Source organism: Anaerosacchariphilus polymeriproducens (assembly GCF_003363435.1).
GTDB classification, from domain to species: Bacteria; Bacillota; Clostridia; order Lachnospirales; family Lachnospiraceae; genus Anaerosacchariphilus; species Anaerosacchariphilus polymeriproducens.
Map to the genome: position 1 here is coordinate 1 of NZ_QRCT01000014.1, position 115,343 is coordinate 115,343.

Annotated in this window: 106 protein-coding genes and 2 pseudogenes (1 of these 108 running past the window's edge); 11 read left to right on the forward strand and 97 right to left on the reverse strand. The window is 33.6% G+C overall.

Annotated elements, in window-relative coordinates; all coding sequences use genetic code 11:
- Nucleotide 1: 1 nt before the first annotated feature.
- From DWV06_RS05405 to DWV06_RS05465, 13 genes are all read right to left on the reverse strand, one after another.
- Nucleotides 2–454: a hypothetical protein gene (locus DWV06_RS05405; RefSeq protein ID WP_115481161.1), complete on the reverse strand. Its 453-nt coding sequence runs from the start codon at nucleotides 452–454 to the stop codon at nucleotides 2–4.
- A gap of 54 nt (nucleotides 455–508) precedes the next feature.
- Nucleotides 509–1,003: a GNAT family N-acetyltransferase gene (locus DWV06_RS05410; protein ID WP_115481162.1), complete on the reverse strand. Its 495-nt coding sequence runs from the start codon at nucleotides 1,001–1,003 to the stop codon at nucleotides 509–511.
- A gap of 519 nt (nucleotides 1,004–1,522) precedes the next feature.
- Nucleotides 1,523–2,548, reverse strand: coding sequence for an RCC1 domain-containing protein (locus DWV06_RS05415; protein WP_115481163.1), 1,026 nt, complete (start codon nucleotides 2,546–2,548; stop codon nucleotides 1,523–1,525).
- A 117-nt stretch (nucleotides 2,549–2,665) separates the two neighbouring features.
- Nucleotides 2,666–2,917 carry a hypothetical protein gene (locus tag DWV06_RS05420; protein ID WP_115481164.1) on the reverse strand — a complete coding sequence of 84 codons (252 nt, stop codon included), beginning with the start codon at nucleotides 2,915–2,917 and terminating at the stop codon, nucleotides 2,666–2,668.
- Between the two features lie 127 nt (nucleotides 2,918–3,044).
- Nucleotides 3,045–3,632, reverse strand: a complete 588-nt coding sequence (locus DWV06_RS05425; protein WP_115481165.1) for a hypothetical protein — start codon at nucleotides 3,630–3,632, stop codon at nucleotides 3,045–3,047.
- 172 nt (nucleotides 3,633–3,804) lie between these two features.
- Nucleotides 3,805–4,827, reverse strand: a complete 1,023-nt coding sequence (locus tag DWV06_RS05430; RefSeq protein WP_115481166.1) for an RCC1 domain-containing protein — start codon at nucleotides 4,825–4,827, stop codon at nucleotides 3,805–3,807.
- Between the two features lie 3 nt (nucleotides 4,828–4,830).
- The gene (locus tag DWV06_RS05435) at nucleotides 4,831–5,709 is read right to left on the reverse strand and encodes a hypothetical protein (protein ID WP_115481167.1); all 879 of its coding nucleotides are present in this window, start codon (nucleotides 5,707–5,709) and stop codon (nucleotides 4,831–4,833) included.
- Between the two features lie 500 nt (nucleotides 5,710–6,209).
- The gene (locus DWV06_RS05440; protein ID WP_115481168.1) at nucleotides 6,210–7,235 is read right to left on the reverse strand and encodes an RCC1 domain-containing protein; all 1,026 of its coding nucleotides are present in this window, start codon (nucleotides 7,233–7,235) and stop codon (nucleotides 6,210–6,212) included.
- Between the two features lie 77 nt (nucleotides 7,236–7,312).
- A complete protein-coding gene (locus DWV06_RS05445) occupies nucleotides 7,313–8,344 on the reverse strand; it encodes an RCC1 domain-containing protein (protein ID WP_115481169.1) in 1,032 nt (343 codons plus the stop codon).
- A 3-nt stretch (nucleotides 8,345–8,347) separates the two neighbouring features.
- Complete coding sequence (locus DWV06_RS05450) at nucleotides 8,348–10,144, reverse strand: hypothetical protein (protein WP_115481170.1); 1,797 nt, start codon at nucleotides 10,142–10,144, stop codon at nucleotides 8,348–8,350.
- Nucleotides 10,128–10,469: a hypothetical protein gene (locus DWV06_RS05455; RefSeq protein ID WP_115481171.1), complete on the reverse strand. Its 342-nt coding sequence runs from the start codon at nucleotides 10,467–10,469 to the stop codon at nucleotides 10,128–10,130. The genes DWV06_RS05450 and DWV06_RS05455 overlap by 17 nt, the downstream gene beginning before the upstream one ends.
- Entirely contained in the window at nucleotides 10,459–10,809 is a 351-nt protein-coding gene (locus DWV06_RS05460; RefSeq protein ID WP_115481172.1) for a hypothetical protein, read from the reverse strand. Before DWV06_RS05460 ends, DWV06_RS05455 begins: the two co-directional genes overlap by 11 nt.
- Before the next feature lie 257 nt (nucleotides 10,810–11,066).
- On the reverse strand, nucleotides 11,067–11,846 hold the full coding sequence (locus DWV06_RS05465; RefSeq protein WP_115481173.1) for an alpha/beta hydrolase: 780 nt from the start codon (nucleotides 11,844–11,846) through the stop codon (nucleotides 11,067–11,069).
- Between the two features lie 468 nt (nucleotides 11,847–12,314).
- On the opposite strand from DWV06_RS05465, the gene DWV06_RS05470 reads away from it, so the two are divergent.
- The 3 genes from DWV06_RS05470 to metE all read left to right on the forward strand — a co-directional run bounded on the left by DWV06_RS05470 (nucleotide 12,315) and on the right by metE (nucleotide 17,412).
- Nucleotides 12,315–13,928 carry a solute:sodium symporter family transporter gene (locus tag DWV06_RS05470; RefSeq protein ID WP_115481174.1) on the forward strand — a complete coding sequence of 538 codons (1,614 nt, stop codon included), beginning with the start codon at nucleotides 12,315–12,317 and terminating at the stop codon, nucleotides 13,926–13,928.
- 215 nt (nucleotides 13,929–14,143) lie between these two features.
- The gene (locus DWV06_RS05475) at nucleotides 14,144–15,049 is read left to right on the forward strand and encodes a LysR family transcriptional regulator (protein ID WP_115481175.1); all 906 of its coding nucleotides are present in this window, start codon (nucleotides 14,144–14,146) and stop codon (nucleotides 15,047–15,049) included.
- 92 nt (nucleotides 15,050–15,141) lie between these two features.
- Complete coding sequence (gene metE, locus DWV06_RS05480) at nucleotides 15,142–17,412, forward strand: 5-methyltetrahydropteroyltriglutamate--homocysteine S-methyltransferase (protein WP_115481176.1); 2,271 nt, start codon at nucleotides 15,142–15,144, stop codon at nucleotides 17,410–17,412.
- Between the two features lie 65 nt (nucleotides 17,413–17,477).
- Here metE and DWV06_RS05485 read toward each other — a convergent pair whose 3' ends face one another.
- The 5 genes from DWV06_RS05485 to DWV06_RS05505 all read right to left on the reverse strand — a co-directional run bounded on the left by DWV06_RS05485 (nucleotide 17,478) and on the right by DWV06_RS05505 (nucleotide 23,889).
- On the reverse strand, nucleotides 17,478–18,914 hold the full coding sequence (locus DWV06_RS05485) for a 6-phospho-beta-glucosidase (protein ID WP_115481177.1): 1,437 nt from the start codon (nucleotides 18,912–18,914) through the stop codon (nucleotides 17,478–17,480).
- Nucleotides 18,915–18,966: 52 nt separating this feature from the next.
- Complete coding sequence (locus DWV06_RS05490) at nucleotides 18,967–20,835, reverse strand: beta-glucoside-specific PTS transporter subunit IIABC (RefSeq protein ID WP_115481178.1); 1,869 nt, start codon at nucleotides 20,833–20,835, stop codon at nucleotides 18,967–18,969.
- A 300-nt stretch (nucleotides 20,836–21,135) separates the two neighbouring features.
- Nucleotides 21,136–22,062, reverse strand: a complete 927-nt coding sequence (locus DWV06_RS05495) for a MurR/RpiR family transcriptional regulator (protein ID WP_115481179.1) — start codon at nucleotides 22,060–22,062, stop codon at nucleotides 21,136–21,138.
- Between the two features lie 108 nt (nucleotides 22,063–22,170).
- On the reverse strand, nucleotides 22,171–22,851 hold the full coding sequence (locus tag DWV06_RS05500) for a carboxymuconolactone decarboxylase family protein (protein WP_115481180.1): 681 nt from the start codon (nucleotides 22,849–22,851) through the stop codon (nucleotides 22,171–22,173).
- Nucleotides 22,852–22,929: 78 nt separating this feature from the next.
- A complete protein-coding gene (locus tag DWV06_RS05505) occupies nucleotides 22,930–23,889 on the reverse strand; it encodes an aldo/keto reductase (RefSeq protein WP_115481181.1) in 960 nt (319 codons plus the stop codon).
- 173 nt (nucleotides 23,890–24,062) lie between these two features.
- Between DWV06_RS05505 and DWV06_RS05510 the strand changes: the two genes are divergently transcribed.
- On the forward strand, nucleotides 24,063–24,485 hold the full coding sequence (locus DWV06_RS05510; protein ID WP_115481182.1) for a MerR family transcriptional regulator: 423 nt from the start codon (nucleotides 24,063–24,065) through the stop codon (nucleotides 24,483–24,485).
- A 136-nt stretch (nucleotides 24,486–24,621) separates the two neighbouring features.
- Here the strand turns inward: DWV06_RS05510 and DWV06_RS05515 are convergent, their stop codons facing one another.
- The 25 genes and pseudogenes from DWV06_RS05515 to DWV06_RS18810 form a co-directional block, all read right to left on the reverse strand.
- Nucleotides 24,622–25,230 (reverse strand): hypothetical protein, encoded by a 609-nt coding sequence (locus tag DWV06_RS05515; RefSeq protein WP_115481183.1) that lies wholly within the window; start codon nucleotides 25,228–25,230, stop codon nucleotides 24,622–24,624.
- A gap of 138 nt (nucleotides 25,231–25,368) precedes the next feature.
- Complete coding sequence (locus tag DWV06_RS05520) at nucleotides 25,369–26,064, reverse strand: putative quinol monooxygenase (protein WP_115481184.1); 696 nt, start codon at nucleotides 26,062–26,064, stop codon at nucleotides 25,369–25,371.
- Between the two features lie 44 nt (nucleotides 26,065–26,108).
- A complete protein-coding gene (locus DWV06_RS05525) occupies nucleotides 26,109–26,822 on the reverse strand; it encodes a carbonic anhydrase (RefSeq protein WP_115481185.1) in 714 nt (237 codons plus the stop codon).
- Nucleotides 26,823–26,928: 106 nt separating this feature from the next.
- Nucleotides 26,929–27,696 (reverse strand): AraC family transcriptional regulator, encoded by a 768-nt coding sequence (locus tag DWV06_RS05530; protein ID WP_115481186.1) that lies wholly within the window; start codon nucleotides 27,694–27,696, stop codon nucleotides 26,929–26,931.
- 210 nt (nucleotides 27,697–27,906) lie between these two features.
- Nucleotides 27,907–28,233, reverse strand: coding sequence for a hypothetical protein (locus DWV06_RS05535; protein ID WP_115481187.1), 327 nt, complete (start codon nucleotides 28,231–28,233; stop codon nucleotides 27,907–27,909).
- A gap of 84 nt (nucleotides 28,234–28,317) precedes the next feature.
- Nucleotides 28,318–29,127, reverse strand: a complete 810-nt coding sequence (locus DWV06_RS05540) for a MerR family transcriptional regulator (protein WP_115481188.1) — start codon at nucleotides 29,125–29,127, stop codon at nucleotides 28,318–28,320.
- Nucleotides 29,128–29,211: 84 nt separating this feature from the next.
- Nucleotides 29,212–30,315 carry an Acg family FMN-binding oxidoreductase gene (locus DWV06_RS05545; protein WP_115481189.1) on the reverse strand — a complete coding sequence of 368 codons (1,104 nt, stop codon included), beginning with the start codon at nucleotides 30,313–30,315 and terminating at the stop codon, nucleotides 29,212–29,214.
- 10 nt (nucleotides 30,316–30,325) lie between these two features.
- Nucleotides 30,326–30,994, reverse strand: a complete 669-nt coding sequence (locus DWV06_RS05550) for a TetR/AcrR family transcriptional regulator (RefSeq protein WP_115481190.1) — start codon at nucleotides 30,992–30,994, stop codon at nucleotides 30,326–30,328.
- 156 nt (nucleotides 30,995–31,150) lie between these two features.
- Nucleotides 31,151–32,005 carry a DUF6544 family protein gene (locus tag DWV06_RS05555; RefSeq protein WP_115481191.1) on the reverse strand — a complete coding sequence of 285 codons (855 nt, stop codon included), beginning with the start codon at nucleotides 32,003–32,005 and terminating at the stop codon, nucleotides 31,151–31,153.
- A complete protein-coding gene (locus tag DWV06_RS05560) occupies nucleotides 32,002–32,493 on the reverse strand; it encodes a MarR family winged helix-turn-helix transcriptional regulator (RefSeq protein ID WP_115481192.1) in 492 nt (163 codons plus the stop codon). The genes DWV06_RS05555 and DWV06_RS05560 overlap by 4 nt, the downstream gene beginning before the upstream one ends.
- A 311-nt stretch (nucleotides 32,494–32,804) precedes the next feature.
- A complete protein-coding gene (locus tag DWV06_RS05565; protein WP_115481193.1) occupies nucleotides 32,805–34,616 on the reverse strand; it encodes a glycoside hydrolase family 13 protein in 1,812 nt (603 codons plus the stop codon).
- Nucleotides 34,617–34,632: 16 nt separating this feature from the next.
- Complete coding sequence (locus tag DWV06_RS05570) at nucleotides 34,633–35,910, reverse strand: sugar ABC transporter substrate-binding protein (protein WP_115481194.1); 1,278 nt, start codon at nucleotides 35,908–35,910, stop codon at nucleotides 34,633–34,635.
- A gap of 12 nt (nucleotides 35,911–35,922) precedes the next feature.
- Complete coding sequence (locus DWV06_RS05575) at nucleotides 35,923–36,741, reverse strand: sugar ABC transporter permease (RefSeq protein ID WP_115481195.1); 819 nt, start codon at nucleotides 36,739–36,741, stop codon at nucleotides 35,923–35,925.
- Nucleotides 36,742–36,754: 13 nt separating this feature from the next.
- Entirely contained in the window at nucleotides 36,755–38,044 is a 1,290-nt protein-coding gene (locus DWV06_RS05580) for a carbohydrate ABC transporter permease (protein ID WP_115481196.1), read from the reverse strand.
- Nucleotides 38,045–38,393: 349 nt separating this feature from the next.
- A complete protein-coding gene (locus DWV06_RS05585; RefSeq protein ID WP_115481197.1) occupies nucleotides 38,394–39,305 on the reverse strand; it encodes a LacI family DNA-binding transcriptional regulator in 912 nt (303 codons plus the stop codon).
- A 176-nt stretch (nucleotides 39,306–39,481) separates the two neighbouring features.
- Complete coding sequence (locus DWV06_RS05590; protein ID WP_115481198.1) at nucleotides 39,482–42,352, reverse strand: hypothetical protein; 2,871 nt, start codon at nucleotides 42,350–42,352, stop codon at nucleotides 39,482–39,484.
- Nucleotides 42,353–42,448: 96 nt separating this feature from the next.
- Nucleotides 42,449–42,850 carry a (deoxy)nucleoside triphosphate pyrophosphohydrolase gene (locus DWV06_RS05595; protein WP_115481199.1) on the reverse strand — a complete coding sequence of 134 codons (402 nt, stop codon included), beginning with the start codon at nucleotides 42,848–42,850 and terminating at the stop codon, nucleotides 42,449–42,451.
- On the reverse strand, nucleotides 42,847–45,858 hold the full coding sequence (locus tag DWV06_RS05600; protein WP_115481268.1) for a DUF3427 domain-containing protein: 3,012 nt from the start codon (nucleotides 45,856–45,858) through the stop codon (nucleotides 42,847–42,849). The genes DWV06_RS05595 and DWV06_RS05600 overlap by 4 nt, the downstream gene beginning before the upstream one ends.
- Nucleotides 45,859–46,413: 555 nt before the next feature.
- Nucleotides 46,414–46,959 (reverse strand): DUF2812 domain-containing protein, encoded by a 546-nt coding sequence (locus DWV06_RS05605; protein ID WP_115481269.1) that lies wholly within the window; start codon nucleotides 46,957–46,959, stop codon nucleotides 46,414–46,416.
- The gene (locus DWV06_RS05610; RefSeq protein ID WP_115481200.1) at nucleotides 46,956–47,276 is read right to left on the reverse strand and encodes a PadR family transcriptional regulator; all 321 of its coding nucleotides are present in this window, start codon (nucleotides 47,274–47,276) and stop codon (nucleotides 46,956–46,958) included. Before DWV06_RS05610 ends, DWV06_RS05605 begins: the two co-directional genes overlap by 4 nt.
- A gap of 106 nt (nucleotides 47,277–47,382) precedes the next feature.
- Nucleotides 47,383–47,697, reverse strand: a pseudogene (locus tag DWV06_RS05615) (transposase); the annotation flags it as partial.
- Between the two features lie 276 nt (nucleotides 47,698–47,973).
- The gene (locus DWV06_RS18320) at nucleotides 47,974–48,123 is read right to left on the reverse strand and encodes a hypothetical protein (RefSeq protein WP_155522617.1); all 150 of its coding nucleotides are present in this window, start codon (nucleotides 48,121–48,123) and stop codon (nucleotides 47,974–47,976) included.
- A 13-nt stretch (nucleotides 48,124–48,136) separates the two neighbouring features.
- On the reverse strand, nucleotides 48,137–49,933 hold the full coding sequence (locus DWV06_RS05620) for an AAA family ATPase (protein WP_115481201.1): 1,797 nt from the start codon (nucleotides 49,931–49,933) through the stop codon (nucleotides 48,137–48,139).
- 149 nt (nucleotides 49,934–50,082) lie between these two features.
- Nucleotides 50,083–50,367: a hypothetical protein gene (locus tag DWV06_RS05625; protein ID WP_115481202.1), complete on the reverse strand. Its 285-nt coding sequence runs from the start codon at nucleotides 50,365–50,367 to the stop codon at nucleotides 50,083–50,085.
- 136 nt (nucleotides 50,368–50,503) lie between these two features.
- Nucleotides 50,504–51,076 carry an ankyrin repeat domain-containing protein gene (locus DWV06_RS18810; RefSeq protein ID WP_193726001.1) on the reverse strand — a complete coding sequence of 191 codons (573 nt, stop codon included), beginning with the start codon at nucleotides 51,074–51,076 and terminating at the stop codon, nucleotides 50,504–50,506.
- Between the two features lie 166 nt (nucleotides 51,077–51,242).
- On the opposite strand from DWV06_RS18810, the gene DWV06_RS05635 reads away from it, so the two are divergent.
- Together DWV06_RS05635 and DWV06_RS05640 are read left to right on the forward strand one after the other, a co-directional pair.
- Entirely contained in the window at nucleotides 51,243–51,506 is a 264-nt protein-coding gene (locus DWV06_RS05635) for a type II toxin-antitoxin system prevent-host-death family antitoxin (protein WP_115481203.1), read from the forward strand.
- A complete protein-coding gene (locus DWV06_RS05640) occupies nucleotides 51,503–51,835 on the forward strand; it encodes a type II toxin-antitoxin system RelE/ParE family toxin (RefSeq protein ID WP_115481204.1) in 333 nt (110 codons plus the stop codon). The genes DWV06_RS05635 and DWV06_RS05640 overlap by 4 nt, the downstream gene beginning before the upstream one ends.
- Before the next feature lie 454 nt (nucleotides 51,836–52,289).
- Here the strand turns inward: DWV06_RS05640 and DWV06_RS05645 are convergent, their stop codons facing one another.
- The 21 genes and pseudogenes from DWV06_RS05645 to DWV06_RS05745 form a co-directional block, all read right to left on the reverse strand.
- Nucleotides 52,290–52,958, reverse strand: a complete 669-nt coding sequence (locus DWV06_RS05645; RefSeq protein WP_115481205.1) for a PIN domain-containing protein — start codon at nucleotides 52,956–52,958, stop codon at nucleotides 52,290–52,292.
- A gap of 317 nt (nucleotides 52,959–53,275) precedes the next feature.
- A complete protein-coding gene (locus DWV06_RS05650; protein WP_115481206.1) occupies nucleotides 53,276–54,094 on the reverse strand; it encodes a hypothetical protein in 819 nt (272 codons plus the stop codon).
- A gap of 228 nt (nucleotides 54,095–54,322) precedes the next feature.
- Complete coding sequence (locus DWV06_RS05655; protein WP_115481207.1) at nucleotides 54,323–56,548, reverse strand: S8 family peptidase; 2,226 nt, start codon at nucleotides 56,546–56,548, stop codon at nucleotides 54,323–54,325.
- 4 nt (nucleotides 56,549–56,552) lie between these two features.
- A complete protein-coding gene (locus DWV06_RS05660) occupies nucleotides 56,553–57,584 on the reverse strand; it encodes an ATP-binding protein (RefSeq protein ID WP_115481208.1) in 1,032 nt (343 codons plus the stop codon).
- Nucleotides 57,585–57,852: 268 nt separating this feature from the next.
- Nucleotides 57,853–59,331, reverse strand: a pseudogene (lysS, locus tag DWV06_RS05665) (lysine--tRNA ligase); the annotation flags it as partial.
- A gap of 14 nt (nucleotides 59,332–59,345) precedes the next feature.
- Nucleotides 59,346–59,828: a transcription elongation factor GreA gene (gene greA, locus DWV06_RS05670; RefSeq protein ID WP_115481210.1), complete on the reverse strand. Its 483-nt coding sequence runs from the start codon at nucleotides 59,826–59,828 to the stop codon at nucleotides 59,346–59,348.
- Between the two features lie 150 nt (nucleotides 59,829–59,978).
- The gene (gene dusB / locus DWV06_RS05675) at nucleotides 59,979–60,956 is read right to left on the reverse strand and encodes a tRNA dihydrouridine synthase DusB (protein ID WP_115481211.1); all 978 of its coding nucleotides are present in this window, start codon (nucleotides 60,954–60,956) and stop codon (nucleotides 59,979–59,981) included.
- 5 nt (nucleotides 60,957–60,961) lie between these two features.
- Nucleotides 60,962–61,732 (reverse strand): type III pantothenate kinase, encoded by a 771-nt coding sequence (locus tag DWV06_RS05680; RefSeq protein WP_115481212.1) that lies wholly within the window; start codon nucleotides 61,730–61,732, stop codon nucleotides 60,962–60,964.
- Between the two features lie 10 nt (nucleotides 61,733–61,742).
- Nucleotides 61,743–62,078 carry a DUF6145 family protein gene (locus DWV06_RS05685; RefSeq protein WP_115481213.1) on the reverse strand — a complete coding sequence of 112 codons (336 nt, stop codon included), beginning with the start codon at nucleotides 62,076–62,078 and terminating at the stop codon, nucleotides 61,743–61,745.
- A gap of 20 nt (nucleotides 62,079–62,098) precedes the next feature.
- Entirely contained in the window at nucleotides 62,099–63,079 is a 981-nt protein-coding gene (locus DWV06_RS05690) for a biotin--[acetyl-CoA-carboxylase] ligase (protein ID WP_115481270.1), read from the reverse strand.
- Nucleotides 63,079–63,351 carry a hypothetical protein gene (locus DWV06_RS05695; protein WP_115481214.1) on the reverse strand — a complete coding sequence of 91 codons (273 nt, stop codon included), beginning with the start codon at nucleotides 63,349–63,351 and terminating at the stop codon, nucleotides 63,079–63,081. The genes DWV06_RS05690 and DWV06_RS05695 overlap by 1 nt, the downstream gene beginning before the upstream one ends.
- Before the next feature lies 1 nt (nucleotide 63,352).
- Entirely contained in the window at nucleotides 63,353–64,288 is a 936-nt protein-coding gene (gene argF / locus DWV06_RS05700; RefSeq protein WP_115481215.1) for an ornithine carbamoyltransferase, read from the reverse strand.
- Between the two features lie 23 nt (nucleotides 64,289–64,311).
- Entirely contained in the window at nucleotides 64,312–65,508 is a 1,197-nt protein-coding gene (locus tag DWV06_RS05705; protein WP_115481216.1) for a patatin-like phospholipase family protein, read from the reverse strand.
- 97 nt (nucleotides 65,509–65,605) lie between these two features.
- On the reverse strand, nucleotides 65,606–66,553 hold the full coding sequence (locus DWV06_RS05710; RefSeq protein ID WP_115481217.1) for an SPFH domain-containing protein: 948 nt from the start codon (nucleotides 66,551–66,553) through the stop codon (nucleotides 65,606–65,608).
- 3 nt (nucleotides 66,554–66,556) lie between these two features.
- Nucleotides 66,557–66,991: an NfeD family protein gene (locus tag DWV06_RS05715; RefSeq protein ID WP_115481218.1), complete on the reverse strand. Its 435-nt coding sequence runs from the start codon at nucleotides 66,989–66,991 to the stop codon at nucleotides 66,557–66,559.
- Between the two features lie 143 nt (nucleotides 66,992–67,134).
- The gene (locus DWV06_RS05720) at nucleotides 67,135–68,346 is read right to left on the reverse strand and encodes an SH3 domain-containing protein (RefSeq protein WP_115481219.1); all 1,212 of its coding nucleotides are present in this window, start codon (nucleotides 68,344–68,346) and stop codon (nucleotides 67,135–67,137) included.
- A gap of 248 nt (nucleotides 68,347–68,594) precedes the next feature.
- Complete coding sequence (locus DWV06_RS05725) at nucleotides 68,595–69,368, reverse strand: TrmH family RNA methyltransferase (RefSeq protein WP_115481220.1); 774 nt, start codon at nucleotides 69,366–69,368, stop codon at nucleotides 68,595–68,597.
- A gap of 24 nt (nucleotides 69,369–69,392) precedes the next feature.
- A complete protein-coding gene (locus tag DWV06_RS05730; protein WP_115481221.1) occupies nucleotides 69,393–70,040 on the reverse strand; it encodes a potassium channel family protein in 648 nt (215 codons plus the stop codon).
- A 29-nt stretch (nucleotides 70,041–70,069) separates the two neighbouring features.
- Nucleotides 70,070–71,047, reverse strand: coding sequence for a 6-phosphofructokinase (gene pfkA / locus DWV06_RS05735; protein ID WP_115481222.1), 978 nt, complete (start codon nucleotides 71,045–71,047; stop codon nucleotides 70,070–70,072).
- A gap of 84 nt (nucleotides 71,048–71,131) precedes the next feature.
- Nucleotides 71,132–74,605, reverse strand: coding sequence for a DNA polymerase III subunit alpha (locus tag DWV06_RS05740; protein WP_115481223.1), 3,474 nt, complete (start codon nucleotides 74,603–74,605; stop codon nucleotides 71,132–71,134).
- A 210-nt stretch (nucleotides 74,606–74,815) separates the two neighbouring features.
- Nucleotides 74,816–75,727 carry a DUF2268 domain-containing protein gene (locus DWV06_RS05745; protein ID WP_115481224.1) on the reverse strand — a complete coding sequence of 304 codons (912 nt, stop codon included), beginning with the start codon at nucleotides 75,725–75,727 and terminating at the stop codon, nucleotides 74,816–74,818.
- Between the two features lie 130 nt (nucleotides 75,728–75,857).
- Here DWV06_RS05745 and DWV06_RS05750 point away from each other — a divergent pair, with 130 nt between their 5' ends.
- Nucleotides 75,858–76,049 (forward strand): hypothetical protein, encoded by a 192-nt coding sequence (locus tag DWV06_RS05750; protein WP_115481225.1) that lies wholly within the window; start codon nucleotides 75,858–75,860, stop codon nucleotides 76,047–76,049.
- A 97-nt stretch (nucleotides 76,050–76,146) separates the two neighbouring features.
- On the opposite strand, the gene DWV06_RS05755 is transcribed toward DWV06_RS05750, so the two are convergent.
- From DWV06_RS05755 to DWV06_RS05855, 22 genes are all read right to left on the reverse strand, one after another.
- On the reverse strand, nucleotides 76,147–76,674 hold the full coding sequence (locus DWV06_RS05755) for a hypothetical protein (RefSeq protein ID WP_115481226.1): 528 nt from the start codon (nucleotides 76,672–76,674) through the stop codon (nucleotides 76,147–76,149).
- A gap of 86 nt (nucleotides 76,675–76,760) precedes the next feature.
- The gene (locus tag DWV06_RS05760; protein WP_115481227.1) at nucleotides 76,761–77,615 is read right to left on the reverse strand and encodes a transcriptional regulator; all 855 of its coding nucleotides are present in this window, start codon (nucleotides 77,613–77,615) and stop codon (nucleotides 76,761–76,763) included.
- 51 nt (nucleotides 77,616–77,666) lie between these two features.
- Complete coding sequence (locus DWV06_RS05765; RefSeq protein ID WP_115481228.1) at nucleotides 77,667–78,434, reverse strand: SDR family NAD(P)-dependent oxidoreductase; 768 nt, start codon at nucleotides 78,432–78,434, stop codon at nucleotides 77,667–77,669.
- A 1-nt stretch (nucleotide 78,435) separates the two neighbouring features.
- Nucleotides 78,436–78,864: a MerR family transcriptional regulator gene (locus DWV06_RS05770; protein WP_115481229.1), complete on the reverse strand. Its 429-nt coding sequence runs from the start codon at nucleotides 78,862–78,864 to the stop codon at nucleotides 78,436–78,438.
- 138 nt (nucleotides 78,865–79,002) lie between these two features.
- On the reverse strand, nucleotides 79,003–79,662 hold the full coding sequence (locus tag DWV06_RS05775) for a hypothetical protein (protein WP_115481230.1): 660 nt from the start codon (nucleotides 79,660–79,662) through the stop codon (nucleotides 79,003–79,005).
- Nucleotides 79,663–79,758: 96 nt separating this feature from the next.
- The gene (locus DWV06_RS18900) at nucleotides 79,759–79,890 is read right to left on the reverse strand and encodes a hypothetical protein (protein WP_268877872.1); all 132 of its coding nucleotides are present in this window, start codon (nucleotides 79,888–79,890) and stop codon (nucleotides 79,759–79,761) included.
- A 13-nt stretch (nucleotides 79,891–79,903) separates the two neighbouring features.
- A complete protein-coding gene (locus tag DWV06_RS05780) occupies nucleotides 79,904–81,904 on the reverse strand; it encodes an ABC transporter permease (protein WP_115481231.1) in 2,001 nt (666 codons plus the stop codon).
- Entirely contained in the window at nucleotides 81,894–82,664 is a 771-nt protein-coding gene (locus DWV06_RS05785) for an ABC transporter ATP-binding protein (RefSeq protein ID WP_115481232.1), read from the reverse strand. Before DWV06_RS05785 ends, DWV06_RS05780 begins: the two co-directional genes overlap by 11 nt.
- Nucleotides 82,665–82,706: 42 nt before the next feature.
- The gene (locus DWV06_RS05790; protein WP_162300584.1) at nucleotides 82,707–84,836 is read right to left on the reverse strand and encodes a peptidase domain-containing ABC transporter; all 2,130 of its coding nucleotides are present in this window, start codon (nucleotides 84,834–84,836) and stop codon (nucleotides 82,707–82,709) included.
- A gap of 50 nt (nucleotides 84,837–84,886) precedes the next feature.
- On the reverse strand, nucleotides 84,887–87,928 hold the full coding sequence (gene lanM, locus DWV06_RS05795; protein WP_115481234.1) for a type 2 lanthipeptide synthetase LanM: 3,042 nt from the start codon (nucleotides 87,926–87,928) through the stop codon (nucleotides 84,887–84,889).
- Between the two features lie 112 nt (nucleotides 87,929–88,040).
- The gene (gene slmA / locus DWV06_RS05800) at nucleotides 88,041–88,238 is read right to left on the reverse strand and encodes a salivaricin M family lantibiotic (protein ID WP_205027749.1); all 198 of its coding nucleotides are present in this window, start codon (nucleotides 88,236–88,238) and stop codon (nucleotides 88,041–88,043) included.
- Between the two features lie 56 nt (nucleotides 88,239–88,294).
- A complete protein-coding gene (locus DWV06_RS05805; RefSeq protein ID WP_115481235.1) occupies nucleotides 88,295–88,870 on the reverse strand; it encodes an N-acetylmuramoyl-L-alanine amidase family protein in 576 nt (191 codons plus the stop codon).
- 120 nt (nucleotides 88,871–88,990) lie between these two features.
- Entirely contained in the window at nucleotides 88,991–89,992 is a 1,002-nt protein-coding gene (locus DWV06_RS05810; protein WP_115481236.1) for an ABC transporter permease, read from the reverse strand.
- 16 nt (nucleotides 89,993–90,008) lie between these two features.
- On the reverse strand, nucleotides 90,009–90,959 hold the full coding sequence (locus DWV06_RS05815) for a sugar ABC transporter substrate-binding protein (protein ID WP_115481237.1): 951 nt from the start codon (nucleotides 90,957–90,959) through the stop codon (nucleotides 90,009–90,011).
- A gap of 55 nt (nucleotides 90,960–91,014) precedes the next feature.
- A complete protein-coding gene (locus DWV06_RS05820) occupies nucleotides 91,015–92,487 on the reverse strand; it encodes a sugar ABC transporter ATP-binding protein (RefSeq protein ID WP_147289834.1) in 1,473 nt (490 codons plus the stop codon).
- The gene (locus DWV06_RS05825; RefSeq protein WP_162300585.1) at nucleotides 92,484–93,428 is read right to left on the reverse strand and encodes a sensor histidine kinase; all 945 of its coding nucleotides are present in this window, start codon (nucleotides 93,426–93,428) and stop codon (nucleotides 92,484–92,486) included. Before DWV06_RS05825 ends, DWV06_RS05820 begins: the two co-directional genes overlap by 4 nt.
- 135 nt (nucleotides 93,429–93,563) lie before the next feature.
- Nucleotides 93,564–95,180, reverse strand: coding sequence for a response regulator (locus tag DWV06_RS05830; protein WP_115481240.1), 1,617 nt, complete (start codon nucleotides 95,178–95,180; stop codon nucleotides 93,564–93,566).
- Nucleotides 95,181–95,338: 158 nt separating this feature from the next.
- Nucleotides 95,339–96,724, reverse strand: coding sequence for a sensor histidine kinase (locus tag DWV06_RS05835; RefSeq protein ID WP_205027750.1), 1,386 nt, complete (start codon nucleotides 96,722–96,724; stop codon nucleotides 95,339–95,341).
- Nucleotides 96,694–97,356, reverse strand: coding sequence for a response regulator transcription factor (locus DWV06_RS05840; RefSeq protein WP_115481242.1), 663 nt, complete (start codon nucleotides 97,354–97,356; stop codon nucleotides 96,694–96,696). The genes DWV06_RS05835 and DWV06_RS05840 overlap by 31 nt, the downstream gene beginning before the upstream one ends.
- A gap of 6 nt (nucleotides 97,357–97,362) precedes the next feature.
- Entirely contained in the window at nucleotides 97,363–98,073 is a 711-nt protein-coding gene (locus DWV06_RS05845; RefSeq protein ID WP_115481243.1) for a lantibiotic immunity ABC transporter MutG family permease subunit, read from the reverse strand.
- Nucleotides 98,074–98,829, reverse strand: a complete 756-nt coding sequence (locus tag DWV06_RS05850) for a lantibiotic immunity ABC transporter MutE/EpiE family permease subunit (RefSeq protein WP_115481244.1) — start codon at nucleotides 98,827–98,829, stop codon at nucleotides 98,074–98,076.
- Nucleotides 98,810–99,532, reverse strand: coding sequence for a lantibiotic protection ABC transporter ATP-binding protein (locus DWV06_RS05855; RefSeq protein ID WP_115481245.1), 723 nt, complete (start codon nucleotides 99,530–99,532; stop codon nucleotides 98,810–98,812). The genes DWV06_RS05850 and DWV06_RS05855 overlap by 20 nt, the downstream gene beginning before the upstream one ends.
- A 322-nt stretch (nucleotides 99,533–99,854) precedes the next feature.
- Here DWV06_RS05855 and DWV06_RS05860 point away from each other — a divergent pair, with 322 nt between their 5' ends.
- The 4 genes from DWV06_RS05860 (at nucleotide 99,855) to DWV06_RS05875 (ending at nucleotide 104,285) form a co-directional block, all read left to right on the forward strand.
- The gene (locus DWV06_RS05860) at nucleotides 99,855–100,559 is read left to right on the forward strand and encodes a MurR/RpiR family transcriptional regulator (RefSeq protein WP_115481246.1); all 705 of its coding nucleotides are present in this window, start codon (nucleotides 99,855–99,857) and stop codon (nucleotides 100,557–100,559) included.
- A 255-nt stretch (nucleotides 100,560–100,814) separates the two neighbouring features.
- Nucleotides 100,815–102,353 (forward strand): PTS transporter subunit EIIC, encoded by a 1,539-nt coding sequence (locus DWV06_RS05865; protein WP_115481247.1) that lies wholly within the window; start codon nucleotides 100,815–100,817, stop codon nucleotides 102,351–102,353.
- A gap of 17 nt (nucleotides 102,354–102,370) precedes the next feature.
- Nucleotides 102,371–103,708: a 6-phospho-alpha-glucosidase gene (locus tag DWV06_RS05870; RefSeq protein ID WP_115481248.1), complete on the forward strand. Its 1,338-nt coding sequence runs from the start codon at nucleotides 102,371–102,373 to the stop codon at nucleotides 103,706–103,708.
- Nucleotides 103,709–103,781: 73 nt separating this feature from the next.
- Nucleotides 103,782–104,285, forward strand: coding sequence for a PTS sugar transporter subunit IIA (locus DWV06_RS05875; RefSeq protein WP_115481249.1), 504 nt, complete (start codon nucleotides 103,782–103,784; stop codon nucleotides 104,283–104,285).
- A gap of 307 nt (nucleotides 104,286–104,592) precedes the next feature.
- Here the strand turns inward: DWV06_RS05875 and DWV06_RS05880 are convergent, their stop codons facing one another.
- The 11 genes from DWV06_RS05880 to DWV06_RS05925 form a co-directional block, all read right to left on the reverse strand.
- Nucleotides 104,593–104,889 carry a type II toxin-antitoxin system RelE/ParE family toxin gene (locus DWV06_RS05880; RefSeq protein ID WP_115481250.1) on the reverse strand — a complete coding sequence of 99 codons (297 nt, stop codon included), beginning with the start codon at nucleotides 104,887–104,889 and terminating at the stop codon, nucleotides 104,593–104,595.
- Nucleotides 104,890–104,892: 3 nt separating this feature from the next.
- A complete protein-coding gene (locus tag DWV06_RS05885) occupies nucleotides 104,893–105,141 on the reverse strand; it encodes a type II toxin-antitoxin system prevent-host-death family antitoxin (protein ID WP_115481251.1) in 249 nt (82 codons plus the stop codon).
- Nucleotides 105,142–105,517: 376 nt separating this feature from the next.
- Entirely contained in the window at nucleotides 105,518–105,667 is a 150-nt protein-coding gene (locus DWV06_RS18980; protein ID WP_331463291.1) for a hypothetical protein, read from the reverse strand.
- A gap of 46 nt (nucleotides 105,668–105,713) precedes the next feature.
- The gene (locus tag DWV06_RS05895) at nucleotides 105,714–106,271 is read right to left on the reverse strand and encodes a helix-hairpin-helix domain-containing protein (RefSeq protein ID WP_147289835.1); all 558 of its coding nucleotides are present in this window, start codon (nucleotides 106,269–106,271) and stop codon (nucleotides 105,714–105,716) included.
- Complete coding sequence (locus tag DWV06_RS05900) at nucleotides 106,244–106,696, reverse strand: EscU/YscU/HrcU family type III secretion system export apparatus switch protein (RefSeq protein WP_147289836.1); 453 nt, start codon at nucleotides 106,694–106,696, stop codon at nucleotides 106,244–106,246. The genes DWV06_RS05895 and DWV06_RS05900 overlap by 28 nt, the downstream gene beginning before the upstream one ends.
- A complete protein-coding gene (locus tag DWV06_RS18325; RefSeq protein ID WP_155522618.1) occupies nucleotides 106,683–106,826 on the reverse strand; it encodes a hypothetical protein in 144 nt (47 codons plus the stop codon). The genes DWV06_RS05900 and DWV06_RS18325 overlap by 14 nt, the downstream gene beginning before the upstream one ends.
- Before the next feature lie 135 nt (nucleotides 106,827–106,961).
- Nucleotides 106,962–107,483: a hypothetical protein gene (locus DWV06_RS05905; protein WP_115481254.1), complete on the reverse strand. Its 522-nt coding sequence runs from the start codon at nucleotides 107,481–107,483 to the stop codon at nucleotides 106,962–106,964.
- Nucleotides 107,484–107,493: 10 nt separating this feature from the next.
- The gene (locus tag DWV06_RS05910) at nucleotides 107,494–109,311 is read right to left on the reverse strand and encodes an SAM domain-containing protein (protein WP_115481255.1); all 1,818 of its coding nucleotides are present in this window, start codon (nucleotides 109,309–109,311) and stop codon (nucleotides 107,494–107,496) included.
- A 51-nt stretch (nucleotides 109,312–109,362) separates the two neighbouring features.
- On the reverse strand, nucleotides 109,363–113,919 hold the full coding sequence (gene essC / locus DWV06_RS05915) for a type VII secretion protein EssC (protein ID WP_115481256.1): 4,557 nt from the start codon (nucleotides 113,917–113,919) through the stop codon (nucleotides 109,363–109,365).
- Nucleotides 113,920–113,942: 23 nt separating this feature from the next.
- Complete coding sequence (locus DWV06_RS05920) at nucleotides 113,943–114,191, reverse strand: EsaB/YukD family protein (protein WP_115481257.1); 249 nt, start codon at nucleotides 114,189–114,191, stop codon at nucleotides 113,943–113,945.
- A gap of 11 nt (nucleotides 114,192–114,202) precedes the next feature.
- Nucleotides 114,203–115,343, reverse strand: partial view of a leucine-rich repeat domain-containing protein gene (locus DWV06_RS05925; protein ID WP_115481258.1) — the 3' end only. Its footprint extends 1,229 nt past the window's final position; the window shows 1,141 of its 2,370 coding nt (coding positions 1,230–2,370); its start codon lies beyond the right edge, outside the window; its stop codon occupies nucleotides 114,203–114,205.

Here is a 115,343-nt window from a genome sequence, read left to right on the forward strand (position 1 = left end):
TTTAATAGTTAGTCTTTCTTTCTAATTTCTGTTCTAATGGCTTTTCTTCAATTATTTCATTGAAACTAAGACAAGTCACTGGATTGCTCAACGCAATTACTTCACATGGAATATAGATATTTTCACCAAAATCAATAGTCAAATGTGTTTCAGAATCATAATATCCATTTGTATGGTTACGATAGCTTCCACCATATGCTTCCTGATGTTCTATTCTAGAAAGGAACTGTATATTTTTAGAATGTCCCTGATATTCTGGATAAGCCTCTGCGCTTTTCATATGATGTCCTTCAAATGCTTTACCTTCATCATCGTATGATTTACCTTTATCAATAATGGATTGCTGCTGTTCTGGAGTCCAATCTCGTGTACCTTTACCTTCAAGAACTAATTGCTGTTCAGTTACCCAAGCTTCTCTGATTGCCTTACTGGCCTCGGAAGTTCTTCTCGACATGCAATCACCCCACTATTCCTTATCCATTTTCAGGTAGAAAGTACTATTGGAATTTTATATGCTTTTCTCCATATACACAATTCCAAATTTCCGATTCAGCTTTTCGCCTACATTATGTAATTCACCTGCAACAGTAAACCCGTGGTTTTTATGAAAAGAAATACTTCCACTGTTTTCTGACGAAATTTCAGAAATTAAGTGTTCTATGTTCATCTGTTTCGCATCGCACTCAAGTTTCGACAAGCAATTGCTGCCCAAGCCTTTTCCTGTATATTCGGGGGCGATGAAATATGTCAGACATGCTGTCTTGACAAATGTCGGGCAAGTATTATATGCACTAAGTTTACAAAATCCAACAACGGTATCTTTATCAGTATCTATAAGTGCGTAAGCAGGATAACCCTCCAATTTTTTCAAAAGCATAGCATAGAATTGATCAGGCAATGCTTCTGAGGGAAATGCAGATGTACTGTTTTCAACATAGTAATTAAAAACCGTCATTATGCCTTTCTTATGTTTTTCATTCATCTTTTCAAATACAATATTCATGAATTCTCCTTTCTAATTGCGCTCTATTGGTTACTCGTAAAATGTAAATAATTTCTCTGTAAGCAATTATAGCAAATTATTTTGGCTAATAAAACAGCAAAGTGCAGATGACATTCCTCCAATAATCAAAAATAGTATTCAGTATTTGAGGATAATAGTATTACCATAAAAATCCACCCAAAATAATATTACTTTTCTATACAAAGATTTTTACAATCTTATTGAGTAATGAATTAACAAACTCAGCCGGTAACACCAAGTCATACACAACGTATATAACTTCTTGAATTTTCCTTCAAGCTTCACCTCTATTACATTTTCTACCCCATAATCTCCAGTTTCCTATGATTATTGTTGTAGCCATTTTCATAAAAATATTTATAGGTAAATAAATTGAATTTTGATACAACATATAACTCTATGAACCTATCTAGCCTCTTTACTCATCTCCTGTATTATCTTTCCAATCCTCAACCATTTCATTCCTTACTTGAATCGTCTGTTCTCCAGCTTCTTGCTTTAAAACAAATCCCACTCTTTTGGATCAACATGTCCTTTTTCCGGATTCTCTGTTATCGCTTTTGTACTATCTCCAGAAAATATTAAAGTGCCATCTTCCTGGAGACCAACTGTTATATATAATCCACCATATACTGCTAAAATATCTTTCCACTCATTCACTTCGCATTGTTTATCTTCATTGGAACCTGAAAATAATACTCTCCCATTAGATTTCAAACCCACATAGTGTTCAGCACCAGTAGCTATATCTACAATATCGGTCCATGCTTCACCTGTTTTATCTTCATATGATTCCTTTAGCTTAACCGTCCCATCTGCTGTTAAGCCCATCCAAAACGCTCCTTCTTGCTTAATCTCTATTATATTATCTACCGCAAAAGCTCCTGTCTCCACTTTACTTGTAAATGGTGTATCAAAATAATGGCTCCAAATAACTGACTTATCTTGTTTAATACCTATTACTGCATTTACATATGCTACAACATGTTTGATATCTGCCCAACCCTTAACTAAGTCATTCATTATTTGTGTTATCTGTTCTCCAGTTTCATTTTCATAAATTGTTCTTCCTGTAGATACAACTGTACCATCCGCCTTCAATCCTAAAATATGGGTATCACACGCGGATATTTCAACTATTTCTCTCCAATCTTCTGTTTCACATTGTCCTAAATCATTACATCCTGTTGCAACTACAGTCCCATCTGATTTTAATCCAGCTGAGATATAAGCTCCTGCACTAACTGCTACAATATCTTTCCAGTCTTGTGTATCACATTCTCCATACTTATTTTCCCCCCAGCTGTATACGGTTCCATCAAATTTTGCACCTAACATATGCCCCCCACCAATAGCTACTATATTTTGATAAGGTTCTATTTCTACCCTCTTTTGAACTACCGACTCTAATGGAGGCTCTTCTACTTTTTTATCTTTTATAATACGGTTACAGCTACATATACTAAATATACTAACTAATATAAAAAGTAATGTTAATAAAACTCTTATTTTTTTAATCCTCATAATCTACCTCGAAAAAATTTTTTAATATTTTTTAAATCTTCTTCTGTACAATCTTTATACTTTTCTCTCCAATCATTCTTTTCTTTGTCCGTCAAATTAACCCAACCTCTAAGTATATTACATTGTCATTTCATATATCTGCATATATTTCTTTAAATCAAATTTTGAATTTTCATATAACTTTTTTGTTTTTTTATAAACATATTCCGCATAAGCAATCCTAGCTCTAGTCTCAACAGGATCTATTTTCGCTGCGGTAATGGATGCACCTCCTGTTTCTAAGTAAACAATAGTTGCTTTTATTCCCAGAGCTTTGTAGACGTCACCTATAGATAATGTATTTTGTTTTTGTGAAATATTCGCGTTCAATTCTTCAGTTTCCTTATATAAGTTTACAATATCATAAGCTACTCCTATTGCATATTGAGCAGGTCGCGGAACTGGAACTTTTTTTAATAACCTTTTCTTTGCCTTCTCAATAATAGCCCCAACTATTCTATCTATAAATAATTATAACTTTACTTTCAAAATCTTTCTTCTTCGATTGTAATTCTTTTATCATAGCTTGATTCAGTCTTTGCTGATGGTTTTCATCCCATGGCAGCACAACATAACTGACTTTACTCTTTTTATCATTATCACTATTATAAAAACTAACCTGATAATTATCTAAGTTTACACGTAAGATAAGGCGATGAGTCGTATCGTAATTACTGTCTAGTGGATTTTTTGTACCTGAAATATTAGGCGCATACATACCAAGACCGCTAAACAAACTATATCTTGAAATTTCGTCGATTAAGTCAATTGTCTTATTATTATATTTATTATAAGGATCCATCAAATTGTAACCGGCTTTTTCCATATTCATATCTAATCTGGCTTTCATAATCCCCGCAACAACATAATAAGCTTCTGTTAATTTATAATTACTCTGACCCTTTTCTTTATCAAATTCGTAACAGCATTTTAGAATCTCCTCAATCTGTTTGGCATCTCCATTTTTTACTGCCGTCTTATATGCTTCAATGTTTTCGTTTATCTCTGCCTCACTTAAAGAAGATGGCGGGGTAACTGATTCCATTTCTTCATTACGAAAATTAAAATCGTTGCTCTAACTAAAGAGATTCCTATAAAACATTTTACAGGAATCTTCTTTCAAAGAACTACCAAAAAATACTATTCTTTCAATACAAAAAAAGTGTAGATTCACTTATATTTGAAAATCAAAAGAAAACAGATTAGTGCATTTGCAATTAAAACAAATCCCACTCTTTTGGATCAACATGTCCTTCTTCCGGATTCTCTGTTAGCGCTTTTGTACTATCTCCAGAAAAGATTAAAGTACCATCTTTCTGAAGACCAACTGTTATGTATCCTTCTCCATAAATTGCTAAAATACTTTTCCAATCTCTCACTTCACACTGACCCTCTCCATTAGTTCCTGAAGCTAATACTCTCCCATTAGATTTCAAACCCACATAATGTTCGACACCAGTAGCTATATCAACAATATCCGTCCATTCCTCACCTGTTTTATCATCATAACATTCCTCTATTTTCACCGTCCCATCTGCTAATAAAGCCAACCAAAATAGTCCCTCTTGCTTTAACTCTATAATATTATTTACTCCAAAATCTCCTGTTTGCACTTCATTTATTGACAACATATATCCACCATAATGGCTCCAAGTAGCTGATTGTTCTTGTTTAATACCTATTGCAGCATTTATAGTTGCTACAACATGTTTTATACCCTTCCATTCTTTAACCATTTCATTCCTTGTTTGAATTGTCTGTTCTCCTGTTCCTTCTTCAGGAACAATCCTGCCTGTAGATACCACTGTCCCATCCGCTTTCAACCCTAAAATATGAGTATCACATGCAGATATTTCAACTATATCTCTCCAATCTTTCGTTTCACATTGTCCCAAATCATTAAGCCCTGCTGATACTACAGTACCATCTGACTTTAATCCGGCTGAGATATATGATCCTGCGCTAACAGCTACAATATCTCTCCATTCTTTGGTGTCACACTCACCATACTTATTTTCGCCCCAGCTATATACAGTACCATCAGCTTTAACTCCTAACATATGAAATCCACCAACAGCCACTAAATTTTGATAGGGTTCTATTTCTGCTCTCTTTTTATCTACTGGCTCTAATGGGGGGTCTTTTTTTTTCTTTTTCTTATTAATATTGCAGCTACATAAACTTAAAACACTAATTATTATTAAAACATTTAATAATATAATTTTAATTTTTCTTCTCATAAACTACCTCTTAAAAAAATTTTTTATATTTTTTATATCTTCCTCTGTACAATTTTTATACTTTTCTCTCCATTTTTCCTTTTCTTTATCTGTTAAATTAAACCAACCTCTGCGATTCTTTCGATAGCCATTTTCATAAATCTGCATATAAGTCTTTAAATTAAATTTTTTCTTTTCATTTGTCTTTTTTTCTTTATTATACAGATCTTCCGCATAAGCAATCCTAGCTCTAGTCTCAACAGGATCTATTTTCGCCGCGGTAATGGATGCACCTCCTGTCTCTGAATATACCATGGTCGCTTTTATTCCCAAGGCTTTATAAACGTCACCTATGGATAATGTATTTTGTTTTTGTGAAATATCCGCGTTCCATTCTTCAGTTTCTTTATATAAAATTACAATATCATAAGCTACTCCTATTGCAACTTGAGCAGGTCCCGGAAGTGGAATTCTTTTCTTTGCTTCCTCAATGATAGCACCAACTATTTTGTCTTTAAAATAATTTTTAACTTCACTTTCAAAATCTTTCTTCTTCGATTGTAATTCTTTTATCATAGCTTGATTCAGTCTTTGCTGATGGTTTTCATCCCATGGCAGTACAATATAACTGACTTTACTCTTTTTATCTTTATCGCTATTATAAAAACTAACTTGATAATTATCAAGGTTTACACGTATGATAAGGCGATGAGTCGGATCGTAATTACTGTCTAGTGGATTTTTAGTACCTGAAATATTAGGCGCATACAAACCAAGCCCGCTAAACAAACTATATCTGGAAATTTCGTCTATTAAATCAATTGTCTTATCATTATATTTATTATAAGGATCCATTAAATTGTGACCAGCTTTTTCCATGTTCATATCTAATCTAGCTTTCATAATCCCCGCAACAACATAATAAGCTTCTGTTAGTTTATAATTACTCTGTCCCTTTTCTTTATCAAATTCGTAACAGCATTTTAAAATTTCCTCGATCTGTTTGGCATCTCCATTCTTTACAGCCGTCTCATATGCTTCAATGATTTCGTTTATTTCTGCCTCACTTAAAAGCAGATGGCGAGGTAACTGCTTTCATTTCTTCATTACGAAGATTAGAATCGTTACTCCCTAACTAAAGAGACTCCTATAAAATATTTTATTAAACGTTATGCTAATTGTTTAAATGAGCCTTAATACAAAACGGATATTTACGAGAACCTTCTTACCGTTTAAAGCCTCATTTTCATGGCATAAAAGTTTGCACAAAACATTTTACAGGAATCTTCTTTCAAAAGTTAAGCTACCAAAAAACAAACAATACTATATCTTTAAATGCAAAAAAAGAGATTAGATTCACTTATACGTGAAAATTAAAAGAAAGCAGACTGGGTGATTTTCATTTAAAACAAATCCCAATCTTTGGGATCAACATGTCCTTCTTCCGGATTTTCTGTTAGCGCTTTTGTACTATCTCCGGAAAAAATTAAAGTGCCGTCTTCTTGGAGACCAACTGTTATATACAATCCTCCATATACTGCTAAAATATCTTTCCATTCATTCACTTCACATTGTTTATCTTTATTTGAGCCTGAACTTACTACTCTTCCATTAGATTTTAATCCAATATAATGTTCATCACCAGTAGCAATGTCTACGATATCTGTCCATGCTTCACCTGTTTTATTATTATACGATTCCTTCAATTTAACCGTTCCATCCGTAAGCAATCCCATCCAAAAAAATCCTTCTTGCTTTATCTCTATTATATTATCCATTCCAAAATCTCCTGTTTCCAATTTATTTGTAAATGGCATACTACTTAAATAATTGCTCCAAATAGCTGTTGTATCTTGTTTAATACCTATTGCCGCATTTGCATATGCTATAACATGCTTAATATCTTTCCAATCTTTAACCATTTCATCTCTTATTTGAATCGTCTGTTCTCCAGCTCCTTTTTCAGGAACAATCCTGCCTGTAGATACAACTGTTCCATCTGACTTCAAACCTAGGATATGAGTAACACACGCAGAAACTTCAACTATATCCGTCCACCCTTTTGTTTCACATTGCCCTAGATCATTAATCCCTGTTGCTACTACAGTCCCATCTGACTTTAAGCCTGCTGAGATAAAATCACCTGCACTAACTGCTACAATATCTGTCCAGTCTTGTGTATTACACTCTCCAGATTTGTTTTCGCCCCAGCTATATACGGTTCCATCAGATTTTAAACCTAACATATGTCCCCCACCTACGGCTACTAAGTTTTGATAATGCTCTATTTCTGACCTCTTTTGATCTACTGGTTCTAATGGAGGTTCTTTTTCTGTCTTACTCATAGTAACATTACAACTACATAGATTTAATATACTAACCAATATAAAAATTAATATTAATAAAACTCTTATTTTTTTACTCTTCATTTATCTTCCTTTTAAAAAACTTGAGTAGCTTCACTTATATGTGAAAATCAAAAGAAAACAGACTAGGTAATTTGTACTTAAAACAAATCCCACTCTTTTGGATCAACTTGTCCTTCTTCCGGATTCTCTGTTAGCGCTTTTGTACTATCTCCGGAAAAGATTAAAGTACCGTCTTCTTGAAGTCCGACTGTAATTCTATTACCCGAATATATTGCAATGATATCTTCCCACGCTTCAACTCCCTCACACTGGTTGTATTCATTAGAACCTGAACATAATACTCTACCATTAGATTTCAATCCCACATAATGTTCAGCACCAGTAGCTATATCAACGATATCTGTCCATTTCTCACCTGTTTTATCATCATACGAATCTCGCAATTTAACCGTTCCATCTGATAACAAACACATCCAAAAAAACCCTTCTTTCTTTATTTCTATAATATTATTCAAACCCATAGTTCCTGTTTCCACTTTATTTGTATATGGCATATAACCACCATAGTGACTCCAGATAGCTGATTTATCCAGTTTAATACCTGTTGCTGAATTTACATATGCTACAACATGTTTAATATCTTTCCAATTCTCAACCATTTCATTCCTCGTTTGAATTGTCTGTTCTCCCGCTCCTTCTTCTGGCACTATCCTTCCTGTAGATACCACTGTACCATCCGATTTCAAACCTAAAATATGGGTATCACAAGCAGATATTTCAACTATATCTGTCCAATCTTCTGTTTCACATTGCCCTAAATCATTACAACCTGTTGCAACTACAGTCCCATCTGACTTTAATCCGACTGAGATATATGCCCCTGCACTAACAGCTACAACATTCGTCCAATCTTGGGTATTACATTCTCCATACTTATTTTCTCCCCAGCTATATGTAGTTCCATCAGCTTTAACACCTAACATATGAAATCCACCAACAGCCACTAAGTTTTGATAGGATTCTATTTCCGCTCTCTTTTTATCTACAGGCTCTAATGGAGGTTCTTTTTCTTTCTTTTCTTTAGTTATATGGTTACAGCTACAAATACTAAATATACAAACTAAAATAAATACTAATGTTAATACAACTCTTATTTTTTTACTCTTCATAATCTACCTCTTAAAATATTTTTTAATATTTTTTAAATCTTTCTCAGTACAATCTTTATACTTTTCTCTCCATACATTCTTTTCTTTGTCCGTCAAATTAACCCATCCTCTTAGTATATCTCCATATCCATTTTCATATATTTCCATATAAATCTTTAAATTAAATTTAGCATCATCTTTCTCTTTATTCTTATTATACAAATATTCCGCATAAGCAATCCTAGCTCTAGTCTCAACAGGATCTATTTTCGCTGCGGTAATGGATGCACCTCCTGTTTCTGAGTAAACAATAGTTGCTTTTATTCCGAGTGCTTTGTAGACATCACCTATGGATAATGTATTTTGTTTTTGTGATATATCCGCGTTCCATTCTTCGGTTTCTTTATATAAAATTACTATATCATAAGCTACTCCTATTGCAAGTTGAGCAGATCCCGGAAGTGGAACTTTTTTTAATAACCTTTTCTTTGCCTTCTCAATAATAGCCCCAACTATTTTGTCTTTAAAATAATTTTTAACTTCACTTTCAAAATCTTTCTTCTTCGATTGTAATTCTTTTATCATAGCTTGATTCAGTCTTTGCTGATGGTTTTCATCCCATGGCAGTACAACATAACTGACTTTACTCTTTTTATCTTTTTCGCTATTATAAAAACTAACTTGATAATTATCTAAGTTTACACGTATGATAAGGCGATGAGTCGGATCGTAATTACTGTCTAGTGGATTTTTTGTACCTGAAATATTAGGCGCATACAAACCAAGCCCGCTAAACAAACTATATCTGGAAATTTCGTCTATTAAATCAATTGTCTTATCGTTATATTTATTATAAGGATCCATTAAATTGTGACCAGCTTTCTCCATATTCATATCTAATCTGGCTTTCATAATCCCCGCAACAACATAATAAGCTTCTGTTAATTTATAATTACTCTGACCCTTTTCTTTATCAAATTCGTAACAGCATTTTAGAATTTCCTCAATCTGTTTGGCATCTCCATTCTTTACAGCCGTCTCATATGCATCAATGATTTCGTTTATCTCTGCCTCACTTAAAGAAGATGGCGGGGTATGTAATAAATAATAAACTCTTTCTAGATTTACTTTATCATTAACGACCGCTGGTTGATAAATTTTCGTTGTCAGTTTCTTCTGTGTCGGGTCCGAGCAAGACTTAAAACTTTTTGCAGCTTCAGAATCAAGTGTATCTACTTCTTGAGAATAAGTATACAATGTATCATAAAAATCCATCAAAGCATCTTCTTGATCCTGGAATGCCTTTTCTATCATGAATGACTCCGAATCCAAATTAAAAGTAGAGTATTTTAGATTGCTGACATAACCCATAGTTAGTTCATCTTTCGCCTGCTTCCATTTCTTTCTCTCTTCATTCGTATCGTCACCACCTATAGAATGTAACTGACTTAATACTTTCGTTGTTGAAGATTCCTCCATCGAAAGGGTTCCTCCCCCTTTTCTATCCTCTGAATAAAAGCTTTTACCTTCAAATTTCACAACATTTGGAAAATCATCACAACGGTTCAAACTGGTTCTGGCTTGTGACAGGTTATTTCCCAAAATACTCGTCATATCTTCCATAGAACTCACAGTCATTGCATAAAAATGTTCCCTATAAGTATTGATTGCATTGATACATGCCTCTTTACTTATACCCTTCCAGCAATTATTTAACCTGTCCGAAATTGAAATTAAATCTGCCTGTACTTCTTTTAATGTGGATACGGCTTTTTTATATTCCTTATAAGTATCAGACAATGTATCAATTTTTACTTTCATTTTCTTTTTCCTCCTGATGCATTTTTTTGTCTTCTGCCTCCAATGATACCAATGTCTGATTTTCAAGGTTCGAGATCTCTGTTGTTATTTTCATGATAACAGAAATTATTATGTTCGCAACATCATCTCTTACTTCTTTCACATTTTTTTCCAGATCATTTTGATTTTTTGTAGTAAATGCGTTGTCACATAATCTAGCTACACTCGAAAGATCTGATTCAACTTCAGAATCTAAGTTTTTTAATTCATATAAATATTTTAATGCTGTATTTAATCTTGTAATGTCATCCTTGCAATTAGCAATATCAACACATCTACACGCCATTATTTGCCGCCTCCGTTTCTACGGCTACTTCATCTAATAGTGAATCCATTGCTCCATCTACCTCTTTTATGTCCTGAAGTGTACCTGCTATTCCTGCCATTAAATTTTCAATTGCTTTTATATGATTACTTATAGCATTTTCCTGCGATACAGATGCATTGAGAAATGATGTTCCCCCTTCACCTTTCCACGATTTTCCTAAATCTGCATTTTGTTTGTGCAATATATTGCTCATTGTAATTAACTTCAATCTAGTTCTTTCTAACTCCTGTAATTCCTTCTTAACTTCTGCGTCATCTATCTTTGTTTCCTTCGCAGAACCCATATTATTATTCTCCATAACTCTCTCTCCTTATTAACTTTTATATAAAAATGCACAACTGTAAAAACAGCTGTGCAAAGATTAATAACTTTATCGTTTAAATTCATAATCAGTACGAAATACTAGATAAAATATAACTTTCCTTACACTCTTTCCCCAAAAGTATTATAACAAAGTTTCTGATTCATTCCAAGTATGAATCTTTCTATTTTTACCCTGTATTGTCATACCATTCCATATTTTAAATTAACAAATCAAAAAATAAATACTATCTTTTAACGCGAAATCTTTTCTAACGCTTTCTGAAGAGACTCATTAAAGAAATACCAGTCATGTTGTCCTTCCCACTCTTCGTATGCAAAATCAAAATTAAGTTTTTCCATATCCTCTTTAAAACGCAGGTTAAATTCCCTAAACTCGTCTTTTGTTCCACATGTTGTGTAGATTGAAGGTTTTATATCCTTTTGATCCAGCCTCTTAGCCAGTTCCAAAATTTCATCCTCCGGAGTCCACTTCACATCAGAACCAAAGGCATAAAAAAAGTCATTGATCAATTCTTCACCATAAATTTTCTTTATTTCTTCTATATTATTACTACTCCTTAAGAAATCCAAAAATTCTTTCAGATATAAACAAACAGGTGCAGACGCAAAACAAAAGCTATATTGTTCCGGTTTGGATAAAGCACACTTCAAAGCACCATATCCACCCATAGAAATCCCCAGAACCATAGTATCTTCTCTATTGGAAGAAATATTGAACATATTTTTACAAATTTGGGGAAGTTCTTCCGTAACATAACTAAAATACTTTAATCCATACTGCATATCCGTGTAAAAACTTCTGGCAACCTCAGGCATGATAAATACAATGTCATATTCATTAGCATAAACCGGAAGCATTGTATAATCCACCAAATCCCCACTTCTACCACAACGCCCATGTAATAAATAAGCTACTTTGTAATTTCCTTCATGCATTTTCGAAGGTGCCACAACTGTAATTCCAGTCTCCATTTCAAGTAATTTTGAAAACATATTTCCTCGTAATATCATTTAACTTAACTCCTTTTTTATTATTAATAATAATCATCATATCAAAAGCAAAGTTAAATAGATTCATCACTCCATGCAATTTTACTATTTAACTTTGCATGGAGTTACTACAATACAAAACTTCATTTTTTCTACCTCCTTTAATTTTCTATACTCCTAATTTTATGTTAACCATAATTAATTAAGTTTTTCTTTTAATTCGCTTCTTTAATATACCATAGCTGTATAAAACTGTCAAAATATCATCAATATGTTGAACAAGATTTCAAAAAGTACGAAAACTTTAACAGTATACCGAAAAATCCAACATATTGACAAGCATTTTTATCATAAAATTGTAAAATCCAAAATCTATACCCTTATACCCAAAAATCGTACCTTTCTTTTTCTATTTTACTATGATAATTTTTATAAACAGAAAGTATATAGAACCTTAATAAATTATAAACACAGAAAGAGGGGTAACTTATGAATTCACTATTATTTACTGCAGTAACCTTTGTTGGTTTTACGGCACTAGTTGCTATCATCTCTTATCTCAAGACAAAAGATGATAATTTAAGTACACAAGATGGCTATTATCTTGCCGGGCGTGGACTGACCGGAACCATAATTGCAGGTTCCCTATTAATGACGAACTTGTCAGCTGAACAGTTAGTTGGAAACAATGGGCAATCTTCAATTGTAGGTATGAGTCCTATGGGTTGGGAAGTAACATCTGCCATTGCTCTGGTATTTTTAGCTTTTGTACTAATGCCAAAGTATTTAAAAACAGGTCTTACGACCGTTCCACAATTTTTTGAAGAACGTTACGACGCTACTGTAAGACGTCTTGTTTCCTTTATCGTACTAATTTCTTATGTTTTAATTATGCTTCCAAACGTACTTTACGCTGGAGCATTAGTATTTGAGAAAATTTTCAATGTATCAGGAATTCTGGGAATAAGTCAATTTGCTTCTGTATTTATTATTTGTATTGTAATCGGTGTTGTTGGTTCTATTTATGCCATTTGTGGTGGTTTAAAAGCAGTAGCCTTGTCCGATACAATAAATGGTGTTGGTCTTATTCTTGGTGGTCTTTTAGTACCTATTTTAGGGTTGATTGCACTTGGGAATATGCAAAGTGACAATGGTGGATTTATTGAAGGAATTAAAGCATTTGTTTCTTTAAATCCTGAAATGATGAACTCACTTGATGAACCATTATCTCAAGCACCTCATTTACCATGGCCATTATTGTTAACTGGTTTATTAGTAAACAATTTATATTTTTGGACAACAAACCAGTCGATCATTCAAAGAACATTTGCTGCTAAGAATTTGAAAGAAGCTCAAAAAGGTGTTGTTTTTGCAGGATTTTTAAAAATTATGACTCCAATAATCGTTGTAGTTCCAGGAATCATTGCTTTTCATATGTATGGCGTAACAGGGGATGATGCATATCCTATGTTAGTTGCGGATGTTATGCCAAAATGGTTATTAGGATTTTTTGCAGCCGTTATGTTCGGTGCAATCCTTTCATCCTTTAACTCTATATTAAACTCGGCTTCAACTATTTATGCATTAGATATCCACAGACCAATGTTTTCACCTGATGCAGAAGATAAACGTATGGTAAAAGTAGGACAGAATTTTGGAACAATTGTTGCTATCTTTTCTATGATTTTGGCTCCATTCATGTTATATATGGGAGGTATTACTACATTCGTAAACTCTTGCTTTGCAGCATTTAACACACCAATTTTTGTATGTCTGTTCTGTGGATTTTTCTGGAAACGGGTGCCTTCCATTGCACCAAAGATCATCATTCCGTTTCACGTAGTACTGTATACAATTTGTAATATTGTTCCATGCTTTAAACAACTTCACTATTTGTACTTCACAGCAGTACTATTTGTACTAGATATGATTCTTATGTATGTAATATCAAAAGTGAAACCAAGAGAAAGTGATTTCATCTTAAATGATTCTAAAGCTGTTGACTTGACACCGTGGAAACACGGAAAAGTATTCGCTATCATTACTTTACTTATTATGCTAATTGCTTATATCATCTTTTCACCACTGTTCTTAGGAAAATAATTATACATAATCGGGTAGGCGGGAGTTTTTAATAAATTCCCGCCTATTCACACCTCTATAGCCTTTCAATCATCCTGTCTTTTACTAATAAGTCGATTTATTCCTTTCTCCCATTGATTACTTTGTTACACTTGCGGTATACTTTAAATCAAACAGTTATGATCATTGCAATACATAATATAAAATAATGTTATATTTAGAAAGAAGTGATTCACTTGACATTACAACAATTAAAATATGTAGTAACCGTGGCGGAAAAAGGTACCATAAGTGAAGCCGCAAAATCTTTGTTTATTTCTCAGCCAAGCCTTACAAATTCCATTAAAGAATTGGAGCAGGAAATGAATATAAATATTTTTTCCCGCACAAATAAAGGTATCGTTATCTCAAATGAAGGAGATGAATTTTTAGGATATGCCAGACAGATTTTGGAGCAATCAGAACTTCTTGAAGATAAGTATAAGGTTAGTAAAAAGCATCGAAAAAGATTTTCTGTATCTACCCAGCATTATTCTTTTGCTGTCAATGCCTTCGTAGATGTCATCAAAATGTATGGCGAAGAACAGTATGATTTTACTTTAAGAGAAACACAAACATTTGAAATCATTCAAGATGTCAGTTTATTGAAAAGTGAACTTGGAATTCTGTATACATGTAGTACAAATGAAGATATCATCTTGAAAATGTTAAAGCAGAATGATCTTAAATTTCAAGAATTATTTGTTGCTAAACCACATGTATTCATCCGTTCCAGACATCCATTAGCTAAATTTGAGAACATCACATTAGAACAATTAAAGGACTATCCTTATCTCTCTTTTGAACAGGGAGATTACAACTCTTTTTACTATTCAGAAGAAATTTTAAGTTCTTTAGAACGTAACAAAAACATAAAGGTCAGAGACAGAGCGACTCTCTTTAATCTCGTCATTGGTTTAAACGGGTATACAATTAGTACCGGAGTAATCAGCAAGGAACTTAATGGAGAAGATATTATTGCCAAACCGTTAAAAGTTGACGAAACAATCCGAATCGGAGTAATTATACAGAAAAACCTGACACTCAGCAGATATGGAATTGCCTATCTGGATGCCCTGAAAAGGCATATTCCTATAGCTTAAAACTATGGCAAACTTCTATTTATTCGTATTATGCAATTCTTTTTTTACTATTTATAATGAAATTAGAGTATAAAAAGGAGGCATAAGTATCTATGCAAACAACATTTATCGGTTATCCCCGTATTGGCAAAATGCGTGAATTAAAATTTGCTGTTGAAAATTATTGGAAAAAAAATATAACAGAAAAAAGTTTAAGGGCTACAGCGCAAGACATTCGAATGGAACAATGGAAAGTCATGAAAAATCTAAGGGTGAGTTTAATTCCCAGTAACGATTTTTCGTTATATGATGGAATGTTAGATCTGTCTGTTATGCTAAATGCAATTCCTAAAAAATACAAAGACCTGCACTTGAGTGAACTTGATACCTATTTTGCGATGGCCAGAGGATATCAAGGTGACAAGGGAGACGTAGAAGCATTGGCTATGAAAAAATGGTTTAATACAAATTATCATTATCTTGTTCCTGAATTATATGACGATACTGAAATAAAATTAAATACTACAAAATTATTTTCAGAATATCAGGAAGCCGTAAAGGCAGGAATCAAGACACGACCTGTTATAATCGGACCTTATACCTTCCTTCAACTGGCATCCATAAAAGGAAACAAAACAAGAGAAGAATATGTCAATGAAATAATAACAGCATTCTGTCAGTTGATTCACCAATGTGAAGAAAAAGGTATGGAATGGATTCAATTTGATGAGCCGTCTTTGGTGATGGATTTAGATAATGAATCCGTTCATTTATTCCAAAGAATTTATGAAAAAGTCCTTATCGAAAAGTCAAACCTTAAAGTACTGTTACAAACATATTTTGGCGATATTCGAGATTGTTATAAAGAACTTATCTCAATGCCATTTGATGGGATAGGAATTGATTTTATTGAGGGCAGGAAATCATTATCTCTCTTTGAACAATATGGATTCCCTGAAAACAAAACTTTATTTGCAGGTGTTATTAATGGAAAAAATATCTGGAAATGTGATTATCCTAAAACTCTTACTTTGATTTGTGAACTGAAAAAATTTACAGATGACATTGTAATCAGCACATCTTGCTCTTTACTTCATGTTCCCTACTCCATAAAAAGTGAAAATAAACTTGCTGACGATATCCTGGAACATTTTTCATTTGCAGAAGAGAAGTTATATGAATTACAAGAATTATCCCAACTTGCCGATCAAATAGACAGTATCGAGAATATAAACAAACAAGTGTGTTCAAATCAAAAGAGATTGAATGAGGACGTACGAAAAAGAGTCTCACTCCTTAATGAAGATGACTTTAGTCGTAATCCGATTCGTGCAGAAAGACAAATTCTTCAAAGAAAAAAAATAGGAATTCCGCAGCTTGCCACCACAACTATAGGTTCTTTTCCACAAATAAAGGAAGTTAAGCAGATTCGAAAAAATTATAAAAAAGGTGATATTTCCCTGGCCGAATATGAGGAAACTATCTTTAGCTTTATAAAGGATTGTATCAAAATACAGGAGGATATCGGTCTTGACATTTTGGTTCACGGCGAATATGAACGGAACGATATGGTAGAATTTTTTGGTGAAAACCTAGAAGGATATGCGTTCACTGACTTTGCATGGGTTCAATCATATGGCACCCGTTGTGTAAAACCTCCTATTATCTTCGGAGATATTAAGAGGGAAAAACCTATCACCGTAAAATATTCTGCATATGCTGACAAACTTACCAAAAAACCAGTAAAAGGAATGCTGACAGGACCTGTTACTATCCTGAATTGGTCTTTTCCGAGAGAAGATATTACACTAAAAGAAATGGCTTTTCAAATAGGATTAGCAATTCGGGATGAAGTACTTGATTTAGAGGCAGCAGGAATTCAAATCATCCAAATTGACGAAGCCGCCCTAAGAGAAAAACTGCCGCTCAGAAAATCGGAGTGGCATAGCGAATACCTTGACTGGGCTATAAATGCTTTTCGATTATGCCATAGCAAAGTGAAGGCCGAGACCCAAATCCATACACATATGTGTTACAGTGAATTTGATGATATTATAAAAGAAATTGATTGCATGGATGCTGACGTTATTACTTTTGAAGCAGCCCGTTCTAAACTGATTATCTTGGATACTTTACAAGCAACTGCCTTTGAAACAGAAGTCGGCCCGGGTGTATATGATATTCACTCTCCCAGAATTCCTTCTGTTGATGAAATCACAAAAATTATCCGAAAAATGATTCAAAAAATAAATGTAGAAAAACTTTGGGTAAATCCTGACTGCGGACTTAAAACACGAGGGTTAGAAGAGGCGGCTGCAAGCCTTAAAAATCTGGTTGAAGCAACGGAGATTGTTCGAAATGAATTGAATCAAAAAGATAGCTGAGCCACCTTATGGAATCAAGCAGGAGGTTAATCATTTATTTATGATTAGCCTCCTGCTCTCTCCAACTAGTCTAACACCTCTCCATTTGTTTCAATTACTTTTTTATACCAATAAAAACTCTTTTTTCTTTTACGTATTAATGTTCCTTTTCCTGAATCATCTTTATCTACATAAATCACACCATATCGTTTACTCATTTCTCCAGTTGAAGCACTTACCAAATCTATAGGACTCCACATAGTATATCCCATTAACGGCACACCATCTTCAACCACTGCATCAATCATACTTTTTATATGCTCTTTCATATACGAAATACGATAATCATCCTCGATACTTCCATCTTTCGTTATCGTATCCTTCGCACCCAAACCATTTTCAACGATAAACAGGGGCTTTTGATAACGGTCATATAAATCATTTAGAGTAATTCGCAAACCTAACGGGTCAATCTGCCATCCCCATTCACTAGCTTTTAAATATGGATTTCTAACTGTACGAAATGCATTTGCAGCCATACGATTTAATGTTATTTCGGAATCTGCTGTATCACAACGACTGCAATAATAGCTGAAACCAATAAAATCTACAGTACCCTCTTTAAGAATTTCTTTATCATTTGCTTGCCAGTCAAGTTCAATCCCATCCTTCTCAAGCCATTTTAATGCATAATTAGGATATTCTCCTCTGCTTTGTACATCGATAAAAAAGTAGTTCCCACGTTCTGTCTGCTTTGCCTGCCACACATCTGCCGGTGCACAAGTATATGGATAAAAACTACCGCCAGCCAACATACAGCCAACCATACAATCAGGCATAATTTCATGTGCCAGTTTCACAGCTTTTGCACTGGCAATCAGCTCATGATGTGCACAAAGATATTTTGCATGTTTCTCATCCTCATTATTTTCTAAAACAAGACCACAACTTGTAAATGGTAAATGATTCAACATATTGATCTCATTAAAAGTAATCCAATACTTCACCTTATTTTTATAACGTTTAAATATTGTCTTGCAAAATTTTATATAATAGTCAATCATACTGCGATTTTTCCAAGCACCAAATTTTTTTATGAGATGCACAGGCAGATCAAAATGACATACCGTTACTAATGGCTCAATTTCATATTTCAAACATTCATCAAACACTTGATCATAAAAAGCCAATCCTTGTTCATTTGGCAAATCTTCATCTCCGTTTGGAAAAATTCGTGTCCAACTTAAAGACATTCGATAACATTTAAAACCCATTTCTGCAAACATTGCAATGTCTTCTTTGAAATGATGAAAAAAATCAATTGCTTCATGACTCGGATATTGATGTTTATCATCAATATCCAACATAACCTTTTTTCCTTTTGCTACAGGCATACGATCAGGTCCATACGGTACAATATCAATCAATCCAATCCCTTTACCGCCCTCTTGCCAAGCACCTTCACATTGATTAGCAGCAGTTGCACCTCCCCATAAGAATCCACTTGTTAATTTTTTATTCATTATATTATCCTCACTCTTTTTTAGTGTTCAAGAATTCTCAAAACACAGAAAATTATATTAATTTTATAATCCTATCTTCTTTACAAGACTTACCTGTTTTTAATAATTCCATTTTTTCAAAATCATCACTATTTGTAACTATAACTGCTATTACTGTACGTTTCAGTTTTGAAATCTTTTCTATATCAAAATCAATCAGACGTTGTCCAAGACTTACTTTATCTCCAACATTTACATATGTTATAAATCCATCCCCATTTAACTCTACCGTATCAATTCCAACATGAATAAGTATTTCAACGCCATCGTCACTGACTAAACCAACTGCATGTTTGGTATCAGATACCTGAACAACCCTTCCATTAAATGGAGCATATACATGCCCATCTATCGGTTCAATACCACAACCCTGTCCTAAAACACCATCTGAAAACACCCCATCACAAATATCTGTTAAAGGAATTACATTTCCTTCAGCAGGAGCAAAAACATCCCCCTTTTCCAATTCAATGCTTTTACTAATAATTTCTTCATTTTTTTCATTCGTTCTATTTTCATATTTTAAAGATAAGATATAAGTAAGTATCGCTGTTACAACAACCGTTATCACCAAAGCAATTAAAATATTATAAAAAAACTGCATGGTATTATCACCAATATAAAGTAACACTGCCGGCAAGCCGGATGAACCAGTTGCAAAACGATGTGTATGTGTTAATCCGGCAAAAATTCCACCACTAGCACCACCAATCATTGATGCAATCAAAGGATATTTTTTCGGAAGATTTACTCCATATAAAGCAGGCTCAGTAATCCCCATTAGACCGGTTATACCTGCAGATGTCGCAATCTGTTTCGTCTTTTTATCTTTTGTTCTAATACTAACTACAAACGCAGCAGTTCCCTGTGCAATATTAGAACAAACACATCCTGGTCCAAATATACTGTCATATCCTAAATTAGCCATCTGCATAACTCCTAGTGGTGCAACACCATTATGCAATCCAAACATAACCATAATTGGCAAGAAACCACCAATCAAGACAGCAGGTGCCCAGCTTGCATTTGTACTTAAAAAAGTAAAGAAAACCGCTAAATATTTTCCGATTATACTTCCAATAGGGCCAAGAACAGACAACGCTAATGTTCCCATAACCAAAAATGTTAACATTGGTACAAATACAAGTTTTACTGATTGTGGTATTAATTTATCAAACCACTTCTCAACATATGACTGCACTAATACTACAAGTATAATTGGAATCACAGTAGATGCATAAGTAGTAAGTGTAAAAGGAATTACTTCAAACAAATGTACTGCATCTCCTGCCGTTACCAATTCTGTCCATCCCGGGTGCATCATAATTCCAGCCACTGCTGCAGCTAAGATCGGATTACATTTTAACTTTTGTGCTTCTGAAAAAGCTAAAAGAATAGGTAAGAAGTAGAATACCGCATCAGCAAAAAAATTTAAAATAATATAAGTCTGTGAAGTTTTGGTTATCAAATTGAATACAACTAATAACGCAAGCAGTGCTTTTACCATACCTGCTCCAGATAATGCAGGAATTATAGGTTGAAAAGTTCCCGCCACAAAATCAATAACGACTCCTGCTACATTTCTTTTTTTATTATTTTTAGTTTCTTTTACTTCTCGATTTTCGTTTTTATTCTGTACATATTTTTCAATTTCTTCAAAAACATTCTTTACATGCATTCCAATTACTATTTGAAATACCCCTCCACTAGTAAGAGTTTTTGAAACACCGTCTAAATTTTCTAATGCTTTTCTATTTACTTTACTTTCTTCAATTAATTTAAAACGCAGTCTTGTTTGGCAATGATAAACTCCCTCAACATTTTCTGCTCCGCCAACATACCCCAATATTTTACTAGCTAAATTTTCATATTCTTTACTCATAGGTTTTCTCCTTATAAAAAATCTAAAATAATTACCGTATTTTAACCATCATCCCATAATTCTGTCTTATAAGCGAATCAGTACATGTGCACCTGTACTAATTATGCTTCTTATTTACAAATAAATTATAGCATTATGCACAAAGTAAGGCGATAGTTTTTGTGCCGTGTTATTTCATACTATTATAATAAATTCTTTATTTCATGAAATACCGTTTCATAGAATATGAAAATATATTTAAAAAGCCAGAATTACAGAAACAATCTCAGCGTTCATTATAATCCTGGCATAAAATATTTTTTAATTAAATTCTTCCTCATGTGACCATATTTGAGATTCTTTATCTTCTCTCATATTTGTATAAAGTGAAAATCGTTCTTCCTTCTCTAAATATCTTGAAACATCAAGCTTATACTCCATATTTTTTTGATAATTCATATTGAAACAACAGGAAAACAAAACATTTAGTATATATATAATGGATTCTTCCGTAGCAAAAGTAGCTACTTTGCTATAAAGTTTTTCTCTGGAAGACATGGATAACACGCAATCTGCATGTTCTCTAAGATAACTATCCCCTAATCCTGTAATCGCAATGACAGGTACATGGTTTTGTTTTAAAACCGGAATAAATCGCAAAGGAATACGATTAGGATTATTACCTGAATACGATATCACTATCGCGCAATCATTGGACTTTAATGTATGCATCAATAAACCTTGATCTCCATCACTAATAAGAACCTGACGCCCTATTGTATACATTTTCCTTTTAAAAAGATTTCCAACATATATATTAGGCGAATGACCAAATATTGATATATTATGAGATTTCTGTATTAATCCAACCGCTTTTTCCACCTGACCAATATCAAGCTGGTCAGCCGTATCTAAAATGCTTTCAATTTGAAGATTACACATTTTATATACAAGATCTTTCGTTTTATCTCCCTCTAAAAATGGGATATTAGGGTCAATATCTGTATAGTGAGTCTCTTCATAATGTAATTCATCTAAAAAAACTTGCAAAAACTCTTTCCATCCGGAAAACCCAAGTATCTTTGCAAAACGTACTAATGTAGATTTTGAAGTATATGTTTTTTCTGCAATTTCCTGCATTGAATATTTTTTAATATTGCTTTTTTCATTTAGTATAAATTCACCAATTGCCTTCCTTGCATCTGTATACTGGTGTGTTACCTCCTCAATATGTTGAAACAATAACAATAGAATATCCCCCTTTATAAAATATATAATTATTATAAAACATCAACGACTAACCTATTCAATAAACTATCTGTATCTGCACTTGATGGGAGAATTTGTCATATCATATTATTTTTCTGCAATTTCATTAATACAATTTATCGTATTTAAAGTCCTTGGAAAACCGATATAAGGAATACACCAAGTGATAGCAGATAAAAGTTCGTCTCGCCTATTACCAACATTTAAGTTTCCTGCTATATGTGCTTTTAACTGAGGTTCACAGCCCCCAAGGGTTGCCAGACAACAAAATGTCAGGAGTTCTCGGACATTTAAGGCAACTATTCCCCTTGTATAAAAATCTCCAAAGCAGTAAGCAGATAAGTAATCTTTAATATGCATTAAATCATCAGGTTCAGAAATTCTCATGTTTTTAATTCTATCTTTTCCAAAAATACTCTGTTGAACCGATAAGCCTTTTATAAAACGCTTTTCACCAACTGTTTTAGATTGCTTTTTAAGCGGAAGCTCTACACCATTTTCTTTTAGTGTTACATATATCACTTCTAAAGCTTCTTCCACCTTTGAGTAACCAACATAAGGGGTGCACTGTATTGCCGACTCACTTAAAAGTTCAGGTAATACACCTGCTTCTAAAGATGTTTTCACTTCTTTCTTAATTTCTTTTACCGTTCCAAGCGTTGTTAGGACTACAATAGAAATCATTGCTTTTATTTCTCTGTTTAAACTGCCATATTTTGACACTTCATTTTCTTTAAAATTATTAATAATTTTTTGAAATTCTTCCATCTTACAAATAAGCCTCCTTTATTAATTAGAAATTATATTCTTCCGACTATTAAAGTTTATTACGCAATATGTGCAAATTTAAAGAGCTCCTACAATTTTATGAGGCAGATATAATTCTTCCAAATATTCTACCTCCTCCTTACTCAGTATCATATCAAGACTGCCGGCTGCATCATCAAAATACTCTGCTTTCGTTGCTCCAATAAGAGGAGAAGTTACTCCTTTTGCAAACTGCCATGCCAATGCAATCTGCGTCATTGTACAATTACGCTTTTCTGATAATTCTGATACTCTTTTTACGATTTTTAAATCAGAATCCTTCATACTGTCATATTTATCAATTGCAACAACATCTGTCTGACTACGCAATGTATCAGCTGACCAAGGTCTGGATAATCTTCCGGCTGCAAGAGGACTATACGGTGTTAAAACAACACCCTGTTCCTTACAAATCGGAATCAATTCTTTTTCATCCTCTCGATACAAAAGGTTATAATGATTCTGCATGGACACAAACTTTGTCCATCCATTCTTTTCAGCAGCATTCTGAAGTTTAGCGAACTGATAACCATACATAGCCGATGCACCAATTGCACGAACCTTTCCAGACAGAACTACTTTATGAAGAGCCTCCATAGTCTCCTCAACTGGTGTTTGATAATCAAATCGGTGAATAATTAATAAATCCACATAATCTGTCCCCAACCTTTTTAAGGACCCGTCAAGCTCTCTTGGTACTGCCTCCTTTGAAAGGTTGCCTTCATTAAAATATACCTTAGTTGCTAATACTACTTTTTCACGAGAAACATTGTTTTTAATTACTCTTCCTAAATATTCCTCACTTGTTCCGGCAGAATAGCAGTTTGCCGTATCAAAGAAGTTAATTCCAAGATTTAAGGCATTCTTAATAATCGCTTCACTTTCTGTCGGATCTAATGTCCAAGCGTGCATTTTACTAGCGGGATCACCAAAGCTCATGCATCCTACACATAACCGGGATACTCTTATCCCTGAACTTCCCAATTGAACATATTCCATTTTTCTCATCCTTTCATAAATAATTTGTAAAATTTTCTGTTTCAAAGATATCTTCATACACAAAAAGTCACATCTATAACTTGATAGAAATGATTGATTGTTGTATGATATTAACATCATACAACCTAAACCTAACTTTAGGTCAATAACTATTTATTTTTTCGGAGGTTATCATGACATATTCAATTGGAGAAATATCAGAAATGTTAAACATATCAATTTCAACGCTGCGATACTATGACAAAGAAGGGCTGCTTCCCTTAGTAAACAGAACCCCAGGAAATATCCGTGCATTTAACGAAACTGACATAGAATGCTTAAAAATGATAGAATGCTTGAAAACTACAGGAATGCTGCTGAAAGATATTAAGACATTTTTTGAATGGTGTGAAGAAGGCGATTCAACTATAGAAAAGCGCTACGAATTGTTTCTTATGCAAAAAGAAAAGACCGAGAAACAAATCGAAGAATTGCAAAAAGCACTTGCCCGTATCAATTATAAATGTGAATTTTATAGAATATCCAAAGAGAAAGGAACTACTGATGTTCCAGGATTAAGAGAAGAATTATCTATGAAATTTTTATCATTAAAGTAGAAACTATCAATTATTCTGTACCTTTGAAGGTGAATCCTTTAATTTTTACTAATAAGAAAATCAGACTGCCAGAAAAACTCTGACCAAACCCTATTTTACTAATAGGTCAGAGTACTTCTTGCAATGCTTAAAACTTTTATATATTATTTTGATTCGTTTCCGGTTGCTTATCCGACGGATTTTGTTCCTCTTGATTCTTATCTTTTGACGTTTGAGACATTACAATTATTTTTTCCATTTCTTGAATGACATCATCCTTTTTTGTATAGGTAATCTTCAAAATTTTACCTACTTCTATGTCTTCAAGACTGCCTTTCGACTCTGTCTCACCATCTTTTACGTATATAATACTTTCATCTTCAATCGTAATCACTTGTTCCTCCGTTTTCATCTCAGGCATTTCATCCTTCGATGGTTTCTCTTGATCATCTTTAGGAACATCTTTAGAATCTGGTTCTTCACCTTTCCTTTTTTCATTTTGAGGAGGTGCACCCATTTTGTTTACTGCAAGGGTAATTTCTTTTCCATCTACTTTTGTAACCTGTCCAGATACACCATTTCCCTTCTCCATAGATATTTCATCTTTTGTTTGATTTTCAGTACCTATTTCTTCTTTTGCTGTATCTTCTTTTTTTATATTCTCATTGGAACTACTATCCTTGGTCGCATCAGAGCATCCCACTACCATAATTATTATAAAAGAATTTACAATCAAAAACACAATGAATTTTTTAGTTTTCTTCACTTAATTTACTCCTTTCTATATCTCTATTACCTATTTCGTTTTTAATATTAAAATAGGTTCATGAATGCTGTGTGATGCTTTTGTGTTTTTTACTAAAATATTCTATTTCACTTTATCCTTGCAAATAAAAAAACTACCTCAATTTATGAGTATAGTTTTTTCATCTAAATAATGTTTTTCTATTCTAGTTTCTTTAACATATTCCGCCTTCAATTTTTTAAATAATTGATAATGATCTGTTTTTAAATGTTTTTCCAATGCAATAGAGTTTTCCCAAGTTTCGATCAGTAAGATTTTTCTATGATCTTCGACTGCGCAATAATACTCGTACTTAATATTTCCTGCTTCTTTCCGAGACTTTTCAACGATTCCTTGCTCAATTAGTTTCTTATAAAACTCTTTTCTTAAACTTGCCTTCATTTCGAAAATAATATTTAATGTGAGCATCTTACGCCTTTTGTTCAACTCATGAAGTGCATTCTGAATGGATAATGTTTTAAGAACTGTAAAGTTATTTTCAAATTCTTTTCTCCATTTCTTTACAATATTCTTAATTTCTTTCTCTTTATTTTCAATAAAAATTACATATTTACAATCCGTTTGACTCATTTTCGGTATAAATTCAGAAACTTCCCATTCGATATCTTCTTTATCTTCTTCGAAGCCATTTCTTACATCTATAATAAGGCTACTTCCTTGATAATGCTCTAATAGTTCCAAAGAATATTTTTCGGGTTCTCTGAATTGTTCACCGCTACAAGCTTTTTTCCAAGATAATAAAACTACATTCTCATTCTCAATGTACTCTACTGCACAAAAATCTGAATAATACATATCAAGATGTCCCTCCTTATTTATTAATATTATACTCCCTAATATTATTCAAACCAGGTTACTTCCCCTGAATCTAATATGTATTTGGCTCCAATCACTTGTACATCTTTATCTTCTATCCCCTTTTTTAGAATCTCACTGGATTCTTTCAGTTCTTTTACTCCCGCTTCTATATTAAAATCAATTGCTTTATCAATCAGGCTGTCTTTATCTTTTAAATTAAGTGCTTCGGCTTTTTCTACAGAAGGATTTATTTTGGTCAAAAGTTCATGAATTGACTTAGTATCCTGTTTAGAAGGCTGCTCCTTCGCTTCTACTGCTGCAGTAATTGCACCACAATTTTCATGTCCTAACAAAACAACTAATTTTGCTCCTGCATGTTCAACGCCATACTCAATACTTGCCATTTCATCTGTATCAATTACATTTCCTGCTACACGAATCACAAATAGATCACCTAATCCCTGATCAAAAATATATTCAGGCACAACTCGTGAATCAGAACAGGTAATTACTACCGCAAATGGTTTTTGACCTTTTACTAATTCTTTTCTTTTCGTATCTCCTAAATCAAAATTTTCCATTTTACCTTCTATATAACGTTTGTTGCCCTGTTTTAAAATATTTAAAGCATCTGCCGCATTATCTGTAGTCTGATCTTTAAATACCGCTTCCACTTTTTGTGTTTTTCCACATGCACACATAGAAATAGCCATAATCATCACCATTAAAATCGCACAATACTTTCTTACTTTCATTTCATTTCTCTCCTTTAGTTAATTATTCTCTTATGTCTCTTTTGTATATCCAACAGATATAATTTAATTTTAGCACTATCTGGAAATGAAACTTTAAAAAAATTGCTCACTTTATCGTCAAATTATTTTTATATTCTCTGATTGATAATCCCATATACTTTTTAAATAAACTGCACATATGACTTTGTGCCGCAAATTCAAGGTCCTCTGCTATCTTAGTTTCAGACTCATCCTCCCAAATTTTTCTTTTTATTATACACAATTTCTTTTGCATCATATACTGTTTAGGTGTTATCCCCATCTCCTTTTTAAATAATCGACAAAAATAATATTTAGATACAAATAACTCCTTTGCAATCTTTTCAATACTACATTTTTCATAAACATGAGCGTTAATATATTCAATTGCTCTATCAACAATTAAATTGTGTCTTGGTATCCTGACTTTAGATCTGAAATCTATTTTTAATTTTAAAATGCCTAAAATTGATTCAAAAAATTGTTCTTGATCTTCATGTTCTTTATAATCCTCACACAGTTTTTCAATAGAGCCTCCAATATTTTTAAGTACATATCTATTGATACAATAATCGTTCATCCTATAAGCCAATTGGTCTTTTATGCAAATTCCGATATATGAAAATTTAGAAACATATTTCAAAACAATCTTTACATTAGAAGGCACTATAAATACCATTCCCTGTTCTAATAAATATTCTTTATTTCGCATCTCCAGTCTGGCATTTCCACGTATAATTGTACCAATTAAAAAACAATTATACGTATAAAATGGGAACATTATGTTCCCATCGCCTTCGATAATTTCTACAGAATCCTTCTGATAAAATTTTATATTATTTTTTTCCGACTGCATAATACTCTACCCCTTTTAAACAATATATATTTATTGTATAGTTTATTCCCTTTTATACTCCTACTTATTTTACTAAAGTCCACTTTTAGTATAATAATACAAATTTATCGACCTATCAATAAAAAATCAAAAAATTAAAAATTCTTATGAAATTCAAACAACTATAAGACCGTACTACGAATCCTGTACGGTCTTACATATTTCACAATATTATTCGTATATTTTTGAAGATGATACAAAAGTAAACACAGAAACACGTTCTACAGAATTTCCCCAGACTTCTTTATATACATGACTAATATAATCTGTAATTATCTTTTCTTCCTTATATATCCCAGGAACATCATAATAAGCTGCAACAATATGAAATACATTACAAATACAATTATTTTGATAAAGCTGTAAACCTGCATAATATTTTTTATATTTTTTTAGCAAATTACAATTTAACTCTTTTACAAACTTTATATAGGAACATTCTAATCCCGGTTTAACTGTATTCGCATTAATATTATAAAGTAACTTATCTGAACACATAAATTGCCTCCAATGAAAGAAATACCTTACTTTTATAATATGATGCATAAAGAATTTGTTGCAATTATAGTCTGAAACTATAATCTATTTTTTTACAATTGGTATTTGTAATTCTGTTAACCAATCTTCTTCTGATTCTTTATTCCATATCCCATCAATGTAACTCTCTCTAGGATTATCTGATACTATATAACCATTATCTTCAATCCACTTAAAAGCGAACGCATAGGCTTTAGAAAGTGCCGCATAAGAACCTTTATGCATTACAGAAACAGCTTGAACACTTTCTATCTTCTTAAATTTGATGTTCCCGGTATCATTCCCCATCTTTTCTACAGCTTCGCAAAACTCAACATTAATGTCTTTTTCTTTGTACTCTCCGTCCAGATAAATGATGAAGCAGTATTCCGGTTTTGAGCATTTTAAATCGGGATTGGCTTTCATACATTCTTGACCAATAGCCGGTATTACTTCAAAATAAGCGTCATAATTGGGAACCGTAATCTTTTTTGAGTAAACGATACACTCCGGTAATTCTTTAATGATTGCTTGATATTCCATATAAATTTCCTCCTCTTTTCCCTGTAATATAAAGTCAAGTCTGGAAAGCTGTTCTGCACCACAAGCAAGTTCGGCCTGCAACTCACTTTTTCTTTTTTCTAAAATTCCATTCACATTTTTCCCCATCAGTAATAATCGGATTTCATCAATGGAAAATCCTATCTGACAATAAGCCCGTATATTATGAAGCAATAGGAGCTGTTTGGTCGTATAAAACCGATAACCCGTCTCCCTATCTACTAATGCAGGTTTTAACAGACCCACTTCATCATAATAACGTAGTGTTTTTATTGTTGTCTTCGTCATTTTAGAAAATTCACCAATACGGTACATCTACCTCTCTCCTTCCTTGTAGCAATAATTTATATGCTCCCCTAAGGGGAGGGTCAAGAGTTTTTTTAAAAAAAGGAAATTTTATTATTTCGTTGTAATATAGGTATTAAGATCACGGCGGTTCCCCGTATTTTTCCCATAATCATTTACATATCCTACACGTAAAATCATCTGTGCCGTTTTTTTCAGATTTAAATCTTTTTGTAACGCTTCCGCAAAAGGAGACGTTTCCAAAACTGCACTCATTGGATGTACTGAAATCCCAAGCTCAACACATTTAATCCACAGTCTTTCTGTATGTATTCCGGCATTTATCCAGCCGATCATATTATCCTCTCCTGTAACAACAAGAAATGCTGCACAATTTTCAACTTGTTTTTTAGCCGTATCTATTCCTTGTTGTGCAAACTTATCTCCCTTTGCACTTTGTCTATCTGCCGTCCAATAATATAAAGTCTTCACAATACCTTTCAGCCCCATCTGCTCGGCTGAAATTCCATCCTGTTTCTCTATGACTTCTTTATCAGAGAAACGCATCCATTCAGCTAATTCGTCTCTAAACCTTTCTTCAGCCGATTGCTTGGTAACTGCTTCCAGCGTCTCTTTCTGCAAATATGCAAAGCCTTCTGTTTCTTTTGGAAAGCATACGGTATCTTCCCCTTCTAACCTCTCAACTGTACTTTGAGATAATATTTTATCTTGATAAGCGGTTTTATCCGTATGTCGTTTTTCTAACGTATTAAGAACTTTTTTATCAACTGTATTATTTGTTTTTTTATAAACAACCTTTGCTATATTTCCATTTGTATCCGGTTTTTCAAATATTGATAGCTCCATTTCAAAACCATATGCGTTAAATGCAGCTTGTAAATTCGCTATATAACAGCCAATTGATAGATAAGCTTCCCGATTTTCTTCATCTACTACCTTAAGTAATCTTTTATTATCCAGTCCTATATATAATTCATTTATGCTTGGATGTAATTGCAACTTCCACATCTGTGCATTATGAGAATTCGGTGCTAAAGATGCATAATATAATACTTCCTGTATCTCTTCATCAACCCCTGAAAGTCGTTTATCAGTCTTAATCTCTACCTCTTTGCCTAATTTAGCTGCATAAATAATCACTCCTGCTATTACTATAGCTGCCAAAATTAAAATTCCAAATATCATTTTTTTCTTCATCCTCTCATGCTCACTCCTTTATTACTGATTTGTACAACATTTGATATGCTGCTTTCATATACGTTTCCTTGGTGATTCCTAGTTTCTCTTCCATATATCCTTCTTTACGACTTGCCAACAAAATAATCCCATATAGGCTTGCCCACAAGGACATAACAGTAGTTACAGGTTCCATTCCGGATTGTAAAATACCATCTTTTTCAGCACGTTGAAGCAGCGATACAAGTTCTGAATTGATTTCCTCACCAATATTATAAATTTCCAAAAGAACTGGCTGCTCCTCAAAATCAGATTCTTTAACACTGATTTTCCCTACAATACTATCAAAATAAAGTGGATTTTCATCATGAAAGTCTGCTAACGTATTACACAAAGAATAAAAACAGTGTTCAAAGTTTTCCGTAGATACTGTAATATTTTGGATTCGATTCTTTAATTCTTTCATGCTTTCAAAAACAATATGATGGTAAATTTCCTCTTTACTTTTGAAATATGCATAGAGCGTTGCTTTACTATAATCTGCCTCTTTGGCAATATCATCAACGGTTGTTTGTGCAATTCCGTTTTTATCAAACTGCTTCTTTGCTGCAGCTATAATATTACTTTTATTAAATTCAGTCCGTCTTTCTTTTCTTGTTGTAGTCAATTTTTCAAACCTCTTTTCATACTTTAGTTTCATTTATTATACTACCAGTCTAATTATTAGTCAATATTTTTATTTTGCTCAAATTTTCATAAAGCAAAAAAGATTCTATGCTTGCGCAAAGAATCTTTTCTAATAAAATTTACACTTTTTCATCTCCATGTGGATAATTTTGCCCGATATTTCAATTTTTTACTTTTCGTTATTATAAACAATACTCTTAATATTATTAAATTTACAGTAACAATAATCCCCCTCAGGAAAATTCCATATAGCTTCACCATAGGAAGGCAGGTTCAAACCGTTAATTACTTTATACTCTTGAAATGGAGTCGTCCATTTAGTTTTTTGGTAAGTACCATTATTATTAGCATAGTACCTGTCTTCACTTGTAAAATTTATCAATTCACCCTTTTCATTAAAATATAATATGGCAGTAACCGTACAATACTCTGTCTTAAAAGCAGCATGAACCGTTGTATTATCAATCTGTTCCCAGGTAATTCGCTTATCAATAAGAGTAGCTGGTGCAAAGAGGCACATATCATTCAGTAAAGTTACGGTGTCGCTGATTCGCATTTCTTTACCTTTCGAATTAATAACCGTAAACAACCCTGCAAATTTCCCAACCATAGATGCCCCCTCATCCGTATAGGAATGTAAAGCATAAACGGGAATTCCAAACATATTCATTCTAAGATAGAATAATCTTACTAGTTCATCGTTGATAATGTTATTTTGCTCAATCTCAATCTTTGCCCAGTCAGAATCTCTATTCATCTTAATCTCACCATCTGCAATCACTCGAAAACTGTGCACTTTTTCTTTGCCCAGCACACCTGTATAAGTAAGATACTTCTGAACGGGTTTTGGTAAATTCTTAATATCCTCTTCTGTAAGTATCTCACTTTTAACAACTTTGTTTTTTTCAAAAGCCATTTTGACCATTTTCTTGTATTCTCTTTGAATACCCTTTGAAACATAAACCAAAATACATATAACTACTACGATTAATAAGATGACTATAAATACATGACTTTTCTTCATTCACTTTCTCTCCCAGCTAAATTGCTATCTATAAATTCATCAATCTTTTCCATTACTTTTGAGATACAATCTGATAAGATATTGGTTTCTGCAGAAGTTAGGCCGCTTAATATCGACGCTATGAACCTATTGTCCATATCCTCTCTATTTTTCCAAAACAAATTGCATTTTTCGGTCAGAACAAGTCTATATGCCCTTGTGTCATGTTCATCCTTTCGAATTTCAACAAATCCATTCTTTTCCAATTTTAATGCAAGCTGTTTTATGTTCTGACGCGAATATCCAAGCAACCCCGATACCTCAGTAAGCGTTGGTGAACGATCAGTAAACTGGCTAATTGCAGCCAGTAAAAGCCATTGTTTTGTTGTTATGTTGTCCTTATCAAGATATTGATCACAAACAATTTGTAATCTATTCGCTAATAAAAATAAATTTCCAAAAATGATGGCCTGCTGGTTTGTTTCTTGCTGATTTTCTTTTATATCCATAAAACTTCCTTTCTAAAGCGTAACATATTACCTATATAAGTAATATATTACGTATTAGAAATAATGTCAAGTTCAAAATTTATTAAAATGATTTTCCATCGATAGTATGGCAAACATAAAATTTATAAATTTATGCCCCATCATACTTATACTTCCTAAATTGTTGCACGAGAAAAGCATCCACAATTTGTAGATGCTTTTCTCATGCTACACTATCTTCTTTGTTGGGATTCTATACCCTATAAATTTTGTTTGAGTTGTTAGCTCATTTCTTGATATCACTATAACATGGCCAAATTCAAAATCAATAGTTAATCATAATTTTGCATATGAGACTTCGATAATATTAAAAATTCATATGGCTTTAATATCAGATTTTCTGTAGTTTCTATTTTTTCTTCCCTATAAATTTCTTTAAAGATTTTGTTTCTCATTTCATCCGGCAGTATAATCTCTTCTTCTTTCTCATTATTATGTATTACTACATACATTTTCGAATTTTTTGAGGATTTCTTATAAATAACCGTCCCTGTAACATTATCTGCTGTTAACCAATGTATATTTGTGCTTTTGCAACACGAATTTGTTTTTCTTATCTGAATTAGTTTTTGTATATGCCTTTTCAATTCATGATCTGTTTTTGCAATATCCCATGGCATAAATTTTCGATTTTCCTCCATTCCATCAAGTCCTAACTCACTTCCGTAATAAATACTTGGCGAGCCTGCAAATGTCATTTGTATCACATAAGCTAACATTACCGCTTTTATATTTCCACGACATATACTCATTATCCTTGCTGTATCATGACTGTCTAGCAAATTGAACATTACTTTCTGGACCGGCTTTGGATAAAAAGATATTAATTCACTCATTCCATTTTTAAACTGCTGCGCTGTAAAAGATTTTTTCCTTTCTTTCCCTAACTCGCAGGTCCCTATAAAATTCCATATTTGATTCATAAATTCATAGTTCATCACTGAATCAAATTGATCTCCACCTAACCATGGCATTGAATTATCCCAGTTTTCTCCCAATATATACAAATTGGGATCGATATCTTTCACACGTTTTCTGAACACTCGCCAAAAATCATGCGAAACCTCATTTGCCACATCTAATCTCCAGCCATCAATATGATATTTTTCTATCCAATAAGTCGCAACATTCAATAAATATTCTCTGACCTTTTGATTTCCGGTATTCCACTTCGGCATTTGAGCGACATATCCAAAAGTTTTAAAATTATTGAATTTCACTCCATTTATTTCAATCAATTCATTTGGTTCTTTTGTATCATCAACTATATAAAAACAGTCATAATACTCTGATTTTTTTCCCTTTTTTAATACATCCTGCCAGAAAGGATGCTTATTTCCACAATGATTGAAAACTGCATCCAGCATAATACGTATTCCTCTCTTGTGGGCTTCTTCTACTAATTCAGCAAACTCTTCATTTGTACCAAAATCAGGATCAATTTGTTTATAGTCTATTGTATCATATTTATGTTCACTGCCCGCCAAAAAAATTGGGGTGAAATAGATACCGTTAATTCCGATTTCCTTTATATAATCAAGCTTTTTTATAATACCTTTTAATGTACCATGACTTTCTCCTGAACTCTCTGTATTTTCATTAGAAAAACTATATGGAAATATCTGATACCATATGGTATCTTCCACCCATTTAGGTGCTTGATAAATATCCTCTGTATTAATATAAGGAAAATTATAATAGTTCCATATATTGTTCTCTTCCTCTGCATTGTTCTTCAAATCTACAACGTGATTACTTCCATAAAAATATTTCTCTGTCTCGTTTTCAATAACAAATCCATAACGGATTCTTGACCATACAAACTCTTCCACTGACGCAAACCAGACATCATGATACTCTGTTTCACACTCTTTGGCCATTGGAATCTCCACAATTGTATTGGTATCAAACACATATTTTTCAGAATCTTCCTTACTTGGAATCCAATTAAACGGGTCCACTGCGCGAATACGAATTCGTTGGGCATCATTTTTTCCAACCTTTATTCTAACATGAATTGTTTTCTCATCATAAGAATATGACATTTTACTTTTAGGCTCATGAATAACTGCTGCAAAATTCATACTAATTTCCTCCATCCTACTCACTTTCTACCAATGCATCAAAATCCTTCTGAGCTTTTCTGGCTCCTTCAGTCGGGGTCATTTTTTGCTCAAATACTGGATTTATAACTCCTTGAATTACTGTCCAATAGTATGACATTCTTTTCACTGCAGGCATCGGGACTGCATCTTTGAAAGCCTCTGCAAATACTCTTAATTGTTCATCATCTTTCAGACCTGAAACATTGGATATATCTTTTCTAGATGTTATTTTATAAACCTTTTCGTACAATAAAGATGCTGCTTCTTCTGATATTAAATAACTTGCAAATAGTTGTGCTGCTTTTGGATAATCCGTATATGCAGAAACATAAGCATTTTGAATACTTGCAAATGATTTCATTTGTTTTCCACCCCAAGTCGGAAGAGTCGTTACTCCAAAATCAATGTTATCTTCTTTCAAAGTCTTTACAAGCCAGGGACCACTTGGATAATATGCTGTTTTTCCTTCTTTAAAATTTTGCTCCAATTGAGACGCTGTTTCCATTTTCAGGTCTTCCGCTTTAATAGGAATAATTTCTTTAAGTGCAGAAATATTTTCTAATCCTTTTTCAAATTCCGGTGTCTTAAATCCTGGATTGTCATTATCTGTTCCATTTTTACCAAATACCGAAAATCCATCTAAACTTAAAAATGGATATGCTGCAAACCCATCGCTTACTGCTGTTAAATACCAAAATTTATTTTCTCCCGGATTGTTATACGCTTTCGCTTCTTCTACAATTTGTTCCATTGTTTCTGCCGGCTCGTCTTTTACTAAGTTCTTGTTGTATAACAAACCGTATGTTTCTACAGATACCGGTACACCGTATAGTTTCCCGGCTTTTTCCACTGATTTCACAGCAGTTTCATTTACTTGTTCCTTTATTTTTTCTGTAACACTATTATTTAATTCCAGTAAAAGTCCTGCATCATGCGCTGTAGAAAATGTATCATGGGCTGCCATAAAGATATCAGCACCATTACCTGAAGGTCCGTCCAGCATCATTTTATTCACTGCATCCAGACCGCTTTCCTGTACGGTAACCTTAACTCCATATTCTTTTTGAAAAGATTCTGCAACCGCTTTTCCATATTCTAGTTCTCCAGGTTTTGCCCAAAATAGCAATTTAGCACCTTCTTCTGCTTTTAACTCTTTAGTATCTTCCTGCACCTTAGTAGCTTCTGTAGGAATTACTTTTTTACCACACCCTGTTAAAACTCCAACTATCATTATACCTACCATTAACTTACAAATTATTTTTTTGCTCTTCATATTTTTTCCTCCTTAACCTTTATCTGCACCTGCTGCTACACCTTGAACAAGGTACTTTTGAAATATAATAAATACTAACGTAATTGGGATCACTATCAACAATGCTCCTGCCGCAAACATCCCAAAATATGTACTTTCCCTTCCTTGAATAAACGCAAACAGACCTACTGCAAGAGTTTTGCTTTTATCATTGGATAGTAATATATTCGGTAAAATATAGTCCATCCATGGCAGCATAAATTGGGATACTGCACAATATGTAATAATAGGTTTGGATAGTGGAAGCACTATCTTTCTAAAGGTTTGAATTTTAGTACAGCCATCTATATAGGCAGCCTCGTCTATAGACTTAGGAATTCCATCTAAATACCCTTTTACTAACCAGGTATTATATGGAATCGCGCCAACCGAATATACTACGATCAAGGAAATCGGCTTCCCCATTAATCCAATTGTCTGAAATAAAGTGTGTATTGCCGTCATAGACAAAAATGTCGGAAACATAGATAGTATCATCATTGCTAATAAACTGGTCTTTCTCCCTTTAAAATTAAAACGCGACATTACCCACGCAGTCACCATAATCAAAAAAACGGAACAAACCGTACTGATCAATGCAATCTTTAATGTATTAAAAAACCATAATTCATAATTTGTTTCACTAAGCAACTTTTTAAAATTAATTAAAGTCAGTTTCGATACCGAAAGTTTACCTGCAACTCCATTTGCTTGAAAAGTCGACAAAAGAATCCAAATTACAGGAACCAGCACAATACAAGACATGATAATTAGTTCTACATTTACTATAATTGCTATTATTTTTTTCTTCATGTCTACTTCCCCCCTATAATTCTTTGAACGATACTGTTCTTCTAAAATTCCATAATGATACTACCCCTACTATGAAGAACAGCAAAACACTCATAACTGCTGCTATATCAAACATTTTTTGATCCAAGGTCAATTTATAGATCCATGAAATCAAAATATCTGTATCACCGGCAAACTGCATGTTTGCATTTGCCGGACCGCCTTGTGTAAGGAAGTATATTAGCCCGAAACCATTAAAATTCGCCGCCATTGTCATAATTAAATTTGGCATGGTAGCTTTAAAAACTAATGGTAGTGTAATCTTAAAAAAACACTGGAATCGATTAGCTCCGTCTAAGGATGCTGCTTCATACAAACTTTGATCCATATTAGCCAAAATGCCTGACATCATAACCATAAACATCGGGAATCCCAACCATATACTAACAACAATAACGGTAACTTTAGCAGTTAAAGGATCCGACAGAAACGGGATATTCTCTCGTATAAGTCCGTGTTCCAACAAAAACTGGTTAATAGGACTAAATTGCCCATTTAAAAGATTTCTGAAGACCAATAAGCTTACCATTTGGGGAATTGCCCAAGGCAATATCAGTATGGTCCTATAAATTTTCGTCCCTCTTGCTGCTTTATGATTTAAGATAACTGCTTGAAACAGCCCTAAAAAATATGTGCCAAAGGTAGATGCCAATGTCCATATCACTGTCCATATTAAAACCTTAGAAAAGGTCTCAAACCAGTTAGAAACTGTAAACAACTTTTTGAAATTATTTATCCCCACCCAATCTAAAAGCTGGCCCGGAGGCAAATGATCTCGGTTATAATTTAAAAATGCAGTTAAAAATGTAAAGACAATTGGCATAATAACAACAAAAAAGAACGCTATTCCTATAGGAACTAATATAAGATATGGAAAGACTTTTCCAGTATACTTTGCCGAATTCCAGGCATCCCATAAATTCCATATGTAAACCACCAATAAAAGCAGCAGAATAATAACCGCCATTATCCCATTAATCAACAATATTGTAGAATGATCACCATAACGCCCCCCTGCTTTTTCCCCTAAAGTGATTAATCCCCATATTCCTTTTGTAAAAAAACCTCCATGAAGACGTATGGAAAAGTCAGTGATTAACCCTTGTGCATACTCCAACCAATACCCAGTAAATAATTCAATAATGATAGGTAATAATTGAAAGGCAAATAAAAGAACTCCTTTTAATCTTTGCTTACAAATAAAAAATTGACCACTTCCCCACAGAACCATAGACAACAAAAACGCAGTTTTCTTTTTATTCATTGATTTTTCATCATCCCTTTCACTTCTCTTAAGCATATATCGCTAATGCTTATATTATTGCTTTGCTTAAGCGTTTAACTAATGTAAGTTTAAGCATTTTGCTAAATATTGTCAATCTTATTTTGTTAAATATTTATATTTTGTTAAATATAAACAATCTACTATTTAGTAATATTTACTTAACCATGATTAAAATCTTTTTATTAAGCAAATACCTATCTTTACTGCACCCTTATAACTTCAAGTAATTTCTTGGTTCGTTCTTATTTATTAAGCACTTACCTATTTTTAAGTATAAAAAAAGGAAATTGTGAATTTTAGTTATTATCACAATTTCCTTCAGAAAAATTTATTCTATTCGAATATATGTTACTTCATCTACCGGCTCTTGTTCATTTACGAGAAGTAACTTTTCCATTATTTCTACCGCTTTATTCGCCTTTTGTTTATTACTAATTATCATTGTTTTTGTATCGGGTAATAACATATTATCATTATCTGTATGTACCACTACTAAAATATTCCTATTATCCACATAGTTTTCTACTTGCATCCCCAATAATTCACCTATCACCAATCCTTTTTTATTTCTATGTACATTCAAAAATTCAACCAAGTCATTTCCATATTGATTAACAAAAATATCTTCTTCTGCAACTTTTTTTGCAATTCCGCATAATAGGTTTTTGTTTGCATAATTTTCCATCACTACATAAAATTCATTCCCCAAATATTCCTGAGCTTTTTCTAAAATTTCTACCGGATTGGCTAAAATCTTGCAAAATAGTGCATCTTTCACATATCCATCTATAAAAATCGTCGGCACATAAAACTGTTTTGCTATCGCTTTTAACGTTTCTTCTTTCATATCCATAACAAATACAGCGTCCAAAGAGCGTCTCCTGCTAATAGAGATATCCTGATCCATTTCTTTCGTAGCAAGAAAAAAAACATCATATCCTTTTAAATTCAGAAGTTTCTGCATTTCTCTAGTCAAGTCATAATACTCATATAATTTGCTTTTTCTATTTTTTTCTTCCATATTTACAATAATTCCTACCAGCATACTACGTTTACTTGATAATGACTTTGCAGCCATATTAGGAACATATTTTAACTTTTTGGCGGCTTCAAACACTTTTAAACGTGTGTCATGACTTATTCGTTCTGTTTCCAGATAATTCAACACATATGAAACGGTTGCCGTTGAAACTCCCGCTTCTTTTGCAACATCTTTCATTGTAATTCGTTTCTTTTCCATTTGTATATCTCCTTTGAATCAGGCATTATTTCATCATACATATATAATAAACATTATTATATTATTTTTACCATTCTTATAGAGTTATTTTACTATGGATATATTTGACTCGCAAGTTTCTTAGCAGAAACAAAAAACAAGGCAAAAAATGAAGAACTTCTATTCTAACAATGTATTTAACCATTGAAAAAGCAGTTACTGGAAATTTCTTTGCACACCTTTCTAACAACAAATGATGGATCCTCTTCACATTTTGAAATAATATATTCCCTTGTTGTTTCAGCAACTACATTATTCTTTATAATCTGACTAAGAATTAAGTTCTTAATGTAAACACAATCATAATTTACTAATTCAAGAAGTTTCTGCTCTATAATTTCATTATTATCAAATTTCTTACCCAAAGCTAAAAGAATAAACGTTGTATTCCATCTAACATCTAAATTATCATTTCTAAGCCATTGTAAAACATTCTGCAACAAAATTATTTCTACTTTCTCTGGCAGAGAAATATCTTTATCTATTTCATAATATTTTTTGATGATAGTTAATACTTTTATTGTTGTGGCCGTATCATTCTGAATTTGTGACAAAGCCTCCATAAAATCATAATATACATCCAAACCAATAGTAAACGCTAATAAACATAAACCAATTTTCAGAGAAACTTTATCAATATTTGATGAAAAGAATATATTATCTTCAACTATAATACTATCACGATTTTCACATAGTACCTTTAACTCTTCATAATTAGCCTTCAATAGTTTAGGATTTTTTTCAAGAACACAATTCAGTAATGAAACTGCATCTACTTTTGTATTTATATCCTCTTTTGAAGCTGAAATTGTATCGATTAGTACTGGTATCAACTCATTTATCATTCCTTCTTCACATACAAAACCCTCATCTAGAATAATAGCCCTAAGCGTTTCTATTTCACATTCACCATGTCCAAAGAAAGTTCCATTTTTGCCTTGTTTTTCATTATTTGATTTTATTTGATATACATTTTTTTTAACAAACTCCGAATAAACATTTTGCTTATCTTTTGTTGTTTCTAACTTATAACTATTATTATAAAAATCAGGCATATAACTTTCGATTTCCATATCAAGTTTCAAAGTATAATCTTCGTTTTGTTTTTTGAAATTAGCTAAGAAGAATGGTGCATTTGAAATTTGTTCTCTTCCCTTTTCATCTGCAATAGTACCAACAATATATTCTAATAATCTATTTGCCACCTCTTGGCTCATTTTATTCAGATCCAAGTATTTCTCCATAAATTTAAACATATCCGTATACCATCGCATATATTTCTTTTCTAAAAACGAACAACATAATTCTGCTAATTCGTCCTGTTCTAGTCTAAAGGCAACCCCACCTAAACATTTAAAAATGCTTTGTCCAATAATAACAATAGGTTTTTGTGAATATATCCACTTTTCTATTTCACTAATGATATACACTTTATATTTTTCAAATTCAAAATCTGATAGATAATATCCAACACACCCAAACGCACGTAACTCTACTATAAATCGCCTATGCTTAATTGGATTATTTTTACAAAACACCATTATATCCTTTGCATCTTGAGCCTGTAAATTATTTAATATTTCAGGATATGAATTTAAAATTCTATCAACTTCTTTATCTTTACCAGAATAAATGGCCATTTTTAGTAAATCGCGTCTTAAATTCCAATCCTCATATTTACATGTAAGGTAAAAAAGAAAAACTCTAATCTTCTTATAAAGCATAAGAATATGAGTTAGTGACCCATTATACATAGCTACAACAAGCAAACTCGCAAGTAAATCTCCATATTGCTCAAAATTATTACCCAAAGAAATTGTGTATGGAGATTCAATTTTTTTCTTATAGAGACCTTCTATATATTTTTCTTCAAGTGATACATTTATTCTATCAATGACTGGATAAAATAATTGTTCTTCACATTCATTCAACTGTTTCTGTGCTTCAGATTCTGAAAAGGTATTATTCATCGTATCAAGCACTGACTTTTGGTTTCTTAAGTCAATAAGGATATCCTGAATCAACCACATCGGTTGATTATTATTTCTGGCTATACTCAAAGCCTTATCTAAAGATTCAATACATTTTTCCACATTACCTGAGAAGAATTTTTGGATTGCATCCCATCGTAATTGAACAACTGAATGAAAATCATCATTTTGTTTTTCTTCTAATAAATTTAAATACATTCCAACATTAAATTGTCTTATTGGTTTATTTTCAAACAAAACTTGAATAAATTCAACACCCCATACATCTAATTCACTAGTTTTTACTTTTTCCTTCATTATCTTTGCACTAGAAAAGCCAACAGTTATTTTCAAAATATATTCTTTGCATTTATCAAGATTTTTTAAAGCCATTTTAGGCATTATTGAATTTTGTATTTTCTCATAATCTTCTATATTTACCCTATTAATATCTTCTAGTACTTCCATACTTCTATTAACTAATTTCCCTTTACAATAATAATGGTATACATTAACAATATCATTTATTAGCGCTTCTGCTCCTTTTATACACAAATCTTCGAACTTATGTATTGTCTTACTTTTTGCATAATTAGCACCCATTAGACTCTTTTCTAAAGCAGTTTTTTCAGTAGAATTTTCATCACAAAAATAATATATAGATTTTATCTTATATTTTTGTGCTGTATCTATTTCATTTTGTACTCCTGATCTTACCCCGTCTTTATTATCTATCAGAAAAATACAGATATCTGATTCCTCCAATGCCCATGTATAATGTTCTTTTGCAGTTAATGTAGACGATTCTTCTCCTTCAAAGGTATATACAATAGCAAGTTGAGTCTCTTCTATTTTTTTTCTTAATTCTGATCGCATTTTATCATATTTCCCACTATCTCCACATATCGAACTTATAAAAACCTTAATTTTATATCCCAGTGATGTATTATCTGAAATCGGCAGCCCATTAGAACTACCTGTATACTCCCATGAAAAGCCGCCTACTGGTGTACTTACTCCTGTTAATCGTATTCCCATATTTATTCTCCTAAACTAATTATCAGCACATTTTTTTACTAAATAATTACTCAAGTATTACCCAACTATCATATTACTAACAACTATCAATAATATCTAAATTTTTCCCTCAATAGAATGTATTATCGAAATATCTGCTGGAAGCCATTCCACTGAATTCAGTTCATCTTTTATCAACCACTTTGCATCATCATGCTCGTTTAACACAAGCTCACCCGAAACAATCTCTGCCCAAAAACAATCCATGGAAAGATGAAATGTCGGATAATCATATTCTATCGTATCAATTAGATCTCCTACTGAAATCTCCGCATCCAATTCTTCTTTAATTTCTCTCTTTAGCGCCTCATAAGGCGTTTCACCATCTTCAATTTTTCCACCAGGGAATTCCCAGCCTCCTTTGAATTCTCCATAACCACGTTGAGTAGCAAAAATTATTGGTTCTCCCTTTTCATTAACAGATCTAATCACTGCAGCCACTACTTTAACTATTTTCATCCTGCCTTCACCTCCTCTTTCTTAATATTACTCTGTAAATAACGTAATAAATCCTCTCTAACTGCATGATGCATCTTCATCTGCAATTTTGCGATATCACGTTCTTTTCCGTTATTATCCTTCTTACGAGCTGGTTTAGCTTCTATTACGTCAAATTGTCCCATGTAATAGAAATATGTTTCTGCATCACATTTTTTAACTAAGAGATGTTTTCGTGGTGCTGTCATTACATCCGCAACATAAGAACTATCAATTCCTCTTCCTATTTGAGAATCCCAGCGAAAAATCATATTATCTTCAAACGCATCTGCATAATCTGGTTTCCCATCTACATAATTCTTATCATCAGAACTTTCTTCTTTATGATAGGTTACAAAAATAAATGCATCGTCATCTATTCGCTTCATTCCATACATGATTGATGATAGATCCTTGCCACAATTCATCAAAAGGCTCACATCACGCCTTGAATATTTTTCATACAAAACAAATGGTGTGTTCTCTGCATGATCAACGGAATATTTTTCACGATATCTTCTTAGCCCCACTTCAATAATATCATTCACCTGTTTGTAAAATTCCATATGCTGCAGACGATCTGCAAATCCCTTAAGTCTACGTAACATACTATTCTCATCGTAATTTACAATATCAATATGACAGTACTTTTTAAGCTCATTCTCTTTGCTTACAAATTTTCCCTGCAGAACTTCTATCGAATTTTCAAAAGAAGCTAAATCAAATTCAAAGCCGTATGTCTCCTGAAATTCTTGTTTCATCTGGTCAACATTGATCACATCATGGAGTATAAAACGTTTTAGTATCTCAAGCTCATATGGTCTTGATCCACTAAGTACTGTCTTTGACAAATACTCTAACGTAATCATTTCCTGTTCCGTTATTTTTCCAGCATAACCTTCCTTCTCTACAGATTCCAAGAAACCTTGATATGTCTTATATTCCCGTACAATTACAAGTGGATCGACTTCTCCATTTTCATAAAAGTCAAAAAGATAGGGAACTCTTCCCAATCGGTTTTTCAAAGAAATATAACTTTCTTTGATAATCGCTTTCATACCCTTGATCTTATCAATTGATGAAAAAATCTTGTCCTTTGCAATCTCATCAAAGTGAACAGTTGAAGCGCCAGGAATTGTGTTATTACCACTAATCACATATTTACGAATAGTGTCTGGATTATAAGAACGATCTCCTGATAATGCAATTGGAATCATAAAGTTATTATTGTAATTCCCAATAAAGTCCAAAATTACAACATACTCTTTTCCCTCCGCTTTTCTAAGACCTCTTCCAAGCTGCTGAATAAATACGATAGGCGACTGTGTAGGACGAAGCATAATTACCTGATTGACCTCTATAATATCTACACCTTCGTTTAAAATTTCAACAGAAAAAATGTAATCCAATGGCTGTCTCTTTTCAGAAGCCTGTCCTTCATCCATTGCCAATCTTTCAAATGCTTCTTGCCGTTCATCTTCAGACGCATTGCCATTCAATACAATTGTTCTATATGAATTTCCTGTTGCTGGATTCTTTATCTGATTAAACTTTGCAGAAAGGCTTTCAGATTCATCTATTCGGGAACAAAAGATTAATCCCTTCACACGTTCCCCACTATATCCATAATAATCAGCCTGTTTTATTATATGACGTACACGTTCATCCCCTGTCAGCTGGTTAAAATCTCTTTCAGATATTTTTTTAGCTTTGATCTGCTTGTCATCCATCACAGAAATATCGCTGATTCCAAAATAGTGAAATGGACAAAGCATATTCTCTTCCATGGCCTGCTTAAGTCGAATCTCATATGCAATCTGATAATCAAAAATCTCATAGATATTTTTACCATCAATTGTATCATCTCGCTTATCAGGTGTTGCTGTCATACCAAGCCAAAGCCTTGGCTTGAAATAATTCATTACCTTCTGATACGTATCAGCAGACGTATGATGCGCTTCATCTAGTATTATACAATCAAAAGCATCTGGATCATATTCTAATAAATGTGAATCTCTATTCAATGTTTGAACTGTTGCAAATACATAATCACAATCATATTCATGATATCCAACTCCAACTAATCCCATTGAAACTGACTTCGCAAATACCTTTTCATAAGATTTTTTTGTTTGACGTGCAAGTTGTCCTCTATGAACTAAAAATAATACTCTTTTAAACGAAAGTTCACGCATAGCAAATGCTGATGCATATGTCTTTCCTGTTCCTGTTGCTGAAATTAGAAGAGCTCTTTCTTTACCTTTAGCTAATATTTTTCTAAGATTAGAAATAAATCGGACCTGCATTCTATTAGGCTGTAATCGATATTTTTCAATAGATGAAATTTCATCCAATTTTGCAATCTCGCGCTGACGCTTAATGATTTTATATCGTTCTTTATATGTTTCGTAAAATTCATCTAACTCAAGTGTATATCTAGAGTCCCAAAGTTCATTAAATTCCGCAACAATCTCATTCGCCATCTCACCCTGCTCAGTAGATACCAGTTTTGTATTCCATTCACGATTACTGGTTAATGCTGCACTTGTAATATTTGAACTACCAATAATGATCCTATAAATTTCATCCTTCTTAAAAATATATCCCTTAGTATGAAAGCCTTCATCAGCCGCTTTTACATCAAACATTCTAAGCGTAATATTCTTCAGTCCATTTAATTTTTCTAATGCTCTAGGCTCACTGAAATTCAAATAATTGGTTGTAAGAATCTCTCCAGGAATATTTTTCTTCTCAAGTTCCTTAAGTGTCTGAAGTAGAGGTGTAATTCCACTCATAGTAATAAATGCTACACTGATCTGGAACTGATCACATACTAAAAGCTCATCCTCAATGGATGAGAGTACCTTCTTTCCTACTTTATTATTGTTTGAAACAAACTGCGGCTTATAAGCTAAATTAGAAGAAAATGTTCCATCAATGTATGCCGATTCAAAACCATTCCTTATTTCTGCTAACTTTTCATTTGTCATGCACCTAGTCCCCTTTTCCCAAATTTGGTACCCTTCTCCTCTTGCAGAATCAAAAATCCACTGCATGTTTTTCTCAATTATATTATAAAACTCCTTTTCTGAATTTCATTTTCTATAGAATTCATAATCCTTTTACTGATTTACCTCCAAAAAACTCTACAACATGTACTTTTTAGTATATTCTTTTGAGCGAACATTTTCAACAATTTCTACCATTTTTATTCTTCAAGTATTACTTTTGTGTACTGTAAATGACGGCTTAAGCTACCTAAATCTATCGTACAGTTTTCAAAGTTCTATTGCGTCTATTTTATAGACTCAAGTAATCAAAGACGCTCATGAAATAATGTCAGTATGTTTATCGAATGCTCCCCACTAAAATTTCCTTTCAAAAAAGTTTATTATTTCTATCTGTTTGCAAAAAAAGTCGCTAGATTTCTCTAACGACTTTTCTTTTGATTATTGTATTAACACCCTTGTAGGCTTTACTCAAAAAAGAACTGAGTTAAGACTAAAACCATTTGCCCAAGTCCTCTCACCCCTTGTTTTACTGTCTTAATTCAATGACTTCCAATATTTCCAAAACTGTATACCAAACGATGTAAATAGTATCAGATATACAAAACCTAAGATTATAAAGATTAATGTTAATCCATTTGACAATGACCCTTTCAAATTACTATGCACTAATAATTGCGGAATTATTATAGTGAAAAAAATAACAATAAGAGGAATCATTCTACCCTTAAATACTTTTTTCATCATTTCTAATCTAGATGTATCATCGCAGAATATTTCCTCGTTACCATTCATTTCCGATGACGCTTTTCTAAAATAGCTATATCCAACATAATCTTGCAAATACTCCCATCCACAATCACGAAACATTTGTACATATTCAACTTTATTTGCAATTCCTTCCTGATTATAATCCAATTGATAAACCACATCCTGCGCTTCACATTTTTCAAAATGATACAACCCAATAAAATCAACTTTCGTAAACGCCCATCCTTTATTATGTTGTTGTCTTAGATAATCTTGTTCTTGCCTCCACTGAGGAATTGTGAAAAATCTAAACTCTATCTTTGTATTCTTCATAAGCATCGTACCTCCTGCATATTTCGATATAAACGTTCTATTCGATTCATTTCCAATTCTAACACCTGTTTTCCTAATTCTGTAATATGATAAATCTTTCTTTTATCCTCTTCTCTTACAAAGCAAATAAGACCATCCTTTTCCATCTTTGAAAGAGTTCCATACATTGTTCCTGGACTTATTCTAATTGCGCCTTCTGTTAATGTTTCTACTTTTTGTACAATGCTGTAACCGTGTGATTCTTCTCGTAAACATAAAAGAATATAAAAACCAGTTTCTGTCATAGGAACATATACTTTTTTTATATGATTATCCATTAATACACCTCTATTTTATTTGATATATCGCAGTGCAATGCTCGTACTTCGTAGTATATCACTACGATATATATTTGTCAATTTTTAGTCAAAAATAAAAAAGTGACTACGTCATCTCATTAATAGCAAATTTTTTACTATGTGTTTTTTTACATCGCATTTGTTTTTTATGATATTTATATAGGTTTTGACCAATAGAAACTAGGTATATCTCTAGTTTTACAGAATCAATTCCTTTTCTTACAATTCTCTTATACCAGCGGTTATTCTTCATGATACCAAAGGATCCTTCCGCCTGTATGGATCTGTTGATTCTTAACGCACGGTTCTTATCTTCTGTCTTTTTACTCTGTTTTGTATAAGGACAACCTCTACAATCTTCACAGGCATACACTACTTCCTGACGTCCATATTGATTCCCTCCATGATTCGTCAAAAGTCACTATCAAGAAAATCTGAAATAAACATTGGCAAAATGCCCTGTTTTAGTCTAGAATAAGTTGTGGTTTTATTTTTCATATGCAGTTAAATTTTACCACGTAAAGAGGATTCCCAACTCACTAATGTGAATTGAAAATCCTCTTTCTATTCTATCAAATACTGTTAGCTTAAAATAAGAAGTAACAGAAACTACCATATTGCTATCTGTATCCATATAAATCACATTTACACTATTACCAATTGCAGCGTAAATACTTTATTCATCATCAATTATACACCAGTGATAACCATACATCATATTTCTATACTCTTTGCCCCAAAAATATGTAGGCATTGACAAAATATCAATCCGCTTAGAAGGTACTATTTGTTTTACGGTAGCTTGCTTATCAATAATTGTATACATCGGCAACCTCCATCTACAGTGTTTTCAAATATTCTTCTACATTCAGATACTTAACTCCTTCTGTTTCCATTGCTTCTCCTCGATAAATTACATACCTACCAGTAATGTCTCCAAATCTATGAATTGTCATTGCACATTTTTCTTCATCCTTAAGGTGTCTATACTGCTCCGGAACCTGTTCCTTACTATATTTCACCTCATAAATCTTACAATTAAGTGTTTTAGGATCAAAAACAACCATGTCAAATTCACCTACCGTAAACTGTAGTTTAAATACCGATTTACCTGGATTAGCAATCTTCGTTTCAAGAAGAATAATATCCTCCATCATTCTTCCTTTAATTTCATTCAATAACCTTTCCAGCACACGTTGTCTCTCTGTAACTGAAAGTTCGTTAAACTTCACATCAAGAAGCATATTTTCTACTATCGCATTAGCCTGTGAATATCTCATTCCAGGCTGCGTAATAATCGTAACTTTTCCTTTTTGGCTTACTTCCGGTAAAGACACAAGGTCAATTTCCATCACCAAATCTAGTAATGCTAAATATTCCTTAATCTGTTGCATATGACTATCTTCTATGTCTATGGTTTGCTCTTCTTTATTCAGAATATCAAGTGCTTGCATAATACCAAAGGTTACTGCATCTAAATCTAAATGTTCTTTGATATTAATTGGTGCAACTCTGTCTCGCAACATATTAGCTGCCGTAACAGAAATATCATGAGATTTAAATGTTCTCTCAACAACACTACGTGTAAAGCTATGATTGATATTTTCAACCACTCGATTAATAACGTTTGTTAATTCTCCTTGCTCATATAAATCTAATAAATGACGGAAGTGTCCTCCATACTGGTACATTTTTAGCGAATGCTGAATATTCTTCGCAATTGCTGTATCAATATATTCATTAGAACTCTTGGCACTTGAAAATGTAGTGTCTTCATTATAGTTATTTCCACCTAGACTCATCGTTCCCCCGTAGCGAATGTACTCATCAATTCCCTTTATACCCAACACTTCTTCAAACTCACGATATGGAATAAATGTAGTATGCAACATAATACATCTATCATAAAGCTGTTCTTCCTTAGAAAAAACAAAACCTAATGAATCTGTACCAGATAACACAATTTTCATTCCGCTACTTGCATAAATATCTGAGAAAATCGCTGCTCCCTCAATAAAACCTTCCATTAAGGTTACTTCATCAATAAACACATACTTAAAGTCTTCTTTTTCAAGTTTTTTCAAATCCGCATCTACATCAGACAATGTATCGTTTGATTTTACTTGAATAAACGCAGCCTTTTTGAACTCCGATTCCGGCAATTCCGTAAGAATTTGACGAATCATTGTTGTTTTTCCTGTTCTTCTAAGTCCATAAATAATAAATACTCTGTCCTGTGGCTTACCAAATATATAACTTCGAAGTTCTTCTATACATTCTCTCTTTTTATACTTTTTAGTAAGCGCTATCTGCGCAGCAAGACGCTTTCCTGTTCTTACGGTTGTCTTGTAATCCTGTAGTTCTTCATCCTCTTCTTCCAAGGATTCCACCGGCATTACCTGTGCTTTTAATTCCTTTAATTCTTTTTCTAATGATTTACGCTTCTCTATTTGCTCACGCAACTCTGGAACAGCCTTAAAATCAATATAGCTTTCTGTTCTTTTTCCATTTCTAGTAACACGATGATAATAGTATTCTTTTTCTTTAATCTTCTTCGTTGTAATACTACCTTCAGGTAAAATCGCTATCTCTCGTTCAAGTTCAGCAATTTTATTTACAAGTTCTTCTTGACTCATAAAAAACACCTCCTTCATCTGTTATACCCATTATACCACTCGTCATTGTTGCGTCAAGGGTATAACTGCTTCACTGCCTATAATAATGGATCATTCGCATAACTTTTAGAGTAAAAATGATCCAATTCATCACCTTCATGATTGAAATCTTACTTTGTAAACAATATTTCAATATCACCATCAACAAATCCAATGCTTATGCCTTGATACTCTTTTAATAAACCAGAATACAATCCTTGTGCTAAATACTTTCTAATTATCTCTATCATTTTATCAAGTATTACATTCCAAGATGTTTCCTCTATCCAAGACAATGGATTATCTCTTGTTCCAAAATCAAAAACTTCATCGCAACTCCAATCCTCATCTTCTAAGTCAAAGCTATCTGTTCCTACCAATTCTATCGACCATGTTTTTTCACCATCTTCATACAAATTGAAATTCAATGCAATAACAGAAGTTGGAATTGTTTATACTAAAATACTATCTAACCATTTTTCAACTTCTTCATACATATTTTCTTTCTCCTTTTAGCTTTAAATTCATATACTCAAACAAAATAACCAAATACTATATATTAGCTAATATAAATTTTTCTACACGACAATCGTTAAATTTAACAATTGCATTTTGAGCTAATTCTAACATACTTCTTCCATTTGTTTGATATGTTACATCAGCCCCTTGCTGTATAAGATATTTTACGGATTTATATTCACCAAACCACACTGCCAGTACAAGAGCATCATTTAATACTTGTTGTTTTTTATCTGCATCAACATAAGTAAAAAGCTGCGCAATAATAGCTACTTGTTTTTCTTCATATTCAACTATGTGATGTCTAAACCTTAGTGTGTGCTGAATATACTCGCTCGGATTACATAATTTAGGTAACTGGCCTAAAATATAATCAAATATTGTTATATCACAGTTCGCACATGCTGGAAATAAAACTTTAAGCATGTGTGTCTCATTATCGTATGCACAGCTGTCAGTTTCATCCTCAATGCTTTTAGGTCCATTATGCTGTCTTTGAAGTTCTTGAATGGTCGTAACAATCACCTGACGATCATCGGACTTTAACTTCTTCTTTAAATCACCAACATTTTCGGTTTCATCTACATCTATCAAATCTACTTGCAAAGCACATCATCATCACCATCAGTATGTTTAACTTGCTCTGTAAGATTTCTTCAACTCAACAAGAGCGTATACAATTACAAAAACTGACATATATTAATACCAGATTTCCATTGACCATATAACAAAATTCGTGTATAATTTTGTTATAAACAAGGAGGTGTTTTATATGCCAACTATTAAATCAAGTGCGGAACTTAGAAATAATTACAACGAAATTTCCACATTCTGTCACACTTACACTGAACCGGTGTTCATTACCAAGAACGGTAAAGGCGACCTTGCTGTTATGAGCATTGAAGCTTATGAAGAAATGAACAGCCGCTTCGAACTATATGGTCTGATTAAAGAAGGACTTGATGATATTGTTGATGGCAATACCCGTCCATTCTCCGAAGCAATGACAGCCATCAGGAGTAAACGTAAACGATGAGTTATCGCATACACATCACATCCGCAGCTGAACGGGATTTGAATCGTGCCGCAGACCATATTGAATTCGTTCTTAAAAATCCCAAAGTAGCTGATGACCTACTTTATGAAGCTGAAAAACAGATTAATTCTCTTGCCGATTTTCCTGAAAAGTTTCGGTTAGTAGATGATTCTGTCCTCTCTTCTTGGGGCATCCGCTTTGTCATTGTAAATGGATATCTTGCTTTTTATACGATTTCCGAAGAATACGGTCTTGTTATTGTTGTCCGCTTCCTCTTTCAAAAAAGCAATTGGAACTCCATACTTCGTCAGGGTTTTCCCCTGATTTAAGGAGCCTGAAACGTTATCAGGTTCCTTTTTTAATAGACACAGAGCCACAAAAAGAAAGGACACTTCAACGCCCAGTTTGATGGGATATGAAATGTCCTAATATTTTTACCATACTTTTGACCACACGCTATTTCTCGCATGTTTATGATTATTATTTGATTGTCGCTGACTTCATAGATTGTAGATTAATTCGTTGTAAATAAGAATACCAATCGAGCACATTGTATTAATTTGAACTGATTTTCGTCTTATTTATCAATCGATTTCATCGTCGGGAGCACTTCGAGTAATAAAGTATTATTATATATCATGTCCTTTTCACCCTATTTTTCAAATATTCCCCAAATGTATTATCAAGTACCATTCGGTACCATAAAATAAAAATTTGCTGTACTTTTGCTGTACATTGCACTTTATGCTGTACTCACTTCAAAGATCTTTTTAAAACTCTTTTCTAAAATACATCTAAGTTACGCGTTAAATCTTCTAAAGCTGTTTTTTTCTTATCATCGGTTACTTCTGCGTTTACTAATTGTCCAAATGTTCTTACATAGTGAACATTCTCTTTTATTCCGTTCTTTTCTAAATCAGTAAGTATATCATTATGTAGACTGTTTTTATTTTCAGGATCCGAAAAATCTTTATAATTTCCAGTAACAAAACAAATTATATCTTCGATAGTAATACTAATAAAATCATTAATATTTATCAATGTTTCTGTTATTACACCATCGCCATTAGATTCTTTTTCAACTTTATGAAATGGTGCTCTCTTATAAATTTTTCTTTTCAACACCTTGTCCATAAGCGAAATATCTTTTAACTGAACACAATTTTTATGAGACAGCATCATATCCACCGTATCAAAGATATCTTCTTTGTATTTGCTTTTATTACTTTCAAATTTAGTTAAAGCCTCATTTAATTCTTTTATTGCATTCTTCTTATAATCGGTTAGATTCAACCCTTCAACTGTTAACGTTGACACACCATATAAGTCCTTGATATTATCCAAAACTTCCTGAATCTTTTTTCCAACACTTGCAAACTCTACTTCAAGATTTCTATATATCTCTGTTTTAATAATCTCCGGAACCACAAGTTTAATTTCATCATAATTCATAAGTTAATAAAACTATCCAACAACTTATTATTTATTTGATGTCTGCGATCAACAACCATATCAATAATTATATTTGCATCCTTACTTATATAAATATTCTAAAATAGATTGCAAGATACGCAAAAGAGCCAGCTCTGCTATTTTTGCATCTTGTCAGGTGATAAAATCCCCTGAAACCCCTCATATTTGTTATGTCAGTTACTTTTTGTCACTCATAATTGTAAAATGAGTGAATTTTTGTAACTGACTTTGGCAGAATGAGTGAACTTTGTTAGTGAACATTTTAAAAATCACTATAAAATAATCACGACATAATCCTACGAATATATCCATGGTTTCATCTCTAGTTCCTCTTCCAAAATAATATGTTTTCCATCCTTGCCACTTACATCAGCTTCATAAATAACCATATGTATATATTGTTTAGCATCTCTTCTTTGATTTTTAGTAAGATATATTCCTATATTATAAAAATCTGTGTATCCTTCCTTCTTTTCGATTTCTTTATCCTTAATAGTAAAGTATTTACTATATGTATTTATTTTTTCTTTAACGATCTCACTTATTTGAGAACCAAAAAGAAATGTTTTATATATAGTAATTGCTTCCTGATACCGCAACATAGCATATGGTATATTATATTTATTTACTGCCTTATAGCTGTATGCATTTGATGCCATGAACACTTCTTTCATATGCTCTAAAACTTTATTCGATATATTAATCCCCACAATACTTCTTATATTCTGTTTGATACGGCTCCAATTATTTTCAATTATAATCCTTATTTCTTCTGATACTTTGGTTTTTGTTCTTATTTCGGTATTCCCTAATGGAGATGGCTTATACAAAGAACAGTTTTTCTTTTCGATTTCATTCCAATATGGAAACCCAGAAACTGCCCCTCCTGTATGCTTTCCATACATTTTCACAATATGAGTTTTATTCTGTATCATTTCAGCTCCATACAGATTAATGATTTGTATGGGATTTCCACATTCAGGGCATATTGCATACAAAGTCAATTTTTTATCTTTCTTTTGCCTATAATAAGGATATTCATGACTAGTTTGCCTTTCGAACTCATCTACAGATAGCTCAAATCCCTCTCCCTTTTTTATTGCAAATACATCCATACTTTTCACTCCTCTTTCTTACTTTTCATCATACATTCATAATAATCAAATCCATCATTTAAAGGATAAAATACTTTTCCACACAAAGTACTTTATCTTAACTTTTTGATTTTGGATATGAAGTGCTTCCAATCGCCAAATATAGTTAATTTGATACTTTTTGCTTTAGAATTAAAATAATCAAACTCATGTTGATAATATCCCATAATGAATAACTATCTTATTTAATCATTCAAAATCTTTAAAATCTATTTCTTCTTCAGCTATATTATAAATATCAATTCTATTTTCGACCTCAATCTTATTTACAAGCCAGCCCCTTAAAGAACAATTCTTTATAAATTCATCTATTCTATTAACACCATTTATTTCTTTCAAAGTTACCACAATTGCAAATTTTATTCCTTCTCCATATTTTTTATTTAATCTTTCTTTTGTTTTTAAACTTACCCCCCATAATCCCTTACCATAGACCTCCTTAGCACGACTTCTTTGTGTATATACCTCTCTTATATGTTTAATGTTATCCCATTTTCTAAACAATTTACGTGCATCCTCTTCAAATACAAAATGCTCAGTTTCATCTGTTTGATAATTATTGTTAATTGGTTTTATTTTATTATTTAACCTTCCAAATGATATATCTAGTTCTGTATTTGTATAATCTACACCTTGATTTCTATTGCAACAGGGGAAGTAGCATAATGTAGCTTTTGCAACAAATGGATGCTTTTTCTTATTAATTGGAATTGGAATATTATAATTGTATGTATCATATTTTTCTGAAACTCCTGATAATATAAACTGTATTTCATCATTAGATGAATGAATAATATCATCTATTTTTATAGGAACTGTTCCATATCCAACTAAAGACGCTTCTTCCTCTTGCTTATTCCATCCAGTTGAGGCATTTATAATCAGAGCTTTAGCAACCTCTCTACTTAATCCTAATATATCTATCAAATAAGACATTTTCCTTGCTATCCAAGGAGCTGCAAATGAAGTACCCTTAACAAACGCTTCACCCATTGGAGTACATACTCTTATTAAATTTCTTCCATCTCCACCATAATAACAAACATCTGGTTTTGTAAAGAATGATAATACTGGTCCTTTTCTAGAATATGATGCTGCTTTTTTTTCAAAATTTACTGAATTAATAACTAATGAATTTATAGAATCTGCTGGTGCTCCAATAAATTTTCGTATTTTTTCTTCCGAAGATTGGTTTGTTCCAGCGATAATAAAAATCACATCATTCTCATATTGAATTTTATCAAGTATTGCTGCTTCTGGAGAAATAAAGTTTTTATTGATCTCTAATTTTGAACCTAAAGATAAATTCCATACTTTTATATCCTTATTTTTAGATATTATTTCATTTATATCTCTTAAAATAGCAAAAGAACTAAATTGATTTCCAGCGGCTACCCCAAAATGTCTTACACGAAATCTTCCGCAACCATCATCCATTTGTGGATTAAACGATGGTCCATCTACAATTATTGAAGATACTGCTGTACCATGTTCATAATCTTTACTTGACAGTGGAATGTCTTTTGATAACATATTGGTAAACTCCACCCATTCTGAAAAATATACATTCTCATCAAACATAGTATCTATAACTCCAATTGTCGGTTCATTCACAGGAGAAGGTATTTTTATTTCTTCTTTTTCACAAAAATCAAAATCATCTTTTGTAAGTTCAGTGATATTATGCACGGCCATCGAAATCAAAAAAGGAGCCTTTTGTTTTAAAACATTAAGTTCATCTGGGCGCAAAAGTAGTGTTGTATTATCCATTACCCTTGTAAATTGTAAATTCATACCCAGCTTTCCCATTAACTCTACTGCACTTTTTTCTGTTTTATATATTGTAATTAATGAATCTTCTTTAAATTCTAATTGCTCATCAACTAAAATACCAAATTTTTCTACATAGTAAGAATCTACAATAACTTTTAAAAAATTAGTTTTTGCAATTTCTGTAGGGTTAAATACAATCTGTTTCATGTTTATTTTTTTTATAGTATCACAATTTATTTCTCCTCCAAATGTATGATTCAATATTTGAAGACATGATTGAAGACGAATAATTGACTCCTCTATTAATTCTATTGTGAGATAATGCGTTATAATATGTTTTGGAGATTTACTTTCACTAAATCTTGCACCAACAATAGTACTGTTAGCGGAAATATTTCCTTTTGTTAACAATCCATTGATTCTATTACTTTTTGCAGCCACTTTATTATAATAGACACTTATTAATGCTCCAGAAAAAAGAGTATCTTTTTCCCAATACTTCTTTAGCTCTATAAGATCATTGCAAAGTTTTTTCAACTTTGTTACTTTTACTACTTTTCCACTCGGTAAATTTGGTGGTCCTGGTTTGGAATTATTTGGTGCCTGTTCAAATGTCCCCTTAAGTTGTAATACATTATTCATATAGCTACTCCTTTAGTTCTCTAGAAACTTGGCTTTTTGATACTCCAGTCAAAATTTCAATTTCTCTTACTGTGAATCCTTTTTCTTGTAGATCTTTAAGACTCAAATCTGTTTTATATATTGCATTAAAAAGTCTTTTTAAATAATCATATTCTGCGCCAGGAGCACTAAATGCTAGTGATGTTTTTATCAAATTTTTTAATTCTCCTGGGTATGGAATTTGTTCAAATAAAGAAATTATTTTTTTAAATAACCTCATATTTCTTCCAACTGATTTAAATTTAGGTAACATTTCATTTAATATTATCTCAGCAATATCCAATAAATCATCGCGTGTATAATTACTGAAATCAATAACTGAATCAAATCTTCTAACCAATGCCTTATCAAATGATTTATATAAATTTGTTGTTGCTATTAAAACTACTTTATCACTCAAACCATCTAGTCCTTTTAAAACAGAAGATGTTGCTCTCCCCATTTCTCTCAAATCATTTGAATTAATCCTATCTATTGCTATTGCATCAATTTCATCAAATAAGACTATAACTTTTTCAGGATGAGATAGATTTGCAATTTCTTGAAAAAGACTAGATATATTTTTTGATGTTTGCCCAAGTTTACTGTCAACTACCAAATCAAAATCGACAACAAATAATTCTCTTTCAAGTATACGAGCTATTTGTTTTGCAGTCTCTGTTTTCCCTGTTCCAGGTGGACCTTCGAATAAAAATTTATTAACTCCAACATTATGTCCAACTGCATTAACAATGCCTAAAATATTATCTTTAATAACATCGGGTAACGGAAGGGCTTCTGTATTTGTATCTACAAATCTAAAATACTTATAATCTTCACTATCCATTTGGGGCGAGAAAGTATTTGCATCTGACAAGAGCGCCATAATATATTCTGAAAGTTGATAATTCCCTATATTATCAAAATATTTTGCAATTTCATATGCTTCATTTCTAAATGCATTGTCATTTTTTTCCGCATAATATTTTATTAAATTTAAAACGTTCTTTTTTTTCATATTCTTCACCTCATAAACATTCTAATACCAACGGGACTAAAAGTCAATATTTGGGACAATATTTTTATTTTTTAATGATGTACGAAAAATAAAACAAGGACATCTTTTCAAAATCTCTTTCAAAAAAATGTCCTTAATAGGTACAAAATTATTAAATTAATCTTTGAATACAAATACATATTATCAAGTACTATACACTATATATTTGCTGTACTCTGTACTAACCAAGTACTTCAAACCCTTGATTTTCTTGAGTCTATTTATCCAAGCTCTTCATCGTAGGGAACAACAACACATCACGAATTGCCGGCGAATCAGTTAACAGCATAACAAGTCGATCGATTCCAATCCCGATACCCCCAGTAGGCGGCATACCATGTTCTAATGCATTCAAGAAATCTTCATCTACGCTATTCGCTTCTTCATCTCCCAACGCTTTCAATTCTTCCTGCGCTTCAAACCGTTCTCTCTGATCAATCGGATCATTCAACTCAGAGAAAGCATTCGCCATTTCTCTTTGAGTAATAAACAATTCGAATCGTTCCGTATAATCAGGATCTGTAGGTTTTTTCTTAGCCAGTGGAGAAATTTCCACCGGATGATCCATAATGAACGTAGGTTGAATCAATTTTTCTTCCACAAACTCTTCGAATAACAAATTCAAAATATCGCCCTTTTTGTGTCTGGCTTCATAATGAACCTCATGTTTATCTGCAATTGCTTTCGCTTCTTCATCCGTCTTAACCGTACTAAAGTCAATATTTGCATACTTCATAACCGCATCGACCATAGTGAGACGCTCAAACGGTTTTGCTAAATCAATTTCAACATCTCCATATTGAATCTGAGTCGTACCTAAAACTTCTTGCGCCACATGACGGAATACATTTTCACATAAATCCATCATCCCATAATAATCAGTATAAGCTTGATACAATTCTAATAATGTGAACTCCGGATTATGTCTGACAGATAAGCCTTCATTACGGAACACACGCCCAATCTCATAAACTTTCTCAAGTCCACCTACAATTAATCTCTTCAGATATAATTCAAGAGAAATTCTTAAATGTACATCTTCATCCAATGCATTATAATGTGTATCGAATGGTCTTGCTGCAGCTCCTCCTGCATTCGGCACCAACATAGGTGTTTCCACTTCCATAAATCCTTGTCCATCCAGGTAATGGCGTATGGAACTTATGATTTTAGAACGTTTAATGAAAGTATCTTTGACTTCCTGGTTCATAATTAAATCAACATACCTTTGACGATATCTGATATCTGTATTAGTCAGTCCGTGGAATTTTTCAGGTAATATCTGTAAGCTCTTAGAAAGTAATTTCACCTCAGATGCATGAATAGAAATTTCTCCTGTTTTGGTTTTAAAGACTTCCCCTTTAATACCTACAATATCCCCGATATCCATCTTCTTAAAATCTTTATAATGATCTTCACCTATTTCGTCTCTGGCTACATAAGACTGGATATTTCCTTCTAAATCCTGAACATTACAAAAAGATGCTTTTCCCATAACACGCTTCGTCATAATTCGTCCTGCTATGGAAACCGCATTTCCTTCTAATGTATCAAAATTATCTTTAATTTCTTGACTATGGTGAGTTACATCATATTTCATGATTTCGAATGGATTCTTTCCATTATCCTGTAACTCTTTAAGCTTTTCACGGCGAACCTTTAATAGCTGATTAATGTCTTGTTGCTGTCCATTCTTTTGTTCTGACAATTTTTTTCACTCCCTTAATTGGATCTTTGAATCTCTAATACTTTGTATTCAACAATCCCTGCTTGCGTTTCTGCTGTTACGGTATCTCCCACTTTTGCCCCGATAAGAGCTTTCCCTACAGGAGATTCATTCGATATTTTACCTTGTAAGCTATTGGCCTCCATAGATCCTACAATTTTAAATTCTATTTCTTCTTCAAACTCACAATCATAAACTTTTATTTTACAACCTACATTTATTTTGTCTAAATCGATTTCATCTTCTACTATTACTTCTGCATTTTTTAGGATTTTTTCAATTTCTTCAATTCTAGCTTCGATGTCTCTTTGCTCATCCTTTGCAGCATCATATTCAGCATTTTCAGATAAATCCCCTTGCTCTCTGGCTTCCTTAATTTTCTGAGCTACTTCTTTTCGCTTCACTACTTTCAGGTTTTGAATTTCTTCCTCTAATTTTTTAAGTCCCTCGTAAGTAAGTAAGTTTTTCTTTTCTTCCATGCTTATTCCGCCCTTTCGAATGATCTATATTTTATACCAATCATACATATTAACAATCTCAGTATTATAACTTAAAGGTGTTTCTATGTCAAGATACTAATTTATCTTTTCCTGTTATCAATTTCTTATTCCCAAAAAGACAGTTAGTGACTATAGAAACGTATTCAACAAAGTTTCTAACTGTTCATAATTTTCTACCTTATTTACCTGATTTCTTAACTGTGCTGAATGAGGAAAACCACTGATATACCATGCTACATGTTTTCTCATTTCCCGAATTCCAATAAAGTCTCCTTTATATCGGATCAGCAAATCAGCATGGCGCAAAATCATTTCCTTCATCTCTTGACAGGTTGGTTTTTCTATCAATTCACCTGTTTCAAAATAGCCAAGAATTTGTTTAAATAACCATGGATTCCCTCGGACTCCGCGTGCAATCATGATTCCATCACAGCCAGTCTCTTTCTTCAAACGAACCGCATCCATTGGTGTTAAAACATCCCCATTTCCAATCACCGGAATACTTAATGCTTCTTTCACTTGACGTATGATTTCCCAATCTGCCTTTCCGGAATAATATTGTTCTCTAGTTCTACCGTGAACCGATACCGCTGATGCTCCACAGGCTTCTGCAATCCTGGCAATTTCTACCGCATTAATATTGTTATCGTCAAATCCCTTCCGAATCTTAACTGTTACAGGCTTTTTTATTGCTTTTACTGTCTTTGTAACAATGTCTTCCACCAGTTTTGGATTTTTCATTAAGGCTGAGCCATCCCCATTATTTACAATTTTAGGTACCGGACATCCCATATTAATATCCAGAATATCAAATGGTCTTTCTTCAATTTCTTTCGCTATCTCACTGATTACTGTAGGATCTGAACCAAATAGTTGAAGGGAGACCGGTCTTTCTCTTTCATCAATCTGCATAAGTGAAATTGTTTTTTTATTTCGATATTGAATCGCTTTAGCACTTATCATTTCCATACATATAAGACCTGCACCCTGTTCTTTGCAAAGTAAGCGAAATGGCAGATCGGTCACACCTGCCATTGGCGCCAATATTAAATTATTCTCTAATGTTACATTCCCGATTTTTAATTCATTCGTTCCTATTTGTTTCATCTCTTTTACTTTCTTTGTTTATCATATATAAAACGCATTCCCTGTAAAGTCAGATCCGGATTATAAATATCAATAGATTTTGTTTCTTTTGCAATCACTGCTCCCAACCCGCCTGTTGCAACTGTTGTGATATTACGAATGCCGGATTCTCTTTTCATACATTCAATGATGTATTCAGTCTGACCAATCTGTCCATATACAAGACCGGCCTGCATACTTGTAATTGTTTCTTTTGCAAGGATAGACGCTGGTTTCATAATTTCAATCTCTGGCAGCTTCGCTGCTTCCTTCCACAAAGACATCGCAGAAGTCCGAATTCCCGGCGCAGTGACTCCAGCTATAAACTCATCTGCCTCGTTAATCATATCATATGTCGTTGCGGTCCCAAAATCTACAACAATTATTGGTCCGCCGTATAATTCTTTGGCACCTACCACATCCACAATCCGGTCTGCTCCTAATTGCTTCGGATTTTCCACTTTCAATTTGATACCTGTTTTAATTCCTGCCTCTACAACAATAGGCGTAATATTTAAATATTTTATCATTCCACTTAAAAGTGAATGCATGATATTAGGCACAACTGAAGCCACAATGATATCCTTTATGTCATTTACTTCAATATTCCTATGTTCCAATAAATCACAAATACAGATACCAAACTCATCAGAGGTTCGTTGCATTTTAGTCGTTACTCGAAACTTTGCAATTAAATCTTTTTTATTAAAAACACCAAGTGTTATATTAGTATTCCCAACATCAATTACTAATAACATAGTCTCCTCCTTATTCAGTTTCCAGATCTTGTCCAAGGAAAAACACTTGATAAAACATTTGTAATGCTTCTAGCAAATCTCCTTTGGTCTTTTGAATTTCTTTTATCTTAAGTCCACTTCCTATTTCATCAAAATAACACTCATTTTCATGGGTGACCTCAAATGTCAACTCTCCTTCTTCATTAAAAATCAAAGTAAGAATTCCACCCACTTCTTCTGTATATAAAACACACATAATCTTCAATTCGTCTTTCACCTGTGCCGGTAAAGCTTCAAAATCTTCATTTAGATAATATTTCTTTTTGTATGAATTTGCTCCACATAGAACGACTTTTTCCTGATACATATTAACTCCTTTTTGATTTCTCACACATATCCATATAATCCCCGCACAGAAACTTCGCCTGCATATACAAGTACTTTTGTTCCATCCTGCTGCCTGATAATAAGTTCGCCCCTAGAGGTAATCCCTTCAGATACTCCGAAATACTCTCCCTCTTGTTGCGTAACTTTAACCTCTTGATTCAGATTAATTAAATGGCTGTCATACTCATCCTGCAATAATGACATATCCTCCGTCTCCATGAATTTATCATAATATGTTTCAAAACATTCCATGACCTTTACAATAAGCCTGGCACGATTGTAACTTTGATTTCCTTCTAATTTTAATGAAGTTGCCATTTTTGAAATAACTTCCGGGAAATAATCTGTATTAACGTTAATGCCAACTCCAACTACAATATGGTTGATATAATCTATTTGAGCACTCATCTCTGTAAGTATTCCACAAACCTTCTTTTTATGAATGACTAGATCGTTGGGCCATTTAATCTCTCCTTCTAATCCGGTCACTTCCCGGCAGGCTTTCAAAACACTCAGTGCCATGACCAGAGTGAGCATAGATGCATTGGCCGGAATTATATCCGGTTTCAAAATAACGGACATCCATATACCTGTCCCGGAAGGAGATTCCCACGTTCTTCCTCTGCGTCCTCTACCCGAATTTTGTTTGTCTGCCACTACTAAAGTTCCATGTATGGCACCTTCTTCTGCAAGTTGTTTGGCTGTAGTATTCGTAGAATCTACTTCATCATAAAATTTTACACTTTTACCTGCCCACTGCGTATTCATTAGGCTTCCTAATTCTTCCTGAGAAATTTTTTCAGGATAATCAATCAGCCTATAACCTTTATTCCTTACAGCTTCTATTACATAACCTTCTTCTTCTAATTTGCGGATTGCTTTCCAGACAGCAGTTCGTGATACCCCAAATTGTTCACAGAGCTGTTGTCCTGATATGTAATCCTTACTTTCCCGTAATGCTTTTAAAATTTCCGTTTTCATTAATTTCTCCATAAATTTATTATTGAAATGATAGCTCCTCCTTGAAGAGTAAATCCGGCAATCCAATATATTATAGTGGAAATACGACGCCTTTTTATATCACTCTTTGCAGCAGCTAATAAATTCATCATACCACCTAAGCAAAGGATACCAGGAATCATGATTATATGGGCTTTAAAATCCAGGAATAATACAATAGTCATACCCAGGATTATAAATCCAATCACAAAATTAATGATATCAAATAAAAAAATTTCTTTTTTTCTCTCCATACTACTCTCCTAAAGTAGCTACCATTACTGCTTTAATTGTATGCATTCTGTTCTCTGCTTCATCAAACACAAGAGATTTATCAGATTCAAAGACTTCTTCCGTGACTTCATTTCCCTTAACAGCTGGAAGACAATGAAGAAAGATTGTAGAATCTTTGTCTGTCTTATCCATTAATTCTTTATTGATCTGATAAGGTTTTAAAATTGCTATACGCTCTGCAGCCTTATCTTCTTCTCCCATAGAACACCAAACATCTGTATATAATACATCCGCACCTTTCACCTGCTCTATATCCTCTGTAATAGTAATATTGCTGCCCGATTCTTTCGCATATTCTTTACAAAGCTCTGTCAAATCTCCTGTAGGCCACAAAGTCTCCGGCGCAATAATCGAAAAATTAATACCTAATTTGGCTGCTCCAATCATCAGACTATTGGCCATATTATTTCTTCCATCACCCAAATATACAAAATTAAGACCTTTTAAGTAACCAAAATGTTCTTTCATCGTTAGAAAATCTGCAAGTATCTGCGTAGGATGATACTCATCTGTAAGTCCATTCCATACCGGTACATTGCTATATTTTGCAAGTTTTTCTACAGTCTCATGTTTGAATCCACGAAATTCAATCCCATCAAACATACGCCCCAGTACCCTCGCTGTATCTTCAACACTTTCCTTGTGCCCCAATTGAAGATCATCTTTACCTAAGTATTCGGGATGAGCCCCCTCATCTACACACCCTACCGTAAAAGCGCATCTGGTTCTCGTTGAAGGCTTTTCAAAAAGCAAAGCAATATTTTTCCCTTTGAGTGAAGTTCCCAGAATCCCTTGTTTCTTTTTTCTTTTTAACTCGCCCGCCAAATCGATTAAATATTCAATTTCTTCTGCTGTAAAATCTTTTAATGTTAAGAAACTGCGTCCTTTTAAATCCATAAATACCTTATCCTCCTAACTTTTTATTCTTCCAGCTCTTTTATAATCAACTGCTTATCATTCAATATGCAATGTACAAAAAGTGGAAGGGTTCTTAAATTTTCCGTATTATAAACTCGTTTAACAACTAATTGCTTTAATTCTTGTACCGTATATATCCTGTACTTTTGTATCTTCAGAATTTTTGCTGCTGCCTCAAGCATACTAAGATATAAAGTCTCGTAATTCCATTCTTTGCCCAGCTTCAATTCTAAGGCGATTGCAGGATAGATAACTTCTACCAAAGCTCTTATGTGATAACCCTCTTTGGTTATGTTGACCTTATAAATTGATAATATAAAAGATAGTACTTCTTTTTCAAGAGTTACCAGTTGATTTAAATAATAACATTCTTCTTCCTTTTGTTCAATATAATAAATGGTACCTTTTAATCCATAAATCAACCGCATCGCATCAAAATATCCTATTTTTAGATTTCGTCTGCTTTTTTTGCTGTCAAAATCGAGCATGTTGCCTAGATTTACTCTAGGGGATATTGTTAATAAAACAGTATCATCTGATATTTTGACTTTCTTTTCTCTTCCCATTCCAAAAATTCGAATTGATATTATATTTTTATATCCTCGTTCAACGAGACAATTTAGCGGAACGTTATTAATCATACCTCCATCAATGTAAATTTTACCATGAAGTCTTTCGTTCTTAAAAACCGGAAGATAAGAACTGGCTAGTAAATAATCTGCTAACAGACCATCAGGCTCTTTTTGTATATCGATATCCAGTTCTTTCATATCTGAGATTGAAAAGGTCAATAAATATAGCTTAACAGAACCATTTCTTATAAATTCTTCATCAATGTTCTCTTCAATCATCTGTCTTAGAGGTGTTACATCTGCACCTTTATTTCCTGCAATTCTTGTAAATTCTCTGACAATCTCCTGGGCTTTTAAGTTTTTTCCAAAAAGCTCTTCCATTACTTTGTCATCTACATCTATAACTTTTGAATATGCTATATTTCCCCACAATTCTTCCGCCTTTTGTACATCCCCCATACAAATGAGAGCCCCATTCAGAGCTCCAACTGAAGTACCTGCAACTGCACAAATTTTAACACCAGATTCGACTAATGCTTTCCATGCACCGATCTGATAAGCACCTTTCGCTCCGCCACCTTCCAGAACCAATCCATATTCTTTTGTCATATCAATAACTGGTATCATAACTTTCCTTCTCCTGATTCACAAAATGTAAATCAAAGAGAAGATACGTAACCTACTGTTTACGTATCCCCTCTAATCTTATACGGAACTTAACCGCTTATAAATTCTGTTGTTCTGCTATTGGTTCCTCTACCGCTACCTCTTTTATAGATTTTACCAAACCTGCAATTCCTTGAATTTCGGAAGGGATAATAATCTTCGTAGCTTTTCCATCTGCCGCTTTTGCAAACGCTTCTAAACTCTTAAGTTGAATGACTGCATCACTTGGTGCTGAATCTTTAATAAATCTAATACCATCTGCATTTGCTTTCTGAATAGATAAAATAGCCTCAGCCTGACCTTGTGCTTCTTTGATCATAGCTTCTTTCTTTGCTTCTGCGCGAAGGATAGCTGACTGTTTTTCAGCTTCCGCATTTAAAATTACGGATTCTTTCCTACCTTCTGCAACAAGGACTGTTGATTTCTTTTCACCTTCTGCACGTAAGATTGCCTCACGACGTTCACGTTCTGCCTTCATCTGTTTTTCCATAGCATCTTGAATCGCTTCTGGTGGAATAATGTTTTTCAATTCTACACGGTTAACTTTGATTCCCCATGGATCGGTAGCAACATCCAGTGCAGTTCTCATCTTTGTATTAATCAGTTCTCTTGAAGTTAAAGTTTGATCAAGTTCAAGATCACCAATAATATTTCTCAATGTGGTCGCTGTCAGATTTTCAATTGCTATGATTGGATTCACAACTCCATAAGCAAACAACTTAGGATCCGTAATCTGATAAAAAACAACCGTATCGATACGCATCGTTACATTATCTTTTGTAATAACAGGTTGTGGTGCGAAATCAACTACCTGTTCTTTTAAAACAACTCTCTTGGCAACTCGGTCGATCAAAGGCAACTTAAAATGGATACCAACTCCCCAAACTGCCAAAAATCCTCCGACACGTTCCACTACTAACGCCTGTGCCTGAGGTACTACTTTAATACATGATACGATAATTAATAATAGTACAACTACTAATACCGCAATAGCTATTACTTCCATTTTTTAATCCTCCCTAACTTTTACTATTAATTTTACCCCGCTGATTTGGATAATAGTCACTTTTTTTCCTTCTTCAATTATTTTACTATCTTCCTGAGATCTGGCTGTCCATTCTTGACCATTCAGACTAACTGTCCCTTGGGCCTGCAAATTGTTAATTGTCTGTGTTACAATTGCAGTTTGACCAACAAGACTGTCAATATTGGTATTCACCTTTTTGCTTTTTAAATATCGGACTGCAATAGGTCTAGTCACAAAAAGTAATAAAATCGATACAGCAAAAAATAGAATAATCTGTACAGGAAGAGTTGCTCCAAGCAGCGCTGCTACGAATCCAACCAATGCTCCACCTGCAAACCATATCGTAGTAAGTCCTAACGATATTATCTCTATTACTACAAAGATAATAAAGAACACTAACCAATAGATCGGTGTCATATCTATCCCCTCTTTCTATCGTTTTATACATAATACTATACTTGTTGCCAATTTACAACAAGAAATCAAAAAAGAAGTTTTTAGCAAATTCATTCAGACTTTGTTAAAAACTTCTTTTTATAATATATTATTTACTGTTTTTATTAAAAAAATACATGATTTCCAATTACTTGACCACCATATCCGGAAGATGCTCTACGAAAACTAGTTGCACCCCCTACATTGTCAGTGCCTGTATAAGCTTCTAATGCTGCTGAATAACAATCTCCACTTGCTCCACTTGCCAATACACTTGCAAATGCACCGGAAGCTACTGGTGTAAATTGACCCGGTTGTGTAATGACACCTTCAACAGAACCTGCATAACCGTTTCTTAAGCGGTTCATTACTACTGCTCCTACTGCTACTTTTCCTTCGTAACATTCAGAACCGGCTTCACATTGAATAATAGCTGCTAACATTGCAACATCGGAAGAATTTTTGGCCTCTTCTTCTTTCTTGGCCTTTTCCTCTTCTGCCTTTTGTCTTTCCAATTCTCTTTCTTCTTCTATCGAAACAGCCTGTCCAACCTTCTGCTCAACATTTACAAAATCTGCTGATACATAGGCTGTTTCATCTTTATAATTAACTGTAACCCATTTATCATTTTTATCAGCTACACTTAAAGTTTCGCCTTCAGCTGCCTGTCCAACGATCTGAGCATCTTCTTTCGATTCTTTACGAACATTTAAGGTAGTTGTATTCACAGTTGCGATTAATTCACACTGCTCATTGGCAAGGGTTTCTGCATCTTTTCCGAACGCAAGGAAATCATTCTTTACATATCCTTCTACTGAACCGGAGCGAATCTTGGTCCATTCATCACCGGCTTCAATAATCTCTCCGGCACTTCCTTTGTAAAGTTTTCCAAGTAGTTCAGATTCTGCATTCTGTTCGGCACGAATATTCGTATATTCATCGACCTTTGCCATAACTTTATTATCCCATGGAGAAGGTTTCTCCTCCTTTTGTTTTTGCTTTTCTTTTTTTTCTTTTCCTGAACTTTTTTTCTTTTCGGCAGCCTGTTTGTCATTCACTGTACTACCGGTCTCTAAATGCGCAAGAACGCCTACTTTTGTAGTTCCTGCAATATTCTTTTGTGTCGTTTCCGTTGCTGCCGTCTCTACAATTTTCTCTTTCAATTCAACAGGTTGTGCTGAATAGGAAGAACTAAACAAAATTTCTTGTGTTACGGTTTTTGTCTCTGTTACTTCTTTGGCAACAGTTGGTATTGTTTGGGGTCCATTGCTCATGGTCAGTGCTACCATTAATGTTGCTACAGCACCACACTCAATTACCTTTCTGTTAAAATTCATATTTGCCTCCTAAACTTGTAAACATGGGGCTTATTTTTCTATAAAAGAACCCCTGTTTATTAGTAACGTTTATTTGTTACAAATTTATTACAGAGTTATTGTAGCAAAATTAAGTTTATTTGTCAAATAAAATATATTTTTAATATACGACAACAACTTCTGTAACACTCTTATTTTCTACCAATTTTACCCATAAAAGATTTTTATTTAACAACATATTTTGAAAGAAAAACAAGTCAAAAAAAAGCTCATCGTCTTTGACGATAAGCTTCATACATTAATATTCCAGCAGCAATCGCTGCATTTAAAGATTCGACTTTACCTTCCATCGGGATTTTTAATCCCGAATCAACCAAACTAAGTGCTTTTGAACTAAGTCCATTGCCTTCATTTCCTATCACAAACCCAAAAGATCGGTTATAATTTTCTTGATCATAATACCGTTCTCCATCCAGTGCTGCAGCATAAGTTTTTATTCCGGATTTTTTAAGTTCTATAAGCATTTGATAAAAGTCTTCTACGTAAACAAAAGGCACTCGAAATATAGATCCCATTGTTGAACGAATTGTTTTAGGATTATATATATCAACTGTACTTTTACTTAAAATTATTCCTGTGATTCCTGCTCCCTCTGCTGTGCGAAAAATTGTACCTACATTTCCAGGATCCTGCAAATCTTCGAGCAGTATAAAATGTGCATTTGCTTGTTTTTTCAAGTCTTCGAATACATGTTTAAATTGTCTGACAATACAAATGATTCCTTGAGGTGTTTTCGTATCTGAAATTTTTTCAAAGATATCATCTTTCACTACTTCATACTGAAAATCTTTTAAATTAGAAACGTGTTCCTTCCTATTAAAAAGAGATTCTGAAATATAGATGGATTCTATCCTTTCTTTCGGTGCTTCCTGAAATAATTTAATCCCCTCTATCACAAATAATTCTTTTTCATTTCTATATTTTGACTTTTTATTGAGTTGAATCAGATTCTTGATCTGTTGATTTTTAGCACTAATAATCATATTTTTTCTCTCTATGCGGATTACCTATCTTATTTGATGTATTGCCTTTGTATCTCCTACCACAACAATACTTTCTTTTTCCTCTAATGGAGTATCCGGTAAGACATTAACATCCAGACGATCTCCTAATTTTAATGCAATTAAATTAACTCCAAATCGGTCTCGAATATTCAATTCACGAAGGGTCTTTCCAACCCAGGTTTTTGGAATTTCCATTTCTACAATACTAATTCTTGAGGATAATTCTATCAAATCAATAAAGTTGCCAGCCATCATAGTCCGTGCAATACGAGCTCCCATTTCTTTTTCCGGAAATACGATCTCATCTGCCCCCACTTTCCTTAACACTGTGCCATGTAGTTCATTACTTGCTTTTGCTATTACATATGACACACCAAATTCTTTGGCCAGGATAGTTGCCATAATACTCGCTTCCAAATCTTCTGACATGGTTACAAAAGCTACATCGACATTTCGAATCCCTAATGCCTGCAATGCATCATTATCTGTAACATCAGCCTTTACGGCTACTGTAACCACGTCTGAAACTTCTTCCACTTTCTCTTCGTTAATATCAATTGCAATGACTTCACATCCACTGGCTGCTAATGTCGTGGCAACACTTCTTCCAAATTTTCCTAATCCGAAAACTGCAAACTCTCTTTTAGCCATTTTCCTTCTCCTTAAATAACCTTATAATCTTATAATAATGCTAATGCCTTGCTGATCTGGCATTGATACTCTGGAATATCTTTCTTCATTGCTAACGCTTCTGTAATATCAAAATCTACATATTCATCTCCCTTGTAACCAACTACTCGATTTGATTTTCCATTACATAACAAATCTACTGCATAAGCACCCATCATAGACGCATGTACTCTATCTGTACAAGTCGGACTTCCTCCTCTTTGCATATAACCCAGAATGGTAGCACGTGTCTCAACACCAGTAGCCGCTTCAATCCGCTTCGCCATACTGGTTGAATGTCCAATACCTTCTGCATTAATAATGATGTGATGTGTCTTTCCTTTTTTTCTTTTCTCAATAATGTTATTAATCAATTTTTGCTCATCATAATCATATGTCTCCGGAAGCAGAATGTCTTCTGCACCATTCGCAATTCCACACCATAATGCAATGTAACCCGCATTTCTTCCCATTACTTCAATTATGCTGACTCTTTCATGAGAATATGAGGTATCCCTTACTTTGTCGATTGCTTCCATTGCTGTATTAATTGCAGTATCAAATCCAATCGTATACTCAGTACATGCGATATCTAGGTCAATGGTTCCAGGTATTCCTATCGTGTTAATTCCCTGATCAGCCAAACATTTTGCACCGGCAAAAGAACCATCACCGCCAATAACCACAATACCATCTATTCCATGTTCTCTACATATTTTTGCAGCTTTCTCCTGTCCTTCTATTGTACGAAATTCCGGACAGCGGGCCGTCTGTAAAATCGTACCTCCTTTTTGAATGATATCTGCTACCGTTCTTGCATCCATATCTATAATTTCGCTTTGAAGCAGACCTTCGTAGCCTCTTTTAATTCCTTTGACCTTTTTCCCTTTAGAAATAGCCTGTCTCACTACTGCACGTATGGCAGCGTTCATACCCGGAGCATCACCTCCACTTGTAAGAACTCCAATTGTATCCATTTTATTTGCCATCATTTACCCTCCTACGCTTCCGTATATCTAATATATTTTCATTCTACATCTGTACAATTAATTCTTATTTTAATCCTTTTCTATTTATATTTCAATGTTCTTTTCTATAACTTTAATATTATTTTTCCCAAACTTTTCTTCTAGTCTAAGGATAAAATCTTCTTGTATACAAATATTATGATTAGGAGGAAGACGCTTGATTTGTTTCTGATCTGCTAAATATATGACTACAGGGTCGTTCCCATCTGAATATTTAATGATTTCCAATAACTCACTTTCCTGCTTTTCAAATTCTTCTCTGTCCAAAAATTGAATCCATAATTCTTTCCTTCCTTCTTGGAACGATACGATTTTTTCACAGATTAACTTTCCTGCTTTCTCTTCCTCTACCGATACCCTTCCCTTTACAAAAACTTTTCCATCTTGCTCCAGGAGCCCACTATAGCGTTCATAATCTTTGGGGAAAATCACGATTTCTAAAGTCCCTACCAAATCTTCTAATGTAATAAAAGCCATTGCCTTATTATTTTTGGTATACTTTATTGTTTTGGATACTATCATTCCCCCTACAATTGCCTTCACACCATCTTGGACTTTCGTATCCTGTGTCTCATCATCCCATAAGAAATCTGTAGTCACCGCTGAAATATTTCTTTTCCACTTTTCTTCATACTCTTCTAATGGATGACCGCTGATATATACACCCAAAACTTCTTTCTCAAAACTTAACTTCGTTTCTTTTGTATATTCTCCGACTTCGGGTAGTTTTATTTCATAATCCTGTTTTGTTTCTTCACTTGCCATATCAAATAATGTCATCTGCCCTGCCATGGAATTTTTGCGGTCCTGATTCACGCCCTCTAATATTTGAACATAAATCATCATAAACTGCTTTCTGGTCCCTCCAAGGCTGTCCAATGCACCTGCTTTGATAAAGCTCTCAATCGTGCGTTTATTGACTTCTTTTCCTGATAACCTTGTTATAAAATCTTGTAAATTTTTGTAAGGTCCTCTTTCGTCTCTTTCTTTTACGATCGCCTCAATCACCGGTCTGCCTATACTTTTAATTGCACAAAGACCATAACGGATTGATTTCCCTGTAACAGAGAAAAAACTTTCTCCTTCATTAATATCCGGAGGCAAGATCTGAATCCCCATTTGACGGCATGACAAAATATATTCGGATACTTTAGACGGATTATCAATGACAGATGTCATCAAAGCCGCCATAAATTCTACCGGATAATAGAATTTCAAATACGCTGTTTGATAACATACTACTGCATATGCTGCCGCATGAGATTTATTAAATGCATACTTACCAAAATCTATCATTTCATCGTAAATCTTATTCGCTACTTTTTCTGAAATCCCATTATTTACACAACCCAATACGCCTTCATCAGGGTTTCCATAGACAAAATTCTGACGCTCTTCTTCCATAACTGATGTCTTTTTTTTGGACATCGCACGCCTTACCATATCACTTCGCCCCACTGTATAGCCTGCCAGCTCCCTTACAATCTGCATTACCTGCTCCTGATAAACAATACAGCCGTAAGTTGGCGTAAGGATTGGCTCTAACTGGGGACAGTCAAATTGAATAGATCTTTGATCATTTTTTCCTTTTATATAAGAAGGAATAAAATCCATCGGACCTGGCCTGTAAAGGGAAATTCCTGCAATTATGTCCTCTAGGTTCTGAGGTTTTAACTCCTTCATAAAGCTTTTCATCCCAGCACTTTCCAATTGGAAAACGCCATCTGTTTTTCCTGTTCCAATCGAATCCAAAACTTTTTTATCACTGTAATCGATATGGTCGATATCAATTTTAAGTCCTGTACTCTTTTCAACCAACCAAACAGCATTCTGGATTACAGTCAAAGTCCTAAGCCCCAAAAAGTCCATTTTTAATAGGCCTAGCTCTTCCAACGTGTTCTTTGTAAACTGTGTCGTAACAGAACCATCGGATGCTCTTGATAAGGGAACGTATTCATCTACGGATTTCTGACTGATTACAACTCCGGCTGCATGCATGGATGTATGTCTTGGAAGTCCTTCCAGACGCAAAGACATATCTATCAGATGTTTCACCTGCTCATCCGAATGGTAAAGAGTGAACAATTCCGGATTCTTTTTCAACGCTTTCTCTATCGTTATTGTAGCTCCCGGTTCGTTTGGAATTGCTTTTGCAATCGAATCTACAAACGCATATGGAATGTCTAATACTCTGCCCACATCACGAATCACACCTCTTGCAGCCATCGTTCCAAATGTTACAATCTGCACCACCCGGTCATCTCCATATTTATCCACTACATAATCAATCACTTCCTGCCTTCGTTCAAAGCAAAAATCAATATCTATATCTGGCATTGATACACGTTCCGGATTCAAAAAACGTTCAAACAAAAGATTATATTTTATAGGATCTATATTAGTGATTCCCAAGCAGTAGGATATAATGCTTCCCGCTGCTGAACCACGTCCGGGACCTACCATTATATGATGGTCTCTGGAATATTTTATAAAATCCCAAACGATAAGAAAATAATCTACAAATCCCATCTTTTGTATAACACTAAGTTCATATTCCAACCTTTGCACTAATTCTTCAGTACAATCGGAATAACGTTTTTTCAAACCATCAAAACATAATTTATTTAAATATTCCCAGGATGTAAAACCCTCTGGAACATCATATTGGGGTAATTTCGTTACACCAAATTCAATTTCAACATGACATCGGTCTGCAATTTTCTGGGTATTTTCAAGTGCCTGTAATGCATAAGGAAACAGCTCTGCCATCTGTTCCGGTGATTTTACATAATACTGTCCCCCTTCATATCTCATACGGTTTTCATCTTCTAATTTTTTACCTGTCTGAATACAAAGAAGAATATCATGAGCTGCTACATCTTCAGCATAAGTATAGTGAACATCATTTGTGGCTACCAACTCAATATCCAGTTCCTGACTCATTCGTATCAATTGCTGATTCACTGTCTGTTGTTCTGAAATTCCATGATCCTGCAGCTCTAAGAAATAATTTCCTTTTCCAAAGACTGCCTCATACTTAAGTGCTGCTTCCTTCGCTTCCTCATATAAGCCTTTTACAATATAACGTTGAACTTCCCCTGCAAGGCATGCGCTCAGCGCAATAATCCCTTCGTGATATTGTTGAAGTACTTCTATATCTACTCTTGGGCGGTAATAATATCCTTCGACAAACCCCTTTGATACAATTTTCATTAAGTTGCTATAACCTATATTATTCTCTGCCAGCAGTACCAAATGGTAGTAACGGTCTTCCCCACCTGTGATTTCTTTATCAAATCTTGAATTGGGCGCTACATAAACTTCACAGCCAAGGATAGGTTTTATCCCGGCTTCTTGCGCAGCACGATAGAAGTCTATGATTCCAAACATGACACCGTGATCTGTTATGGCTGCACTATTCATTCCTAATTCTTTCACTCTGGCTACGTATTCTTTGATTTTATTGGAACCGTCCAACAGAGAATATTCTGTATGTACGTGCAAATGTGCAAAATTCATAAAGCGGTCTTCCTCCTTGGTTTATAACTCTTACGAATTATTATAGCATCTTTATCAGGGTTATAAAACCTTTGCTTTTTGCTTTCATAAAAAATTAATAAGAACTTTAGGTTTACAAAAATAACGTGTAATTATTATCCAAATCCTAAATGCCGATGTCGGCAAACGGACTCTTTATGGAATAATAATCACACGTTTATAAGATTTATTTTACCAGAAATCTTTCATTTCGCTCATAATCTCTGCTGTAGGTGTAATTGTTGCATGATAAATACTTGTGCCAGTCTTTTTCAAATATTGTTTCACAAGCTCATATCCACACGCATAACCGGCACAATACGGCATACCTACAGCTTCTGCACCACGAATTTTCATGATATCATCACCATACAAATATGCCGATATTTTTTGAAAATCTTCCTCATAAAGATTCTTCTTTATCTCCGGCTTAATCCTATTTTTAAGTACTTCTTTACTTGTATTCTTAACCCAAATGCCAACTTTATCTTCACCAAACATATTTGCGGCAAAATTTTCTGCCAATCCTTCACTGACAATCATATCTGCTAAAGATATTTTGGGACTCCACTGCATAAACTGCCACCTTACATTATGATTTGTTTCATGTGCCAACGCTACAGGAAGCATTTTAAGTGATTTCTCATTTGGAATAATTGTTCCAATTATAAAACCGGGGATTCCTCCATCTCCACAGTAATCTCCTGTCATTTTAGACATAGGATGTTTCGGATCATTTAGTAATATCGTAAAAATATAATTTTGAACTGTTAAATTGATTCCCTTTTTTTCGAATGCACCTAATGAATCTTGAATACTTCTCTGGCAAACCTCCCAAAAGGAATCCGCGCTGATTTTTTCTATCTCCTCACATCTCTGCACTATTATTTGAGAGGGATGATAACTTCCACCCATGACACTTGCTGCAACTGCATCATATCCCCCTTCTTGGTCAGCCTTTAACGGGACTCCAATGCACTGCCACTTAAACTCAAATGGTTTCATTAGCTCATAACGATAGATATCTTCCCGTTCTGCATCTGATGCTGCAATCATTTTACGATAAATTTTGTCTGATCTTATCGCTGTAACATTAACATTCATATTTACATACCTCTTTTCTACATTTTTTATTCGTATTTTATGTTACACTATTACCTAACGTCAGAGTCAATGGGGGATTGTGACATTATAATAATGTTTAGAAAAGTGCTTACAAAAGGAGGAGGATAAAATGAATAACCGTAAGAATGGAATAGGATTTGTTGGTACGCTTACACTAATATTTATAGTATTAAAAATATTAAATTTAATAACATGGAGTTGGATATGGGTTTTGGCTCCAATTTGGATTAGTGCTCTAATAGCTATAATTCCTTTTGCGTTTATTTTAGTTCGTAGTCGAATTAAAAATGGAAGGTGGTAATTAAAAACAAAAACTGTTGGGAAACAGCGAATATTCGGCTGTTCTCCAACAGTTTTTTTGACATATTTGAAATGATTCGATTCACCATTTGTTTTAATTAACGAAGTCCTTCTTTGATTTTTACAGCATTTCTGTCTGTATTATTTTTCTCCCAGTCACCAGTCTCATTAATTAAAACCAGTATTGCAGAATTATTGGAAGCATATCTTACTCCATAAAGACAATCACTTCCTCGATCGGCACCGAAAGATTTTTCTTCTACCTTATAGTTAAGATCAATTTTGTAAATTAAATTATAATATTTTAGTAAATCCGTTTGGCTAATTGAACTTTCAGAGGTATTATATTGATAATTCTCTAAATAAGATAATACCTCTTTGATGTCATTATACTTCTTATCTTCCGAAGTCAGGTCATATGATACTTTATTTCCTTTGTTATCAATGAAAAATCCTCTGTTAACATAACCGTCAGAATAATTTATATACTGCTGAATAAATACTATTTTTTGTTTTATATCATCCACTTTATTTGCAGTGTTTTTACTACTACAAGAAGAAAAAAGAATTGAAATAAAAATAATATTTACTATAACAAAAATTATTTTATTGAATTTATGATTCATATATATTAATCTCCTAAGAACACCACGACCGAACAGTTCCACTAGATTGGCAGTCAACGATTAATTGTTTCCAACATTTTCTCACTTTAAAGAAGCATCGGTTCACTTCCAACAATTTTATAACTCCGTTTTTCTACAACGGTATTATCTTCCGTTTTTTTCTGGAAGGTTATCAAATCATAACCATCTTCCGTTTTACTTTGACTTGTTTCATAAATATATCTAATATCGTCTTCGATTTCCTCTCTCGTTCCCAACCAATAAGGACAAGTCATTAAAAACGAATCGTTGTTCATATATTCTGCGAATAACTTATTGCTTGCTTCTGTATTTATACTTGGAAGCTGCTTATCGACATAACTTACCCTAACTTCAGCTTTTCTTCCAATGCTTTTTAAATATTGAGCTGCCTGAGTTTCCTGCTGTTTTGCTAAAACAGAATATTCGTCGTTTAAAGCAAGTACTTTATCATAATACTTTTCTGGAAACAACTCTTTAATTGATTCCTCCTGATCTGAGCCATCTGCTGGTTCTTTATATTCTTTTAAAAGATACGTTCCATCTTTCTTTTTTTCAAATATCATTACCGTAGGTATTGCGCCACTGCCACTTATATCAGTAAATATCCCATTTTCAAAACCAAAGTATCCAACACTTGCAAGTGAATAAACTTTAATTTTATTTTTATTCTTCTCAGTTCCCAAAATCGTATGACCTTCTGTTATATATTCACCTTCCAGATAATCCTTACCTTCTTCTTTAATAGCCTGACTAACTGCTTTTTCTAAATTTTTAGTGTTGGCCTCAGTTGTAGTTATTTCTTTATTTCCAATATTCTTTGCCTTCGTCAATAATATACCACACAAAACCGAAAAACATAAAACTCCTGTAATTATAGCAATATATCTTTTTTTTCTAAAAAATTCTGACCTCTTAATCATTCAAATTTCCTTTCTAATTAAATAGTTATATTTCGTATTCTTAGTTTGCTCTCACTGATGCATAACCGCCTTTGATATTTCTCCCAATACCTTAGCAGGCAATATTTTCGCCATTAAAACCTGCAGCTTATTTACTCCTCCGGCTACAATGACCCGTTTTCCTCTCATCATGGCCTTATACCCAATCCGTGCTACTTTCTGCGGCTCCATAACAAAAGACTGAAATAATGGTACATTTTCAATCTCTGCTTTCTTCGCAAATTCCGTTTGCGTAGCTCCAGGACATAAGGTAGTTACCGTTACACCCATCCCATTCAATTCAGAATATAATGCATTGGAAAAGGAAAGTATATATCCTTTGGTAGCCCCGTATACTGCATCCGTGGCACACGGAAAATAAGAAGCTGTTGAGCCTATATTTAATATTTTTCCATCTCTTCTTTCCAACATCATAGGAAGTAAGCGTTTGGTCAATGCCGTAACTAGGTGTATATGTAATTGAATCATATCCCTTTCTTTGTCTGCATCTGTTTTCCAAAATAATCCAGCCTCATTAAAACCTGCATTATTCACCAGACAATTCACAGTCCAATGGTTTTCTTCTAACACTTTTAAAATATAATCTACCGCATCTTCTCTCAATAAATCACAAACTATAATATTTATATTCTTATTATATATTTGAAGTTCCCCTTTCTGCTTCCTCAGTTTTTCTGGATTCCTGGAAACTAAAATAACATGGTGACCTTCCATTGCGAATATCTTTGAAATCTCGTACCCTATTCCACTTGTAGTACCAGTAATTAACACTGTTTTCATCTTATTCCTCCTCACACATTTTTGAAAATTCTTTCCACTCTTCTAAATACGTTAATTCTTTTATCTCATTTCTTTCAACAAATGATTGATAAAATTTTAATTTTAAATTTACAATATTTAATGTTTCTTGTAAAAGTTTCATTTTCTTTTCTAGATCCATTTTATAAGTCTGAATCATCTCCATCCGCTCCACAACTGAGGTACTTCCTTGAACAGCCAAAGAAATATATTTCTTGATTTCTCTAATCGGTACATCCGCTGTCCGTAGACATTTAATCATTTCAATCCATTCAATATCAGCCTGTGTGTACTCTCTGTTCCCGCTCTTAGACCTTTTTATCTCTAGCAACATTCCTTCCTTCTCATAATAACGTAAAGTCGGTATTGTTAACCCTGTCAGCTTGGCTGCCTCTTTTGCCGAATATTTCATAATCTCACCTCTTTTTTTACCTTACACTATAAAGCGCGCTTGATGTCAAGCAACAATCTATTAATTAAGATATATTTTATAAAATAAAGTTCCTCCGAGTCAGAAACTAAAACCCGAGGAACTTTCTCCTAAACTACCTTATTTACTTGCCAATTCTTTAAAGTTTTTTTCTAAGATACCCTTAATGGCATCCTCACTTCCTGAATTATAAGTAGCAATTATTTGAATCATATAACCACCTTCATTACGTAGAGCGTATATTTGATACATTGCACCATTATTTACATTGGCAGGAAGAACTGTAAATTCTTTTCCTCCAATCTTTTGTTTATAAGTATCTTCATAACTGTATGTTACACCTTGTGCAGATAACAGCTGTTTTTTCAGTGCCTCAATATAAGTTTTTTCATCCATATCCGCTTTCTTAACGGTAAGATCTAAATTTTCAACTGCAAACTGAACACTTTCATAACCTTTTTGTATTACAAACTCATGATTAAGTGCTTTTTCTAATGAATCATATTGTTTTTCCTGCTCATCTGATAAAAACTGCTTTCCACTTTCTAACATTTGATCCATTTGTTCGGATGACATACTAGTCCATCCTTCCGGTACTTCAAACTGCATCTTTAATGATTTATTTTCATATAACTTATTTTCTTCCTTCCATGCTCCTTGAGAATAATCTAAAGTCGCTCCTTTTTTCAACATTTTGGTAACGGTTGAACATCCTGTCACTGTACTTAAGCTAATGATTCCAGCTAACATTAAAACTACTGCACTTTTTAAATTTTTCATTTTTCTCTCCTTAATAATATTAAAGTAAGGCTTACGTAAATTATAACACCTATGAAAAACTTTCTCATATCATTTGCAATTTGTCAATAAAAAATACTATTTTCTTTTTTTCCGAACCATACAAATAATTATTATTACAACGACGATCATACCAATCCAGCCAAATAACGGAAGCCAAGTATCAAGAATACTTTGGCCCACACCGTTCCAATTCACATTACTTAACATATCTTGAAACCTCCTACTCAAATTTTTCTTCAACCATCCGTTTACAAGTATAATATGTGGCTAGAAAATATCCGCCATATACAATTAAAAATAAGATTACCGTAACTAGTATATTCATTGACACTGACATGTTTAGAAATCCTTCTACAATTCTCAAAATTTCTCTAATACCTAAAATTGAAAAAATTCCTGCAACTACAATCGGTGCAAAAAAATAAATCACGATTTGTTTAAAAAGAGTCCTCTTAATCAATGATTCATCCGTCCCTAGCTTTTGCAGCAAACCATAACGATTGATATTATCTGTTGTTTCCGTTAATTGCTGAAGTGCCAAAAGCGCAACACAAATCAATAAAAATAAAAAGCCAATATAACTACATAAAAATGAAATAAATGCCTGTGTTCCATAATACATATCATACATCATAGATTTTGCTATATATCGGTAGCCCGTAACAAGCGGCTCTGATGCAAGCGGAGCGATTAGATATAGTACTTCATCTGTATCTATTCCCTTTTTATATTTCGCGTTAAAAATATTATCTGCTTTTCGAAGCATATCTGTCACAGAATCCGGAACGATCAGGGTACCTCGGTCATTATTATCGACTCCAGACATCCATACCGTTTCTCCAAGCGGTTCTTTCTGTTTTGCTTGCAGTTCCTTGCCAGCAATTGATATTGTTTTGTCTTCTTCTAAAAATCGTTGAATATATTTAATTGTTCCTTTATAATTGCAATTAATAAGAAAGCAGTCTTTTCTTAAAGAGATTGGTTTCATTCCTTGAAATGACATGATTTTATTATAGTCCGATAATGAAATAATAGGAATTAAGACTTCCGGAATCTTTTTATCAATTTTCCATAAATTAACTTTCTGTCCTTGAAATAAATCTTGATAAGTCAAATCCGTTTCATATAAACTAATCTGCTCATATTCATCAATGTATGGTGTTAAATCATACCCTTTTTCTTTGAGATCCTTAAAAATATCTTTATCTTTTGTGCGGGAAACTGCAGCCTGTACTGTTAAATCATATGGGGATGCATCTTCCGCCTTTTGATTCATTGTGAGTGCAATACTGATGCCTGTTGAAATTGTACAGATCGTTGCTGTAAGCAATAAACACACAATTGTCATGGAAAGAAAATTGGATTGAATCTTACTACCAATTTGACGCAGCAAAAATACATTTAATCCTTTTAAATAAATACTCTTATTCGTTTGTATTAAAGAAAGCAATACTGCTGACATCGAATAATAAAATCCACCCGTCCCAAAAATCAAGAAAAGAATTGCCGGTTTAAATATGTTTGTATTTGGCATAATTCCATACTTTGTAAACAAATTTCCGGTTAAAAATATAAAAATAAGAGATATTCCAAAAATAAAAAGTAGGATTTTCTTATTTTTTACTACTAAATTCTCATTTTTACGCCCTGCCATTAATAAATCAATTAATTTCACTTTAGAGATTATCCATGCATTACAACACATCACTAATATAAAAATAATTGCAAAACATATTATTGTTTTCTGAAATGCACGTAAGGAAAACATCATACGATAATTAGACAGATCTACCGCAAATAACTTTAGTGAAATCAAAGATAATCCCTGGGAAAATATGAAACCTAGAAATAATCCTGCTGTTAAAGCTATAATACCAATAACGAAGGTCTCACCTACGAAAATTCTTGAAATTTTCCCTTTTGCCATCCCCAATAACATATAGATCCCTAATTCCTTCTTTCTCCTTCTCAAAAGAAATTGATTGGCATATATAATCAAAAAGGCCAACACTATGGCAATAACGATCGAGAGAATAGATATGAAAATTCCCATTTGCTTTGCAAGCAGTGCCTTAGTAGCACTTAACTTGGCAAAAGCCGGCTGCGTCGTGATCGAATTAAATGCATAAAACAAACTTACTGACAACAAAAGTGTTAGAAAATATATGAAATAATCATGAAGGTTTTTTTGAACATTTTTTATGATGATTTTAAAGGACATCGTTCAGCTCACCTCCCAGGACAGAAACAATATCAATAATCTTTCCGAAAAATTCTTTTCTACTATCTTTTCCTTTATGCAGTACATTGAAAATTCTTCCATCTTTTATAAATAAAATTCGTTTGCAATAACTTGCTGAAAAAGCATCATGTGTCACCAACAAAATGGTAGCTGACAACTTTTGATTCAACTCTTCTAACATAGAAAGCAGCATTTTTGAAGATTGTGAGTCAAGCGCTCCTGTTGGCTCATCCGCCAAGACCATAGCAGGATTTGTTACCATAGCTCTAGCTGCTGCTACCCGTTGCTGCTGCCCCCCAGACATATGATATGGAAACTTATTTAATACATCGCAAATATTTAAAGCCTCTGCAATCTTACTTACCCTTTCTTCAATCTTTGCTGGTTTTTGTCCACATATGGATAATGCCAGAGAAATATTCTCATAAGCTGTCAATGTATCTAGCAAGTTAAAATCCTGAAATATAAATCCCAATTTATCCCGGCGGAATTCCGATAATTTTTTTCCTTTCAACGATGTAATATCTTTTCCTTCTATATAAATATGACCACTCGTAACTTTGTCAATCGTAGATACGCAATTAAGCAGCGTTGTCTTCCCTGAACCAGATGCTCCCATGATTCCTACAAATTCACCTTTATTCACAGAAAAAGAAATATGATCTACTGCTTTTGTAATATTACCCTTATTACCATAATGCTTTTGAATATCATCTACTTTTAATATCTGACTATTCACTTTTTTGCTCCCTTCAACCCTTTCTGTTTCATTCCTCCTAAGTTATAATAAGGAAGAATATAATTTTCTATAGTGCCCATTTTTAGCTATTAATTCATCATGTTTTCCTATTTCTACCACTTTTCCAGCCTCTAATACAACTATCACAGAAGCATCTATAATAGTTGACAGTCTATGAGCAATAATGATTTGTGTTGTTCCCATTTTTTTAATTTCATCCGATACCATCTTCTCATTAATATTATCTAACGAGCTGGTTGCCTCATCCAGTAATAGAATTTTAGGTTTCCCTATAATTGCACGTGCTAATGCAATTCTTTGTCTCTGTCCACCGGACAAGTTCAGACCCATCTCTGAAATCTGCGTGTAGTACTGCATCGGCATAGATTCAATTTCCTCTGATATATGAGCGATTCTACATGCATATTTTACATCATCAAGATTAATTCCGGCCCGATTCATAACAATATTATCATATATTGAATCATTGAACAGAGTAATATCCTGTGGCACGATTCCAATCTGCCTGCGAATTTTTTTTCTGTCTAATGCTAAAAAATTCGTATCATTAAAGAATATGTCACCCTCACTTGGTATAAATAGTCCTACCAACAATTTCGCTAACGTACTCTTTCCCGAACCCGACTTTCCAACAATCGCAATTTTCATCCCACTTTTAACCTTAAAATTGATATCTTTAAGAACATATGCGGAATCCTTTGTATAACGAAATGAAACATTTTTAAGTTCAATCGTTCCATTAAGCAATACATTATTATGTACCCTGTTATCTTCCTCCTCGCTTTTAATAATATCAGCTAATCGCTCAAAAATAACACTGCTATTGATAAAACTGGTCCATAAATCTATGACCGAACCTGATAGACTGAAAAATGTATTTCCTAAGGAATAAATTGCAATGATAGATCCCATGCTTATATTCCCCTTTTCAATTAAGAGAATACCCAGCATTAGAAGTAATGTCGGAGATAAAAACTGCAAAAAAGAATTCAACGAATATACATAATTCGCAACTTTCTCATTTTCAATATATTTTCTTAAATATTTTCCATATGCCTGCTTCCATGTGAGTAAGATATCTTTTTCAATTGCACTCATTTTTACACCAAGCATAGAATAAATCGTTTCCATCTGTACTCCTTGAACAATACTTTGGCTTATCTTAATTGATCTACTGTTATCTGCTAATATTGGGCGAGTCAACGATACCAAAACTATGTTTAAAACAAATAATAGAAATGCAGTAATTCCAAGCAAATGCGATAATGTAAAAACATAGGCTAGAATAGCTATTGCTGTACCAACATTTATCACAGCTGTAATAAATTGATTTGCAAAAATTTCTCTAATATTCAAACAACTATTCAATGAGTATATGATATCTCCGCTGCTTCTAACTGAAAAAAATTTATATGGAAGATTTAATAAATGTTCAAATATATTCGTATTCAGCGATTTATCCAAATGAGTCCGCAATTTGATCAGTAGGGAATTTTTCCAAAAACTTGTAATAAAATACAGAATACTTAAACCTATAATTAAAAGAATTAATTGATCACTATTGGTAAAAGCGTTATGATTAAGGATTCCATCAATCACCTTTTGAATCACAATCGGAAGACTAAGTGTAAACAGATAGACCAGCACCGAAACGGAAATAATTTTTATATATAATACTTTATTGGAGAATATATAAGGCAAAATATATTTAATACTATGTGTTTTATGCAGATTTTTTTTAAAATTCGCTGTAGGCAGGGGAACAACCACGTACTCTGTATATTTTTCTTCGAACTCATCCGTTTGCAGCTTTAATCTCCCTATCGCAGGATCAACTATTGTAAGTCTTTTCTTTTTTTGATTGACTTTTTCCAAAATAATAAAATGGTTGTTGCCCCAAAAGACAATTGCCGGAAGATGAATTCGATACAGTTCTTTTACTGGGATTCTATAATTTTTTGTTGAAAGATTATAGTCATTCAATAACTGAACAAGCTGCTGAAAAGAACTTCCGTCTCTTCCCACTTCCATCTTTTCTCTTAATTCTTCCATTGTTATATAGTTTTTATAATATCTGTTTATCATACAAACACAACATAATCCACATTCTGTTTTTTGTGTCTGGGCTACGAACGGAACCTTTCTGCGCACGACATTCCACCTCAAAAATTCTTACGCTTTATGAATTACTATGAGCTCTTCTATTTTAATAGAAGTAAATTTGCAATCTCTTCTCCTGTTGAGAGAATTCCAAGACCAACACCAGATACTCCGGTCATAAGCCCCCAATCTTCTAACTCTATGATATTCTTCCATTGTTTTTCTATATATTGATTTATTAATTCCTCCGTTGTTGCGAAACATTCTTCTTTTAATTCCTTCAAATCCAGCATTTCTGCCGCATATTCTAATAGTTTTAAACTTCCCACATCTCCATGACAGATACAACTATCTGTTCCAAATCCACATACTTTAAGTTGTTCTATGATCAAATCAATTTCCTCTTGCAATTTATCATCCTTAAAACCATTTTTTATTAGAAATAGTTTACAAAGTAATAAGCCGCCAATACCATTGCACCAAGAATAATAATGGGTATTTTTTTTGAATATCCATTCCTGTTCTTTCTGTTTAAAATGATACTTCCTTTCATAATAGAAAGCTTTCTTAATTATATCGAGCACTTCATTGTCCTGAACGATTAAATAATAGCGGTAAAGTTGAACAATAATACCACTGTTTCCATGTGCATAACCAATATTACCGTTTTCAAACCAAGTTATTGCGTTTGAGTCTTTTTTGATAGACAACTCTTTTATTCTCTGATATATAATATCTAATATTCTTTTTACGCTTTTTTCATCATTTTCTGACAAAATTGACAGCATAGAAATAAGTACTCCCATTACACCGGCCAATCCATGTAAAACATCTAACTGTTCATTTTCTGAAATTTCCCGCTCCACCATTGGCAGCGCAGCTCGAATCAAATATTGCATGTCTATCTCTATAGGGAAATCTACATTGTTTTTATATAAATATAAAATTGAATATAATTCAGACATCATACCGGAAAATGAACCCAGACCTTCTAAAGTTAAACCGGATTCTAATTCTTTATATAAATTATTTATCACAGGTAATATCGCATCTTTTGCTATTCCAATAAAATTAGTGTTTGTTTCCGCTAATTTGTAAAAAAACAGTGCAATACCGGCATTTCCTTGGTATAGTCCAAATCCTACAGGCACAATTCTATAAAATCCATTGCCAAATCCTCTCATTCCCAGCCAACTCATCTGACTATGTCTTTTTATATAAAAACGAAATCCCCTGTCTGCACATAACTTCCCGATTTTTTCTGCTACCCTCCAACTTTTTTTGATTCCTTTTCCCTTATCAGAATTTTTTGAAAACTTAACGGATGTACCATATAACAAATCAGGTAATAGCCTGCTTCCTATAAAACTATGATTTATTAGTGCCAATTGCCGCAATAAATCCATATCACCCATACTTATCACTTTTTTCTCTATTCCTTCTAAAACTGTACTAAAATTTTTAAGACGTATCTCTAATTTTTCGTTATGAAATAAAATATCTATCTTATTCGTGTAAATTGAAAAATAAGGGATATCACCCCTTATTAAATCAGAATATTCCTTCTCATAAATAATACGATTCTCGTATTCATTTTTTTGATCCATGATAAGACCTAGTCTGCATAAATAAATGTTTCTGTCTGTCGGATTATGCAATAGATCAGGATGATATCCAGTTTCAAGCAGTTGACTATATAGGTTCGTATTTTTACAGATTACTCTGCATAATAAATTCCCAAAAATATCTTCCAATTTATTCAAATATAATTCTTGATTCCTTATGATCCATAAGTAAACATCTTGAAACCCTTTTTTTATTGTTTCAAGATAATTCGTGCAACCAATCGTTTCATTACTATAGACTGGATAATTTAAAGTCTTTTTTAATTCCTTATTTTCAAATACAATATGAATATCATCACGGTCTGCTGCTTCTATTTTCTGTGTTTTATATGGGGAAACTTGTTTCTTTCCACTCCCAATTCCACCAATTTCAATTGCTTCCTCTGTATTGTTGTTCTGCATTAATGTTGGCATCAAAGATATACCTATGACAGAATTTAATATCTTTTCATTTACCAGATAAACAATATCATCTAAACTGCTTTGCGTCACAGAAGTGTGCAGCAACGTTTCTAAATCTATTAAAATGGGCATACTTCCTTTGGCGATCAAATTCTCACAATGAAAATCTTTCGAATTCAGAGTATATAAAATACAAAGCAACTCTCCAATTCGATAATAATAATCCTCAATTTCTGATAAAGATTTGCATGGTTCATTTTCAATACACTCCATGCAACCCCCTTTTTCGAAATTCCAGACTTTACAAGCATCAATTTTCATGAAATTACGATCTTCTTTTTGAAACCATGATAATAATTCTCCATATTTTTTCTCCATTATTAATTTTCTTGGTTTATAGACTATTTTTTTATGTTCAAATTCTACAAAAGCAACACTTTTACCGTTGTTATGCGTATCACCTTTTCCTAATATAATATTTTCTACTTTTCCCCATACAGCACAAAATATAGATACTTGATCCAGTATTTCCTTAATGTAAAAATAGGTCTGCTTTGTCTTTTGATCTAATAATCTTATTAATTCCGGATAAACATGATACAATTCTTTTAAATATCCACTATCATATAACATCGTATCACAAAAATATTTCCCTCTTTCTTTTGAAGTTTTGCCATACAATAATTTCTCATTTTTTGCTATCTGTGTTTCTAATACAAGTACTCTGAAACTCATGTTAACCATACTTCTTACATGATCCAATATTATACTTTTCAAAAAACCTTCTTTATCTTTGATACAATCTTGTCCTTGTATCATATCTTGAAGTCTCTTATAATATTTCATCAAAATGGGCGTATAAAAACCACTCCATCGAACTTCTTGATGAATAGTTTTTTCAATTTCTTTATATCTTGAGCTTTTTAACTTTTTGGTAAAAAATTCATGCTCTACCCATTCATCAATTTCTTTCTGCACAATCTTGTATTCTTCAGCATGTTCTTCCATCTCTTTTCCGGAAACATTCTTAATCATTTTTCTTATTTTATCTCTGTCGTCGATTTCTGGAAATAATGTATACCAATAATCTAATATTTCGACCTCTGATTCATTCATAATGTATAAATACTCCTTTTCATAAATAAGTTATGGCCTGAAGTAGTATTTCATGATACATTGACTTCAGGCCATTCATATATATATAATCTTTTATTATCCACTTAAATCATTATCCACAAGAAATATTATTTGTAGTGCATTCGTAGGAAACCGTAAAATAGTTTCCACATTTACCTGCTAAGGTCAGTTGTATTGCTGTATAGACGCCTGCTCCGGATTTACCTGCTAAATCCTGTTCTGCAATTTCATATGCAACAGACATATTATCATTTCTTTCCTTTGGATTTCTTAATTCTTTTTTATTCATGAGCAATACCTCCTTTCTTTTGATTATGTGCAATTCAAACAGAAGGTACGGACATTCTATAGAGGTTCAAATCCAAAATAATTTAGAATACCTATATACATACCATATGCAATTCTCCATTGTTGATCTCTTAAAACTAAGAAATCGTTATAATTTGATAAGTATCCGATTTCAGTAAGAATTGCCGGCATTTGAGTCCTTCTCAGAACATACAGGGCTGGGTTTTCCCGAATGCCATTATCCTTAAGTGTTGTATATCGGAGAATTCCCTCCATTACATTTTGTGCAAGCCAGTGAGCCTGTGTATAATATTTATAAATATAAATTTCAGCTCCATTAATAGCAGGATTGACATTGGAATTCGCATGTATGCTTATGAAATAATCAGCTGGCCATTCATTTGCCATACGCACTCTTTCGGCTAAACTTGTCGCATTTGTAGTCCCCAGAACTGTCGTAGATGTCGGTCTTGATAAACGTACTTCAAATCTATAATCATTTTCTAATAAATTTGCTAAATAAATACCTACTTGAAACGTTATATTTTCCTCAAAAAATCCAAACCCCTGAGCCCCTGCATTATGGTACCCTGTTGGATTATGACCTTGATCTATAAAAATTTTTATAGCCAATGTAATTCACTTCCATAACCTTCTTATTACATTATATTCATAATATAAATAACTGCTACATAAAAAACATTAGTCCATTGAATATACAGCTATATTACAATGGCTTGTATAAGTACACGATTATTTTGCCGCCAATCTTCTTGTTTTTGTTTCCATCAAAGACCTTGTAACATCAATAAATGCAGAAACAATAATAACCAGACCAATTACTACATATTGTATATCACTTGCTGCATTCAGTAATGTCAAACCATTTCGTATCGTAGAAATAATCAAAACTCCAATCAGTGTTCCCCAGACAGTACCTTTCCCACCACTGAAAGAAGCACCTCCAATGATACATGCTGCAATAGCATCTGTATCATAAGGTGTGATCGCTGAAGATGGATTAGCAACACCAGAACGCCCTACAATAACAAGTCCGGCAATCGCACACATGAAACCAGATAATGAATATACAATAATAAGTACATGATCAGTATTGATACCGGAAAGTCTGGTAGCTTCAGGATTTCCTCCCACACAATAGATTGTTCGGCCAAATGCTGTCTTATTAAGAAATAAATGAAATCCTATAAAAAACACAAGCAGTACTAAAAAGCATACTGGAATGCCTGCAAAATTTGTACTTTGAAATATATTTGAAGATCCAAGCCATGTTACAGCGGATGGGAAATTACCGACTGTCTTGGTCGCGACTACTAATAAGGCCAAACCACACAATACGTTTTTCATCCCTAGCGTTGAAACAAATGGATGTGGTAAACGCAACTTGGTAAGTAACAGACCATTGATGCATCCAACTGCCATTCCTGTAAGTAAACAGCCCAAAATTAAGATAATTGGATTTGATACATTAAATTTTTCCATCATCATTCCCATCATACAGGCACAAAGGATTGCATTCGCACCAACGGATAAATCAATACCTGCAGTTATTAATACGACTAACATACCTGCAGATATCAAACCATTCACGGCTGTCTGTCTTAAAATATTCATAATGTTGTTAATTACTAAGAAATTTGTATTTGAAATTGTTAATACAATTCCCAATGCAATAAGGGCTAACAATGGACCTAATTTCCCTAAGATATCTTTGATTTCTAACTTATTTGTCATACGTATGCCTCCCTATTTACTTAAGAACGGATTTTAGTTCAGCCAAATAATCTTTTGCATTTTCAGATGTGATAATAGATACTCCCGTTTTAATCACTTTTTCAACTTCTTCACCTTTAACTGCTTTTACTGCATTTTCAACTGCCTGATACCCCATATTATAGGGCGACTGTGCTACTGATGCAGAAACAACACCATTCATTACGTTTTTAACACCCGTTTGAATTCCATCAAATCCTACAATCGTCACACCCTCTACACCTGCTTGCTTGCATGCATTTGCTGCTCCTGCTGCCATATCATCATTGACACAGCAGACAATGTCTACATTATTCTTTAAACTTGTCAACATATTTTCCATGATATTCGTTGCTTTGTCAGTCGTCGCTTCTGCATATTGAACAGATGCCACTTTAACACCCTTCGCTTCTAATGCATCTATGTAACCTTTTTCACGTTCATAACTATTTGTGTTCCCTTGAACTCCGGCAATGACTACTGCTATAGCACCTTTCCCTTTTTGTTTCGCCGCATATTCGCCGCCTAAATAAGCTGCTTCATAGTTTCCGGTTCCAATATATGCTGTTTTATTAGAAAACTCTGCATCTGTATCTACAAATAATATCGGAATCTGTGTATTTCCTAATACAAAAGCAATCGATTCAGGTTGTAATGGAGCTACTACCAATGCATCAAGATCATTCGTGGACAGAGTTGTTTCAATCATATTGTTCTGTTCATCATAAGATGTTTCTGATGCAGGGCCTTGTAAATTTACTTTAACTCCAAAATCTTTTTCAGCGGCTTTTACACCTGCTGCAACATATCCCCAATATTCACTTGATAATGTTTTTAAAATAACACCAATGGTGATCTCGTCGTTTGTTTTTTTTGTACTACTGCCTTCACAAGCAATGAATGTAACCATCATTATCATTGCTATTACAAGCGCTAAAACTTTTTTCATACTTCATACCCTTTCATCCTACTACTTCTATACCAGATCCTTTAATCCAGGACATTTACCACATTAATGCATCCTGCGCATGATTTACATTCTTACTATTATCTTCAAATAAAATCCCATCCTTTAATACAAGAACTCTTTCACCCATATAGCAGGCCTCGTCCATATTAGAGGTAACGATTAAAACCGCTATTTTCTTTTCCAACGCTTTATGTATTAATTGCTCCGTAATATGCCTCATGTGAAAATCTACCGCTGAAAATGGCCTGATACAAACTAATAATTTAGGATTAAAGAGTATCCATCGGTAATATATCAGTTTCTGCATCGTTATCGGGTCTGCCTTATGAACCGGCATGTCTAATTCTTCTTTGCTAAAAACTTCTTTTAATTCTTCTATCACACCCCGTTGATACTTTTTTCGGAACATAACACCCAGAACCTTTTTAGATAAGGATATATTTATATTCTCAAAGACAGTAAGGTCATGAAATAACATACTTTCCATAGGATTTTCTCCAATAAAACATATTCCTTTCTCCATTGCATCCCAGATACCTTTTGGACGAAATATTTTACCCGCAAGCCATATATCACCTTCCAAAACAGAAAACCCACCTTCTAATGCCTCAATTACACCGCTGTAGGAGGTCGAATCAAAATCCAAAAAATTCACAAGTTCACCTTCATGAATTTTAAAGTTGAGATTTGAACAAGCATATGTCTTAACATATTCAAAATTCAATAATATTTTCTGGGGCTCTTTGGACATTTCTAATATGTTCTTAGAGTAAGTGTCTCTTTTAAGTGCATCTCCCAACAAAATTCCATACAAGTCCCTTCGGTTAAAATCTCTTTTTTTGATTTGCGCTATGGTTCTTCCCTTTTTTAATATCGCTATTACGTCAGCATATTGAAGTAGGATATTTTCATTATTTTCTATCAGTAAAAAAGCAACACCTTTTCTTTGAAATATATTTACTAAAGAGAAGAAATTTATAATATCTGCGTCACTTAGTAAAGCTCCTATTCCCACAATGGTAATGAAACGATACCCTCTTGCATATGCCTTGAGCAATTCCAATTTCTTTTTTTGCAGTATTGTTAAGTTGCTTACCCGGCAACGAAGTGATATTTTGAGCTGATAAGTCTCCAATAAATCCTTTCCATACTCTGAGTATTTTTTTTTCGAAGAGTACCACTTTACATTTTTCTGAAATGTGAAAACATTATCTTCAACACTTAATTTATCTACTAGTCTGCTCTTTCCATCAATAAAAAAAATCTTATCTTTTAGCGTAGATACATCACTGAATGCCTGGCACAACTGCTCTTCAAAATACAACCATCCATAATCCAGCTTTGTTTTTCCACTCAATACTTCAATGACAGATTCTTTTTCTTTTACATTATTTATGATTAATCCACAAAGCTCACCTTTAAAAATTTGAAGATTAAAATCTTTTAAAAGTACTTTTCTCTGATATTCTTTGAATCCACTATCAATCCTTAAAATTTCTTCCTTCATAAATTCTTCCTTATGATATTTTCCTTCCAATCCAACTGCTCTTCCTTACCTTTTGCAATATAAGGCAGTGTAATTTTTACATGAGTTCCTACATTCAAAGTACTATAAATGTTTATTCCATATTTTTCACCAAAGAGTAACTTAATTCTTGTATTTACATTCCAAAGAGCAATTCCACCTTGTCTGGAAGTAGGATGATCATAAATTCTATCCTGCTGCTTTAATTTCGAATTTATTTCTTCCAGACATAATTCATCCATTCCTTTTCCATTATCTCTTATATGGATAAATAAATTGGATTTTGTATGCTCGATTTCGATTTGTATCACCCCGCCTCCAAGCTTTCTCTCCAAGCCGTGGCATATGGCATTTTCTACAATCGGCTGCAACGTTAACTTGGGGATACAGGATTGGAATACGGTCATATCTTCTTCTAATACATGCACCCGCATATCCAATTTTTTTCCAAATCGGTATTGCTGAATAATAAAAAAATTTTTAACATTATCAAGTTCATCTTCTAATGTAACTAAACTCTCAACTTCCGAAATAGTGTAACGGAAAAAAGTAGCTAATGCTTCTGCCGTTTGTGCAATCGTATTGCTTCCAGCCACCAAAGCATCGGCACGGATTGCCTCAAGTGTATTATATAAAAAATGGGGATTGATCTGATTTTGTAACGCCAAATATTGGGCTTGTTCTTTTGATTGTTCAAACATTTCCCTTCTCTTAAAAATTCCTTCCATTTTGGAAAACATTTCTTCTGTTTCATGTGAAAAACTATAACGATGATGGAATAATTCCTCAAAAACATGCCCATGATTAAACAGTCTTACTGTTTTTAAAATCTTTTGACATACCTCAACTACTTGTTTTTTTCCAATTATAATAGAGAAAAAGATAATGAGCCCCATTAGAACAGCATATATTTTTCCTGCCATACTGCTAGGATTTACTCCCCAAAAAACATAGGATATTACTCCTATAAAAAGGAAGAATATAATGAAATAAAGGTTAATGACCCACAGAATGCTTCTATCTAACAACGTCCATTTCTTCTTCATATACTTTCCTTTCTACTTTTGCATAAATAATTTCTTATATTCTTTGGGACTTAAATTTGTAACTTTTTTGAATTGCTTTCCAAAATATTTTAAATCCGAATATCCTACAGATTCTGCAACTTCCATTATGCTTACTTCCGGATCCAACAATAGATTCTTAGCTTTTTGAATACGTATCGACAAAACATATTCCGTCAATGTCTGTCCTGTTTCTTTTTTAAACAATGTTGAAAAATAAGCATAGTTAAACCCTAATTTCTCAGCTAACTCTTCGAATTTTAAATTGTTGTTATAATTCTCGATAATATACTTTTTCGCTTCAATGATAGGTTCTGCTTCTACATTTTTCCTTTCTGCCATGATTGTTTCCAGATTTTCTTTTATAAAATGAAACAGTTTCTCAAACACATCTTCTATGTTAAGACAACTATAGAATATTTTCATAAATTCAATCTTACTTTGTGATATATCCACCTCAAGCTGCATCTTTTTCAGACTTAAAAAATAAATATCCAGAATATCATTGATTAATCTTAGTAATAAAATCCCATCTGAATTTGGTTCTTCTCTGAGTGTTCTCTCTATTTTTTTAAGTAATTGTAATATTCCATCCAAATGATATACATCCATATAATCTAAAAATTTAACTTGGAATTCACTGTTAATAATATCAGCTGCTTCTAATCCCGGCTGTTGACTTGGCGTGACTACAATATTTTTTCCTACTCCTTTAAACAAACGATTCAAAATGGCATTTCTAGCGTCATACACAGTTTTTGGAAGTTCACTCACATTTTTTACATAGTTCCCTATCCCTACCGTTACGAACATTCCAGGAAAAACGTCTCGTAAAGTATTCAATTTATTTCTAATATGTTTTAATTTCCAGCGAAGATCTTTATCCTCTTGTGCTGCATTATAAAGTAGATAAACTCCTTCTTCTCCCAGATAAGTTACCTGCTCGATCGTATCTTTCTGAAATTCTTTTTCTATCATTTCAATCATTTTATTATCTAACATCTGATGAACCTTTTCCTGTTCCAGTTCAATCGAAAAATCAGCTTTAAAAATTAAAACTTGAAATATTCCTGATTGGAAATTACAATCATACTTATTATTTAACTGTTCAATTGTGTAATCTAAAAATTCTTCATTTATATTCAAAATATCCCATAATAAATTTTGTTTAATTTTTTTACTATGCACATTTAGTTTCTGCTTTAATAATTCTTGTTCTGTCTTAATCTCTTCTTCAGACTTCTTTAGCTTAATGATTTTATCTAAAATTGAATTCAATTCATCTTGTTTAATTGGTTTTAGTAAATAGTCTTCCACTCCAAACTTTATTGCCTGATGTGCGTAATCAAACTGTCTGTAACCACTGATTATAATAAAATAGATTTCTGGATATCTTTCTCTTACTTGTTGAATTACTTCTAGTCCATTATAACCAGGCATCTGAATATCCGTAATTACAATATCCGGATGCTTTTCTTCGATAATTCCCATTGCTGTAATCCCATCATTGGCCACGCCTATCACTTGCAGGCCCATTTTTTCCCAATCTACTAAGTACTGTATTAACGTACACACTTTTTCTTCGTCATCTACAATAAGTACCCCTAGCATAAATTAACCTCCATTCCTATCAACCCCGCCTATTACTACTATTTAGGATATCACAATCAAAAGAAGAATGCCAACTTGTTCTAACCAAAATTGACACTCTTTTACATTTTTCGTCACTTGTGACCGAGCACAGGAAAATTTTACTAGGCTGTTACAATTTATACAGAATCAAACAACAAGATTTCAGCTCTGGCGCCCCCTAATGTTTCTGAATTTGAAAGCCTTAATTCTCCACCTAATTTTTTTATCATAATATCAACAAAATATAACCCCATACCCAAATGATCTCTCGAACTTCGACTTTTATCATTGCAATAAAACTGCTTTGTAGCATATTTCAGATCATCTATAGAAAACCCTTTCCCGGAATCTTCAATTTTGAACGTCAAACTATTGTACTCTGCTTTTATCTGCATCAAAATAGAACTATTCTCTGGTGAATATTCCACCGCATTATCCATTAAGTTTAATAAGATACGTTTTAGTATTTTAGAATCTACAAAAATTTTATCTGGAACTTCTTCTATTTTATATGTTAATGTAATATTTTTGTTCCTGGCTAAGTCTTGGGAATATGCTTCTATATCTTGAATAAAACTCCGACTATCTATCCATTCCATACTAATCTTATATTCTTCTTCGGAACGATTTACTTCCAGCAGCTTTTGAATATACTCCTGCATTAGCTCTGTATTTTTTTGAATGTGATTTACAAATTCACTTTCTTCCTGATTTAACTGACATTCTAAAAGCAGCTCCGCATTTCCTCGAATTATAGTAAGTGGTGTTTTAAGGTCATGTCCCAGAGCATCAATTTGATCTCTACGACCGGATTCCAGATTCCACTGAGTATGAAGAGACTTACTCAAATTGTCTCTTAATTTTCCGACAGAATGAAATACTTCATCTATCTCTTTCAATGACGAAGATGGTATATCAAATTCTAAGTTCTCTTTTTCTATACTTCCAGTAATTCCTTTTAATCTCTTCAATTCCCCTGATATAACTTTTCCGAACTTCCCGGCAATCCTCCAAAGATTCGCAAGAAACAGAAGAATGAAAAATATGATTATTAAAATATCCGGACTTGGAAAAAAACGACTTAAGAAGTGATTATAAAATCCCATTTTAATATCATAAAGTATATAATACTCTCCTTTATTTGAAGAAATTACTTTTATATACCTTTCTTTATAATACGTTCCATGTTCTTTAAAAAATTGATATATCTCTTCTGCCTCATCCTGGTCGATGCTCCCTTTCTTATAAGTGCCTTCCTCATTAAAAAGTGCATAAAGATACTGATTTTTTAAACGACCTTCTATATTCTCGCCCTTAAACGCGATTTTTTCAAGATTGTTCAGATAATTTTCCTGAGAATTTGCGGGATAGGCAATCTTTTTTGAAATTAAAATATTCATTACAATCAATAAACATGCTGAAATCAGTACCGTTTCAATTCCAATCCATATAATATGTCTGATAAACAAACCGGTAATCGTCTTTTTCCCTTTTATTCTGCCCACCGATAACCAATCCCCCAAACGGTCTCCACCAGATTTAAACCATATGCAGAGCCTTTTTTTCTAATATTTTTTATATGTTCTACGATAGCTGAGCTGTCACTATCCGCATTGAAACCAAAAACCGATTCAAATATCCTTTCTTTTGAACAGGTAATCCCATGATTTATTGCAAGATATTCACAGATATCGTATTCACTTTTGGTCAGCAGTAGATTCTTTTGCTGATACATTACCTTTTTGGAATCTGTATAAAAGACCAGACCGGAACGTATGAAAGAATTGGACTTTTGACGCCCTTCTCTTCTCATATGTGCCATCACCCTTGCACGTAGTTCACCCAGTCCAAACGGTTTTTTCAAATAATCATCTGCCCCTATACTTAGTCCTTTGATAATATCAGGTTCCGATGATTTTGCTGTCAAAAATATGATAGGGCAGTCCGTCTTGTTTCTGATTTTCACACACAACTCAAACCCATCCATTTCAGGCATCATGATATCCAACAGAATCAGTTGAAATGGTATCGAAAGCGCTTTAAGCGCAGAATCACCATCTTTACAAAGAACCACTTCATGTCCATCTTTCTCTAATGCCTTTCGAATAATCTCAAGAATTTCTTTCTCATCATCTACCGCAAGAATTCTTGCCATAATCTTTCACCCCAGACTGCTTTTATTACTCTCAAATTTTCTGGAAAATAGTATAAATAAAATAATTAATAAAATTGCATAAATCAAAACCCAGGGAAGTTCATTTCTAGATATCCGCAATAACTGATATCCTGTAATACGAACAGCCCATGCAGCGGGGAAAAACATCCAACGCCCCTCCCCTAGGCCGGTAATCATTAGGGCACTAATCAAAAATTCCAAAATGCCAAACCCTATCGTAATTCCTGTACCAAATCTTATTCTAAGAAATACATGGATCAGGTATTCTATTGACTGACATAAACAAACCGTTAGAAAGATTTTTAAATAGAAACCAATATCCATCTTACTAAATCGAATATAGTAAATAAAAAAAGCTACAAAACAAGATAATATGCCCATACCATACAAATAAATTATTTTAATAAAAAAGACAGCAACTCTTGACTGCCTTTGAACCAGAAGTACTTGGAAATTTCCTGCTTTTTCTTCATTATCTAAATTCCATGATACCATAAATGTACCTATAAGAGGAAATAATATAGAAATAATCTGAATAAAACTTGAAATAGCTACATGATTATTCCACCCACATATGGAACTATATAACAAAAACAGTAGCGTCCCAATAATTGGGATAATCAGATGAGCTGGTAAGAACAACGTATGTTTCATCTTTAAAGATTCAGCCTTAAAAAGCTTTATTAAGTTATTCATCTACACTGCCTCCCTTTTTTCCATCCATTTTCCGACTACTACTGATCCTATGATGAAAATGATGACACTTATCAATACTGCAACGATACTACCTTTATATGATAATAACTCCTCTTTGTAAGTCTCACTTCCAGCAACAGCCGGCAGCCCATTGGGTAGAATCTTGAGCAATGGAATCATTAACCTTGCGGGATATGAGTAAGGGCTGATAATCCACCAATCTTCTAAAGATGCCACAATCCCAAATCCCATCTGTAATACAATATTGATTATCAATGTAGGGAAAAATCCAAATTTAAACCCAGAAAACAATATTAGAGGGATCTGCCACATAAAAGTAATTGAAAGTATAAAAACAGCTAGTAACATATTTAAGTACGGAAGTTTTTGTATGTTAACGCTCCCCAAAATCCATTGAAGACAGGAAGAACCTAAACATACTATTAATAAACTTAAAAAAGTTCCAAAAGTCAGCACTAGGATTTTACCATAGATTATTTTTCTCCCGTCTATGGGAATCGGTAAGATTCCACGATATTTTTTATTTTTCTCCTGTTTTGTAATTAACACACATGATAACGTAAGTCCAAATGGGAATATCGTCGTATAGTACCAATTAAAATTATCTATTACACAGTAACTACTAGTCAAAAAGTAAGATAATACCATTAAGATAACGGGAGCCATCCACCATATTCTTGAAACCGTTGTAGACTTTATCTTCAACAATTCGGATTTAAATATGCTTATCATCATTTAAAACCTCCTTATAATTCTCTTTGGCAACTTTCATAAAAAGTTCTTCAAGATCTATTTCCTTATCCAGTCTATCTTGATATCCTAAAATTCCATTGGCTATTATCCCTACCCAATCAGCAACTTGACTTATTTCACTTAAGATATGACTGGAAACGATTACTGTAATTCCCTTTTCCGGAAATGACCGAATCAGTTCTCGCAAATCTTGAATTCCAAATGGATCTAACCCGTTTGTCGGCTCATCTAAGATTAATAATTTGGGGTTATTCAGCAATGCAACTGCTATTCCTAGTCTTTGCTTCATACCCATCGAAAATTTCCCAACTTTTTTCTTTCCTGTATTTTTTAAGTCTACAATATCTAATACTTCTTGTATTCTTGACTCTTTTATGCCTAATGCAAGCGTTCTTACTTTCAAATTTTCATAAGCCGTCAGATTCGGATATAACGCTGCCTCTTCGATTAATGCTCCAATCGTCTCGAGGTCTTTCCTCTCCCAGGAATGATTCTCTATCATAATCTCTCCTGACGTCGGATATAACATACCCGTCATCATTTTTAAAATAGTGGACTTGCCGGCTCCATTTGCTCCCAGAAGTCCATAGACACAGTTCTTTGGAATCTGCAAATTAACGCCTTTAACTACCTTGTTTTCTTTAAATGATTTACTTAAGTTTTTTGTTTCTAATATGTAATCCATTCTTTTCATCTCCTTTATAAATGCATGATAGCAGACAATTATAAGGATTTTATAAGGATTCAGGGTATTTTCCAAAGTTAGTTGATTTTAATACGATACAGTTGTATGATTAGCATATAAGAACTTATCAAAGTATTGGAAAAGGAATTAGATTGTTTATATTGCTAAATTAAAACAGATAATATAATTATGGAAGTTCATTTAGTCAAAAAGCTGTTACTTGTCCATTTTGTGGACATGTTTCATCTCTTGAAAATTAACTAACTTTAGAAAGAACTACAAAATAGCTGACCATTAAATACGAAAGGTACGGGTGTGAAATATGGACTCAAATATTCACCTTACGGAAGTTGAGAAAAATATTTTAAATCGAATTCATTATTATATATCTAAAAAATCGAAAGCTAAAATCGAACAAGTGGCACAGGACTGCTACGTATCAAAAGGAGCAATTGTAAAATTAGCTAAAAAATTGGGGTATAGTGGTTATAGTGAAATGTACTATACTACTTTTGCAAATATGAATAATACTTCTGGTGAAAATTTCTTTGCTATCAATACCTTGACCAATGATGATAAAATTAGTCAGAATGCTTCTAAATTTACTGAATTATTATATGAGTTCAAAGAACGCCGAATACGCATTGACTCTCTTGGCTTTTGTGATAGTGCCAGAGACTATTATATCCAGAAGCTTCAGACCTTCGGCTTTAATAGTATGAGTTGCTATCATTTTGCCAGCTTCTCTAAGGAGAAAGCCGGAATATATATCTTTATGTCCTACTCCGGGACACGCGCTGAAATATTGGAAAAAGTACGTGTTGCCAAAGAGCATGGTGAATATGTCCTGGCATTGACTAATAATCCAAAATCACCATTAGCAAACGCTGCAGACATATTTATTGAGGTTAATGGTGTACAAAGTGAAAATAATAATTATAAGCCAAACTTATTTACTGCCAATCTAATTGTCCTCTTAGAAATCGCGCTATGCGAATTTTCAAAGCGTTATCTCCCAAATGAATAGAATACAAATTGATGAAAGCTACAATAAAATTGACTTTCAAAACCAATAACACAAAAAAACTGTTGTTCAAGTCGAATGCAACAGTTTTTTTCTGTGAAATTGCAGAGATATTCCTTCAATTTCCACTTGCTTGCTAGTAAAAAAGTTTACTCTGGGTAAAAAAAGGCACAGAACAATAGGATGTATTGAACAAAAATAATTTGAAATATATAATAAAATTGTAACATAAATACAAAAAATTGGGAGGTATTTTTTATGAAAAATAAGATAATGGAAATGGGACAAAAATTTTCACGAGCTGCTGTTCAGCCAGTCATGTTTCTTGCAATTATGGGTATGATGCTTGCAATTGCAGTAATTATGCAGCTTGATTTTATGCCATCAGGTATTGCTTTTATCGGTAAACTTATAAAGTCTATGATGGATACTATGGTCAATAATTTATCCATTATTTTCTGTGTTGGTATTGCTACGGCCTTGGCGAAGAAGAAAAAGGTGGATGCAGCTATTTTGAGCCTTATTTCTTATCTGATTTTCCTGGCAGCAAACAATGCCTGGTTAACAAATATGGGGATGCTTGCAGAAGAAGGAGCTGTTGGGTTATATGGAACAGGGCAAAATATTGTATTAGGCTTTCAGGTCGTGGACATGAATGTTTTCTTAGGCTTAATGCTTGGATGCCTGACCGCTTATATCCATAATAAATTTTCTGATGTTAAATTCCCTGAGATATTCCGTATCTATGGTGGTTCAAGATTTTGTTTTGTTCTGATGATTCCAATTACATTAGCGTTGGCTATCGTATTAAGCTACGTGTGGCCGGTTGTTAATGAAGGAATATCAATTCTATCTAACTTTATAAAAAATTCTGGTCCCGCCGGTGTATTTGTGTATGCCTTTGGTAACCGCTTCTTAATTCCTACCGGACTACATCATTTGTTGTGGATGCCCTTCTGCTTTACCGGTATTGGCGGTACAGCAGAAATTGCAGGAAAAGCAGTTCAGGGTGCGGCCAATATATTCTATGCCGAGATGGGTAATGCCTCTGCTTTAACAGCCATGGACAGTTCTATCCGCTTCTCCGTTTTTGGTTTCGCAAAAATCTTTGGCTCAATCGGTATCGCTCTTGCATTTATTAAAACAGCAAAGCCGCAGTACAAAAAAGCAGTTAAGGGTATGATTATTCCCTCCGCATTTGTTGCATTTGCAGCAGGTATTACTGAACCGCTGGATTTTAGCTTCCTGTTCATTTCACCTTTCCTTTGGCTGGTTCATGGAGTTATTTCCGGTATTTCCGAAGTGCTTTTATGGGTATTAGGTTCAAGAACTTATGCATTATATGGCGCAATTGATACTTTTATATGCAACTCTGTAATCAGTCCTTCCATAACAAAGGTATATATCTTTATTATCGTAGGAATTGTTATGACAGCAGTTTGGTATTTTGTATTCAAATTCTTAATCCTCAAATTCAATATTAAAACGCCCGGACGTGATGATACTTTTATGGCAGAGATATCTTCAGATGAAGGTATTTCCATTCATTCGAAAACCTCCGATCTTGACAGCGCAAAGCTTATTATTGAAGGACTTGGTGGTTCAGAAAATATTTCTACCGTCAATAACTGTTTTACCCGATTGCGTGTTGAGGTAAAGGATGGCGCTAAGGTAGACGAAACTATTCTGAAAAAAGCCAGCCAAAAGGGAATTATAACCAAAGGCAATAATGTACAAATCATCATAGGAATGGACGTAGAAACCGTAAAAGAAACGGTGAATAGTTTACTAAAATAAGAAAGGAGCATAATGTAATGAAAAAATATAATATCTGTATTGTCGGTGGAGGTAGTCGCTATACACCGGATATGCTGGCTATGTTATGCAATCAAAAAGAAAGATTTCCAATCAAAAAGCTTGTACTATATGATAATGAAAAGGAACGTCAGGAAAAAGTAGGAAAATATGCCGAAATTCTATTCCGTGAGTACTATCCCGAAATCGAAGAAATCATCTATACCACCAGTATGAAAGAAGCATTTCAAGATATTGATTTTGCTCTAATGCAAATCCGGGTCGGACGGTTGAAGATGCGCGAAATGGATGAAAAAATTGCTCTTAAGCATGGCTGCCTCGGTCAGGAAACCTGCGGTGCAGGTGGTTTTGCCTATGGACTTCGGAGTATTCCGGCAATCATAGAAATTATAAATGTTATTCGTAAGTATTCCCCCAAGTGCTGGATATTGAATTATTCAAACCCCGCTGCCATTGTTGCTGAAGCTACCAAACGAATTTTTCCAAATGATTACCGTATCATCAATATCTGTGATATGCCAATTGCTATACTGGATGTATATGCAGAGGTTCTTGGTAAAAAAAGAAAAGATCTTGAGCCAAAATATTTTGGCTTGAATCACTTTGGCTGGTTCACACATATTTATGATACGAAGACTGGTGAAGATTATCTTCCAAAATTACGAGAACTGTTGAAAACTCCTATTGATGTACAGACAGAGCCCTTATTCCAGGAACCATCCTGGAGTGCTACCTTTGAGTTTATGAGTCAGATGATTAATGATTATGATGAATATCTGCCAAATACATACCTTCAGTATTATCTGTACCCTCATAAAATGTTGAAGAAACAGAATCCTGAATACACCAGAGCCAATGAAGTTATGGACGGAAATGAAAAAGATACCTTTCAGCGCTTGGATGCCGTTCTGGCTAATGGAAAATTAAAAGGAACCGAATATGATATCGATGGTTCTGCGGGCTGTCATGCAGAATATATTGTTGATTTAGCTACTGCACTTGCAAATAATACAAAGGAAATATTTTTAATCATTACAAAAAACAACGGTACGATATCGAATCTTGATCCTGAAATGATGGTTGAAGTACCATGCCGTGTGGGAAGCAATGGGGTCGAGCCCTTATCTGTAGGCAATATTCCAACTTTCTATAAAGGATTATTAGAGAACCAATATGCATATGAAAGTCTTACGGTCGATGCCTATGCAGAAGGCAGCAAGGCAAAAGCGCTGCAGGCATTGGTATTAAATCGAACCGTAGTTAACACCAATGTAGCAAAAGAACTTCTTGAAGACCTGATAAATGCAAATGCTGACTATTGGCCTAAGATGCAATAATTCATATTATATACTGCAGTGGGAATAAGGATATTTCCTCCAGGATGAAAGAAAGGTTAGGTACTACACTTATATGACAATATTGAACAAGCTTTTCAGTAAACACAGCGAAAAGACCATAGAAAAAAAGAGCGCCCCTATCTGTGCGCCAGTTGATGGTACTATTCTACCTCTTGAATCGGTACAGGATGCTGCATTTTCACAGAAAACATTGGGGGATGGATTTGCTATTGAACCTGAGAACGGCGAATTTTATTCTCCTGTCACCGGAAAGATTGTTGCATGTTTTCCGACAATGCATGCTTATGGCATTATCGATGAAACCGGACTGGAAATACTGCTCCATATCGGAATTGATACTGTAGATCTGGGAGGCCATGGATTTACTACTTATGTAAAGGAAAACCAAACCATCAAGCAAGGTGAAAAAATTGCTTCCGTGGACTTAGAAATTTTAAAACAGGCAGAAAAGCCCGCTACTACAATGGTAATATTAACAAATGGTGAAAGCTGTCAATTGTTAAAAGCAGGACAAAAAGTAATACATAATGAAACAGATATACTTCTCTTAACATAATTATCTCAATAAAATATATGCAACTTGTTAAGGTCCTGTAATAAATATTGTGTCTTTGAAAATAAATAGGTCTTTCTTGTCGAGAATTAGATATGAAGAATTCTAAACAAGGAGGACCTATTTTATACTTTAAAATCTTCATTTTGAAAAATTATTTTTGCCCATTTTCTTATTTTTACTAAATCATCTTCCGTTTGATCACCTTTAATCTTGTTATATTATGTCTTTTTTTACAGCTAAAACTTTTTTCACTAATGTTTATCCGCATTTAATTCCATCTTTATCCCTTTCTGTATTTCAATAATTACTAGAATATTTTGGTTATATCTTGAAACCTATTCATCACTCGATAAATCTCAACATACTCTACTCCCACTTTATACAACACCACATAATTACCACACACCACATACTTATAATTCGTTTTAAAGCTGACCCTCTTAGCTAAATCTACCCCCATACTCGGAAACTGCTGTACATTTTTAAATTGACTAAAAATCTCCTGCACCGTTTGCTGTGCTGCATCGGGATTATCTTCTGATATAAAGTCCTTAATGTTCTTTAAGTCAATAGCAACAAATGGGTTAATCCGTAGTTTCATTATAATCTATTCTCCTAATGTAGCTTTCAATTCATCAAAGGTCAGCCAACCGTTTTCGTTTCTTACAGCCTCTTCTGCTTCCTGCAACTTCATCAATAACTTTTTCTCTGATTTTTCACGTTCATAATCTTCAATATCCATCACTACAAACCGTCCTCTTCCATTCTTTGTTAGAAAAACAGGTTCTCCAATCTGGCAATTTTTCAATACTTCATTATAATTTCTCAAATCTGAAACTGGTAATATATTCGGCATAAATCAACTTCCTTTCCAAATGCTTTATTTATACTTATATTATATGCAATTATGCTGTATTATTCAACGAGAAATTTTACAGCATTTTATTGTAGATTTTTTATACTGTACATTCAGATATCCATTAATAATTGTAAATGGATAATATTATTTTCACCTAGTCCCTATTAAAATCAATCATTTCCTTAATTGCTTCTTCTATCCAATTCCAGAAGTCATTATATTCCTTTCTTTGCTCAAATCCTACTGATGCAAAGTCATGTATTATTTGAACTTTTTCGCCTTTACCTATTTCAAAGCATGCTATATCATCATTATCATCTCTTCTCGCAAAAGGTATCAGCTTTCTATCAGAATATCTCTCCTTAAGGCCTTTTTATCTACTTAACACTCTTTCTGCATCCATAATGTACCATAAATCAAAGTCTAGTAAATTTAATTCTATCGCTTTTTTAAAAGAATCAGGATAGTGAAACCCAAAACACCCAAAATTACCTAATCTATTTTCTAAAACTTCAACATTCATAAATATTAACTATTATTTCCATGATTTGCACTGATGTTTATTGTTCTCATATAATGCTTTTTATTTTCCATATTTTATCACATTCTTGAAATCTACGATAATATTTCGGCTTATTTTTTACATGGTGATAAATGTTATCCAAAATTGCCAGGTCATCCATCGAAGTAATACCAATCTTCTTCAATTGTTCCACGGAAGTGATACCCAGCTTCGCCAGATCGTCTGCGGAGTTCACTCCCAGTTTGACCAGGTCATCTACACAACTTGCGTTTTTCAAAACACTGACTTTTCCACCCATCGCTATTTTTGCTGTTTTCCCCAGTTTGTCTAAGCCTTTAACGCCCGCTATAGAGCCAATCGTATATCCGACTGCATAAAAGATTCCTTCTTCTTCTACTGAATCCATGATCTGCTGCCCCAAAGCCGGTATCCACTCGAGACTCACAAGCACTTTTGCTGTTTCTACTCCTTGATCAAAAACATGAGAAGCCCACTTTGGTGGAGATATATCAAGCGGTTTGCACACTCCAATGACAACCGCTGATGCTGCAAATGCTACTAATCCACCTATCAATGTTATAAGGCGCCTACGACCGTATCCCATAAGGCTTTTGCAATCCCTTTGACAAGATCTACGACAGCATCCTTACAATTGCCGAAAATTCTTTTAAACCATTCCAGATTCCCTTCATAAGTCTTTAACAGTTGTCCTGCTTTTGATCCATAAGTATCATCCATATTTTCAAAAGGAATTACTTTCGTTTCATGAAAATTATCTATATCGTCCATGTTTTGTTTTAATATAGCATAACTGCCAGGTAGTATATTATTCCACCAAATGTCATTACGGTCTACTCGCATCATGTTTTCTTTATTCTTTGGCCACATAATGTTCTGCATATCGGTGTTGTAACCTTGGAACAAATCATAAAGGTCTTTTATCTCGTTTTTACATTTCTTAATATCTTTCTCTAAATCCTCTTTTGTATCCAGTATCGCATCAATCGATTTCCCTTCACAATGCAACAACTATATCTACTTCTGCTGCTGCCATATTCCCTCTTTTACTTAAATTAGTATTAGGCATTTCAGAGCGAATATTACTGATTTTATTCTTTAAATTTTTCTTGACAGCTTCAGCCGCACCCTTAGTTCCCATTAATTTTAGCTTATTCTTTTAAAATAATTCCAGCCAAATCCATAATTTAACTATCATCTTCATAACAATTTATGCTGACCAAAACCAGTATCCATTCAAGACTCACAAGCACTAGTATCCTCATTATGTTTTATATCATTTTAATATTTTTGATAAAATTTTACCATTATAAGAGACACCCCATCCATTATTTTTATCTATCGTAAATTTTTTAACTTTTTCTATATTGGGTAAAATCACCTCATTATTTACTAAATATTTTATAACATCATCCAAAACTTCCAAGCTTTCTTTACCTTCTCCAACTATCGAACTATATGCATGACTATTTGCCAAATCATATACCTTTTTCAATATAATATTGGCATCATCACCAACACCCTTATATATTTCTTTTAATTTCAAATAGTTTTCATAAGATAAATGCTCAAAATCTGATGATTCATAATCATCAAATTCAAATAAATATTCAGGAATGATTTCAATTACTTCATCCATCCATATATCCCACAGTTCTAAACTTGTTATTTGCCAATACTTTTCTAAAATAAAGCTCCAATCTTTATTAGGATATTTAGTTAATAAGTATTCTTCTAAACACATTATCCCATATCCTATTCTTCCTGTAATTGATATGTTTTTTAATTCTTCCATCATATAAATTCTCCTATTCTCCTAACCATCCAGAATAATTCTCTGCAACTCTACCTTTAAAAGTATATGTACAGTTCTCACATGCAACTTTAGATGCACCAAACTTACTATTTGTTGTATGAATTGTTCCCATATAAAGATCTTTTAATTTTGCCCCATCATTCAATGCTTGATTTACTGCATCAACTTCTGCACAATTTCCTACTGTATATTTATTTAACGATTGTTCTGGCAAAATGCCTGAGGTATTACTCTCTCCAAACAATATAGGATTTTTGTTACTTCCACTAATATTTATACCATTATTTCTTCCAAAATAATACTTACCTGTAGTTTCATCATAAACAACACATGCCGTATTAAACTTGTCTCGTTGCCTTTTAGAAATCTTTGATAATTTCTCTCCCTCGCTTTGAGCCCAGTTTTCTACTTTAGTTTTTAATTGTGTGAACCTACTCCCTACTTCAACAAAATCATCAGCCGACTTCACCCCAATCTTAGCCAAATCTTCTGACGATGTAATCCCAAGCTTTGCCAAGTCATCCATCGAAGTAATACCAATCTTCTTCAATTGTTCCACGGAAGTGATACCCAGCTTCGCAAAATCGTCTGCGGATTTCACTCCCAGTTTGACCAGGTCGTCTATGGAGTTGACTCCGACTTTGGCTAAATCATCAAGGGAATTGACTCCAACCTTTAGTAAGTCATCCACGGAAGTAATACCCGCTTTAACAAGATCATCTGTCGAACTTAGACCAGCTCTCAACAGGTCATCTACACAACTTGCGTTCTTTAAAACACTAACTTTTCCACCCATCGCTATTTTTGCTGTTTTCCCCAGTTTGTCTAAGCCTTTAACGCCCGCTATAGATCCAATCGTATATCCGACTGCATAAAAGATACCTTCTTCTTCTACTGAGTCCATGATCTGCTGCCCCAAAGCTGGTATCCATTCAAGACTCACGAGCACTTTTGCTGTTTCTACCCCTTGATTAAAAACATGAGAAGCCCACTTTGGCGGAGATATATCCAGAGGTTTGCATACACCAATGACAACCGCTGAAGCCGCAAATGCCACTAATCCGCCTACCAATGTTATAAGGCCTACGACCGTATCCCATAACGCTTTCGCGACACCTACTACAATATCTACTACAGCATCAACACATGTACCGACAATTCTTTTAAACCATTCCAGATTCCCTTCATAAGTATATAACAATTGTCCTGCTTTTGCTGCATAAGTATCATCCATATTTTCAAAAGGAATCACTTTCGTTTCATGAAAATTGTCCAGTTTGTTCATTTGCTGCTTCAATGCATTATAACTTGCAGGTACTACGGTATTGAAAATCTCATCTATTTTTCTGCCGTTTCTTTGCTGTTTCTTACGTTCTTCATCGTCATCGGTATCAATTACATCATTATAATTGTACCCATACCCGTAATTATTATAGAGTACCATTGCTTTTAACGAATTTATACTATCTACTTCACAGCTGATCTGATATTTATTCCACCAAATATCATTTCGGTCTACACGCATCATACTTCCTTTATCCTTAGGCTGCATAATATCCTGCATGTCTTTGTTATAGCCTTGGAATAATTCGTAAAGGTCTTTGATTTCCTCCTTACATTTTTTTATGTCTTTCTCTAAATCCTCCTGCGTATCCAAAATCGCATCAATAGACTTTCCTTCACAGTTTGTCAACTTCTTACATACAGTTCTTAATACTGTTTCCATTGTTGTAACTGCCTTTAGGTAACTATTTAAATCGTTTTCAATTGCTTCTGTTCTTTCAAAGTATAATTTTAAGTCTCTCTTCATAAGTAAGTTTCCCCTTATTAAATTCTTTTGTCAAAAAATAGTTGTAAAATGTTACTCTATTCCCTCATAATCAACCACCTTAACTTTCTCCATTTCTCCTTCCTGTATCAAATAGCCTTCCATTCCTTGAAGTGGTGCTGTATTTTCACGTAACGTCTTAACGGAGAAGTCATACATCTTAACAAGATTCAGATTTTCAAACATCACCATTGTTGATTCTGCTCGTATTAATTTAATAGATTCCGGTGTTCCATAACCTGCTACAATATTTGGAACATCTGAGAATATGAATAGGACTCGGTACTTCTTTAAGTTTTGTACAATGTTTTTGAATAAATCGTTCGCTTGGAAGTTCTCTTCAAATTCTTCGAAAACATCTGAGTTTTCCAATAAAATTACGATAAACTCCGCATCCTCAAGTGATTCCGGATTTTCATAAAGTTCTTTTTTCCTATTCTCTAATATCTCTGCGACTTCGTTTAAAATACTTTCTATATCTCTTGGATTAAAGGAATATTTTACGACACTTTCCAAGTTTTCCATCGCTTGAAGCTGTCTTTGTACACCATCGATAACATATATTTTAGAAGAAATCTGGTTATTTTTGTTGTTCAAGTATTCAATTAAATAGCGGACCAAATTGTAACGCTTCTCTGCATCTCTACCCATAATTCCAAAGATACCAGCTGTAAGCATTTTTACATACTGCATTGAAATGGTAGAAAAATCAATTGCAAACGGAATTTCATTTCTATGTTCCTTCATATCGCCTGCGAATCTCATTAATTCGTTTACATTCAATACTTTTGGTACTTCTGGAATCGGTTTCGCAAATTGGTTTTCATATTGTTGATTCATTTCTTGAATAAACTGAGCAATCTTCTCATTACGTATAAATTCTTTTTCCCCTTCTACACATAATGCAGTCTGGAATTCAAGAATTCTCTTATCCATCATAAACAAGCCGCGCCCTTCCGTTTCTCTCGGTTCCATTTTGCAGCGTTCAAATAGGCTACTATAATCACCTTTTTCATTTTGCACCAATGAAAAACGAGTTCCAAAGTTGGCCATCATCTTGTAATTCAGCGCATTTGATTGAGAAGACGTTAAAATCAGATTGATACCAAGGCTTAGTCCTTCCCGGGAGATCGCCATGAAATTTTCGAAATAATCTTGATAATACTCTTTAAATGCTACTACATTATCTACAAAAATCAGTACCTGCGGCAGATCACTATACCCTGCTTCTTTATAAGCACTGAATGTACCTACATTTTTCTCCAGCAATGCAATTTTTCTACTTACCATTTCTTCATCCATCATTTTGATAAAGTTCTTAATTCGCTCTTCTTCTGAAGAGAGAATGACCCCTCCGACCTGATGTGCCTTTTCAAATACTTTTAATGCCATAGTACCAAAGTCTAAAATATAGACATTTACCTCTTGAGGACTATAGTTTTCTACTAGAGCGTATAATATCGTCTGGAGCATTGTGGTCTTTCCTGTCATCGCAGAACCGGCAATAAAAGTGTTACTGGAAGATATATCTAAGACTACCTCTTCCTGTACCTGCATTTCAGGGTCATCGTAAATACCAATATTGAGAAGAATTCCTTGTTGTAAATCCTTTTTGACCGGTTTTAATTCTGATAAGAAAATCTGGGTCTCTAATGGTTTTAGACAGATACCGGAAAGCAGCTCTATTTGATTATCTTCACAATAATCATGAAGACTTTCAACGATCGCATCCAACTGTGTAATGGCTTCTTTATCTTTCTTCTTATTTTTATTGGAATAAATAACTTTTCTTCTTCCACCAAAATCTACCATAGAAAGCTCGAACTCGTTGGTCACTTCTGCAAAACCTGAAACACTTGCTCCACTATATGCTGATTGGAACAATTCAAATATTTCATTATTACCAACTTGAAGATAAGCTCGTCCGGGCTCAACAATCTCAGCTGCCAGACCGGTTTTTAACACTTCATTACTGTCTTCCTTCGTCTGTACTTTCAAACAAAGTTTAAATTTCGAGTTACTCCAAATCTGTGCGTCTACGACACCGGAAGGTTTCTGTGTTGCCAAAATCAAGTGTACACCAAGACTTCGTCCAATTCTGGCCGCACTGATTAGTTCTTTCATAAAATCCGGATATTCAGTTTTCAACTCTGCGAACTCGTCCACGATGATAATCAAATGGGGAAGCGGCACGCCGCCTTTTCCACTCTTGCACAACTTAATATATTGATCTATATGATTTACATTATATTCCGAAAATACAGACTGTCTCTTTAATAATTCTGCCTTAATGGATTTTAGCGAACGGTCTATTTCCCTTCCATCAATATTGGTGATCGTTCCCATCAAGTGAGGAAGCTGCTTGAACTGATTCAACATACCTCCTCCCTTAAAGTCAATCAAAACAAAACCTACATCATATGGATGGAATTGTATGGCCATCGACAAAATATAACTTTGCAAAATCTCACTCTTACCGGATCCTGTCGTACCCGCTACCAAACCATGTGGTCCATGATATTTTTCATGAAGGTCTAAGAATACAAGTTCATTTTTCATCCTTACACCTAATGGTGCTGCCATCGTCTCATATACCTTAGAATTCGCCCAATTGGAGCCATAATTGATATCTTGTACACTAAAGATTTTTAACATTTGATATAACGTAATATTTTTGGTCAACTCACTATCCAGATTCACTTCTTTGATATAAATCGGACTCATTTTTCTGGCAAATCTCTTGATTTGCGTATCCTCGACACTTTCATAAATAAAGGAATCAATATCCTGTGCTTTTTCTGCTACGATCCGTTTTCCTTCCTTTTCACTGACTAAGCGGATAACTTCCTTACAGCCATAAGGAAGAAACTCTTCGTACTCCGTAAAAAACACAAAGGTAAAACCACATTCGTTCGCATTTTTTATGTATTTCGAAATTGGATGATCCAAAATTGCCTGTGTATCATAAACAAAAACAATATACTTGGTATCAAATGTTTTCGAATTGGATTTTTCACCACCATTACGATTGGTAATAATGTTATAAATGAATTCTAATAAAACGTTTTTACTCTCTTTATCACAAACAATATTTCGTCTGTCATATTGCTTGCTGTTTACATGAAGAAGCCATTTGATCCATTGGTAGTTCTCAATTTCATCTCCTTCAAATATGTAGAACAACTTCACTTCGTTATGGTAATGACGGGTCACAATGTCTACCGTAAGTGTCCGTCCAAAGTTCCATAACCATTCTTTTTTCCCAACCACACCGATTGCATTATTACTATTTAAATCGGTCACTAATGGCGCATCATCCAGATATTCATATTCTTCTTTCAGTTGTTCCGGTATTTCCTGTAAAGGATCTTTTGTATTTTTCTTTTCTTCCTCATGAATGGATATTTCATAACCGGACTTTCGACATCCATGACCGATACGGACTTGAAGGAAATCTTTATGCTCCATATCTTTCTCAAATAATCTCTTATCAAATTCCTTTACTAGACGGAGATTCTCATTTGTCTCTAAATAAGTCTTTTCTAACAGCTCTTTTTCTTCATTTTGCTTTTTCTGGATATCAGACTTTTTCTTTTCGATATACTCTGCATAATCTTCTTCCCGTTCTTTTACTTTCTGCTTGTAATCCTTCTTATCGGTGATCATTGTAATAATCGTCGTCAATAATCCGACTCCTACCATTGCTCCGCTATAAATTACAAACATTCCGCTACCGCCCATCATAGAACGCAGTCCTACCATAATAAAAAGGCTGAGAAGTAACGGCAATACTCTTAAAAATGGATTTTTATTGGGTACATCCGGCTTTGCATCAACTGATAAGATATCAATCTTTTCATCAGGAAGTTCATATTGAATTCGAGTGTTTCTTATAAAATATGGATATTCCATATGGTTTTGGCTTTCCAAATGAATTTCAAACGGAAGTGTCGTCTTTAATCGCTCCTGGTCGCTTGTAGTATATAGCTTCCCACCTTTAAAGTAGAAACTATAACCGGATAACATAAAGAAATCATATTCTTTTATCAATGTTTTGGAACGAATTATGGTTCCATTTACATAAACACCGATTCTTATCCCTTTATCATCTACCTCTAGAGAATCACCATTTTTCCTAACCTCAATTGACTCCTGGCCTACCAGTTCATCTTTTAAGAAAATATGGCAGTCTTGTCTCCCCCCAATTTGGAATTCATTCACTTGTGAAATGTCAATTTCACATTGGTAATTTCTGATTTCTTTATCAAAATCAATGGAAAACAATAACTGAAATAATGGAATACTTCTTTGGGACTTTATCCAAAGTTCGTCCCCATGTCTCATCTCTCTTGAATACAACTTCGCTATTTCATCCTGGGTAATGAACGTGTTTTTTTCGTCTTCTACCGCCCAGCCTGTATCTGTTTTACGTATTTTGATAGAAAACTCTTCGAAAAAGAGTTCCTTTCGAAAACGTATATCACAGCCTTTGATATTTCCAATTCGAATAACAGGCTTGCTCTCTTCGGTTAATGTGAACTCCTGATACAAGTTATTTCCTGTTAAAATTATCTTATAATTTTCCCTCATAGTTTGCTCCGCTTTCTTTTGTATTAAATACGAATAATAGTTCCATTTACAATTCCACACTCTTCTAATTTCTGAGTACTGGTAAAAAATCCAATGGGATGTTCTGTTTTTAAATGACAGGTATTAATGTTTGATGTATCCTGTTCCAATTGAAAGGCTTGATTGACTGCACACACAAGTTCATATACAGAAATATCAAGAGGTACTTCTATGTCCACAACTTGATTGTATTTTGTTAAATTTAACTCCACAATAGCTTTGTTCGGTTTCATCCTTTTTCCTCCTATTTCTCAACAAGATTTAATTTCAGATTATTCTTAAAGTCGGGTACGACCCCGTTAGCCACATATACTTTCTTCAAATTTTTACATCCTTCAAAAGCCATCTCATCCAAATCTGTCAGACCACTTGACAAACTGATGCTGCTAATTGCATCACACTGATAAAATGCACGATAATCAATTTTCGTTAATTTGTCAGACATCGTCACACTTACCAAGCTGCTGCATCCTGAATATGTATCTTCACTTATTTCAACGATACTTTCCGGAAGATAAATTGCTTTCAATTTTTTACAATTTAAGAATGCTCCTTTTCCAATGGTTCCGATTGAATCATTTAAATTCATTTGCTCCAAAGAAGTACATTCTGCAAAAGCGTTTTCTTCTATGGAAGAAACGGAATCTGGAAGGCTAATCGTTTTTAAGCCCTTGCAACCATAAAAGGCTTCTTTTCCAATCTTACTTAAACCATCTGAAAACTTAATCTTCGTTAAATTAGTGCAATTATAAAAAGCTCCTGCTCCTAAAATCTTTACACTTTTGGATAATGTGATATTTTGTACCGTTTGATTATCTGCGAATGCACCGCCGATGCAGTTTACTTCTTCAGGAATCTTTACTTTTTGTTTATTTCCATTATATTTATAAAGAATATTGTCCCCTAGAATTATAAAATCCCCTGTCTTAGATGCAATCCATTGAGTATCTTTAAATGCATCTTTCCCTATTTCTGTAACACTCTTAGGAATTTTTAACTTATTAATATTGTTACAAGATAAAAAGGCATTTTCTCCAATATAAGTAACACTATCCGGTATGCTGACATTTCCCAGATTTGAACATCCCTGGAATGTATTTTCTTCTATCCTCTCCACACCAATTGGAATTGAAACGGCCGTTAAACTATTGCAGCCTTTAAACGCACTCTCTCCAATCGTTCGCAGACTGGTCGGAAGTTTAACTGTCTGTAAGGAACTACACCCTGCAAAACCTTCCTGCTCTATATCAATTACCGTCTCCGGAACCGTTATTTTTCTAATTAATTTATTGTTTTTAAACGCCGAACGAGCAATTTTAACAATATCATTTGGAACCTTGACATTGGCCTCTTTCCCCGTATATCCAATCAATATATTATTATTT

Bases quoted from the DNA above. Each gene is read 5' to 3' on its own strand.
- DWV06_RS05405 (WP_115481161.1), bottom strand. From the start codon at position 454: ATGTCGAGAAGAACTTCCGAGGCCAGTAAGGCAATCAGAGAAGCTTGG.
- DWV06_RS05410 (WP_115481162.1), bottom strand. From the start codon at position 1,003: ATGAATATTGTATTTGAAAAGATGAATGAAAAACATAAGAAAGGCATA.
- DWV06_RS05415 (WP_115481163.1), bottom strand. From the start codon at position 2,548: ATGAGGATTAAAAAAATAAGAGTTTTATTAACATTACTTTTTATATTA.
- DWV06_RS05425 (WP_115481165.1), bottom strand. From the start codon at position 3,632: ATGGAATCAGTTACCCCGCCATCTTCTTTAAGTGAGGCAGAGATAAAC.
- DWV06_RS05430 (WP_115481166.1), bottom strand. From the start codon at position 4,827: ATGAGAAGAAAAATTAAAATTATATTATTAAATGTTTTAATAATAATT.
- DWV06_RS05435 (WP_115481167.1), bottom strand. From the start codon at position 5,709: ATGAAAGCTAGATTAGATATGAACATGGAAAAAGCTGGTCACAATTTA.
- DWV06_RS05440 (WP_115481168.1), bottom strand. From the start codon at position 7,235: ATGAAGAGTAAAAAAATAAGAGTTTTATTAATATTAATTTTTATATTG.
- DWV06_RS05445 (WP_115481169.1), bottom strand. From the start codon at position 8,344: ATGAAGAGTAAAAAAATAAGAGTTGTATTAACATTAGTATTTATTTTA.
- DWV06_RS05450 (WP_115481170.1), bottom strand. From the start codon at position 10,144: ATGAAAGTAAAAATTGATACATTGTCTGATACTTATAAGGAATATAAA.
- DWV06_RS05455 (WP_115481171.1), bottom strand. From the start codon at position 10,469: ATGGCGTGTAGATGTGTTGATATTGCTAATTGCAAGGATGACATTACA.
- DWV06_RS05460 (WP_115481172.1), bottom strand. From the start codon at position 10,809: ATGGAGAATAATAATATGGGTTCTGCGAAGGAAACAAAGATAGATGAC.
- DWV06_RS05465 (WP_115481173.1), bottom strand. From the start codon at position 11,846: ATGATATTACGAGGAAATATGTTTTCAAAATTACTTGAAATGGAGACT.
- DWV06_RS05470 (WP_115481174.1), top strand. From the start codon at position 12,315: ATGAATTCACTATTATTTACTGCAGTAACCTTTGTTGGTTTTACGGCA.
- metE (WP_115481176.1), top strand. From the start codon at position 15,142: ATGCAAACAACATTTATCGGTTATCCCCGTATTGGCAAAATGCGTGAA.
- DWV06_RS05485 (WP_115481177.1), bottom strand. From the start codon at position 18,914: ATGAATAAAAAATTAACAAGTGGATTCTTATGGGGAGGTGCAACTGCT.
- DWV06_RS05490 (WP_115481178.1), bottom strand. From the start codon at position 20,835: ATGAGTAAAGAATATGAAAATTTAGCTAGTAAAATATTGGGGTATGTT.
- DWV06_RS05500 (WP_115481180.1), bottom strand. From the start codon at position 22,851: ATGGAAGAATTTCAAAAAATTATTAATAATTTTAAAGAAAATGAAGTG.
- DWV06_RS05505 (WP_115481181.1), bottom strand. From the start codon at position 23,889: ATGGAATATGTTCAATTGGGAAGTTCAGGGATAAGAGTATCCCGGTTA.
- DWV06_RS05510 (WP_115481182.1), top strand. From the start codon at position 24,063: ATGACATATTCAATTGGAGAAATATCAGAAATGTTAAACATATCAATT.
- DWV06_RS05520 (WP_115481184.1), bottom strand. From the start codon at position 26,064: ATGTATTATTCAGATTTTTGTGCAGTAGAGTACATTGAGAATGAGAAT.
- DWV06_RS05525 (WP_115481185.1), bottom strand. From the start codon at position 26,822: ATGAAAGTAAGAAAGTATTGTGCGATTTTAATGGTGATGATTATGGCT.
- DWV06_RS05530 (WP_115481186.1), bottom strand. From the start codon at position 27,696: ATGCAGTCGGAAAAAAATAATATAAAATTTTATCAGAAGGATTCTGTA.
- DWV06_RS05535 (WP_115481187.1), bottom strand. From the start codon at position 28,233: ATGTGTTCAGATAAGTTACTTTATAATATTAATGCGAATACAGTTAAA.
- DWV06_RS05540 (WP_115481188.1), bottom strand. From the start codon at position 29,127: ATGTACCGTATTGGTGAATTTTCTAAAATGACGAAGACAACAATAAAA.
- DWV06_RS05545 (WP_115481189.1), bottom strand. From the start codon at position 30,315: ATGAAGAAAAAAATGATATTTGGAATTTTAATTTTGGCAGCTATAGTA.
- DWV06_RS05550 (WP_115481190.1), bottom strand. From the start codon at position 30,994: ATGAAACTAAAGTATGAAAAGAGGTTTGAAAAATTGACTACAACAAGA.
- DWV06_RS05555 (WP_115481191.1), bottom strand. From the start codon at position 32,005: ATGAAGAAAAGTCATGTATTTATAGTCATCTTATTAATCGTAGTAGTT.
- DWV06_RS05560 (WP_115481192.1), bottom strand. From the start codon at position 32,493: ATGGATATAAAAGAAAATCAGCAAGAAACAAACCAGCAGGCCATCATT.
- DWV06_RS05565 (WP_115481193.1), bottom strand. From the start codon at position 34,616: ATGAATTTTGCAGCAGTTATTCATGAGCCTAAAAGTAAAATGTCATAT.
- DWV06_RS05570 (WP_115481194.1), bottom strand. From the start codon at position 35,910: ATGAAGAGCAAAAAAATAATTTGTAAGTTAATGGTAGGTATAATGATA.
- DWV06_RS05575 (WP_115481195.1), bottom strand. From the start codon at position 36,741: ATGAAGAAAAAAATAATAGCAATTATAGTAAATGTAGAACTAATTATC.
- DWV06_RS05580 (WP_115481196.1), bottom strand. From the start codon at position 38,044: ATGAATAAAAAGAAAACTGCGTTTTTGTTGTCTATGGTTCTGTGGGGA.
- DWV06_RS05585 (WP_115481197.1), bottom strand. From the start codon at position 39,305: ATGGAAAAGAAACGAATTACAATGAAAGATGTTGCAAAAGAAGCGGGA.
- DWV06_RS05590 (WP_115481198.1), bottom strand. From the start codon at position 42,352: ATGGGAATACGATTAACAGGAGTAAGTACACCAGTAGGCGGCTTTTCA.
- DWV06_RS05595 (WP_115481199.1), bottom strand. From the start codon at position 42,850: ATGAAAATAGTTAAAGTAGTGGCTGCAGTGATTAGATCTGTTAATGAA.
- DWV06_RS05600 (WP_115481268.1), bottom strand. From the start codon at position 45,858: ATGACAAATGAAAAGTTAGCAGAAATAAGGAATGGTTTTGAATCGGCA.
- DWV06_RS05605 (WP_115481269.1), bottom strand. From the start codon at position 46,959: ATGAAGAATACAAAGATAGAGTTTAGATTTTTCACAATTCCTCAGTGG.
- DWV06_RS05610 (WP_115481200.1), bottom strand. From the start codon at position 47,276: ATGGATAATCATATAAAAAAAGTATATGTTCCTATGACAGAAACTGGT.
- DWV06_RS18320 (WP_155522617.1), bottom strand. From the start codon at position 48,123: ATGTATACAATTATTGATAAGCAAGCTACCGTAAAACAAATAGTACCT.
- DWV06_RS05620 (WP_115481201.1), bottom strand. From the start codon at position 49,933: ATGAGTCAAGAAGAACTTGTAAATAAAATTGCTGAACTTGAACGAGAG.
- DWV06_RS05635 (WP_115481203.1), top strand. From the start codon at position 51,243: ATGCCAACTATTAAATCAAGTGCGGAACTTAGAAATAATTACAACGAA.
- DWV06_RS05640 (WP_115481204.1), top strand. From the start codon at position 51,503: ATGAGTTATCGCATACACATCACATCCGCAGCTGAACGGGATTTGAAT.
- DWV06_RS05645 (WP_115481205.1), bottom strand. From the start codon at position 52,958: ATGAATTATGATGAAATTAAACTTGTGGTTCCGGAGATTATTAAAACA.
- DWV06_RS05650 (WP_115481206.1), bottom strand. From the start codon at position 54,094: ATGGATGTATTTGCAATAAAAAAGGGAGAGGGATTTGAGCTATCTGTA.
- DWV06_RS05655 (WP_115481207.1), bottom strand. From the start codon at position 56,548: ATGAATAATGTATTACAACTTAAGGGGACATTTGAACAGGCACCAAAT.
- DWV06_RS05660 (WP_115481208.1), bottom strand. From the start codon at position 57,584: ATGAAAAAAAAGAACGTTTTAAATTTAATAAAATATTATGCGGAAAAA.
- greA (WP_115481210.1), bottom strand. From the start codon at position 59,828: ATGGAAGAAAAGAAAAACTTACTTACTTACGAGGGACTTAAAAAATTA.
- dusB (WP_115481211.1), bottom strand. From the start codon at position 60,956: ATGAAACAAATAGGAACGAATGAATTAAAAATCGGGAATGTAACATTA.
- DWV06_RS05680 (WP_115481212.1), bottom strand. From the start codon at position 61,732: ATGTTATTAGTAATTGATGTTGGGAATACTAATATAACACTTGGTGTT.
- DWV06_RS05685 (WP_115481213.1), bottom strand. From the start codon at position 62,078: ATGTATCAGGAAAAAGTCGTTCTATGTGGAGCAAATTCATACAAAAAG.
- DWV06_RS05690 (WP_115481270.1), bottom strand. From the start codon at position 63,079: ATGAAAACGGAAATTTTAAAAGCATTACGGGAAAGTAAGGATTACATA.
- DWV06_RS05695 (WP_115481214.1), bottom strand. From the start codon at position 63,351: ATGGAGAGAAAAAAAGAAATTTTTTTATTTGATATCATTAATTTTGTG.
- argF (WP_115481215.1), bottom strand. From the start codon at position 64,288: ATGGATTTAAAAGGACGCAGTTTCTTAACATTAAAAGATTTTACAGCA.
- DWV06_RS05705 (WP_115481216.1), bottom strand. From the start codon at position 65,508: ATGATACCAGTTATTGATATGACAAAAGAATATGGATTGGTTCTGGAA.
- DWV06_RS05710 (WP_115481217.1), bottom strand. From the start codon at position 66,553: ATGGAAGTAATAGCTATTGCGGTATTAGTAGTTGTACTATTATTAATT.
- DWV06_RS05715 (WP_115481218.1), bottom strand. From the start codon at position 66,991: ATGACACCGATCTATTGGTTAGTGTTCTTTATTATCTTTGTAGTAATA.
- DWV06_RS05720 (WP_115481219.1), bottom strand. From the start codon at position 68,346: ATGAATTTTAACAGAAAGGTAATTGAGTGTGGTGCTGTAGCAACATTA.
- DWV06_RS05725 (WP_115481220.1), bottom strand. From the start codon at position 69,368: ATGATTATTAGTGCTAAAAATCAACAGATCAAGAATCTGATTCAACTC.
- DWV06_RS05730 (WP_115481221.1), bottom strand. From the start codon at position 70,040: ATGGCTAAAAGAGAGTTTGCAGTTTTCGGATTAGGAAAATTTGGAAGA.
- pfkA (WP_115481222.1), bottom strand. From the start codon at position 71,047: ATGGCAAATAAAATGGATACAATTGGAGTTCTTACAAGTGGAGGTGAT.
- DWV06_RS05740 (WP_115481223.1), bottom strand. From the start codon at position 74,605: ATGAATTTTGCACATTTGCACGTACATACAGAATATTCTCTGTTGGAC.
- DWV06_RS05745 (WP_115481224.1), bottom strand. From the start codon at position 75,727: ATGAATGTTAATGTTACAGCGATAAGATCAGACAAAATTTATCGTAAA.
- DWV06_RS05750 (WP_115481225.1), top strand. From the start codon at position 75,858: ATGAATAACCGTAAGAATGGAATAGGATTTGTTGGTACGCTTACACTA.
- DWV06_RS05755 (WP_115481226.1), bottom strand. From the start codon at position 76,674: ATGAATCATAAATTCAATAAAATAATTTTTGTTATAGTAAATATTATT.
- DWV06_RS05760 (WP_115481227.1), bottom strand. From the start codon at position 77,615: ATGATTAAGAGGTCAGAATTTTTTAGAAAAAAAAGATATATTGCTATA.
- DWV06_RS05765 (WP_115481228.1), bottom strand. From the start codon at position 78,434: ATGAAAACAGTGTTAATTACTGGTACTACAAGTGGAATAGGGTACGAG.
- DWV06_RS05770 (WP_115481229.1), bottom strand. From the start codon at position 78,864: ATGAAATATTCGGCAAAAGAGGCAGCCAAGCTGACAGGGTTAACAATA.
- DWV06_RS05775 (WP_115481230.1), bottom strand. From the start codon at position 79,662: ATGAAAAATTTAAAAAGTGCAGTAGTTTTAATGTTAGCTGGAATCATT.
- DWV06_RS18900 (WP_268877872.1), bottom strand. From the start codon at position 79,890: ATGTTAAGTAATGTGAATTGGAACGGTGTGGGCCAAAGTATTCTTGAT.
- DWV06_RS05780 (WP_115481231.1), bottom strand. From the start codon at position 81,904: ATGTCCTTTAAAATCATCATAAAAAATGTTCAAAAAAACCTTCATGAT.
- lanM (WP_115481234.1), bottom strand. From the start codon at position 87,928: ATGAATGAATCAGAGGTCGAAATATTAGATTATTGGTATACATTATTT.
- slmA (WP_205027749.1), bottom strand. From the start codon at position 88,238: ATGAATAAAAAAGAATTAAGAAATCCAAAGGAAAGAAATGATAATATG.
- DWV06_RS05810 (WP_115481236.1), bottom strand. From the start codon at position 89,992: ATGACAAATAAGTTAGAAATCAAAGATATCTTAGGGAAATTAGGTCCA.
- DWV06_RS05815 (WP_115481237.1), bottom strand. From the start codon at position 90,959: ATGAAAAAAGTTTTAGCGCTTGTAATAGCAATGATAATGATGGTTACA.
- DWV06_RS05820 (WP_147289834.1), bottom strand. From the start codon at position 92,487: ATGAAGGAAGAAATTTTAAGGATTGATAGTGGATTCAAAGAATATCAG.
- DWV06_RS05825 (WP_162300585.1), bottom strand. From the start codon at position 93,428: ATGGCAGGAAAAATATATGCTGTTCTAATGGGGCTCATTATCTTTTTC.
- DWV06_RS05830 (WP_115481240.1), bottom strand. From the start codon at position 95,180: ATGCTAGGGGTACTTATTGTAGATGACGAAGAAAAAGTGTGTACGTTA.
- DWV06_RS05840 (WP_115481242.1), bottom strand. From the start codon at position 97,356: ATGGCAAGAATTCTTGCGGTAGATGATGAGAAAGAAATTCTTGAGATT.
- DWV06_RS05845 (WP_115481243.1), bottom strand. From the start codon at position 98,073: ATGAATAACTTAATAAAGCTTTTTAAGGCTGAATCTTTAAAGATGAAA.
- DWV06_RS05850 (WP_115481244.1), bottom strand. From the start codon at position 98,829: ATGATGATAAGCATATTTAAATCCGAATTGTTGAAGATAAAGTCTACA.
- DWV06_RS05855 (WP_115481245.1), bottom strand. From the start codon at position 99,532: ATGGATTACATATTAGAAACAAAAAACTTAAGTAAATCATTTAAAGAA.
- DWV06_RS05860 (WP_115481246.1), top strand. From the start codon at position 99,855: ATGGACTCAAATATTCACCTTACGGAAGTTGAGAAAAATATTTTAAAT.
- DWV06_RS05865 (WP_115481247.1), top strand. From the start codon at position 100,815: ATGAAAAATAAGATAATGGAAATGGGACAAAAATTTTCACGAGCTGCT.
- DWV06_RS05870 (WP_115481248.1), top strand. From the start codon at position 102,371: ATGAAAAAATATAATATCTGTATTGTCGGTGGAGGTAGTCGCTATACA.
- DWV06_RS05875 (WP_115481249.1), top strand. From the start codon at position 103,782: ATGACAATATTGAACAAGCTTTTCAGTAAACACAGCGAAAAGACCATA.
- DWV06_RS05885 (WP_115481251.1), bottom strand. From the start codon at position 105,141: ATGCCGAATATATTACCAGTTTCAGATTTGAGAAATTATAATGAAGTA.
- DWV06_RS18980 (WP_331463291.1), bottom strand. From the start codon at position 105,667: ATGAATGTTGAAGTTTTAGAAAATAGATTAGGTAATTTTGGGTGTTTT.
- DWV06_RS05895 (WP_147289835.1), bottom strand. From the start codon at position 106,271: ATGGGATACGGTCGTAGGCGCCTTATAACATTGATAGGTGGATTAGTA.
- DWV06_RS18325 (WP_155522618.1), bottom strand. From the start codon at position 106,826: ATGGGAACTAAGGGTGCGGCTGAAGCTGTCAAGAAAAATTTAAAGAAT.
- DWV06_RS05905 (WP_115481254.1), bottom strand. From the start codon at position 107,483: ATGATGGAAGAATTAAAAAACATATCAATTACAGGAAGAATAGGATAT.
- DWV06_RS05910 (WP_115481255.1), bottom strand. From the start codon at position 109,311: ATGAAGAGAGACTTAAAATTATACTTTGAAAGAACAGAAGCAATTGAA.
- essC (WP_115481256.1), bottom strand. From the start codon at position 113,919: ATGAGGGAAAATTATAAGATAATTTTAACAGGAAATAACTTGTATCAG.
- DWV06_RS05920 (WP_115481257.1), bottom strand. From the start codon at position 114,191: ATGAAACCGAACAAAGCTATTGTGGAGTTAAATTTAACAAAATACAAT.